This is a genomic window from Sphingomonas sp. NY01 (assembly GCF_038809135.1).
In the GTDB taxonomy this organism is placed as follows: Bacteria; Pseudomonadota; Alphaproteobacteria; order Sphingomonadales; family Sphingomonadaceae; genus Sphingomonas; species Sphingomonas carotinifaciens.
This window is the reverse complement of record NZ_CP101722.1, coordinates 2,929,401-3,043,830: the sequence shown is the minus strand read 5'-3', so window position 1 is coordinate 3,043,830 and position 114,430 is coordinate 2,929,401. Positions and strand designations below refer to the sequence as shown.

Here is a 114,430-nt window from a genome sequence, read left to right as displayed (position 1 = left end):
GAACTGGCCGCCCCGGTGGCGGCGGCGGACGTGGTGTTCATCGGTGTCGGCACGCCCAGCCGCCGCGGTGACGGCCATGCCGACCTGTCCTATGTCTATGCCGCGGCGCGCGAGATCGCCGGCGCCCTGGACGGCTTCACCGTGATCGTCACCAAGTCGACCGTGCCGGTCGGCACCGGCGACGAGGTGGAGCGGATCATCCGCGAGGTGAACCCGGTCGCCGAGTTCGCCGTCGCCTCCAACCCCGAATTCCTGCGCGAAGGTGCGGCGATCGAGGACTTCAAGCGGCCCGACCGCATCGTCATCGGCATCGAGGACGAGCGCGCGCGCGGACCGATGGAGGAGGTGTACCGCCCCCTTTATCTGAACAAGGCACCGGTGCTGTTCACGCGCCGCCGGACCAGCGAACTGATCAAGTACGCCGCCAACGCGTTCCTGGCGATGAAGATCACCTTCATCAACGAGATCGCCGACCTGTGTGAAAAGGTCGGCGCGGACGTGCAGGACATCAGCCGCGGCATCGGGCTGGACAACCGGATCGGGTCCAAATTCCTCCATGCCGGCCCCGGCTATGGCGGATCGTGCTTCCCCAAGGATACACTGGCCCTGATGAAGACCGCGCAGGACCATGAGTCGCCGGTGCGCCTGATCGAGGCGACGGTGGCGATCAACGACCGCCGCAAGCGTGCCATGGCGCGCAAGGTGCTGAACGCGCTGGACGGCGACGTGCGTGGCAAGACGATCGGCGTGCTGGGCCTGACCTTCAAGCCCAACACCGACGACATGCGCGATGCGCCGTCGCTGTCGATCATCCAGGCGCTGCAGGATGCCGGCGCCACGGTGCGCGCCTACGATCCCGAGGGGATGGAGGCCGCAGCGACGATGCTGACCGGCGTCGAATATGGCCGCTCCGCCTATGACGTGGCCGAAGGCGCGTCGGCGGTGGTGCTGGTGACCGAATGGGACGCGTTCCGCGCGCTCGACTTCAAGCGGTTGAAGGAGGTCATGGCCGAGCCGGTGCTGGTCGACCTGCGCAACGTCTATCCGCCCAAGCAGATGGAGGCGCTCGGCATCCGCTATTCCAGCGTCGGGCGGCCGAGCGACAGCGAACTGGCCCGCGACGCCGAAGAGACGCTGGCAGCGGCATGACGAACCCCATCCTCGTCACGGGCGCGGCAGGCTTTGTCGGCCACGCGGTCTGCGAACGCCTCCTCGCACGCGGCGAGGCGGTGATCGGCCTCGACAATTTCAACAGCTATTACGAGGTCGCGCTGAAACAGGCGCGGGCCGCGCGGCTGGAGGGGCGTGCGGGGTTCGAAATGGTGCGCGGCGACGTGTCCGATCCGGACACAGTGTCCACGCTGGTGGCGCGGCACGGCATCCGCCGCATCGTCCACCTGGCGGCACAGGCGGGCGTCCGGTACAGCCTGGAGAACCCGTTCGCCTATGAACAGAGCAACCTGAAGGGGCATCTGGCGATCCTGGAGGCGGCGCGCCATGCGCCGGATTTCGAGCATCTCGTCTATGCCTCGTCCAGCTCGGTTTACGGCGACCGGCCGATCGGCGGCGAGGGTTTCCGCGAGGATGAGCCGTGCACCGCGCCCGTCTCGCTCTATGCCGCGACCAAGCGGTCGTGCGAGCTGATGAGCCAGTCCTACGCCAAGCTTTACGGTTTTCCGCAGAGCGGGTTGCGCTTCTTCACCGTCTATGGCCCCTGGGGCCGGCCGGACATGGCCTATTTCGGCTTTACCCGAAAGATATTGGCGGGCGAGCCGATCGAGGTGTTCGGCGAGGGGAAGATGGCACGCGACTTCACCTATATCGACGACATCGTCGACGGGGTGGTGGGCGTGCTGGACCGGCCGGCGGCGCGCGGTGAGAACCGGCTGCTCAACATCGGCGACTGCAATCCGGTCGGCCTGATGGAGATGATCGCCACGCTGGAAAATGCGCTCGGCGTGCCGGCGATCAAGCAGATGCGGCCGATGCAGCCGGGCGACGTGACCGCGACCTATGCCGACATCTCGGCGATCGCGGCGCTGACCGGATACAGTCCCAAGGTGCCGCTGGCGCAAGGGATCGCCCGCTTCGCCGACTGGTATCTGAACACCTATGATCGTTGGGAAAGGCCGCCGGTGGCTGCCGTCGCCTGATCCCCGAACAATGCAATCTGGGGGCAGGTGCGATGGGGCGGGAACCGATGCAGGAGTTTGACCATGGTGCAGCGTGCAAGCGCGCATAGCGGTGATGCGACCGAACCGACGATCTGCGTGACGGGCCTGCGTGGCTTCCCGAACGTGATGGGCGGGGTGGAAAGCCATTGTGAGGAATTGCTGCCGCGGATCAAGGCGTTGTGGCCGGCGCACACCTCCGTCGTGCTGGGGCGCGCCGGATATCTGCCCGAGAAGCGCAGCGTGTTCAAAGGCGTGGAGATGGTCGGCGTGCCGTGCCCGCGCCAGAAGCATCTGGAAGCGATACTGGCGACGCTGGTCGCGGTCGTCATGGCGTGGCGGCAGGGTGCCAGCCTCATGCATATCCACGCGATCGGGCCGGGGCTGATGGCGCCGCTGGCGCGCCTGCTGGGCCTGCGCGTCGTGGTGACCCATCACGGCACCGATTATCACCGGGCCAAATGGGGCATCGTCGCCAAAACGGCCTTGCGCTTCGGCGAGTGGCTGGCGCTGACCTTTGCGCACCGGATCATCGCGGTGTCGCCGTCGCTGGCGCGGCAGTTGCGCGAAACCTTTCCGGCGCGGGCCGACGACATCCATTATATCCCCAACGGCGCGCCCGAGCTGCCGCGCGATGCGGACCCGAAGCTGGTGCTTGAGCGGCTGGGCATCGACGGGCCGTTCCTGCTGGCGGTGGGCCGGCTGGTGCCCGAAAAGGGGCTGCACGACCTGATCGAGGCGTTCGAGCGGTCGTCCTGTACGGCCAAGCTGGTGATCGTCGGTGCAGCGGATCATCAGGATCAGTATGCGAAGTCGCTGCTGGCCCGCGCGGGCGAACGGGTGGTGTTCGCCGGCGTCCAGTCTCGCGCCACGCTGCGATGCCTGTACGAGCGGTGCACCCTGTTCGTCATGCCCTCCTATCACGAAGGCCTGCCGATCGCCGCGCTGGAGGCGGCGAGTTGCGGGGCCAAGATGCTGCTGAGCGATATTCCGGCGTGCCGGGATATCGGGCTGTCGGCGCGCAACTATTTCCCGACCGGCGACGTGGATGTGCTGACCGAGCGGCTGAACGAGGATTGCGGGCCGTTGGCGATCGACCATGGCCAGATCCGGCGCCGCTTTTCATGGGACAAGGCGGCGCAGGAGACGATGACGGTATACCGGGCCGCGCTGAGCGCCGATGCCGAGCCGAACGCGGCGCCCGAGGCGGCGCGGGCCGAATGGGACGAGCGCCCCGCACGGACCTGAGTATCGGCGCGGTGTGGTCTTGCGCGTGACTATCCTCGACGCGTCCGTCCGTCCGTCTTGGTGAGATTACAGCAGGACGATGAATGCCCTTCGATATTGCCGGCGGGCGTCGATATTCGATGGGCGCGCCATTGTGAGAAGGGTGGCAGGTAATATCGCCTGAACACAATCACATAATACGTATATGTGACAATCGCAGGCAAGAACCTGCGGTAATTATGTAAGATGACAATAAATGAAAACTCCGGCCTCGACCTTTGAGTCGAGACAGGAGCCTGTGATGTTTCCCGCTTCGGAAGCATGGGAGACCAGATGCTATGTGGTCCTTCCAAGGCTGGCAAGATTGCTGGGTCTTAAAAACGCAAAAAAATAATTTTGTACAATAATTTGCAGAGAAAGCATGTATTTAATAGTTGTGTGTTCATGCTAAGTATTGATGATAGATGCCCGTAATCAGCATTTTATGCTTCTATTAACTGGCCAGGCATAGACAAATCATCGCTTTCCGGAGTTTCCGGCCAAGCTGAATGCTGATGATCTTGAAACTGGAGCCAGCCATGCAAGCACTTCGTGCTTTTCTGAAGAACAACAAGGGCGCGACGGCCATCGAATATGGCCTGATCGCTGCCCTGATCGCGGTTGCCGCGATCGCTGCAATGTCGTCGCTGGGCAACAATCTCACCAAGACCTTTAACAACGTCAGTAGCAACCTTGGTGACAAGGGCGCCGGCGGTGGCGCCGGCGGTGGCGCCGGCGGTGGTGAAGGTGGTGGTGAAGGCGGTGGTGAAAGCTGATAACAGCCTAGACAACTTACAGCCATATTAGCCTGAACTTACTTTTCGGGCGCCGGATCAACGATCCGGCGCCCATTCTCCTGCCGGTCTTGCATACTGGCTGGTTACCCGGACATCCGCGTCAGGATATGCCGATGGCCTTACTTGTGATCTTCAGAGCCGGTAGCGTCCGATACATAGGTGTATGGCGCCACGGTCGGCAGGGGCTACCGGTCCCTTGATCCTTACGCGATCAGCGAGCATCCGCGCCTCTGCGATCATCGGGCGCCATGCATCTTCCGCCCATTCCCAACTGCGTATGCGCCATGCGTCACCGTCCGGCGTGATGTCGAAGGGCGGGCGCTCCTCCAGCATCGCGGCGTCGGCTTCGGCGGTCAGCGATGCGGCGCCGGCAAGAGCCGGAACGGCGGCGAGCAGCGTGCGGCGGTTCATCATCGGGGACCTCCACGATCCATATAGGTTAACGCGCTGAAATCCATGCGTATATACCCACCCGAAAGGGCTATGATCTAGATCAGGCTTCGGGGGTGGGCAGCAGTGTCATCGCGCATCGGCAACGAGCGCGCCATGGGGCCGCGGCTGACCGGCTTGTCCGCGCGACCGATCGCCAGAACAGAACAGCAGCAGCATCGAGCGGCGGCGGCACGAGCCTTTCATGTCTCATGCACGCACGGGGTCTGTTGAAGTCATGGCTAATTTCTACGTCTCGCCGACCGGGGCCGGCGACAGGAGCGGCAAGGATATCGCCAATGCCGCATCGATCGGATCGATGAACACGCTGATCGGCAAGGCCGGCCCGGGCGGGCAGGTGCTGATGATCGCGGACCAGGGGGCCTATAAGCCCGCTGGCATCATCGGCATTTCGAAGGGGGGCGCCGATGGTGCGCCGGTAACGATCCGCGGGATCGATTCCAAGGGCGTGGCGATGGAAGCGCATATCGTGGGTACGCGCGATACGAGCTGGACCGCAGGCGATGCGCAAGGGGCCGAGATCTTCAAGCTGGGCGCAGGTGCCAGCCATCTGGTGTTCGAGGATCTGCAGATCGACCATGCCGGCACCGCGTTCCGGGTTACCGCGGATATCGCGAACCTGACCATCCAGCGGGTGGATGCGGCTAATGTCGGTCGCTTCTTCGAAAATCTGGCGAGCGGATCGAGCGCAACCGCGACGATCGCGGGGCTGACCATTCGCGACGTCGATGTGACGGGCTTCTCGCGCACCGCAATCCGCCTGCAATATGACACGCATGACGTGGACGTGGCGGGCGTCACCATCGACATGGCCGGGCAGACGGGGGACGGCATGCCGGCCGGCATCCATCTGGACGGCACCGTGCACGGGGTGACGGTGCGCGGCGTGACGGTGGAGAATGTGCTGAGCACCACCGGCGGCTATCTGAACGGCGACGGCTTTGCGTCGGAGCGCGGCGTGTACGACGTGGCGTTCATCGACACGGTGGCGCGCGGCAACAGCGATGGCGGCTATGATCTGAAGTCGGAGAACACCACGCTGCTGCGTACCCTGTCGGAGGAGAATGGGCGCAACTACCGGCTATGGGGATCGGCGACGCTGACCGATGCGGTTGGGCGCAATCCGGTGTGGCGCGGGGGATCGTCGGAGCAGAACCAGCTGTGGCTGGACAGCGCGGCCAAGGTGACGGTGAACGGCGGCAGTTTCGAGGATGCGGGATCGCGCACCAAGGTGATTTCGTCCACCGGGCAACTGGTGCTGAAGGACGTGGCGATCACGCATTCGGACCTGGCGACGGTGATGACCAAGGCGAGCGAGGCGGGGCTGTCCGGCTGGGACAGCGTGACCGAGACGGTGGTCGCCGATGCCGGACCTGCCTCGGCGGGGCGGACGACCTTCGAGCCGGCGCACGGCGCGGTGGTCGCGCCGCCGCCCCCGGTTGCTGACGCTCTGGTCGGCACGCTGGGCGGTGATGTGTTCCGGATCGATCATGACGGCGACCGCATCACCGAAGGGGCCGGTGGCGGGCACGACCGGGTGGAGGTGACGCTAAATGCCTACACACTGGGCGCGAATCTGGAGGATATGGCGCGGATTGGTGGGGGGGCGTTTGCGGGTACGGGCAATGCGCTGGCCAATGTGCTGACCGGGGGAGCGGGCGACGACCGGTTGAGCGGGCTGGACGGCAATGATGTGCTGGAAGGGGGCGAGGGACGGGACACGTTGCTGGGCGGCAATGGGGTCGACGTACTGAACGGGGGGAGGGGCGACGATGTGCTGACCGGCGGGTGGCAGGGGGATACGCTGGCCGGCGGGGCGGATGACGACGTGCTGATCGGCGATGTCGACTGGGTGAACGGCAAGGGGGCGAACGACGCGCTGGACGGCGGAGCGGGCGACGACCGGGTGATGGGCGATGCCGTGACGCTGTATGGCAGCGGCAAGGGCGGTAATGATCAGGTGGAGGGCGGCGCAGGGGACGACGTGCTGTTCGGCGATGCGGTCACGATGAAGGACAAGGCGGCGGGCGGCGCGGACGTGCTGAGCGGTGGCGACGGCGACGACTGGCTGTACGGCGACGCGCAGTTCTGGACGGCGGGCACGAAGGGCGGCGCGGACCGGCTGGACGGCGGCGCCGGTGACGATCACCTGATCGGCGGGGGCGGCGACGACCGGCTGACCGGCGGCGCGGGGGCGGACTGGTTCGTCTTTGCGCCGGGATCGGGCAAGGACGTGGTGACCGACTTCGCGCACGGCGATGGCGACCGCATCGACCTGGCGGCGTTCCACACCGGTTTCGACCGGTTGCACTGGACCGATACCGCCGATGGCGTGCGCCTGACCCTGGGCAGCGACACCGTGCTGTTGCAGGGGGTGCACACGCTGACCGCCGGAGACCTGTTCTTCGGTTGAGCTGCAAGCCCTTGGGATCGATGGCGATTAGGTGAACCGCCCCGTTGCGGCGGTGGAACGGGTTGGCCGTGGTGCACCGCAGCATCGGCGCGTGATAGGCTTGCAAGATCGGTGGCCCCCGGGCCCCGCTTGCGAGGAGGCACGATGCCGGAAAAGAAACGGGTCCTGTTCGTCATTAACTCGCTGGCCGGGGGCGGGGCGGAGCGGGTGCTGACCACGCTGCTTGCCGGGTCGGCCGCCTGGGCGGAACGCTACGACCTGCATCTGGCGCTGCTGGATGACGATCCGCGTGCGTATGGCGTGCCCGACTGGGTGCGGGTGACGCAGCTCGATGCGCGGCATGGATTGAAGGCGAGCCTGACGCAGCTTCGTGCGGCGGTGGGGCGGATCGATCCGGCGGTGTCGTTGAGCTTCCTGACTCGCGCCAACGTCGCCAACGCCTTTGCGATGGCGGGCCGGCGGCGGCCATGGCTGATCAGCGAGCGGGTGAATACCTCGGCCCATCTGGGGCGGGGTGCGGGCGCGATGGCGGCGCGGGCGATGGTGCGGCTGTCCTATCCGCGGGCGCGGCATGTGATCGCGGTGTCGGACGGGGTGGCGGACGATCTGGTCGCCAATTTCGGGGTGAGGCGCGACCGGGTATCGGCGATCGCCAACCCGGTGGATCACGACACGATCCTGGCGCGCGCAGGCGAGGCGGCGGGCTTCGTCCCCGCCGGGCCCTATGTGGTCGCGGTCGGGCGGCTGATGCCGAACAAGAATTTCGCGATGCTGCTGGACGCCTATGCCCGCGCCGCCATTCCGGCACGGCTGGTGATCCTGGGCGAAGGACCGGAGCGCGCGGCCCTGGAGGCGCAGGCCGCGCGGCTGGACATCGCCGACCGGGTGGACATGCCCGGTTTCGTCGACAATCCGTTCGCGATCCTGGCGCGCGCAGAGATGTTCGCGTTGCCGTCCAATGCGGAAGGGTTCCCCAACGGGCTGGTCGAGGCGATGGCGTGCGGGTTGCCGGTGGTGGCGACCAACTGCGCGTCCGGGCCGTCCGAGATTCTGGCGAACCGTGCGCGGAGCGCGGTGACGGGGCCGATGGACGTGCCCGCCGGCGCGCTGGTGCCGACCGACGATGCGGCGGCCTTTGGTGCGGCGTTGCAGGCGGTGTTCGCCGAGCCGCGGCGGCGTGCGGCGGGCGTGGCGGCGCGGACGCGGTCGCAGGATTACGGCGTGGCGCAGGCGACGGCGCGCTACTGGGCGCGGATCGAGGCGGCACTGGTGCCGCGCGGACGGCCGGTCCCCGCCCCTTCTGGAGAAATGATCTTGCGTTCGGGAGTGTCGCGATGACGCGTGCGATGGTGATGATGGCGGCGGCGCTGATGATGCTGCCGGCCTGTTCGGGACAGCGGCCGGTGGCGGGGGCAGGCACCGCGCCGCCGCCCGCAACCGCCTTCACCCTGTCGCCGGGCGACAAGGTGAAGATCGCCACCTATGGCGAGGCGTCGCTGACCGGGGATTACGAGGTTTCGCCGGCGGGCACGATCGCCTTTCCATTGATCGGCGACGTGAAGGCCGCGGGGCTGGGGCCGGAGGCCCTGTCGCAGGCGATCCAGGCGCGATTGAAGGCGGGATACCTGCTGGAGCCCAAGGTGTCGGTGCAGGTCGCCAGCTATCGCCCGATCTACATCCTGGGCGAGGTGAAGAAGCCGGGCGAATATCCCTTCACCCAGGGGCTGACGATCCGCGGCGCGGTCGCCAAGGCGGACGGCTTCACCTACCGCGCGAACGAGAAGCGCGTGTTCCTGAAGCGCGCTGGTGACGCCGGGGAGACCATCTATCCGCTGTCCGCCGACTTCCCCGTGTTGCCGGGCGATACCATCCGTTTTGCAGAAAGGTATTTCTGATGGACGCGACGATAGGCACGCTGGACCGCGATGTCGTGCTGGGTACGCCAGCCGGGGCGGTGGACAGCAACGAGACGGGCAAGCCGCACGATCGCGGGTGCATCGTCAGCTTCGCCAAGCTGCGCGCAGTGCTGGCCGCGGACCTGTACCGCTATGCGGGGCGCACGTCGGCGAACGCGTTCGCGAAGCATTACCTGTTCACGCCGGGGTTCAAATATACCGTGCTGATGCGCACCGCCGGCTGGCTGCGGCTGAAGCCGGCCAAGGCGCTGGGCCTGTATCCGCTGGCCAAGCTGATGCTGCTGCGCGCGCGCTACAAATATGGCTTTGCGATCCCCGAATATACCGAGATCGGGCCGGGGCTGTTCCTGAACCGGTTCGGCGGCTTCTACTTTCACGGCGACGCGAAGGTGGGCAGCAACGTCAACGTGACGCACGGCGTGGTGCTGGGCTTCATGAACCGGGGGCGCGGCGCGGGCGCGCCGGTGGTGGGTGACCGGACATTCATCGGGTCGGGCGCCAAGATCATCGGCGGGCTGGCGATCGGCGCGGATGCCGCGGTCGGCGCGAATGCGGTGGTGACCAAGGACGTGCCAGAGCGCGGGGTGGTCGGGGGGATACCGGCGAAGCTTTTGTCCACGCAAGGGTCGGAGGGGTATATCAACCGAATGGCGCCGGCCGCGATGCTGGCGCGGTGCGAGGGGGCGTTTCGGGGGTAGATGACTGCCCTCTCCCGACCGGGAGAGGGAGGGGACCCGCGGCGAAGCCGTGGGGACGGTGAGGGGTAGACCAGCAGTGCTGCGCTGCTTGGCGGCTCCTCACCCTCCCATCGCTACGCGACGGGCCCCTCCAGCATCAGGTCGTCCATGCCCCCGGCATGGACTAAACAGCGCGGGGCGCTGTTTACCTGATGCTCCCCTCCGGGGAGAGGGGCTTTACAGGCTTACCCGAAGAAGAGGTCGCCCTGTTGCAGGGTGGTGACGCCGCGCAGGAAGATGGTGTCGGTGTCGCCCAGCGATATCGTCAGGCCGGCGGAGGACGCCGTGTAGTGCAGCGTGTCGAAGGAAAGGCCGTGGCCGCTGAGGTCGATCACGTCACCGTCGCTGCGGGTGAAGTCGGTGATCGTGTCGCGGCCGAAGCTGCCGGCGAAGACGAAGCGGTCGGCCCCGGTGCCGCCGGTCAGCGTATCGGCGCCGCCGCGCGATCCCGCCGCCATGGTGACCGCGTCGCCATAAAGGATGTCGTCGCCCGCACCGCCGTCAAGCGTGTCTCCGCCACCGATCGCGCCGGTGGCAAAGGTCTCGCCATCGCCGATCAGCACGTCGTTGCCCGCGCCTCCCGTCAACCGGTCGTCCGCGCCGCGGCCCGAGGCGGTAAAGGCGGTGCCGTCGCCGACCAGCCAGTCGTCGCCGTCGCCACCATCGAGCACATCCTTGGCCGCCAGTGAGGATATCCAGTCGGTATCGCCGATCAGCCGGTCGTTGCCCGCGCCCCCATAGAGACGATCGGCCTGCTGGCCGCCCACCAGCCAGTCGTCGCCGGCGTCGCCGTATAGCGCATCCTCGTTCTTGCCGCCGTCGAGCCGGTCCTGGCCGTCGCCGCCGTACAGCGTATCATTGCCATCGTCGCCGAACAGCGTGTCGTTGCCGGCCGCGCCCGACAGGATGTTGGCGGCGGCGCTGCCGTTCAGCACGTCGGACTGCGCGCCGCCGGTGGCGTTTTCGATGCTGACCAGCCGGTCCCCCTCCGCATCGCCGCCGCTGGCGGTGGCATAGCGCAGGTTGATCGTGACGGCACCGAGCGAGCCGGTATAGTCGGCGGTGTCGAGGCCGGTGCCGCCGTCGAGCAGGTCGGCACCGGCCGCGCCGCGCAGGATGTCGTTGCCGGCGCCACCGGACAGCGTATCGCCGCCGGTGCGGCCGACGATCAGGTTGCTTTCTCCGTTGCCGGTCAGGGTGGCCGCGACGGTGCCGGTATAGACCAGCTCCTCGACATGGTCGGGGAGCAGATAGGTGGCCGCCGCCGTGCGCACCCGGTCGGTGCCGCCGCCGGCCAGTTCGATCACCTGATCGCCAGCCTCATAGACGACATATTGGTCGTTGCCGGCGCCGCCGGTCATGATGTCGTTGCCCGCACCGCCATCGAGCAGGTCGTCGCCGCCGCCGCCGACCAGCGTGTCGTTGCCGCCGCGGCCGTAGAGCGTGTCGGCGACCAGCGGATCGTCGTTGCCGGTGATGGTGTCGGCATAGTTGGAGCCGACCACGGTTTCGATGCCAAAGAGCCGGTCGCCCTCCGCCTCGCCGCCGGTGTTGACGTTGGTCTGCAGGTTGACGGTGATCGCGGACGACTTGGTGTAATCCGCCTGATCGCGGCCGCCGCCGCCGACGAGCAGGTCCGCGCCGAGGCCGCCGACCAGCTTGTCGTCCCCGTCCAGCCCGTACAGCGCATCGTCGCCGGTGCTGCCATAGATCGCATTGTCGAGGGCGTTGCCGATGCCGGTGAAGCTGCCCCATGCGGTGTAGCTGAGATCCTCGACATGGTCGGCCAGCGTCAGCGCGTTGAGCGTGGTGCGGACGATATCAGTGCCGCCGCCCTCTGTCTCGATCACCTGGTCTTCGGGTGCATCGACGACATAGGCGTCGTTGCCGGTGCCGCCGATCATGACATCGGCACCCGCCCCGCCATCCAGCGTGTCGTTGCCGGCGCCGCCCTCCAGCCGGTTGGCGCCTGCGTCGCCGACCAGCGTATCGGCAAGGGCGCTGCCGATCACCGCCTCCATTCCGGTCAGGCTGTCGCCGGCCGCGTCGCCGCCCGTATGGATGTTGGTGGCGAGATTGATGCGCACCGCCGCCGTGCTGGCGCTGTAATCGGCGGTGTCGAAGCCGGCGCCGCCGTTCAGCAGGTCGGCGCCGGCGCCGCCGGTGAACCACTGGTCGTTGGCATCGCCGGTCAGCGTGTCGGCGAACTGCGTGCCGATAAAGCGTTCGATGCCGGAGAAGCGGTCGCCCGCCGCCTCGCCGCCAGTGCTGGTGCCGGTGGCGAGATCGATGGCGATGGCGACGGCGTTGCGGGAATAGTCGACGGTATCAAAGCCGGCGCCGCCGGTCAGCGTGTCCGCGCCGGCGCCGCCATCCAGCAGGTCGTCGCCGTCGCGCCCGTCGATCAGGTCGTCGCCGTCGCCACCGTGCAGCGCATCGGCGCCGAGGCCGCCCGCCAGCGTGTCGGCGAAGGCCGAGCCGCGGACCGCCTCGATACCGACCAACCGGTCGCCCTGCGCATCGCCGCCGCCTTGCGTGTCGAGCGCGAGGTCGATCTGCACCGCGGTGGCGGCGGTGCCGTAATCGGCGGTGTCGAAGCCGTCGCCGCCATCGAGCAGATCGGCACCGGCGCCGCCGGTCAGCGTGTTGGCACCGGCATCGCCGTAGAACGCGTCGTCGTGCGCCGAGCCGATCAGGTCCTCGATACCGATCAGCGTATCGCCATCGGAGGCGGTGCCCGTGCGCAGGTCGACGGTCATGCCGGTGGCGCTGTCCGAATAGTCGGCGGTGTCGCGGCCGGCACCGCTATCGAGCCGGTCGGCGCCACCGCGCCCGGCAAGGCGATCGTCGCCCCCGCCGCCGAACAGCGCATTGTCGAACGCGTCGCCGGCCAGCATATCGGTGCCGGTGGTGCCGATCACATTCTCGATGCCCGCGAGCGTGTCGCCATCGCCGCCGGTGCCGGTGGCGAGATCGACGGCGACGGCGGCATCGCTGCTGTAATCCACCGTGTCGATGCCGTCGCCACCGGTGATCCTGTCCGCGCCGGTGCCGCCGACGAACCAGTTGGCGCCCGCGTCGCCAGTGAGCGTGTCGGCGAAGGCGGAGCCGACAAGCCGCTCGATGCCAAGGAAACGGTCGCCTTCGGCATCGCCGCCAAGGCCGGTGCCGGTGGACAGGTCGACGGCAACGCCGGTCAAGCTGTCCGAATAGTCGGCGGTGTCGAGGCCGTCGCCACCGATCAGCGTGTCGGCGCCGGCCCCGCCGACCAGCATGTCGTCGCCGCCGCGCCCGTCGATCAGGTCGTCGCCACCAGCGCCGTCCAGCGTGTCGCCGCCGGCCCCGCCGAGCAGCGCATCGCCAAAGGCGGAGCCGGCGATCGCCTCGATCCCCAGAAGCGTGTCGCCGGCCGCATCGCCGCCGGTGGCGGTACCGGCGGCGAGGTCGATCGCGATGGCGGCCGCGCTGTCGCGGTACTCCGCCAGGTCGTAGCCGGCACCGCCGTCGAGAAGGTCGGCGCCGGCACCGCCAGCCAGGATGTCGTCCCCTGCGCCGCCCGACAGCCGGTCGTCGCCGGCATTGCCATGGAGGCGGTTGGCGGCGGCGTCGCCGGTCAGGGTATCGGCGAATGCGGAGCCCTCCACATCCTCGAACCCGTCATACAGGTCGCCGTAAGCGTCGCCGCCACGGGCCGACAGGTGCGACAGGTCGATGGTCACGCCGGCCGCGCTGCCAGCATAGCTCAGCCGGTCGCGGCCGGCGCCGCCGACCAGAATGTCCTCGCCCGCGCCACCCTCGATCACGTCGTCGCCGGCATCGCCGACCAGCATGTCGTCGCCCGCGCCGCCGTCGATCCGGTCGTCGCCCGCCCCGCCCAGTGCCATGTCGTCGCCGTCGCCGGTGGACAGGGTATCGGCGGTGGCGGTGCCGGTGACGAGGTCGGCAGCGGGGGTGCCGGTAGCGGCCGGGGCGCGGGAGTCGGTTTGGGTCAGGGTGGCGCCGGTGCCGCGCTTGACCAGGGTGGAGCCGGGGCCGGTGGAGAGGCCGGCATCGATGACGGTGAGGCGGCCGCCCCGCTCGGCGAGGTTGAAGACGGTGGGGGAGCCGGGATCGCCGATCAGCGCGCCGTCGATGGAGGCGCTGGCGTTCGCGCCGAGCCAGACATGCTCGCGGTTGCCGCCGGGGGTGGGGGCGCCGGCGTCGAGGCTGACGATGTCGCTCAGTTGCGCGTTGGTGCCCCACAGGCGGATGTTGCGCCCGTTGCCCGAGACGATCGCGCCGTCGACGACGATATTGTCGGTCTTGAGGTCGAGGCCGCCGTCGGAGTTGCCGGTGGCGATGATGTCGCGAAGGGAAATGTTGTAGGTGCCGCGTTCGGTGGCGAAGCCGTCGCCGTTGCGATAGTCGTTCACCGTGTCGAGGGCGTTGCGCATCGCGACGCGCTCCACCGTCACGTCGTGCGCGGTGCCGTCGAGATGAAGGCCGATCGCGAAATTGTCGCCGTCCTGAAACCTGCTGTCGGCGCGCACATCCTGGATGAGGATGTTGGAACTGTCATACTGGACGCGGATCGCGCCCTTGGAATAGCCGGCGATGTCCACGTCGCGGATGGTGAGCGTATCGATCGTCGCGCTGGTGTTCGCGCCCGAGGCGATGTCGTCGAAGAAGCGCGCGACGTTGGTGGCGGCGATCCCCTGCACGGTCAGGTCGGCGATGTCGGCACCGACGCGAAAGGCGGTACCGACATTGTCGAAGGCGAGGTCGCGGAAGACGAGATGGTCGGCGCCGTCCAGCAGGCGCATCACCTCCTCGCCACTGGGGTTGGCGGGGTCGAAGGGGGCGGGGCGGCTGCCGGTGATGGTGGCGTCCATCGGGTTGCCCGCCGAGTCGACGCCGCGAATGGTGACGGGCAGCCCCTCGCGGCCGCCCGCGACGATGGAGAGCGCATCGGCGGGCGCGGTGTAGGCGCCCTGGTCCGCGATCAACCGCACCTCGCCACCAGGGCCGGCGGCGGCGATCAGCTTTGGCAGGTCGGCGAGCGTGGCGGCGTCGGCGGCGCTCGACCCGTTGCCCGAACCGCTGCCCGTGGGCGAGATGTAGAGTACCGGCATGCCCGTTATCCTCTTATAATCCCAGGAAGGTTACCCCCACGGAGATGCGATTGTCGGCGAAGTTGCGGCCGGCGTTGAGGCCGCTGCTCGATTGGGTGCGGCGTTGCACGTCGGCGCGCAGTTGCAGGCGGTGGTTGACCGAATAGGTGGCGCTGGTGCGCAGCGTCCAGCGGTCGTCATCCCGCTCGATGCCCGAAAAGTCGCGCTTTTCCAGTTCGGCCCCGGCGGACAGGATCAGGCTGCGCAGCAGTTCGTAATCGGCGCGCAGCGACGTGGTGGTCTTGAGATAGGCGGTGGCGCCGATGATCCCCGTCTCGCTGACGCTGCGATCGATCGCGCCGGTGATCGTGACCAGCGAGGACAGGAAATAGGCCAGCTCGCCGCGGATCAGGAAGCCGGAGACGTCCTGGAAGAAGGGATCGTCGTAATCCTGTTGCAGATAGCCGGCGCGCAGCGAGCCGCGCATCTTGCGGCCCAGTTCGAAGCTGGAGCCGGCGGCGAGTTCCCAGCCGGTGGAGCTGCGCGCAGGCACGGGGCCGAGGCGGGTGCGGTAATCGCGGACATTGTACGATCCGGCGATGAACAGCGCGACACTGGGGTTCAGCGCATATTCGCCGATGCCGGTGCCGGTATAGGTGGTGCGGTCGCGGAAATCCTGGTCGACCACGTCGCCCAGCGTGTTCACCTCGTCGCGGTAGTCGCGCCGCTCGATGCTGCCGATCCCCTGGAGGCGCAGGCGGTTGAAGCTGCGGGTATAGGCGGCGGTCCCCTCCGTCACGGTGAAGCGGACGGGGCGGATAACCTGTTCGGGACTGTCGGGCGAGACGCGTTCCTGAAGAAAGCGGCCATGCGCCAGCGACACGTTCAGCCGGTTGTCGCGGCTGATCGTGTAGTTCGCCGAGGCGCCGAGATTATACTGGGTGGCGTTTTCGGTGGTGCGGTCGGCGTAGCGGAGCAGGTCGAGCTCGCCCGACAGGTTGAGGCGCAGGGTTTCCGACGGCCGTGTGACCGAGACGCGCGGGCGGATGCGGACATAGGCGTCGCCGATCTCGCGCCCGGACGGCTGCGCGTAGATATTGTCGTCATAGCCGGCGCCGATCGCGATGCGGGGCAGCACCTCCAGCGCGCCGATCCGCGCGGGCTGGGGCGTGTATTCGGGGTGGTTGCGTTCCAGCACGCTGGTGTTGCGATCACGGCCGAAGGGATTTTCGGCGGCGACCGACCCGAGCCCGTCGGTGGCGTCGGACTGCTGCGCGTGCGCGGGGAGCGCGACCGCGATGCAGGATAGGGCGAGCCAGCGCTTCATCGGCGGCCGATCCGAACCAGCAGGGGATAATGGTCCGAGCCGGTGGCGGGCAGGCGGCGGGCATCGGCGAGGCCCCAGTCGGGCCCGGCATAAAGATGGTCGATGGGCAGCACCGGCACCGGCCGGCGCCAGCTCGCCAGGCTGCGGGTGAAGCGGGTGAGGGGGGCCAGCGCGGCGTCCTGTTCCCGCATCGCCGCGGCCCAGGGGGTCAGGTTCATGTCGCCCGCGACGATCCAGTCGTCATGCGGCACCCCGGCCAGGGCCAGCGCGAGTTCGGCGCGGCGTTTCGCCTGTTCGGGGCCGGGATGCACGTAATGGAGGGTGGCGACGGTGAAGGCGGGGGCGCCCGGCGGCTGGATGCGCGCCCAGAGCAGCGGCGGGCCGAAGCTGTGTCCGGCATGATCCTTCAGGAAATAGTCGCGTTCGCCGATCGGCCAGCGCGACAGGATGGCAAGTTCGCAATCGGCCGGGCAATCGGTGGCGTAGGGCAGGCTCTGGCGCAACGCGGCGAGCATCGGGCGGAAGGTGCCGTTCGCCTCCTGCAACAGCACCACGTCCGGATGTGCATCGAGGATCGTCTGCGCGGTTTCGGCCGGATCGGGATTGTCGTGCCAGACATTGTGGGTGACGATGCGGACCTGTGCCGCGCGGGCCGCGGGGATGGGGCGCGTCCATTCGGGCAGCACCGCGACCCCGACCGGGATCAGCGCCAGTACCGACAGGGCGAGGGCGGCGCGGGTGCGGGCCAGCAGCAGGCCGAGCAGCACCGCCACCCCGAAGAGCGGCATGAACGACGCAAAGGTGTCGAGCGCGACCACCCAACGGCCGGCAAAGGCGGTGCAGGCGGCCAGCAGGCCAGCCGCGACCAGCAGCAGCCCGATCAAACGCATGATCCTCACGCGCGGGCGAGCAACCGGTTGCGCAGCGCATGGCCGCCCTGGCGAAGTCCGGCGGGCAGGTGACGCGCCGCCAGCACCAGTCCGGCGGTCCTCCACCCCTCCGGCAGGCACAGGTCGCCAAGGCCGATGTCGATCCGGCCGGGCGTCTTCATCGCATAGCGCGCGTAATGGGCGATTTCCTGATTCACCAGGCGGCGGAGCAGCGCGACCTCATGCGCGGGGGCCATGCGCATCAGGCGGTGCGCGGTTTCCACGAGACAGGGAACGCCCAGGGTGGTGGTCGACTTGCTGACCTTGTTTTCCGAATCGCGGTGGAACGTCGCGCTGGGGGTGGGATCGTAGCGCAGGGGGCCACGCGCGACGACGCGCAGCCACAGATCCTTGTCGCCGCCGCGGACCGCCCGCCCGTCCGGGAACAGCCCGGCGGCGATCAGCGCGTCGCGGCGGATGGCGATCGCTCCGGTCCACATCGGACATTCGCGCACCGCCAGCCAGGCCGACAGGAAGCCGGCAAGGTCGAGCGTTACGGGCGCATGCAGCGCAGGGGCGATCTTCTGCGGCTGGCTGCGCGTGTCGAAGACATGGTCGAAGCGGGTGGCGGCGGCATGCGCCTCCGGCGCGTCGGCGATGCAGGTGGCGAGCGACGCCAGGTGGTTCGGCGCCCACAGGTCGTCGGCATCGAGAAAGGCGATCCAGTCGCCGGTCGCCGCCTCTATGCCCATATTGCGGCCGGCATAGCCGCCGGGGCCGGGGCGGGCGAGATCGAACAGGCGGATGCGCGGATCGGCAATGGCGGCGACGATGCCGCGGCCGCCATCGGTCGATCCGTTGTCGACGACGATCACTTCGTGCGGGGCATGAGCCTGCGCGAACACGCTGTCGATCGAGGCGCGGACATGGCTGGCCTTGTTGAACAAGGGCATGACCACAGAAAAGCGGGGGGAGGGCATGGTCATCAGTCGCGCGCCGCCTTGCGACCGGCGGCGAGCGCCAGATATTCGCTGGTGGCGATGCCGGCCAGTTCCAGCGTCAGTTTCATCACCGCGGCGCGGCGCTTCAGCGACAGGCCGGGCGAGATCGCGGCACGGCGCAGGCGGCGGGCGGTATCGACCGCGGTGACGCCGAGCACGCGGGCAAGACGCGGGGTTGCGCGGGTACGGTCCCAGCGGCCGCCGCTGAGGCGCTGGCGCTTGCGCACCAGTTCGGCGCGGCTGGCGCGCACCGGATGGCGCACGATCATCGCAGGGGTGTAGATAAGCGGGCGCCCGGCGGCCTTGATGCGCAGCGCCATCTGGCGATCGCCACCCGACTTCACCCCGGCATCGAAGCCGCCGAGTTCGCGCAGCAGCGCGGTTTCGCTCGCCCAGTTGGCGGTGGCGCAATTGCCGCGCGCGGCATGCGCCTGCGGGAAGCTGAACAGGCGTTCGTAGTCGCCGAACACCTCGCCCTCCTGCTCGCCTTCGTCGAACAGTTCGATCCGGCCGGCGAGGACGCCAAAGCCGGGATTGGCGGCGGCGGCCTCCAGCACGCGGACCAGCCAGTCGGGATCGGGAACGCAATCGGCATCGGTAAAGGCGGTGATGGGTGCCCGCACATGGGCCAGCGCGGTGTTGCGCGCGGCATAGGAACCGGGGGTCGGCTCCTCCAGCACGGTGACGTTCGCATAACCGCGCGCAATGTCGGCGGTGCCGTCGGTCGAGCCATTGTCGACGACGATGATGTCGAAGCGATCGCGCGGCAGCGTCTGGCGCTCCAGCGCGTCCAGGCAGCGGCCGAGGATGGTGCGGCCGTTCCAAACGGGAATGACAACAGCGACTTGGGACATGCGGATGGGTGCCTTGTTTCGCAATCGTTCCGTCGCACCATCCGCCGCTGGCGTCGCGCGTCAACCTTATGCTGCGACTGCGAAGACGAAGCGCCCGACGATCGCGGTGACCCGAACGGGCACGGACTTCGCGGCCGCATCATTCGCAGCTACCAAGAAAAGGCCAACCAATCCCGCGTGTTGCAAGGACGTGAACCTTGCACCGCCCAAGAGCAGGAGGTGCCGGACCTTGGGCCAAGCCTTGCCCGAATCGGCCAACACGGCCGAGATCGTCGTGGTATCTCTGGCATCGGCCGATGTTCGGCGTGCCGGCTTTGCCGCGCGTGCCGATACATGTTTACCGTGGCGCTTCTTCGATGCGTGCACCGGGCTTGCGCCGGGCATGACGCTGGACGAACTGGCGGTCGCGCGTGCCAAGGGGCGGGCGATGACCGGCGGCGAGATCGGTTGCTATGCCAGCCATTGGTCGATCTGGCAGGACATGGTGGCGCGCGGCGTACACCAAGCCATCGTGCTGGAGGACGATGTGGTGGTCGACTGGCGCTATCTGGAGCGGCTGGCGGCGACCGACCTGCATGCACAGGGCATCGATTATCTGCGGCTCTACGCCAAGCGGCCGACCTGGAGCCGGCCGGTGCACAAGGATTTCCTGCAACATTCGCGCACCGTCATCGAGCTGATCGGGCTGGCATACGGCACGCAAGGCTATGCGATCACGCTGGCGGGCGCGAAACGGCTGGTGGAGCATTGCCGCACGGTGCGCCGGCCGATCGACGATGCGATGGACCGGTCCTGGGCCCATGGCCTGCCCAATCTGGCGTTGTTCCCCGCCCCGATCCTGGAGGCGACGGTGGCGTCCGACATCGGCGCGGCGCGGTTCCAGCCGAAAATGGACCCGGCCTATCACTCGCTGCGCCAGAAGACGTGGCGGCATGTCGAGCGGGCGCGGATGCGGCTGCTGAAGGCGAGGCGCGGTCTTGGCCAGTGATGGCGCCAGCCAGGGGAGCGCCCGCTTCGACGCGACGCTGCGCAAGCGCAGTCGCAGTTCCATTTCGTGGACGGTTACCCGCTTCCTGTCGGATCAGGTCTTCTCGTTCATCGTCTTCGTCGCGCTGGCGCGGCTGTTGTCGCGCGCGGATATCGGCGCCTTCTCGGTCATGGCGTTCACCGCCGAGGCGTTCCGGATCGTCGCCACCGCCGGGCTGGTCCAGACGATCGCGCGGCGGGGCGATCTGTCGCCCGGGTTTCTGGACACCATCTACCGCTCGCAACAGGCATTCTCCTTTGCGTCGGCGGTAACGATCGCGCTGCTGGCGCGGCCGATCGCTGAATGGATGGACGCGCCGGGGATCGCGCTGCCGCTGGCGGTGATGAGCCTGGTGCTGCCGATCTCGTCGTTCGGGGGGACGCACATGGCGTTGCGGCTGCGCGAGTTCGGGCATCGCACCACCGCGATCCGCTCGGTGATCGGCGGGCTGCTGGGGGGCGGGTGCGCGATCGTGGCGGCGCTGATGGGCGCGGGGCTGTGGGCGCTGGTGATCCAGCGGCTGGTGACCGAGATCGTCGGCGTGGTGCTGGCGCGCACCTCCTATGACTGGAAGCCGGGCTGGGCGTTCGAGTGGCCCGAGTTACGCGCCAATCTCGCGCTGAACGGCAGTCTGATCTATGTGCAGCTCGTCTTCCTCGCCACCGTGCGGGTGCAGGAGATGGCGATCGGCGCGGGGATCGGGCTGGCGGCGGTCGGCATCTATCGCACCGCGTGGCGGACGGTGGAGCTGATCGGGCGCGGGGCGATCCAGCCGTTCACGCAGGTGGCGGTGCAGACGCTGTCGCGGGTCAAGGACGATCCCGTCGAACTGCGCCGTGCCTATCAATGGATGATCGGGCAGGCGTCCGCGCTGTCCTTTCCCGCGCTGGTCGGCTTCGGGTCGCTGGCGCCGCTGGCGGTGCCTACCGTGTTCGGCGACAAATGGGTGGAGGCGGGGCAACTGGCACAGATCTTCGCGTTCATGGCCTTGCCCTTCACGCTCAACTTCTTCGCCTCGCCGTCGCTCAGCGCGCTGGGCCAGTCGCGCAGCCTGATCTGGCTGTCGACGACGCAACTGGTGCTGGGGCTGGTGCTGACGCTGATGGCGCTGCCCTTCGGCCTGTTCGCGGTCGCCGTCTCCTATGTGGTGCGCGCCTATCTGACCGTGCCGCTCCAGGTGTGGCTGCTGGCGCGGGCGTCGGGCATCCGGCCGGCGCACAGCATCCGGGCGATCGCGGCGCCCTTGGCCGCGTCCACCATCATGGGGCTGCTGCTTGCCATCGTGATGCGGATGACGGCCGGGCTGCTGCACGGCTGGGCGGCGCTCCTGTTTCTCACCGCACTCGGCGCGCTCGTCTATGCCGCCGTGCTGATCGGCCTGTCGCCCCTGTGGCGCGGGCGTCTTCAATCCACCGTTCACCGCTTGCGAAAGGGCCGGGCATGACCGTTTCCCCCCAATCTGCCGATCACATCGTCGCCGAACTCGGCCGCCGCTTTGCCGGGACGGTGGACGCCATACTGCCGCCGGGCGACATCGCGCTGGTCGATTATCCCGACCATAGCAATGTCGGCGACAGCGCGATCTGGCTGGGCGAGATGGCGTATCTGCGCGAGCGGAACCGGCTGCCGGCCTATTATTCGGCGATGAACGACCTGGACGATGCGGCGCTGGCCCGCGCGATCGGCGACGGGCCGATCCTGATCCATGGCGGCGGCAACCTGGGCACGTTGTGGCCCAAGCACGAACAACTGCGCATCCATCTGCTTAACACGCATCGCAACCGGCCGATCGTGCAGATGCCGCAGTCGATCCATTATGCCGATCCCGCCGCAGCCAAGCCGCTGGCCGATGCGATCCGCGCGCATGGCCGCTTCACGCTGCTGGTGCGCGACCAGAAGTCGCTGGCGTTCGCGCGCGCGCATTTCGACTGCCCGGTGCATCTGTGCCCGGATGCCGCGCTGATGCTGGGGCGGCAGCGGCGGGCGGCGGCCAAGGTGCCGGTCTTCGGCCTGTTGCGGACCGATCACGAGCGCGCGGCAGGCGCGGATGCGGCGCCAGCGGGGGCGATGATCGACGACTGGTTGATCGAGGACCCGGCACAGCTGCGCTACCTGCGCCTGTCGCTGAAACTGTCGCGGCTGGTGATGCGCGATCCGATGGCGATGCGCGCGCTGCGCCAGCGGCGGCTGGCGGAATGGCGGTTGAAGCGCGGGCTGGCGATGCTGGCGCAGGGGCAGGTGGTGGTGACCGACCGGCTGCACGCGCATATCCTGTCGCTACTGCTGGATATCCCGCATGTCCTGCTCGACAACAGCTATGGCAAGGTCGCCGGGTTCGCCGACCAGTGGACGGCCGGCTATGCCGGGTTGATGCGCGCCGAGACGCGCGCCGCCGCCTTCGACCGCGCCTTTGCCCATGGACAGGCGCCCGCAGGACGCCGCGTCGCGGGCGGATGACGCCGGTCATGCAATTTTAACGACGTTCGGACGGCAAGCCTTAAACCTCCTCACCGCAGTCGTGAAAACGATTTCAGTGAGGTGATTCCGCCGTGTTCAATCATTTGCGTATTCCCGGCAAGCTGCTTGCCTGTTTTTCCGTGCTGGTCCTGGCGATGCTGTGCCTGGCCGGATTGTCGATGAGCAGGCTGAGCACGATGAACGCGGTGGCGCAGGAGATGGGTGGCGACCGGCGCGAGCAACTGGATGCGATCGCGGTCATCAACGCCTCGACCGCCACCTACCGCGCCAATGTGTCGCAGCATCTGCTCGCGCGCAGTGTCGCGGACAAGGCGCAGGCGCAGGAACGGCTCGACGGGCTGAAGGCCAGGGTGCAGGACCGGCTGGACTGGCTGCGTCCGCGCATGGCGACACCCGAACTCCGCCGCGCGCTGGACAATTTTGCGGATCGTTGGGAGGCGTATCGGACACGGGCCGAGCGCACCGCGGTAGCATCGAACGCCGATAACTATGATGCGGCGCTGGCCTTTTTCCGGGCGGCGGGGCCGTATTTCGTGACGGCGAACGCGGCGGCGGATGCGATGCGGCAGGAGCAGGTGCGCGCGATCGACGCGCGTCTGGCGGAGGCGGCGCAGACCTATGCGACGAGCCGGGCGATCATGGTGGGCACGGTGGTGGCGGTGCTGGCGCTGACGCTGGTAATGCTGCTGGCGCTGGTGCGGTCGATCGCGCGGCCGGTGGCGGCGATGACCGGCACGCTGGCGCGGCTGGCGGCGGGCGACCGGTCGGTGGAGATCCCGGCCACGACGGCGCGCGACGAGATCGGCGACATGACGCAGGCGGCGGCGACGCTAAGGGATCAGCTGGCGGCGGCGGACCGGGCGCGCGAAAGCCAGGCGCAGGAGATCGTCGGGAGTATCGGCGCGGGGCTGGAATCGCTGGCGGGCGGCGACCTGACGGCGCGGGTGTCCGCCGAACTGACCGGTCCGTTCGCCAAGTTGAAGATCGATTTCAACCGGGCGATGGAGGCGGTGGAGGAGACGGTGTGCGCGCTGGGGCGTGTGTCGGGGGGCGTGCGGGTGGCGTCGGGGGAGATCCGGTCGGCGTCGGAAAACCTGTCGCAACGCACGGAGCAGCAGGCGGCGAGCCTGGAGCAGACGGCGGCGTCGATGGACGAGATCACTGTTACGGTGCGGGCGACGGCCGAGGGGGCGGCGCGGGTACGGGCCGAGGTGGAGGATGCGCAGCGCGCCGCCGAGCAGGGCGGCGAGGTGGTGCGCGAGGCGGTCACCGCGATGGGCGGGATCGAGCGGGCCAGCCACGAGATTTCCGAGATCATCTCGGTCATCGACGGGATCGCGTTCCAGACCAACCTTTTGGCGCTGAACGCCGGTGTGGAGGCGGCGCGCGCGGGTGACGCCGGCAAGGGCTTTGCCGTGGTCGCATCCGAGGTGCGCGCGCTGGCGCAGCGATCGGCGGATGCGGCCAAGGACGTGAAGACGCGGATCGGGGCGAGCGGCGAGCAGGTGGAGGCCGGGGTGGCGCTGGTCCGCTCCTCCGGTCAGTCGCTGGTCCAGATCATCGAGCGGATCGGCACGATCAGCACGCTGACCGAGACGATCGCGGCATCCGCGCAGCAACAGGCGCTGGGGCTGGCGCAGGTGAACACCGCGGTCGGCGAGATGGACAGCATGACGCAGCAGAATGCCGCAATGGTGGAGGAAAGCACCGCCGCCGCGCGCAGCCTGGCGGCGGAGGCGGACGAGCTGGCGCATCATGTCGGGCGCTTCCAGACGCGCAGCGAGCCGGGCGCGGAGATCGCCGTGGTGGCGGAGCGCGCGACCCCGCGGCTGCGCGTCGCCGCCCGTCGCTGAGGGTCGGTGCCGCCCCGGAATCCGCCCCGGCGGATTCCGGGGGGAGGCCGTTCAGTCCTGTGACGCGCCCAGGACGAGGCGGCGATATTCGCGTTCGGGCGGGCCATAGGTGTCGCCGGCCAGTTCGGCGAGCTTGGCCCGGTCGCGCACCACGACGCGGCCGCGTAGGCCCCGTACCGCCTGTTCGGCCTCCAGCCGGTGCAGCGCGTCGGTCACGCTGGACCGGCGTACGCCGAGCATCAGGCGAAACTCCTCATGCGTCAGGCAGATCTCGTCACCGCTGACCCGGTCGTGATAAAGAAGGATCCAGCGTGCCATGCGACGCTCGACCGGATGGATGAGCGAGGACACGATGGTCCGGCCCATCTGCGTCATGAACACGGTGACGAAACGGAGCAGGGCGGCGCGCAGCGAAGGATGAGCCTCGATCGCGGCAAGGAGGCGATCGGCGTCGATGCGCAGCGCCGTGCCCTTTTCGGCGCGCATCACGACATCGTGCAGCCAGCGGTCGTCGCCCAGGAGAAGCGGCCAGCCGACAAACCCCTCCGCCCCGACCAGGCCGACCGCGAGGCGACGATCCCCTTCCGTCCGGTCGAGCACCGCGGCGATCCCCGCCTCCGGAAACCAGATCGTGTCGATCGACGTCCCGGCGTCGGCAACGTCGTCGTCCACCGCGAAGGATACGCGTTCCAGATAGGGCGCGATCGCCATGAAATCGGATGGGTCGAGCGAACGCAGAAGCGTATTGCCAACCTGATCCTGCTGCATCGCGCGTTCCGCGAACATATTCGTCGCGTGCGCAAAACCGTCTGTCGTCCCCCGGTGCATGATCCCTGCCTATGACCTGTCGCCGATGCAAATCCAGAGGATGAACGCACGACTTGGCATTTCGACCGATACCGTACCGAAACTAGGCCGATATTCCGCCGGTTTGCGAAAACACAACAACACTTGGGCGTAGGCCGCGACGGCAGACCCGCCTGTGTTGCCAACGACACGGCGACGCCGGGTGGCGGAACCGTTCCGTTGTTGCAGGAGAAACGCCATGACTGCCCCCGCCATCCGCTACACCCCCGACATCGAAGACGTGCAGCCCGACGAGCGCGAGACGATCGCGCAACTGAACGACACGTTCGACGTCATCCTGGAGCGGACCGCCGAGGATTATGGCCATGCGGTGCGATCGGTCCATGCCAAGTCGCACGGCATCCTGGAGGGTGAGCTGATCGTCGATGACGGCCTGCCGCCCGAGCTGGCGCAAGGGCTGTTCGCGACGCCGGGACGCCACAAGGCATGGCTTCGCATGTCGACCAATGCCGGCGACATCCTGCCCGATGCGATCAGCCTGCCCCGCGGGCTGGCGGTCAAGATCGCGGGCGTGGAGGGCGAGCGGTTGCCGGGGGCCGAGGGCGACACGCAGGATTTCGTGATGGTCAACGGCACGGTGTTCCAGGCGAAGACCGCGGACAAGTTCCTGGGCAATCTGAAGATGCTGGCCAAGACGACCGACCGGATGGAGGGCACCAAGAAGGCGATGTCCGCCGTGCTGCGCGGTGTGCACAATGCGCTGGAAGCGGTGGGCATCGAGAGCCCGGCGGTCGACTCGCTGGGCGGCGCGCCCAATGTCGATCCGCTGGGCGAGACCTATTACAGCGTCACCCCGTTCCGCTACGGCGACCATGTCGCCAAGTTCAGCATTGCCCCGGTCGCGCCCGCGCTGACCAGCCGGACGGGTGCGATCATCCCGGTCGACGGGCGCGAGGATGCGATCCGCGAGGATGTGCAGGCCGAGATGTGGGACATCGATGCCGAATGGGAGTTCCGGGTCCAGCTGTGCCGCGACCTGGAGCGCCAGCCGATCGAGGACCCGACGGTGGAATGGGACGAAAGCGAGGCGCCGTTCATGCGCGTCGGCGTCATCCGTGCCGCCCCGCAGGACAGTTGGGACCCGGGCCGGGTCCAGGCGGTGAACGAGGAAATGCGCTTCAGCGTCTGGACCGGCATCACCGCGCACCAGCCGCTGGGCAACATCAACCGTGCCCGGCGCGAGCCATATCGCCACTCGGCGGATTTCCGGGCGCGTTACAATGGCTGTCCGTATCACGAACCGTCGGCGTGATCGGCGGGCCCATGCGCGGGACGGCGGCAATGGTGCGCACCGTCCCGTATGCCGGGCCGTTCGTCGTACCGGTGGATCGGCGCCCCGCTTGATAGCCAAAGGCGCGTTGACGGCACCTGCGACGGCTGTTACTGACAATCATTCTCATAAAGAGAGCGATTGCGCATGTACGATCTGATCGACCGTCCCGTCCGCGAACTGCCGGCCTTTGAAGCAGCCGTGCTGGCCCGGACCCGCCGCTGGGTCCATGCCCTGACGGTGGCCGGTGCCGTGATCGAGCCGGAGGATGACGCCTTTGGTATGGCGATGCGGACGCTGGACAGCGGATCGCAGGACATGCTGGTCATCGAGCGTCCCTGCCACGACACAGTGAGCGAGACCGAGGCGGTGCTGCTCGGCCTGTGGCGGCTGGTGCGGGCCGACCGTATCGGCATGGCCGACGCGGTCGCCACGGGGCTGACCGACGCCCATGCCGGGCGGGTGATGGTGGCGGCCATAGCACGGGCGATTCCCGCAATCGGGTGATTCGCGAAATCGGGGGTTCTTTCAGGGGCTTGTAAGAATCCGACCGATTTTTTTCCGGAAATATTTCGCTCCGCGTGACGAGGCCGTATTGGTCCCGGGCACCCAATCAACCTCATTTTGGTACGTTTTCCAACGTTTACATCCAGAATGTCGATAATTCCGATCTGGCCATGTTAACGAACCATGTACGGTCGATAGGGTCGATCTTTACCATCCAGGCCTAATTCCGACGGGCAACGCGCTCGGCTCGGGAAGGGGACCGTCAGCGCTCCTTTAAGGAGTTGTCTTAATGCTTGGATGGTTTACCCGACACGCGCCGATACGCACGAAGATGCGTATCCTGATGGCTACCTACGGCACCCTGGGGGCAACGTCGCTGGCGCTGATCGTCTTTCGCGACGTGCTGGGCGCCGATCTCGCGATCGCCGTCGGAGCCGGGATCACGGCACTCACGCTGGTGATCGCCTGGGCGACGGGGCGGGCCGTCGTCATTCCCTATGTTGCCACGGTCGTGCGGATGGAGGGCCTGGCAGCCGGTGATCTCGATGCGCCGATCAGCTATACCGATCACCGCGACTGCGTGGGCCGGATGACCAAGGCGATGGGCGTGTTTCGCGACAATGCGGTGGCGGTCTCCGAAGCGCGCGCCGCGCAGGAGATCGTGGTCACCGCGCTTGGCACCGGGCTGGAAAATTTGGCGAACGGCGATCTGAGCCGGCCGATCCCGACCGTCTTTCCGGCGGATTACGAGAAGCTGCGCCGGGATTATAACAATGCGCTGCACGCGCTGAGCGGAACGCTGAGCGCCGTTACCCGGTCGATGGACGGCATCCGCACCGCATCGTCCGAGGTCAGCACCGCCTCCGACGACCTGTCGCACCGCACCGAACAGCAGGCGGCCAGCCTGGAGGAAACCGCGGCGTCGATGGAGGAGATCACCACCACCGTGCGCGAGGCCGCCGATGGTGCGTCGCGGGTCAACGGGGTGGTCGATGCCGCCAAGTCCGAAGCCGAGGAAAGCGGCCGCATCGTGCGCGAGGCGGTGTCGGCGATGGGCGGGATCGAGCGGGCCAGCCAGGAAATCTCCGAGATCATCTCGGTCATCGACGGCATCGCGTTCCAGACCAACCTGCTGGCGCTGAACGCCGGCGTGGAAGCGGCGCGGGCAGGCGACGCCGGCAAGGGTTTCGCGGTGGTCGCCTCCGAAGTGCGCGCGCTGGCGCAGCGCTCCGCCGATGCCGCCAAGGACGTGAAGACCCGCATCCTGACCAGTTCGGAGCAGGTGGGCAACGGCGTGACGCTGGTCAACCGCACCGGCCAGTCGCTGGAGCGCATCGTCGCGCGCATCGGCGAGATCAGCACGCTCGTGTCGCAGATCGCGGCATCGGCGGCGCAGCAGTCGCTGGGGCTGTCGCAGGTGAACACCGCGGTCGGCGAGATGGACAATGTGACGCAGCAGAATGCGGCGATGGTGGAGCAGTCGAGCGCGGCGGCGTGCTCGCTGGCGAGCGAGGCGGACGAGCTGGCGCGGCAGGTGGCACGGTTCCGCCTGTCCGACACCGGCGAGGCGGAAGCGCCGCGCATGCCGGTGAGCGCTCCGGCGCCGCGTGCCCCGGCACCGACGCGGGTGATGGCGCGCCGTGCGGCCACCCATGGATCGCTGGCGCTGGCGGTCGAGCCGGATGCGGACGACTGGTCGAATTTTTAACGCCTGCCGCCGTACATCGTCTCGCTCGTTAAAGGAAAACCCCTCGCATGACGCGTCTTGCGCTGCCCTCTACCCTGGACCTCGCCGCCGCCACGTCGTTGCTCGACACGTTGCGCGCGGCACCCGGTGACATCGTGCTGGACGCCGGCGGGGTGGAGCGGATCGGGGTCGCCGGCATCCAGTTACTGTTGAGCGCGCAAGGGACCGCGGATGGCGGGGGCCACATGCTGACCATCGAGGCGCCGAGCGAAGCCTTTTGCACCGCCATCCGCATCGCGGGCGCCGACGCGCTCCTTGCCGACCGCTGATCCAGGACCCGTTTCCATGCAGCTCGACGAAATCCAGGCCATCTTCTTCCAGGAATGCGAGGAAGGACTGGCCGTCATCGAAACCGACCTGGCCGACCTGCGCGACGGTGCGCCGTCGGACGAGACGATCAACACCATCTTTCGCGCGGTGCACTCGATCAAGGGTGGCGCGGGGGCGTTCGGCTTCGACGCCCTGCAGGGCTTTTCGCACCAGCTGGAGACGGTGCTGGACCTGTTGCGCACCGGCGAGTTGACGCCGGAGCCGGACCTGGTCGCGTTGCTGTTCGCGGCGTTCGACGGGCTGACCGATCACGTATCCTGTGCGCAAGGCGGCGGCGGCGCACCCGACGATGCGGCGTTGATCGCGCGCCTGACCGCGGCGGCGGGCCGCGCGGGTGCGGCCCATGATGTCGCCGAACCGGAGGCGGCGCCGGAGCCGGTGGTGGTCGCGGAGGTGGTGGGCGATGCCTTCGACCTGGACGCGCTGCTCGCCGATATCGGGCTGGGCGATCCGCCGGCGGCGGCGGCGATCCCGTGGCGGGTACGCTTCGTGCCGGGGCGCGGGGCGTTCGACAATGGCGGCGACCCGCTGCCGTTGCTGCGCGAACTGGATGCGCTGGGCGGCCGGGTGGTGGCGATCGACCGGAGCGGCCTGCCGTCGCTGGACAGCCTGAGCGTCGACGAATGCTATCTGGGCTGGACGCTGAGCGTGCCGGGCGAGGTGGCGCGCGACGATATCGCCGCGATCTTCGACTTCGTGTCGGACCAGGCCGAACTGGAGATCGTGGCCGAAGGGGATGAGGCGCCGCTGCTGATCGCGGAACCGGTGGCCGAGCCGGTGGAGGAGGATCTGCTGGCCGCCGTGCTGGCGATGGTCGAGCCGGCCCAGATCGTCGAACTCCCGCAGGCGGAACCGCAGCCGGTGGTGGTGCCGCCCGTCGTCGCGGAGGAACCGGTCGTGATCGCGGCGGTGGTGGAGGATGGTGCCAACCGTCCCGCCGCCGGCGCGGCTGCTGCCGCCGCCGCCGCCGGGGGGGCGACGATCCGGGTGGAGCTGGAGAAGCTGGACCGGCTGGTCAATCTGGTCGGCGAGCTGGTCATCACCCAGGCGATGCTGGCGCAGCGGCTGTCGATCCACGGCGTCGGCGCAATCGACGAGCTGTCCGACCTGGATCACCTGACCCGCGAATTGCAGGACAGCGCGATGTCGATCCGCGCGCAGCCGGTCAAGTCGGTGTTCAGCCGCGTGCCGCGCATCATCCGCGAACTGGAGGCGAGCACGGGCAAGCGCGTCCGCCTGGAGGTGGAGGGCGAGATGACCGAGGTCGACAAGACCGTGGTCGAGCGCATCGGCGAGCCCCTGACCCATATGATCCGCAATGCGGTCGACCACGGGCTGGAGACGCCCGACGAGCGGGTCGCGGCGGGCAAGCCGGCGGAAGGCGTGGTGCGGCTGGCGGCCGAGCACCGGTCGGGGCGGATCGTGATCTCGGTATCCGACGACGGGCGCGGGATCGACCGCGCGCGGGTGCGGGCCAAGGCGGTGGAGCGCGGCATCGTCGCGGCCGACGCCAACCTGTCCGACGAGGAGATCGAGAATTTGATCTTCGCCCCCGGATTTTCCACCGCTGCGACGATTTCGAACATTTCCGGGCGCGGCGTCGGCATGGATGTGGTGCGCCGCAACGTGCAGGCGCTGGGCGGGCGGATCGGGATCAGCTCGAAATTCGGGCTGGGATCGACCTTCACCCTGACGCTGCCGCTGACGCTGGCGATCCTGGACGGGATGGTGGTGAGCGTGGGCGGGCAGACCTATGTCATCCCGCTGGCGCATGTGGTGGAGAGCTTGCGCCCGCGCGACGGCGAGGTGCGCGGCCTGGGGCCGGGGGCGGGCGTGCTGGACGTGCGGGGCACGTACCTGCCGATCCTGCCGATCGGGCGGCTGCTGAACGTGGCGGATGCGTGCGTGGACCCGACCAATGCGGTGCTGGTGGTGGTGGAAACCGATGCCGGCCAGTCGATCCTGATGGTCGACGGCATCCAGGACCAGCGGCAGGTGGTGGTCAAGAGCCTGGAGGCGAACTACGCGCCGGTGGCCGGGCTTGCCGGCGCGACGGTGCTGGGTGACGGGCGCGTCGCCCTGATCCTGGACGTCGAGACGCTGGTCCAGCGGCACCGTTCCGAAACGCCGCGGGCGTTGGCCGCATGAGCGCCGCCGCTGCGCCCATGCAGGGCGAATTTCACCTGAGCGACGGCGATTACGAGACGATCGCACGCATGGCGCATGCGCATGCCGGCATCATGCTGGGCACGGGCAAGCGGCAGCTGGTCTATTCGCGGCTCGCCAAGCAGGTGCGGCGTCGCGGGATGGCCGATTTCGCCGATTACGTCGCACTGCTCCGCAACGATGCCGATGCACGGCGCGAGGCGATCTTCGCGCTGACCACCAACCACACCAAGTTCTTTCGCGAAGACCATCACTTCACCCACTTTGCCGAGCATGTGCGGCCGGACCTGCTGGCCCGGTCGGAGCGGGGCACGCCGGTGCGGCTGTGGTCCGCCGCCTGTTCGAGCGGCGAGGAGCCCTATACGCTGGCGATGACGCTGCTGGGTGAGGACCGGACGGGCGGGGGCCGTATCGCGCAGCGCGACATCGCGATCCTGGCGACCGACCTGGCGCCGCATGTGATCGCGACCGCCAAGGCCGGGCGCTATCCGGCGGAAATGGCGCGCGACATTCCCGACCGCTTTCGCCGCACCTGGGTGAAGCCGGTCGGCGACGAGATCGCCATGGCGCCCGAACTGCAGCGCGTGATCGCCTACAAGCACCTCAACCTGCTGGAATCCTGGCCGATGCGGGGGCGGTTCGACGTGATCTTCTGTCGCAACGTCATGATCTATTTCGACGAGCCGACCAAGGCGCGGCTGTTGGAGCGCTTTGCGGGTCTGATCCCGGCGGGGGGGTATATGTATATCGGCCATTCGGAACGGTTGATCGGCCCGGCCGCGACGATGTTCGATTCGGTCGGCCACACCATCTATCGGAGGCGCGGCTGATGACCCGCGTGCTGGTGGTGGACGATTCGGCGACGATGCGCGGGCTGGTGCGCATGATGCTGGCCAAGGACCCCGAGATCACCGTGGTCGGCGAGGCGGGCGATGCGCAGGAGGCGCGCGCCAAGATCAAGGCGCTGAACCCCGATGTGGTGACGCTGGACATCGAGATGCCGGGGATGAACGGCCTGGATTTCCTGGACAAGATCATGGCGCTGAGGCCGATGCCGGTGGTGATCGTGTCGACGCTGACCGAAAAGGGGGCGAGCGCCACGATACGCGCGCTGGCGGCCGGCGCGTTCGACTGCTTCCCCAAGCCCGCATCGATCGCGGCGGTGCGCGACGATGCGACGCTGGCGCGGATCGTGCGCGCGGCGGGACGCTCGCCGGTACGGCGTGGACCGGTCGCGGCTCCGGCGATCGCGGCGCTGGCCCGTGGCGGTACGCCCGGCGGATTGATCGCGATCGGCGCATCGACCGGGGGTGTCGAGACGCTGCTGCGGGTGATCGGCGGCTTTCCGGCGGACTGCCCGCCAACGGTGATCGTGCAGCACATGCCCGCGCTGTTCACCGCCAGCTTTGCCGACCGGCTGAACCGTTTCTGCCCGCCACAGGTGGAGGAAGCGCGCAGCGGCACGATCCTGAAGCCCGGCCATGTCTATCTGGCGCCGGGCGGCGAGCAGCATATGGAGGTGGTGGGCGCGACCATGCCGCGCATCCGGCTGTATGAGGGGCCGACGGTCAGCGGACACCGGCCATCGGTGGACGTGCTGTTCCGGTCGGTGGCCAGGCTGGGGCGGCCGGCGGTGGGCGTGCTGCTGACCGGCATGGGGGCGGACGGCGCGGCGGGCCTGCTGGAGATGCGGCAGGCAGGCGCGCGGACCATCGGACAGGACGAGGCGACCAGCGTCGTCTACGGCATGCCCGCGGTCGCCCATTCGCTGGGCGCGGTGGAGCGGCAATTGCCGGTGCAGCGCATCGCCGCATCGGTGATGGAGATGGCGGCATGACGCCTGCCGCCGGGCGTACCGCGATGCTGCGCGCCGATGGCTTTCGCCATGTCAGCGTGGTGCAGGGCGAGCGCGGCGTTTCCGCCGATCCGCAGGTGCTGTTCGCGACGGTGCTGGGCAGCTGCGTCGCGGCCTGCCTGTACGATCCGGATGCGAAGGTGGGGGGGATCAACCATTTCCTGCTGGCCGAGCCACAGCCCGGCCAGGTGGTCGATGCGACCGCGGCGCAGCGTTACGGCGTGCATGCAATGGAATTGCTGATCAACGACATGCTGCGCCAGGGGGCGCGGCGCGACCGGCTGCGCGCGCATCTCTATGGGGGCGCGAACCTGCATCAGGGGATGCGGCCGATCGGCACCGCGAATGCGGAGTTCGCGGTCCGCTTCCTGCAACAGGACCGCATCCCGCTGATCGTGCGCGACCTGGGGGGCCATGCCGCGCGGCGGGTGGAGTTCCAGGCGGCGCTGGGCCGATCGCGCGCCAAGATCGTGCGTGATGCGCCGCCCGAGGCCCCGGTCCGCGCCCGTTCCGTGTTCCAGCCTGCCGCCAGCGGCGACGTTGAACTGTTTTGAAGGATTTAGAGAGCATGACCAGAACCATCATGACCGTGGACGACTCCCCCAGCATGCGTGCGCTGCTGCGCCATGCACTGTCCGGCGAAGGCTATCAGATCGCCGCCGCCGAGGACGGGGTGGACGCGCTGGAGCGAATCGACGCGGCCGCGCCCGACCTGGTCATCACCGACATCAACATGCCGCGCATGGACGGGTTCGGCCTGATCGAGCAACTGCGCGGCCACCCGCGCTGGAACGGCGTGCCGATCCTGGTGCTGACCACCGAATTTTCCGACGAGAAGAAGGCGCGGGCGCGCGCCGCCGGCGCGACCGGATGGATCGTCAAGCCCTTCGACCCCGCCAAATTGTCCGCGGCCGTGCGCCGCGTGCTCATCTGACCGACCCGCAAAGGACGTTATTCATGGCCCGTCAGCTCATCACCTTCGAACTCGGCGACCAGTCGCTGGGCATCGACATCATGGCGATCCGCGAGATCCGTGCCTGGTCGCCGGCGACCCCGCTGCCCAACGTGCCGGCGCATGTGCGCGGCGTGGTGAACCTGCGCGGCGTGGTGCTGCCGGTGCTGGACCTGCGCATGCGGATGGGCTGGGGCCTGACCGATCCGACTGCACGCCACGTCATCATCGTGGTGCGCATCGGCGAGCAGTTGCAGGGCGTGATCGTCGATGCGGTGAACGACATCGTGACGATCAACCCGGATGACATGCAGCCGCTGCCCGATGTCGGCACCATGCAGGCGGCGGGCCTGCTGGAAGGGCTGGCCACGGTGGAGGATCGCATGATCCTGGTGCTGGACCTGGAGCGGCTGGCGCCGCCGATGGCCGACGCCGCCTGATTTCCTACCCGAACCCCGCGTATCTGTTTCAAAGGAATGCCGACATGGCCAAGGCCAGAGTTCTAGTCGTCGACGATTCGTTGACCATGCGTGCGCTGGTCGCCGGCATGCTGGAGAAGGACAAGAACATCGAGATCGTCGGGTTGGCCGACGGGGCCGCAGAGGCGCGGCAAATGGTGCGCGACCTGAAGCCCACGGTGATGACGCTGGACGTCGAGATGCCGGGGATGAGCGGGATCGAGTATCTGGCGGAAATCATGGAAACCGCGCCGATGCCGGTCATCATGTTCTCGACGCTGACCGCCAAGGGGGCGGACAGTTCGATCGAGGCGCTGCGGCTGGGGGCGCTGGACTGTTACCCCAAGCCGACGCGCGCGACACCGGACGAGGTGCAGAAGGCGATCGGGCAGCTGGCGAAGACGGTGAAGGAGGCGCCGGCGCGGTTCCGGGCGCTGAACGACGGGGCCAAGAAGCCGTCGGCGAAGGCAGCGACGGATGCGCCGTTCAACTGGAACGGCAAGCTGCTGGCGGTCGGCGCCGATGTGGGCAGCACCAAGCCGCTGTTCGACCTGCTGGGCGACATTCCCAAGGACGGACCGCCCGCGCTGGTGGTGCAGCATATGCGCGACGAGCTGGCGGACGGGATGATCGCCAAGCTGTCCGCGGCGCTGGGGCCGCGGGTGGTGGAGGCGAGCGACGGGCTGAAGCTGGAGCGCGGCATGATCGTGGTGGCGCGGCCGGGCACGCATCATGTGTATGTCGACCGCTGGCCCGACGGCGTGGTGCGGATGCTGGACAAGCCCCCCTTTGCCGGACACCGGCCGTCCATCTCGCTGATGATGGCGACGATTGCCAAGACGGCGGCGGAGCAGACGGTGGCGGTGCTGCTGGCCGAGGGCGAGGACGGCGTGGCGGGCGTGCAGGCGATCCGCGGTGCGCGCGGCTATGCGATCGCGCCGGCGGGCGACGGATCGGGCGGGCTGGAGATCGGCCGCGGCATGGCGGTGCAGCCGATCAAGGCGGGCGCGATCAGCGAAACCGTATTGGGCCTGTGTCGTGGCTGATTTCGGCGGCCCCGTCGCGCACGGCCTGGCGCAGGAACTGGACGCGGCGCGCGGGGTGCTGGAGGCGTTGGCGACGGCGCTTTGCCTGGACCCTTTGGTGTTCGAGCGGCACGGGGCGGCGTTGCAGGAGTTCGATCGGCTGGGGCAGGTGATGGGCGAGGTGGCCGGGGTTTTGCGGCATTCCGGGCCGGTGAATGACGCGCTGGCGGGGGTTCGGCTGGAGGCGGTGAAGGATCGTCTTCACGCGGCTATTTAGTTCACGCGACGACGCGAAGACGCGAAGATTTTTGGTTCACGCGGAGGCGCGGAGGCGCGGAGAGGGTGCGTCGGCCGCACCCGCGTGTGACGTTTCGGCCGGGAGACAAGCCTTCGCCCGTAATGGAGAGTGAGCCTTCGGCTCGCGGAACATCTCCGCGCCTCCGCGCCTCCGCGTGAACCAAACCTTCTTCTTTCTCTTCGCGGCTTCGCGTCTTCGCGTGAAATCAGCTTTGCGCGACCATGGTGGGGGTCATGCCGGCGGGTGACAGGATCTCGATCCAGTAGCCATCGGGATCGGTGATGAAGGCGATGTCCTTCATCGTGCCGTCCTGCGGGCGTTTCTTGAAGGGGACGCCCAGTTCCTCGAAACGGGCACAGGCGGCGGACACGTCGGGGACGCTGATGCCGATATGGCCGAAGCCGCGCGGATCGGTGTTGCCGCTGTGATAGCCGGCGAAGTCCGCATCGTCCTCGGTGCCCCAGTTGTGGGTCAGCTCCAGCGTGGTTTCGCGGGTGAAGAGGAAGCGGGCGCGCTCGGCGGGGTCGGCCGGGATCGTCTCGCCCTCCGCCAGATAGGCGAGAAAGAAGAGCGAGAACTTCATGTCCGCGAAATCGAGCTGCTGGATCAGCGTCATGCCGAGCACGCCCTGGTAGAAGGGGAGCGACGCCTTGGGATCGCGGATGCGCAGCATCGTCTGGTTGAGGGCGAAACCCTCTGTGCCGGCGGGGCGGGTGGTCATGAGCGGGCCTTTCAACGGGTGGTGGCGGCGATGTCGGCGGGGGTCCAGCCGCCGCCCATCGCCTGATAAAGGCCGGCATAGGCGGTCAGGCGATCGGCCTGCGCCTGGGCCAGCGACAATTCGGCGGACAGGAGACCGCGCTGCGCGTCCAGTTGTTCCAGATAGCTGGAATAGCCGGCGCGGTAGCGGTTCGACGCGATGCGCAGCGCATCGGCAAGTGCGGCGCGCTGGCGATCTAGCGCCACTACCTGCTCGCCAGCGCGTTGAACCCCGGCGAGGCTGTCATTGACCTCGCGAAAGGCGACCAGCGCGGTGCGGCGATAGGCGAAGGCGGCCTGGTCGCGGCGGGCGGTGGCGGCGTCGGCCTGGGCGCGCAGGCGGCCGGCGTCGAAGATCGGCGACAGGATGCTGGCGCCGAGCGAGAAGACGCCGACCGGATGGTCGAGCGCGGTGGACAGGACCAGGCCGGCCGAGCCGGTGAGGCCGAGGCTGGGGAGCATGGCGGCGCGCTGGCTGTCCAGCGTGCGGTCGGCGGCGACCAGCGTCTGTTCGGCCTGGAACAGATCGGGCCGCCGGCGCAGCAGATCGGCGGGCAGGCCATCCGGAATGGGCGGCTGCGCGATGCGATCGATCGGCAGGCCGCGCGCGATGGGGCCGGGGGCATCGCCGATCAGTTGCGACAGCGCATTTTCCTGCCGGGTGACGGCAAGCTGCGCGGCCGAGACGAGCTGTTCGGTGGCGCGGTATTCGCTTTCGGCCTGACGCAGTTCCAGGCGCGAGGTGTAGCCGGTGTCGGCGCGGCGGCGGGCGATGCGCAGCGCATCGGCGCGCGCGACCAGCGTTTCGCGGGCGATGCGCAGGCGGTGGTCGAGCGCGCGCAGGGTGACGTAGCTGGTAGCCACCCCGGCGGCGAGCGCCAGGCGAACGGTGTCCTCAGCCGCCTCCGTCGCGAGCAGGCTGGCGCGCGCGGCATCCTCGGCACGGGCAAGACGGCCGAACAGGTCGAAATCGTAGCTGGCCTGAAGCAGCGGTTGCGAGCCGATATTGGTCGCGCCGACGCCCAGCGCGCTGACCGAGCGGGCATCGGTAAGGGGCACACCGCCGGTGAGCGACGGAGCACGCTGCGCCTGCGCGAGCCGGGCCTGTGCGCGCGCTTCCTCGACGCGGGCGGCGGCGCTGCCGATATCGGGGCTGTTGGCGAGTGCACGGGCGACAAGCGCGGTGAGGACGGGATCGCCGAACCCCTGCCACCAGTCGGCGCGGATCGGCGTGCCGGGGCCGAGCGCGGTGCGCCATGCCGGCGGCGGCGCGATCGTGGCGGCAACCGGCGCCGGCGGGCGCGGGCCGATGCAGCCGGCGAGCAGCAGGAACAGGGCGAGCGCGGTGATCCTCACGGGAGGCGTGGCCCCTGCGAGACATCCACACGCGCCTGCACCGACATGCCGGGGCGCAGGCGCGCGCCCAGCGACTGGCCGGGATCGACGCGGATGCGCACCGCGATACGCTGCGGCACCTTGGTGAAGTTGCCGGTCGCGTTGTCGGCCTTGAGCACCGCGAATTCGGAGCCGGCGGCGGGCGAGATGCGCTCCACCCGGCCGGTCAGGCGGGCATTGCCCAGCGCATCGACGGTGAAGGAGGCGGGCTGGCCGACGGCCATGCGGGCGGTCTGCGCTTCCTTGAAATTGGCGATCACCCACGTCTCGGGGGGCACGAGGAACAGGAGTTGCGACCCGGCGGTCACGTACTGGCCGACGCGCACCCCGACCTCGGACAGGCGGCCGCCCTCCGGCGCGCGGATCAGGGTGTTGGACAGGTCGATCTGCGCCAGTCGCCGGGCGGCGACGGCACCGGCGACCCCGGCCTGTTGCCCGCCGCGGCCGACCTCCACGGTGCGGACGTCCTGGCGGGCGATCTCGGCGGCGGCCTGCGCCTGGCGCACCGCGGCCTGCGCCTGGCGGAGCGCGGCAAGCGTCTGGTCACGCTCCCGCAGGGATACCGAGCCGTCGGTGACGAGATCGTTGACGCGCGCCATGTCCGCCTCCGCACGCATCAACTGGGCACGGGCATTTTCCACCGCGGCTCCTTGCGCGGCGAGATTGGCGGCGCGCGAGCGTTCGGATTGCTGGCTGTTGGCGAGCGTTGCCTGGTTGGCGGCGACCTGTGCCTCGGCCTGTTCGACGCGCTGCCGGTAGATGCGGTCGTCGATGCGGACCAGCGGCTGGCCGGCGGCGACCTGCTCGAAATCGCGGACCAGCACCTGGGAGACATAGCCGCTGACCTGTGGCGCGATCACGGTGGTGCGGCCACGGACATAGGCGTTGTCGGTCGATTCATAGCCGCTGGTGAAAGGTGGCAGGCGCCATGCGGCCAGCACGACGGCGATGCCGGCGACGACGAGCAGGACGATGAACAGCAGCGAGCGCCGGCCGCCGGTGGGCGGTCGCCAGCCGGACGGCGTGGGCGGCGGCGGCGGTGCGGCGGCCTGCGCCTCCGCGATCGCTTCCTCGGTGCGGGGGGTGGGAGAGACGGGCGGCGTACGGGCGTCGGTCATGATGCGGTTCCGGTTCGGCGCATACGCCGGTTGCGGCGCCAGAGCAGCCAGCCGAGGTACAGCGTGGTCAGAGCAGCCAAACCCGCGATCAGCCGGAAAGTGTCGTTATAGGCGCGCACATTCGCCTCGCGCGTGGCGGCCTGCGACAAAAGGGCGGCGCCCTCCGCGCGTTGCAGCGCCGGATCGGCGATGACGCGGCCGACGCTGCTGCCGCCCGCGGCGATACGCTGCGACACGATGGGGTTGGTGGGGTCGACCTCCTGCACGATGGCGGCGCTGTGCGCCTTTTCGCGGATCGTCTGGAAGGTGCCGAGAAAGGCGGTGCCGCCGAGCGCGCCGATCGAGTTCAGCATGCCGAACAGCGCCACGAAGCTGATGACGTGGCCGGCACCCTGTTGCAGCGCGCGGGTCATGCCGAACAGCAGCGACGGGCCGATGAAGAAGGTGGCCGAAAAGGCGATCAGCGCCTGCGTCACGTAGAATTGCTGCGGCCGGGTAAGGTTGGTCGAGAAACTGTCGGCATAGGCGGCGACCGCGACGAGCGCGATGGCAAACATCACGGGATGGGTCAGCCGCTGCACGTCCAGCGTCACCGCGCTGGCGACGACGCCGGCGACCGAGGCGAGGACGATGATCGCGAACAGCGTGCCGAACTGGTCGTTATTCTGCCCCAGCGTGGTGAGCAGCCCGACCGCGCCGAACGTCTGTTCGGACAGGGCGATGCGCATCATGATGGTGACGATCGCAAAGCGGATGATGTCGGCCGAGCCCAGCCAGCGGGTGTTGAGCAGCGGATTGGCGCGGTAATGTTCGAGCAGCAGCGCGCCCGCCAGCAGCGGGATGGCGGCGGCCAGCGCCCAGCCGATCCACGGCGCCTGCGTCCACCAGACGATGCGCCCCTGACCCAGCACCGCGCAGAGCAGGCCGATGGCCGGCGCGTAGAGCGCGAAGGTCAGGAAATCGAGGGGCTCGAACGCCTTCTGCCGCTCGGTCGGGGGCAGGCGCAGCCAGCTTACCGCGGCCATGCTGAGCAGGGCCAGCCCCAGTTCGAACAGGTACAAGGTGCGCCACTGCGACATGGCGAGCAGTTCCGGCGAGAACAGCCGGGCCATCGGCGTCGCGCATTGCGGCACGCCGATGCCCAGGACGATCGCCTTCAGCCGCCAGCGCGCGGGCAGCGCCTGCATCATGTAATACAGGCACAGCGACGACAGCGCGGCGGCGGCCATGCCGCTGGCAGCGCGCACCGCGATCGCCGACCAGAAGCCGTGGACGAACAGGTGCGCAAAGGTGAGCAGCACATAGATGCCGACAAAGATCAGCGCGAAGGGCCTGAGCCCGAATTGCTGGCGGAACTTGATGAGCAGCAGGTTGATCGACGCGTTGGTCATCACATAGACGGTGGGGAGCCATGCGATCTCGGTAGGATCGAAGCCGAGCGCACCCTGTAGCTGCGCGGTGTTGGCGGAAACGAGGGCATTGCCCAGCCCGCCGGTCAGCCCGACCAGCACCGCGATCAGCGCATAGGCCCAGCGGCGTGCCAGCGGATGATCGGGACTGCCCGGCGAACCGGGGATGGCGGGGCGTTCGTGGGGGGCGAACTGCCACTCCTCCTCGCGCAGGAAGGTACGCAGCCGCCCGATCGTGCCGATGCTCATCGGGCAGGGGGCGGCGCGGAGACGGAGCGATCGGGTGCGGGCACGATATCCCCAGAAAGGGCAGGCAGATAGGCCTGCTTAGCGCGGCGCGGCATGGGCGACCAGCATGTGGATCATGCCGCAAGGCATCAGGGCGCGGGGCGGACGGGGGGCAGCGCGGCGCAGATGTCCACCCCGCCGGCGGGCACGGTGAAGAAGGCGTTGTTGCGGTTCTCCCGCTCGCGAATCCAGGCGGTGAAGCGGGGATTGGCGGTGGCGCGGTACTGGAAATGCGGGCGCATCGCCGCGGGCAGGTCGCTGGCGAGGCGGGCGGAGACGATCGGGCTGCGCTCCCCTTCGGTCTTGTAGAAGCCGAGATCGCCGGTGCCGCGCGGCAGGGTGGTCAACGCCTCCATGCCCTCCACCACGCGGCCGACGACCGCGATGTTGCGGTCGAGCGCGCGCGGGCTGTGGCCGATAAGGGTGTAAAGCTCCGCGCCGCTGCCCGTGCTGGGCGCCAGGTCGCGCGCGACGCCGACCATGGCATAGCAGTGCGGCAGCCATTGCCGGGTGGCGTCGCCGGCGAGCGGCCAGCCATCGGCGGAGTAGCCCGCCCAGGCGGCATAGGGGTCCGGCCGCGACAGGCGCTGCGCGGGCGCGGTGCGGTTCTGCACATATTCGGGCGGCGGGTTGGCGACGATGCCGGGGGGCAGCGGCTTCTTCTCGGTGGGATCGCCCCACTGCGCGACGTAATTCTCCTGCACGCGGTAGACGCTGGTGCCCTGGTCCCACCAGTGCGCACGGGCGAGCGCGCGGATATTGGCCACGTGCACCGGTGCCGCCTGCGGCGCCAGCCGCACCACGACGCGGCGGCCGTTCGCCAGCGAGAAGACGAGCAGCTCGTCATCGGGAATGGCGATCCAGTCCTGTGCCTGCGCGTCCGCCGGGCCGGGCGGGGCAGGCGTGGTCTGGATGGCGGCGGCAAGGGCGAGGAGGATCGCGAGCATGGCGCCAAGCGTGCCCGAGCGACGATATGCACGCAAGCGCTTGCGCGAACCGCCGGACCGCTTTAGGGGCCCCGTCTCCAGGCTTTACCTGCGGAGCGGTGGCCGAGTGGTCGAAGGCGCTCGCCTGGAAAGTGAGTATACGCCAAAAGCGTATCGAGGGTTCGAATCCCTCCCGCTCCGCCACTTCTTCATTTTATGTCATTAAATCAGACGCTTAAGCTGATGCTGGCGTGGCGAGCCAACATACTGACCATCATCCGTTCTGTTGAGTTTGGTGGCGAAAAGCTTCTTGGCTTGCTAGGATGCCTCGAACAGCCATGGATACGATTGCTCGTTGATCCGGCAAAAGCCTTTTACACCCAGCGGGGCGACCATGAAGTACAATCCGTTCCAGCCCAACAAAATAGTAAATCCAGCTATGTTTGTCGGCCGAATTGATGAGTTGGAGAAGATCGAAAGTTATCTCTTTCAAGCTAAGTCGGGAAATCCAACTCATTTTCTTATCGAAGGGGAAAGAGGAATTGGCAAATCCTCCCTGTTAAAATACGTAGCTCCCCTTGCCAATGGTAATTTTGACACGCCAGACGGATACATATTTAAATTCTTGGTCGTATTCGTTGATTTGGGTAGCGCACACACTCAGCTTGACATTATTAGAATTATTGCTCGCGAACTAAAGTCGCAAATTGGTAAAGTTAATAAAGCTAAGGAAATAGTAAAGTCTACGTGGGAATTCCTAAGCAACTGGGAGATATTAGGGGTTCGATACCACAAGGAAGCAGGTAGCTTTGATCCAGAAGATGCTAAAGACAATTTGGTGGAACAATTAGAAGCAATAGCTACCAATGCCGAGTTGGGCATTGATGGCATATTGGTGATGCTTGATGAAGCCGATGCGCCGCCTGTTGAGGCGCATTTAGGCAACCTCATGAAAGCAATGACAGAAAAGCTTTCTCGCGAAGGTTGCGACAACGTTATTTTTGGCCTTGCCGGACTTCCCTCTCTCCTTGGTAAACTTAAAGCAAGTCATGAGTCATCTGCAAGGATATTCACGGTTTTACGCCTTGAAACACTAGATGATGCGGAACGCATTCGTGTGATTGATATCGGCATTGGCGAAGCAAACACGAAAAACGATTTTGCAACAGCTATTGACGGCAATGCCAGCAAGCTTCTCGCTGATATGTCCGAAGGGTATCCGCATTTTATTCAGCAGTTTGGATATTGCGCATTTGAGGCAGATGTCGATAACAAGATAACAATAGAAGACGTTTTATCCGGTGCTCATAACGAAAATGGCGCAATTGCCCAGTTAGGGCGAAAGTATTTTTCGGAAATGTACTTTAGTAAGATAAATTCAAATGATTACAGAAAATTACTAGATGCCATGTCAAAGTATAGTGACAGATGGGTATCACGCAAGCAGCTCATAGCTGACACTCGAATGAAAGAAAGTACAGTTAACAATGCTCTTTTGGCATTAAAGCAGAAATCAATTATTATTCTCGATGAGAGTCGGCAAGGCTTTTATAGACTTCCTACTAAATCTTTTGCTGCATGGATCAACGCCATCAAATCGGTCGATGAAAGACGTGGCGGAAGTCTTACTTCACAGTCGGAAGTAGGATAATTCTATTTAAAGGGTATCCGTTAATCTAAAAGACAGCCAACGGATAAACCTTCCGAATAGAACAGCCTATGCTGAGGTGTCATATATGGTCGAGCCTTTGCTGCGCGAGCAGCCATCAGGCTTCGCCAGCGCCATAGCGTCATTGCCGGTCACTGGGGTCCATTAGCCGTCATTAGCCGTCATTAGCCGTCACTAACGGTCACTGGGGTCCATTAGCAGTCACTAGCAGTCACTAGCAGTCACTAGCAGTCACTAGCAGTCACTAGCCGTCACTGGGGCCCATTAGCAGTCATTAGTGATTGCTGAGGCTAAGGAGTGCCCGTTAGCATGTCCGGTAAGGTATACCCAAACGATACGCTTCGCTGAGACAGCGGGATTGCCTCAATAGGGTTGACTCCCGTTCCGCCATTTCCTCATTTCCGACACCGGGCAGCAGGCGCCGCGAACGTCCCGGCTTGGCGCAGGCTCCCGCCATCATCCGCAATAGCCGGGAACACCTCGCCTGGGTGCATCGTCCGGGTGCGCAGATGGCGTAGGCTGGCGGGATCGGTGTTGCTGGTGGCGGGGGGGTATGGCCGGGGCAGGGGCGTATGACGTCATCGTCGTCGGCAGCGGGGCCGGTGGGGGGACGATCGCCCATCGCCTGACGCACGAAGGCATGCGCGTCCTGTTGATCGAGGAGGGGCGCTGGCTGCAGCCGGGTGCGCACAGCCGCTATATCCGCCATGTCCATCCCGACCGGACGCAGCCGATCGCCTGTGTCGGCGGGCAGACCAAATTCTACGGCGCGGCGCTTTACCGGCTGCGCGAGGCCGATTTCGAGGCGGTGGCGCATGAGGCGGGCGTGTCGCCGGCCTGGCCGATCCTGTACGACGATCTGGAGCCTTATTACGATCAGGCCGAGCGGCTGTACCGCGTGCACGGCGCGACCGAGGCCGATCCGACCGAGCCGCCGCATGCGCGCGCCTATCCTCACGGCGCGATCGCGTCGCATCCGCGCATCGGCGGGCTGGTGGAGCAGCTGGCGGCGACCGGACTGCACCCCGCGCCCATTCCGCGGGCGCTGGACCGGCGGGACGGCCTGGGCGCGTGCCGGATGTGCCCTGCCTGCGACGCGCATCAATGCGGCTTCGATGCGAAGATGGATGCGGAGACCGCGGCGATCCGCCCGGCGATGGGGACGGGCCGGTTGACGGTGGCGGACGGTACGCGGTGCGTGGCGGTGCTGACGGAGTCCGGGGGGCGGGGCGTGCGGGGGGTGCGGGTGGCGTGCGACGGGGTGGAGGAGGAGATCGCGGCCGGGGTGGTGGTGGTGGCGGGCGGGGTGCCGCGCAGCGCGATGCTGTTGCGGCGGTCGCGGACCGCGAAGCACCGGGAAGGATTGGGAAATGCCGGCGGTGCGCTGGGCCGGTACCTGGCCGGGCATTCGGCCGGCGTCGTCTTTCCGCTGGTGCGCTGGCCCGAACTGGCGGAGATCCACACCAAGAGCTTTTCGATCAACGATTATTATCACGGCAGCGCGGAATGGCCGTTTCCGCTGGGCATCATCCAGACCGCCGGGCAGATGCCGTTCTGGACCGAATTACCGCGGTCGCTGCGCCCGGTGGCCAAGGCGATCGGGCGGCATTCACTGATCTGCTTCTGCATGTCGGAGGCGCTGCCGACGCGGACAAGCGGATTGCATTTCGACGGCGATGCGGTGTCCCACACGGTGGAGCCGACGGTGAGCGCGGTCAGCTTTCGCCGGCTGACACGGCTGGCGACGGAGGCGTTCCGAAACGCGGGCTATCCGTGCATCGCGCCGCCGCGCGCGCCGCAGCTATGGCATCAGGTGGGCACCGCGCGGATGGGGCTGGATGCGGGCGACTCGGTGGTTGATGCCGACCTGCAGGTGCATGGCATCAGGGGGCTGTATGTCGCGGATGCGTCGGTGCTGCCGAGTGCGGGTGCGGTGAACACCAGCCTGACGATCATGGCACTGGCGCTGCGCTGCGGCGACCATATCGCCGGGCGGCGCTATGCCGCGTTCGATCGGCGCGTGCCGGCGCACCGCTGTGCCGGCGGCGTGCCCGAACTCGTCGGTGCGCGAGGCGAGATGCCGCCGTCCACCCGGCGCTGATCCGGGACCCGCGCCGCTTCGTTTCCGGACGGTGCGTTACCGCGCCATCTTGCGCGCAGCGACGTTTCACCCCATGCGCGCGAGGTGCCAGCGCCCGACCCCGGGCGATGCGCCACGGGAGTGCAGGACCATTCGCCAGATTGCCGCCTTTCCGTACCTGACCGAGGCCACCTCGCCCGACGGGGTGATCCGCGTCCTGCTGGTCACCTCGCGCGCGTCGGGGCGATGGGTGATCCCGAAGGGCAATATCGGGGGCGGGGCCCGGCCGCATGAGGCGGCCGCGCAGGAGGCCGAGGAAGAGGCCGGTGTGCTGGGTGCGATCTGCCCCACGCCGCTGGGCAGCTTCCGTTATCGCAAGAAGCGCGGTAGTGGCGCCTCGCTGATGGTCGACGTGGACGTGTTCCCGCTGGCCGTCACCCAAGAATTACAGAGCTGGAAGGAGCAGCCGGAGCGGCAACGCCGCTGGTTCACCTTGTCCGAGGCGGCCGCCGCCGTGGACGAGCCGGACCTGCGCGACCTGATCCGGTCCTTCAGCCCCGCCGAGTTCAGGGCGGCCGCCCGGAGAGGGGCGGGTATCCCAGAAAAATCGAAGGTAGCACCGATGTTCGCATGGTTCCAACGCCTGCTCCCCCGGACAGGCAATTTCTTCGAGATGTTCGAGGCGCATGCCCGAACGGTGACGGCGGGCGCCGAGGCCATGGCGCGGCTGATGGCGGCCGATGGCACGGCGCGTGCCGAGCACATCACCGAGGTGATCGAGCGCGAGCATGATGCCGACGAGATCACCCGCGACGTGCTGCAAACCGTGCGCAAGACGTTCCTGACGCCGTTCGACCGCGGGGCGATCACCAGCCTGGTCGGCGCGATGGACGACACGATCGACGAGATGCAGGCCGCCGCCGCGGCGATCGACCTGTATCAGGTGAGCGACTTCGCACCGGAAATGCGCGACATGACCGCGATCATCGTCGATGCCGCGCGCCTGACCGCCGAGGCGATGCCGCTGCTGCGCAACGTCGCGCAGAACGGCGCGCGCCTGCACGAGCTGACCGAGCGGCTGGTGCGCATGGAGGGGCAGGCGGACGACATCCACGCCGCCGGCCTGCGCCGGACGCTGGCCGACCATGGCAGCAGCGACACGCTGCGCTTCGTGGTCGAGCGCGAGATCTACAAGCATCTGGAGCGCATCGTCGACGCGTTCGAGGATGTCGCGAACGAGATCGACGGCATCGTCATCGATCACGCCTGATCGGACGGACAGACCATGCATGAACTGGCCCTTCCGCTCCTGATCGGCCTGATCGGGGTCGCGCTGGCGTTCGATTATCTGAACGGCCTGCACGATGCGGCGAACTCCATCGCGACGGTGGTCGCGACGCGACTGTTGTCGCCCGTCAAGGCGGTGTTGTTCGCGGCCGCCTTCAACTTCGCCGCCTATTTCCTGACCATCGCCTTTCCCAGCCTGCACGCGGTGGCCGAGACGATCGGCAAGGGGCTGATCGACAAGGACCTGGTGACGCCCGCGGTAATCTTTGCAGCGCTTGGCGGCGCGATGTTCTGGAACGTCGTCACCTGGCTGCGCGGCATCCCGTCCTCCTCCAGCCATGCGCTGATCGGCGGGCTGATCGGGGCAGGCGTGGCGCATGCGGGGCTGGGCGGTATCCAATGGGGCGGGCTGAACAAGACGCTGCTCGCCATCGTGCTGTCGCCGACGCTGGGCATGATGCTGGCGATGCTGGTGATGCTGCTGTCGAGCTGGGCGCTGGCGCGGGCCACCGCGGTGCAGGCGGAGCGCAGTTTCCGCGTGCTGCACCTGTTCTCGTCGGCCTGTTATTCGCTCAGCCACGGTCTGAACGATGCGCAGAAGACGATGGGGATCATCACCGTGCTGCTGTACTCGACCGGGCGGCTGTCCGGCCCGTTCGAGGTGCCGCACTGGGTGGCGATAAGCTGCTATGTCGCGATCGCGCTGGGCACGATGACGGGCGGCTGGAAGATCATCGAGACGATGGGCAGCCGCATCACCAAGCTGTCGCAGCACCAGGGCTTCAGCGCGTCGATGGCGGGCTCCGTCGTGCTGTTCGGCGCATCGGCGCTGGGCATCCCGGTATCGACCACGCACACGATCACCGGATCGATCATCGGTGCGGGCGTGGCGCGGCGTGCCTCCGCGGTGCGCTGGGGCGTGGCGCGCACGGTGGTGACGGCATGGGTCATCACCATCCCCGCCTCCGCCGCGGTCGGCGCGGGATTCTACGGGCTGACCCGGCTGTTCTGAGCCCTCCAGATTTGTCCAAGCCGGCGTTTCGGGGGTGGACGTGGTGCGCGGGGCTGGCCTTATAGGCCGGTCGCGGCGGGCGCTACTATCGTGCTCGTCACACGAGTCCGCCGCGGCACGGTCGTTCCTGCTGATCTTCGGAAGAAGGTTGGTTCACGCGGAGACGCGGAGGCGCGGAGAGGTTGCGCCTGCCGCGCCGGCATGGACCGGTTCGACCGGGAGACAAGCCTTCACCTGTGATCGGGAGTGAGCCTGCGGCTCGGTGCCTCTCTCCGCGCCTCCGCGCCTCCGCGCGAACAAAATCTTCGTCTTCGCGTGAACCGATTGGCCCGGCAGGAGCAGTACCCCTGACTGCGCTTCGACTTCGCTCGGCACGAACGGTTCGGTCATGAGGCTGCGCGCTCACCGCCGGTCATGGAACCTTCGTGAGCGCGAGCCTTTTGCCGGGCATGCATTGGTTACGCTCGCTCGATATTCCCCGCGAATGGCAATGGGTGGAAAGCGTCGCGATCATCGCGGCGGCGGTCCTGCTGGGCCTGTTGGTTCATGGCATCGCGATGCGCATCGCCGACCATGCGGCGCGGCGCACCGCCAGCCGGGGCGACGATCTGGTGCTGGCGCATGTCCGCCGGCCGCTGCGCTGGGTCGCGGTGGCGATCGCGGTGAGTTTCGCGATGCGCTTCGTGCCGATGGACTCCGATGGTCGCGATCTGTGGCGCCAGATACTGGGGTTCACGGTGCCGGCATTGCTCGGCTGGCTGGGGGTGTCGGGGGTGCGCGCGTTGCAGGCGGTGATCGACCTGCGCGCGGACGTGACGGTGGAGAACAACCTGCGCGCCCGGCGCAAGCGGACGCGCGCGGCGATCCTGGGGCGGATCGGCGTCTTCTTCATCATCTTCCTGACGATCTGCCTGATGCTGCTGAGCGTGCCGGGCATCCGCACGATCGGCGTCACGCTGATGGCGTCGGCCGGTATCGCGGGCCTGGTCGTCGGTGCCGCCGCGCAGCCGGCGCTGAAGAACCTGTTCGCGGGCATCCAGATGGCCTTTACCGAGCCGATCCGGCTGGACGACGTCGTCATCATCGACGGCGAATGGGGGCGGATCGAGGAGATCCGGCTGACCTTCGTCGTGGTCAAGGTGTGGGACGAGCGGCGGCTAGTGGTGCCGGTCGCCAAGTTCCTGGAGAACAGCTTCCAGAACTGGACGCGCGAGACCAGCCAGTTGCTGGGATCGGTATTCTGGTATCTCGATCCGGCGGCGGACATTCCACGGCTGCGCGCGAAGCTGGAGGAACTGGTGCGCGCCAATCCGCGCTGGGACGGGCGCTTCTTCAACCTGCAGGTGACCGATACCGCCGCCGATGCGATCCAGGTGCGCGGCCTGATGACCGCCAAGGATGCGTCGGTGGCGTTCGACCTGCGCTGCGACATTCGCGAAGGGCTGCTCGGCTATATCCGCGAGGCGATGCCCGAGGCGCTGCCGCGGCGGCGCGTGGCGGTGGACGGGGAGGGCGCAACCTTCAGGGAAGATCGCGCCCCCGTCATTCTTCAGAACCGGTAGCCGAGCGTCGCCATGATGTTGCGCGGCGCGGAGACGAAGCAGTCGCCGCGCGCGAGGCAGGAGGCGAAGGCGCGGTTGTCGAACAGGTTGGTGGCGTTGACCGCGATACGCCACTGGTCGCGGTTCAATTCGACCAGCGCATCGGCCATGACGCGATCGGGGGTGACGATCGTCCAGACGCTGCTGCTCGACACCTGCTTGCCGAGATAGCGGACGCCGGCGCCGACGCGCACGCTGGTCGCCTCGTCCAGCGTCACCGTCTTGGTGCCCCAGGCGGCGGCGGTGTGCTTGGACAGATAGCCGCTGGCGGCGCTGTCGCCCGACAAGTCGTTATACCCGTAGGAGACGGTCAGGTCGTAATTGCCCGGCAGGGTGCGGGTCGCCTCGAACTCGAAACCCTTGGTGGTCAGCTCGCCGGCCTGGATCTGGAACAGCGGGTTGGTGGGATCGGGGATGGGGCGATTCTGTTCCTTGATGCGGAAACCGGTGAGCGTGACCAGGGTTTGCGGATCGGGTTGCCACTTCAGGCCGGTTTCATATTGGGTGCCGGTCTGTGGGCGGAAATTGGTGCCGTTGGACAGGGTGCCGGCGACCGGCTGGAAGCTTTCGGTGTAGCTGAAGAAGGGCGAGAGGCCGGCGCCGATCTCGCCGATGATGCCGGCGCGGAAGGTGGTAGCCTTGTCGATCACGTCGGGCGCGGTGGCGCCCCGGGTGCGCAGACGATCGTTGCGGACGCCGAGGACGACCGAGACGCGGTCCCAGAAGCGGATCTGGTCCTGCGCATAGACGCCGCGCTGGCGCTGGGAGGTGGTGGCGAAGGGCGCGACGATCGGCGGCTCGACGATCGAGGCATAGTCGATGTCGTACAGGTCGATGACTTGCGAGAAGTCGTAATTGTCGCTCTTGCGGACCTTGTTCCAGCTATAGTCGAGCCCCAGCAGCAGCGTGTGTTCGACCGCGGCGCCTGTATTGAACTTGGCTTGCACATTGTTGTCGGTGGAAAATACGTTCAGCCGCGCGACCGACGATCCGGCGATCAGGGGGATGCGACGGCCGTTGCTGCCCTCGACATAAGGATTGGTCGGGTTGGCGTAGCTGTTGGTGTAATGGGTGAAATAGTCGAGGTCGCTGTCGATGTAGCGCGCCTTCAGGCTGAGCTTCAGCGCGTCGGTGAAGCGATGCTCGAACAGGCCGGCGCCTTGCAGCAGGCGGCCGTCATAGCGGTCGTAGCCGGGCTTGCCGACGAACAGGTAGCGGGGCAGGCGGGGATTGCCGGGATTGTCGCGCAGCGTGCCGACGAGCGGCAGGAAGTTGGCGGTCGAGCCGGTGTCGTCCTCCTGATACAGGCCGAGCAGCGTGATGTCGGTTTGGGTCGAGGGGCGCCAGGTGATCGAGGGGGCGATCATCACGCGGTCGTCGGGGACGTGATCGACATAGGTGTCGGCATCGCGGACGCGGGCGACGAGGCGGACGGCGAGGTCGTCGGTGACGAGGCGGTTGACGTCGGCCATGACCTCCTTGCGGTCATAGCTGCCATAAACGAGGTTCACCTCGCCCGCATTGGTGAAGACCGGCGTCTTGGAGACGAGGTTGACGATGCCGCCGAGCGACCCCTGCCCGAACAGCACCGAGGCGGGGCCGCGCACGACCTCAACCCGCGAGAAATTGTACGGGTCGGAGGTGATGCTGGCGTAGAAGCTGTAGATGTCGCGCATGCCGTCGCGGAATTGCAGCGCATCGACGCCGCGGATCTGGAAGCTGTCGACGCGGGTGTCACGGCCATAGGCGTCGGCATTGACGCCCGCGGCATAGCGGACGGTGTCGGAGATGGTGATCGCGCCCTGCGACAGAAACACGTCGTCGGTAATGACGGTGATCGGTTGGGGCACCTGGATCAGCGGCGTGTCGGTCTTGGTGCCGGCAAAGGATTCGTCCATCCTGTGGCCGTCGACGGTGATTTCCTCGCCCTGCTCGGCGCGGCGTTGCTGATCGACGGGGTCGGCCGGGACCGGCACCTCCGCCCATGCCGCGCTCGCCGCGGTGAGCCCGGCAAGCGCGACGCCCGCCATCTTGATCGCCCTGAACATCATGAACCCCTTTCGTTGTCGGCGGGGCCATAGTGCTATTGCGGGTGACTCTCAACTGCAGAAATGCGTGAGGGCCTCTTTCGACGCGGAAGCTGCGCGCCGGTCGGGGTCAGGCGCGTTCCTCCTCGCGGGCAGCGGCCTCCGCGCCGGCATCGCCGCGCAGCGCCGCGAGGAACAGGTCGCACCACCAGAACACATCCTCGCGCCGGACATTGTCGATCAACGCTTCCCAGCGGCGGATGCGCTCGGCACGCGGCATCTCCAACGCCTTGACGATCGCGTCGGACAGTTCCTCGGCGCTGTAGGGATTGACCAGCACCGCTTCCTTCAACTGGGCGGCGGCGCCCGCGAAGCTGGACAGGATCAGCACGCCGGGATCGCTGGGGTCCTGTGCCGCGACATATTCCTTGGCGACGAGGTTCATGCCGTCGCGAAGCGGCGTGACGAGGCCGATGCGCGCCGCGCGGTAGATGCCGGCCAAGGCGGGGCGGGGAAAACCCTTGTTGACGTAGCGGATCGGCACCCAGTCGATATCGGCATATTCGCCGTTGATCCGCCCCGACAGCGCATCGAGATTGGCGCGGATCTCCTGATAGGTGTTCACCTTCTCGCGGCTGGGCGGCGCGATCTGGAGCATGTAGACGAGACCGTTGCGCTCCGGATTCTGTTGCAGGAAGCGTTCATAGCCCAGGAACCGCTCGGTCAGGCCCTTGGAATAATCGAGGCGATCGACGCCGACGATCAGGCTGCGCCCGGTGGAGGACATGTACATCCGCTCGCGCGCAAAGCGTGCGTCGTTGCCGGCGGCGGCCTCCTCGAATTCCTTGGTCTCGATGCCGATGGGGGCGGCGATCGCGCGGATCGTGCGCCCCTGATAGGTGACGGTGTCGTTCGGCCCGAGCGTGCCGCCGAGCTGCTTGGTCACATAGTCGCGGAAACTGTCCAGCCAGTCCTCGGTATGGAAGCCGACCACGTCATAGGCGAACAGCGTCTCGACCAGTTGCCGGTGGCTGGGCAGCGACAGGAGCAGGCGCGCCGGAGGCCAGGGGATGTGGAGAAAGAAGCCGAGCCGGTTGCTAAAACCGCGGTCGCGCAGCTCCTGGCCGAGCGGCATCAGGTGGTAATCATGCACCCAGACCAGATCGTCATCCTCGATCAGCGGGCGGACGGTATCGGCAAAACGCTGGTTCACCCGGCGGTAACCGCTGCCGAAATCGCGTTCGAACTCGGTCAGGTCGATCCGGTAGTGGAAGAGCGGCCACAGCGTGCGATTGGCATAGCCGTTATAATATTCGTCAACGTCCTGCGGCTCCAGGTCGATCGTCGCGGTGGTGACGCCGCCACCCTGCTGGAAGTTGATATGGCCGGAAAATTCCTCGGTGGTCTCGCCCGACCAGCCGAACCAGATGCCGCCCTGTTCACGAAGGGCAGCGAGCAGCGCGACCGCCAACCCACCCTGGTTGCCGCCCGGCCCGGTCTTGGGCGGCTGCACCCGGTTGGAAATGACGATCAGGCGACTCATCGTACGGCACTCCATGGTTTACTCAGCAGGACGGCGCAGTTGATCAAGCCGACCAGCGAATAGGTCTGGGGATAATTCCCCCACAGCTCTCCCGTATTGGGGTCGATATCCTCGGACAGCAGGCCCGCGGGCGTGCGCCTTGCGACCATTTCCTCGAACAGTTCGCGCGCATCCGCGGTCCGGCCCGTGGCATGCAACGCCTCGATCAGCCAGAAGGTGCACACATTGAACGCGGTATGCGGCAGGCCGAAATCATCCTCGGTCGCATAGCGCAGCATGTGGCTGCCGCGACGCAGCCCCTTTTCGACTGCGTCCAGGGTCGAGAGGAAGCGGGGATCGTCGGGGGCGAGGAAGCGCAGGTCGAGCAACTGGATGATGCTGGCGTCGAGATCGTCGCCGCCGAAGGTGGCGGAGATGCGCTGCGTCTTGTCGCGCCAGGCGGCATGCTCGATCGCCTCGCGCATCTGGTCGGCGCGCTCCTGCCAGAAGGTTTCGCGCTCCTCCAGCCCCAGCGCCTGCGCGGCGTTGGCGAGGCGGTCGCACGCCGCCCAGCACATCGCGGCGGAATAGGTGTGGACATGGCTCTTGGTGCGCAGCTCCCACAGGCCGGCATCGGGCTGGTCGTATTTGGCCCACGCCCGCTCGCCGACGCGCTCCAGCGAGTGGAAATCCTCCATGCCCGACATGCGGAACAGGCGGCAGTCGAAAAAGGCCTGCACGTCGGACAGGACGATCTGGCCATAGGCGTCATGCTGGATCTGCTCATAGGCCTGGTTGCCGACGCGCACCGGCCCCATGCCGCGATAGCCGGGCAGCTTGTCCTCGATCCGCTCGATCAGGGTCGATTCGCCGCCGACGCCGTAGAGCGGCTGGATATGGCCGCCGCGCGCGGCATCGACGATGTTGCGGAGATATTCGAGATAGCCCTCCAGCACGTCGAGCGCGCCGAGCCGGTTGAGCGCCTGCACCGTGTAATAGGCGTCGCGTATCCAGCAGTAGCGATAATCCCAGTTGCGCCCGGAATCGGCATGTTCGGGAAGCGAGGTGGTGAGCGCGGCGACGATCGCGCCGGTTTCCTCGTGCTGGCACAGCTTCAGCGTAATCGCCGAGCGGATGACAACGCCCTGCCATTCGACCGGGGTGGCAAGGCCCCGGACCCATTGGTGCCATTCATGGGTGGTCCGCTCCAGCATGCCGTTCAGCGCCTCGGACAGCACGCCCGAAAAGCTCTCGTCAGGGCCGAGGAACAGGTTGATCGGCCGTTCCAGCCGGAACCATTGCTCGCGCGTGATGTGGCCGACGGGGGCATCGGTGGTGAGACGCAGCGTCTGGTGCGTCATCAGGTACCGGATGTGGTTCGACCCTTGCGTCTGGCTGGTCTGCGCGCCCCAGTCGGTGGCGACGCGCAGGCGGATGCGGATGCGCGGCGAGCCGATCGGCTTGACCATGCGCACGAAGCTGGTGGGGCGATAGATACGCTGGTCGCGCGAGAAGCGCGGGCAGAAATCGGTGATCTCGATCGCGTTGCCACGGTCGTCCTGATGGCGGGTGACCAGGATCGGGGTGTTGCGCAGATAGCCTTGTGTGGTGGTGACGCAGTCCTCCAGCTCGATCGACCAGAAGCCGGTGTCCGGCTCCTCCTCGCCCAGCAGCGCGCAGAAGGCGGGATCGCCATCGACGCGGGGCACGCAGCCCCAGACGAAACGGCCGGTGGAGTCGATCAGTGCGGAAACCTGGCAATTGCCGATCGGCCAGAGATTCATGTCGGGGGTCATGCACGGGCCTCCATGGCAGCGGCGATCCAGGTGTGGAGGGCGGACACGCTCTCCAGACGATACAAGGCGGCGGTTTCGCGCAAGGGGCCGATCAGCACGCCGGCGCCGCCGGACGCCGCGGCGGCAACGAAGCCATCCTCGTCGGTGACGTCGTCCCCGAAGAACAGGGGGCGGGTGCCCTGCATGGCGGACGTTTCCAGCAGGCCGAGGATCGCGTCGCCCTTGTCGCCGGACAGGCGCACCTCGGCCATCATCTTGCCGCGTTGGAGAACAAGGCCGTGCGTGTCGGCGACCGCGGCGGCGGCGGCGTTGGCATCGTCCTCCAGCTCCGGGCGCTGGCGGTAATGGATGGCCGCGCCGAAGCTCTTGGCCTCGAACACCAGGCCGTTGGTATCGGCATAATCACGCAGCGATTCGGCGGCGAGGGCGAGCGCCTCGGGCGACTCGGGGCTTTCATAGCCATGCTCGGGGGTGCGGCGCTCCGCCCCGTGGCTGCCGGCCAGCGCGAAGTGCCGGGCCTGCGGGCCCAGCATCGCGTCAAGCTGCCCGATCGACCGGCCGCTGACGATCGCGACGCGGCCGGGCATGGTGGCGGCGAGGCGATCGAGCATGTCGACCAGCGACGGCGCGACCACCACGGCATCGGGGCGCTCGGCCAGTTCGACCAGCGTCCCGTCGAAATCGAGGAAAAGGCTGTCGGTGGTGGACAGGGCGGGCGGGGGGGGCACGAGTTCGGCCATGGATGGCGGCATAGCGAGGGCAGGCATGCCACGTGAACCCCCCGCCGCGCCTGCCGTTCCGAATCGCGGGCGAAATGATCCGTTCGCGATCGGGGCAATGCTTGCGGCTTTGCGCGTCGCGGGACGCGGTGAGGTCATCCTTATCCGTTCGTATCGAGCTACCGTTCCGTGTGCCAACCTGTCTCTCGATACGGCGTCTCGATACGCGGCTTTGCCGCTACTCGACGTCTACTCGAGACGAACGAGTAGATGGTTCAACCTCGTGTCGTTCTTCAAAGGAGGATGAAACAGATTTTGCGTGTCCTGCGGTCCCGCGAGCGCCGCCCCTATCCCTCCGGCGGCAAGGGCGGGCCGCGGAACACGTCCTTGCCCTCATAGGCCTTCAGCTTGACGGGGCGGCCGGTCTTCGCGCTTTCGTAGATGGCTTCCATGATGACATGGTCCTGCACGCCCTCCTCACCGGGCGTGCGTGGCTGGCGGTTGGACAGGACGCAGTCGGCCATGTGGTCGATCTCCTCGGCGAACTGGTTCTTTTGCGGCAGGATCACCTGCTGCCGCTCGTCCATCTCGCCCTGGTTCTGCGCGACGTAGAGTTGCTGGCCCTGATATTTGTACGCGTTGGGCATATCCACGGTGGCGGTGGCGAAGTTCAGCCGCTGGTGCTTGTCGTCGCGCGCGCCGTAGCTGGTCAGGCACTGCGCCAGGAAGTTGGAGGGGAAGCGCATCGTCCAGGCGACGGTTTCCTCAACCTGCGCATAGCGCGGGTCGCCGGGCGGGCTGAACTGTTCGGCATAGACCTCCGTGGGCTCCTCGCCGGTCAGGAAGCGGGCGGTGTTGATGCAGTAAAGGCCGATATCGGGCAGGGCGCCGCCGCCGGCCTGTACCCGCTTGTGGCGCCACTGCTTCTCGCCATCGGGGGCGACGGTCTGCACATTGGTCATCGTCGCCCCGACGAGGCGGCCGAAGGTGCCCTCCTGCACGAAACGGGCCGCGCGCTGGTTATAGGGTTCGTACTGGATGCGGTAGGCGATCATCAGGCGGACATTGGCGCGCTTGCACGCCTCCACCATCGCGCGGGCGTCGGCGGCGCTGGTGGCCATCGGCTTTTCGCACAGGACATGCTTGCCCGCCGCCGCGGCGCGCTCGACATATTCGCGGTGCATACCGTTAGGCAGGACGATGTAGACGACCTGGACAGCGGGATTGTCGCGGATGCGGTCAAAGCCGGCATAGTCATAGCAGTTTTCGGGCGCGATTCCGTATTGCTGCGCGGTGGTGCGCAGTTTCTCCGGACTGCCCGACACGAGCGCGACGAGCTTGGCCTTCTTGCATTCGCCGAACGCGGGCAGCAGTTCCTCCAGGCTGAGGCGGCCGAGCGCGACGATGGCGAAGCCGACGCGCCGTTCGGGGGGAAGCGGGGCCGGGGGCGGGGGCGTCTTGGGGTCGGCCTGGCTGCGCCATTCGGGAAAGGTGACCTTGCCGTTTTCGACGCGGCCGCGGTCGACATCGCTGGGCGGCGGATATTTCTGCGCATCGGCCCCGCGGGCGCCGAGCACCATGCCGGCGGCGGCACCGCCCAGTTTTAGCATCAGGCGGCGATCGATCGAATCGGGCATAAACGGCGCTCCTGGCGATGGTCGCGGGGGGAACGCATGAAAGTCACTGAAGACGCAGGCATTTGCATTTGGCATCGGAGACGGGGCAGAGAGGCTGACAAACAAGGAGAGGCCATGTCGTCGACGATCGCCGAATTGGAACGCCGCCGCGCCGCCGCCCGCATGGGTGGGGGGCAGAAGCGGATCGATGCGCAACATGCCAAGGGCAAGCTGACCGCGCGCGAGCGGCTGGACGTGCTGCTGGACGAGGGCAGTTTCGAGGAACTCGACATGTTCGTCGAGCATAACTGCACCGATTTCGGCATGGCCGAGCAGGTGGTGCCGGGTGACGGCGTGGTCACCGGATCGGGGACGATCAACGGCCGGCTGGTGTTCGTATTCTCCCAGGATTTCACCGTGTTCGGCGGGTCGCTGTCCGAGCGGCACGCACAAAAGATCTGCAAGATCATGGACATGGCGATGAAGGTCGGTGCGCCGGTGATCGGCCTGAACGATTCGGGCGGCGCGCGCATCCAGGAAGGCGTGGCGAGCCTGGGCGGCTATGCCGAGGTGTTCCAGCGCAACGTGCTGGCATCGGGCGTGGTGCCGCAGCTGTCGCTGATCATGGGGCCGTGCGCAGGCGGCGCGGTCTATTCGCCGGCGATGACCGACTTCATCTTCATGGTGAAGGATTCGAGCTACATGTTCGTCACCGGGCCGGACGTCGTGAAGACGGTGACGAACGAGGTGGTGACCCAGGAGGAACTGGGCGGCGCGGTGACGCACACCACGCGCACCTCGGTGGCGGATGTGGCGTTCGAGAATGATGTCGAGGCGCTGCTGGCGGCGCGCGACTTTTTCGACTTCCTGCCGCTGACCAACCGGACGGGGGTGCCCGAGCGGCCGACCTCCGATCCGTGGGACCGGGTGGAGGACAGCCTGGACACGCTGGTCCCGGCCTCTGCCAACCAGCCCTATGACATGCACGAATTGCTGTCCAAGGTGGTGGACGAGGGCGATTTCTTCGAGATCCAGCCCGCGCATGGCGGCAACATCATCTGCGGCTTCGGCCGGATCGAGGGGCGTACGGTCGGCTTCGTCGCGAACCAGCCGATGGTGCTGGCGGGCGTGCTGGACATCAATGCCAGTCGCAAGGCGGCGCGCTTCGTGCGCTTCTGCGACGCGTTCGAGATCCCGATCGTGACCTTTGTCGACGTGCCCGGCTTCCTGCCCGGCACGGCGCAGGAGCATAACGGCATCATCAAGCACGGCGCCAAGCTGCTGTTCGCCTATGGCGAGGCGACGGTGCCAAAGATCACGGTCATCACGCGCAAGGCTTACGGCGGCGCCTATGACGTGATGGCGTCCAAGCATCTGCGCGGCGACCTGAACTATGCGTGGCCGACCGCCGAGATCGCGGTGATGGGCGCCAAGGGCGCGGTGGAGATCATCTTCCGCGGGCGCACGCCTGAGGAGATCGCCGAGCGCACCGCGGAATATGAGGCGCGCTTCGCCAATCCGTTCGTCGCGGCCAGCAAGGGCTTCGTGGACGAGGTGATTCAGCCGCATTCCACCCGCCGCCGCATCGCGCTGGGCCTGCGCAAGTTGCGCAACAAGAGCCTCGCCAATCCCTGGAAGAAGCACGATAACATTCCGCTATGAGCGGAGGTAAGCGAGCCAGGGCGAAGGGTGGCGGGCGCAGGCTGCCATGGCTGACGCTGCTGTTGCTGGCGGCGGTGGTCGTGCTGGCGGTGCTGTGGTGGCGCGAGCGGGCGGCGAACGAGGCGCCGCGGGCCGCCGTGACGCCGGCCGCCACCGCAGACGTGCCGCCCGCGACGCCCAATGTCGCGGGGCTGCTGCCCGACGAGCGGCTGGCGGCGGCGGTGAAGGCCGCGTTCCCGGCGGGCAACACGGCAGAAAGCGAGTCGGGCGAGCATTATGTGTTCGACGAACACCGGCTGGTCGATACGCCGTTCGGCCCGGTGCTGGTCAGCGAGGGGCAGGTGGCCGAGCCCGCGCATGTTTCCGCCGGGCGGCTGGACATCACCTATCTCAAGCCGGACGGCGAACGCTATGCGGTCGATCGGCGCTTTCCCGAAGCGGTGCTGGCCGGCAGCATGGGGCGGATGAGCGACTGGAGCGTGTCGAACAAGTTCGGCCGCCTGCCGGTGGTCCAGGCGCAGGGCGGCGGGACGTGGCAGGGATACACTTGCGGGCGTACCACGCTGGTCGAGTTGCAGCCGACCGGGCCGGTGAAGCTGGCCGATTTCCTGGACAGCTATGACGATGGCGGGGCGGCGGTCGGGCAGCCGCAATCGAGCCAGGGGAAGATTATAAAGATCGTGCCCGATCAGTCCTTTACCGTTCGATTTACCGGCACGCGGGCGTTTGAGGCGCGGTATGTGCGGGTGGGGGATGCGTATCGGGTAGAGGGCGGCGAGGCGAACATGCTGCAAGGCTGTTGAGGAGATGAAGATGGCGTTGGGGCGGTTGAATCATGTGGGGGTGGCGACGCCGTCGATCGCGGCGTCGATCGACATGTGGCGGGACCTGTTGGGGGCCGAGGCCATCGGGGAGCCGTTCGACCTGCCGGCGCAAGGGGTGAAGGTGTGTTTCATCAATGCGCCCAACACGCAGATCGAATTGATCGAACCTTATGACGAAGCCTCGCCGATCGCAGGCTTTTTGAAGAAGAACCCGGCAGGCGGGCAGCATCATGTCTGCTTCGAGGTGCCCGATATCCACGCCGCCGTCGCGGCGATGAAGGCAAAGGGCGCGACCGTGCTGGGCGAGCCGCGCATCGGCGCGCACGGCACGCCGATCGTGTTCGTCCATCCGCGCGATACCGGCGGCATGCTGGTCGAACTGATGGAAAGCCACGCATGAGCGCGCCCATGATCCTGAGCGAGCGGCGCGGCGACGTGCTGGTGCTGACGCTCAATCGTCCCGATCGGCTGAACGCGGCACCGCCCGAGATGTTCGAGGCGCTGACCGGTGCGCTTCGCGATCTGGAGGGGGCGCGCGCGGTGTTGCTGGCGGGGGCGGGGCGCGGCTTCTGTTCGGGGGCGGACGTGGCCGCGGTGGCGCTGCGCGAGGGCGATCCGGGCGAGGCGACCGAGGCGGCGCTGACCCGCAGCTACAATCCGGCGCTGCTGGCGATCGCGGACCTGGGCGTGCCGGTGGTCAGCGCGGTCCGGGGCCCCGCGGCCGGCATCGGATGCAGCCTGGCGCTGGCCGCCGATTTCTGCGTGGCGAGCGACAGCGCCTATTTCCTGCACGCCTTTGTCAATATCGGGCTGGTCCCCGATGGCGGCGCGTCGTGGATGTTGCCGCGGCTGATCGGCCGGGCGCGCGCCGCGGAGATGATGATGCTGGGCGAGCGGGTGCCGGCTGCCCGCGCGCTGGAATGGGGCATGATCCACCGCGTGGTCGCCGACGATGCGCTGGACGCCGAGGCGCTGGCGCTGGCCGGGCGACTGGCGGCGGGGCCGACGGTGGCGCTGGGGCTGATGCGACGTGCGCTGCACGACGGGTTTTCAAGCGACTATGCCGCGGCGATGACGCGCGAAGCGGCCGACCAGCGCCTCGCCCGCGGCAGTGCGGACGCGACCGAAGGGGGCATGGCATTCCTGAACAAACGGGCGCCGGCGTTCCGCGGGGCGTGATCCCGGCCCGGCTTGCCTCGGCACGATTGTTCCGGTTTAAGGAAACAAAATAAGCATGGACGATGCGGCAATCCGCCGCGGCCGGGACATTGGAGCAGGAGGCGTAATGGCCGACAAGCCGACGCTGGACGATTGGGCCGCCGCCGCGGCGAAAGAGGTCAAGGGCGCCGATCTCACCTGGCACACGCCGGAGGGGATCGCGGTCAAGCCGCTCTACACGCCCGAGGATGTGACCGCCGACCCCGGCCTGCCCGGTTTTGCGCCGTTCACCCGCGGGGTGCGCGCCAGCATGTATGCCGGGCGGCCGTGGACGATCCGGCAATATGCCGGCTTCTCCACCGCGGAGGCCTCCAACGCCTTTTACCGTCGCAACCTGGCGGCGGGGCAGAAGGGGCTGTCGGTCGCCTTCGACCTGGCCACGCACCGCGGCTATGATTCGGATCATCCGCGCGTCGTCGGCGATGTCGGCAAGGCGGGTGTGGCGATCGATTCGGTCGAGGACATGAAGATCCTGTTCGACGGCATTCCGCTCGACCAGATGTCGGTATCGATGACGATGAACGGCGCGGTGATCCCGATCCTCGCCTTCTTCATCGTCGCGGGCGAGGAGCAGGGCGTGCCCCGCGCCAAGCTGGAAGGGACCATCCAGAACGACATCCTGAAGGAGTTCATGGTCCGCAACACCTATATCTATCCGCCGGCGCCCAGCATGCGGATCGTGTCGGACATCATCGCCTATACCTCGGCCGAGATGCCGAAGTTCAATTCCATCTCGATCTCCGGCTATCACATGCAGGAGGCCGGGGCGACGCAGGTGCAGGAACTGGCCTTCACCATTGCCGACGGTCGCGAATATGTGCGCGCGGCGATGGCGGCGGGGCTGGACATCGACAAGTTCGCCGGGCGCCTGTCCTTCTTCTTCGCGATCGGCATGAACTTCTTCATGGAGGTCGCCAAGCTGCGCGCCGCGCGCACGCTGTGGCACCGGGTGATGACCGAGCTGGGGGCAAAGGACGAGCGCTCCAAGATGCTGCGCACGCATTGCCAGACCAGCGGGGTCAGCCTGCAGGAGCAGGACCCGTACACCAACGTCATCCGCACCACGATCGAAGCGATGGCGGCGGCGTTCGGCGGCACCCAGTCGCTGCACACCAACGCGCTGGACGAGGCGATCGCGCTGCCCACCGACTTTTCCGCCCGGATCGCACGCAACACGCAACTGGTGTTGCAGGAAGAGGCGGGGATCACCCATGTCGTCGATCCGCTGGGCGGCAGTTACTATGTCGAGGCGCTGACCCAGGACTTGGTGACGCGCGCGACCGAATTGCTCGACCGCGTGGAGGCGGAGGGCGGCATGGCACGCGCGGTGGACGCCGGCTGGCCCAAGGCGATGATCGAGGAAGCCGCCGCCGCGCGCGCCGCACGTGCGGACCGCGGCGAGGACGTGATCGTCGGGGTGAACAAATACCGGTCGAGTGAGGAGTCGCCGATCGATATCCTGGACGTCGACAATCATGCGGTGCGCGAGGCGCAGGTCGCGCGGCTGGCGCGGTTGCGCGAAACGCGGGACGAGGCGGCGTGCCAGGCCGCGCTGGCGGCGTTGCGGGACGCGGCTTCTCCTCCCCGAAATGGGGAGGGGGACCATGCGCAGCATGGTGGAGGGGGTGCGCCAGAAACGGTATCGCCTGGGGAAGCTCCCCAAGCGGTATCGCCGGCGGAAGCCCCCTCCGTCAGCCTGCGGCTGCCACCTCCCCGATTCGGGGAGGAATGAATCTGCTGGCTTTCGCGGTCGAATGCGCGCGCCACCGCGCGACGCTGGGCGAGATTTCGGCGGCGATGGAAGACGCCTTTGGTCGCTATGGTACGCAGCCGGTGCCGGTAAAGGGCATCTATGGCGGCGCTTACGGCGAGGACGTGCGCTGGGTGCGGTTGCAGGAGGGCGTGTCCGCGACCGAGCGGCGGCTGGGGCGTCGTCCCCGGATGCTGGTCGCCAAGATGGGGCAGGACGGGCATGATCGCGGCGCCAATCTGGTGTCGTCGATGTTCGGCGACCTGGGGTTCGATGTCGTGTCCGGGCCGCTGTTCCAGACGCCCGACGAGGCGGCGGTGCTGGCGATCGAGAAGGATGTCGACGTGGTCGGTGCCTCCAGCCTGGCGGCGGGGCATAAGACGCTGATCCCCGAGTTGATCGGCCATCTGCGGGAGGCCGGCCGCCCCGATATCAAGGTGATCGCGGGCGGGGTGATCCCGGCGCAGGATTACCAGGCGCTGCGCGATGCCGGGGTGCAGGCGATCTTCGGCCCGGGCACCAACCTTGTGAAAGCGGCCGAAGAAGTGTTGAGGCTGCTGGGACATAACATGCCACCCGAACAGGACGCTGCCGAATGATTGCCGATACGCTCGAACGCCCCGTCGCCCCGGCGACGGCCTTGCGCACAGACTGGACCCGCGCGGAGATCGCAGGCCTGTTCGACCTGCCGTTCACCGAACTGGTCTTCCGCGCCGCCGAGGTGCATCGCCGCCATCATGCCGCGGACGAGGTGCAGCTTTGCACCCTATTGTCGATCAAGACCGGCGGTTGCCCGGAGGATTGCGGCTATTGTTCGCAGTCGGCATCGGCCGAGAGCGACGTGAAGGCCGAGAAGCTGATGGACGTGAACGCCGTCCTGACCGCGGCGGCCGAGGCCAAGGCGGCGGGTTCGCAGCGCTTCTGCATGGGCGCGGCGTGGCGGAGCCCCAAGGACCGCGACATGGACAAGGTCGTCGCCATGGTCGAGGGCGTAAAGGCGATGGGGCTGGAGACCTGCATGACGCTGGGCATGCTGGATGCGCCGCAGGCGCAGCGGCTGAAGGCGGCGGGCCTCGATTATTATAACCATAACATCGACACGTCGCCGGAGAACTACGCGAACGTCATCACCACGCGCTGCTTCGAGGACCGGTTGCAGACGCTGGACCATGTCCGCGAGGCGGGGATTTCGGTGTGCTGCGGCGGCATTGTCGGCATGGGCGAGAGCCGCAGTGACCGGGTCGGCTTCGTCCATGCGCTCGCCACCCTGCCGCGCCATCCGGAAAGCGTGCCGGTGAACGCGCTGGTGCCGGTGAAGGGCACCGTGCTGGGCGACATGCTGGCCGATACGCCGCTGGCCAAGATCGACGATATCGAATTCGTCCGCACCGTGGCCGTGGCGCGGATCACCATGCCGCTGAGCATGGTACGGCTGTCCGCAGGGCGCGAGAGCATGTCGGAGGCGACGCAAGCCTTGTGCTTCATGGCGGGTGCCAATTCGATCTTCACCGGCGACAAGCTGCTGACCGCGGGCAATGCCGGCGACAGCGCGGACGCGGCGCTGTTCGCCAAGCTGGGCCTGTCGCCGATGGCGGGCGAAGAGCCGATGCGGGTCTGCGAGGCGGCGGAGTAGATGCCAACGGTGCTGCGGATCGGCGCGTTCCGTTTCTACTTCTACAGTCACGAGCCGAACGAGCCGCCGCACGTCCATGTCGACCATGGCGACGCGACGATCAAGGTGTGGCTGGAGGTGGTCGAGGTAGCGCGCAGCCGCGGTTTTCGTGCGCATGAGATCAACGACATCCTCGCGATGGTCGGGGACCATCGCACCCGTTTGCGGGAGGCGTGGCATGAATATTTCGGCTAGGATCACCGACGAGCGTGTGTTGGACGTCCGTTTCGACGACGCCAGCCTGATCGTCGATCTTATGGACGGCCGCACGATCGCCGTGCCGCTCGCCTGGTATCCGCGCCTGCTTCATGCCTCTGCCGAACAGCGGGCGCATTGGGAGAAGGCCGGGGCCGGCTATGGCATCTACTGGCCGGACGTGGATGAAGACCTGAGCACGGATGGCTTGTTGCGCGGCATCCCCGCAGCGCGCCCGAGCTGAGAAAAGAAAACAGGAGAGGCCGCATGTTCAAGAAGATCCTGATCGCCAATCGCGGCGAGATCGCGTGCCGCGTCATCCGCACCGCCCGCGCGATGGGCATCGCGACGGTGGCGGTCTATTCGGATGCCGATGCGCGCAGCCCGCATGTGATGCTGGCCGACGAGAGCGTGCGGCTGGGGCCGGCACCGGCGGCGGAAAGCTATCTGAAGGCGGAGCTGATCCTGCTGGCGGCCAGGGAAACGGGGGCGGATGCCATCCATCCCGGCTATGGCTTCCTGTCGGAGCGGGAAAGCTTTGCGCGAGCCTGTGCCGAGGCGGGGATCGCGTTCATCGGCCCGCCGCCGAACGCGATCGCGGCGATGGGCGACAAGATCGAATCGAAGAAGCTGGCCAAGGACGCCGGCGTCAACGTCGTTCCGGGCTTCCTGGGCGAGATCGTGGACACCGAACATGCGGTGCGCATCGCCGGCGAGATCGGCTATCCGGTGATGATGAAGGCGTCGGCCGGTGGTGGCGGCAAGGGGATGCGGCTCGCCTGGAGCGAGGCGGATGTGCGCGAAGGCTTCGAGGCGACCAAGCGCGAGGGGCTGGCCAGTTTCGGCGACGACCGCGTGTTCATCGAAAAGTTCATCCAGGACCCGCGCCATATCGAGATACAGGTGCTGGGCGACCAGCATGGCAAGGTCCTGTATTTGGGCGAGCGCGAATGTTCGGTGCAGCGCCGCCACCAGAAGGTGGTCGAGGAAGCGCCGTCGCCCTTTGTCACGCCGGCGATGCGCCGGGCGATGGGCGAGCAGGCGGTCGCGCTGGCACGCGCGGTGGGCTATTATTCGGCGGGGACGGTAGAGCTGATCGTGTCGGGCGCGGACCCGACGGGCGAGAGCTTCTACTTTCTGGAGATGAACACCCGGCTTCAGGTCGAGCATCCGGTGACCGAGGAGATCACCGGGCTGGACCTGGTCGAGCAGATGATCCGGGTGGCGGCGGGCGAGCCGCTGTCGTTCGAACAGGACGATGTGCGGCTGAACGGCTGGTCGGTGGAAACGCGCGTCTATGCCGAGGACCCGTATCGCGGCTTCCTGCCGAGCATCGGCCGGCTGGTACGCTATCAGGCGCCCGAGCCGGTGGCGGACGAGGCCGGCCGGGTCCGCGTCGATGACGGCGTGGCCGAGGGCGGCGAGGTCAGCATGTTCTACGACCCGATGATCGCCAAGCTGGTGACCTGGGCGCCGACGCGCGAGGGCGCGATCGATGCGCAGGTGGCGGCACTCGACGGGTTCCGGATCGAGGGGCCGGGCACGAATCTCGATTTCCTGTCCGCGCTGATGCAGCATCCGCGCTTCCGCGACGGCGCGCTGACCACCGGCTTCATCGCCGAGGAATATCCCGAGGGCTTTCACGGCGCGCCGGCAGCGCCCGAACTGCTCCGCATCCTGGCCGCGGTCGCCGCATTCGTCGCGACGGCGGAGGCGGACCGGGCGCGGCGGATCGACGGGCAACTCGGCCGCCGCCTGCCGCCGCCGGGCGAATGGCAGGTGCGGATCGGTGGCGAGGAGCGCCATGTCCTGGTCGATACCGATGCGGTGACGGTGGACGGCGTGGGCGTCGAACTGGAAATGGAATATACGCCGGGCGACCGGATCGTCACGGTGGAGGCGCCCGAGGCGCTGACCATCCGGCTTGCCCGGACGCGCGGCGGCTGGCGTTTGTCGACCCGCGGGGCGGCGCATGACGTGCGCGTCGTGCCGGGCCATGCGGGCGCGCTGACGCGGCACATGATCGAGAAGGTGGCGCCGGATCTGTCGCGCTTTCTGATCGCGCCGATGCCGGGGCTGCTCGTGCGCCTCGACGTGGGCGAGGGCGACCGGGTCGAGGCGGGGCAGGCGCTGGCGGTGGTCGAGGCGATGAAGATGGAGAATATCCTGCGCGCGGCCAAGAGCGGGACGGTGAAGGCGGTCAGCGCACGGACGGGCGACAGCCTGGCGGTGGATGCGGTGATCCTGGAGCTCGAATAGTCGCGCATGTCCGGCGTGACACAGGTTGCGACATAATAATGCTGGACGTCGGGCGGGGCGATGCCGCATCCCTCCGCCCCATGTTCCGCGCTCGCGCCCTGTTCCTCGCGCCCCTGGCGCTTGCCGGCTGCACCGTCGGCCCCGACTATCGGCCCGCGGCGCCCGCCGAACTGGGCGTGCCGGATGGATGGTCGGTGCCCGCCACCCAGGCCGAGGTCGCCGATCTGACCCGCTGGTGGCGGCGCTTCGACGATCCGCTGCTGGGCGAACTGGTCGAGCAGGCCGCCGCCGCCAACACCGATGTCGCACAGGCGGTTGCCCGGCTGCGGCAGGCGCGCGAAAGCCTGGTGCAGAGCCGGGCCTCGCTGCTGCCGACCCTTTCCGGGTCGACCGGATACCAGCGCAACGAGAATGTGGTGGGCGGCGGGCGTTCGTTCACGCTGCCCGACGGCACCGTGGTCGATACCGGCGGCGGCGGTCGCAACGCCTATACGGTGGGCCTGTCGGCGCGCTACCAGCTCGGCCTGTTCGGCGAGGTGCGCCGCACCGTGGAGGCGACGCGTGCGCAATATGAGGCGTCCGGCTTCGACTATGCCGCGACGCTGCTGACCGTCGAGAGCGAGACGGCGCGCAACTATGTGCTGGCGCGGCTGTATCAGGCGCAACTGGCCAATGCACGCGCCAGCCTGGCGTTGCAGGACGACAATCTGGAGATTGCCGGTTTCCGCGTGCAGGCGGGCCTCGTCTCGTCGCTGGACAACGAACAGGCGCGGGGACAACGGGCGCAGACCGCCGCGACGATCCCGGCGCTGGTGCAGCAATATAATGCGGCGGTGTCGCGGCTGGGCGTGCTGACCGGGCAGGCGCCCGGCGCGGTGAAGGGGCGGATGGAGGCGGTGCGCCCGATCCCGGGCGGCCCTGCGGCGATCGGCGTCGGCCTGCCCGCCGACCTGCTGCGCCGGCGACCCGATGTGCGCGCCGCCGAGCGCAACCTGGCAGCGGCTACCGCGCAGATCGGCGTGGACAAGGCCGCGCTCTATCCGGCGCTGGCGATCAGCGGCAACCTGAACACCAACGCGACCAGCATCGGTTCGATCGGCGAGGCGATCACCGGCAGCCTGTTCGCCGGCCTGACCCAGGCGATCTTCAACGGCGGCCAGTTGCGCAGCCGGGTGCGGTCGAGCGAGGCGGCGGCGGATGCCGCGCTGGCCGCCTATCGCGGCACCGTGCTGAACGCGCTGGAGGATGTCGAGGTGGCGGTGGTCGCGCTCAACACCGCGCGCGAGCGCGAGCGCGAGTTTGCGGTGGCGCTGGATGCGGCCAACAACGCCGCGATCCTCAGCCGCAGCCAGTATCGCTCCGGCCTGACCGATTTCACCACCTTGTCGCAGCAGGAGGCCGCGTTGTTCAACGCGCGCAACAGCGAGGCGAGCGCGCGCAGCGACGCCGCCACCGCGCTGGTCACCCTGTTCGCGGCGCTGGGCGGCGGCTGGGATGCCGATGTGACGCCCGAGGCGCCGCGCGCCGGCACCACCCTTTCCACCACCGGGAACCCCTGATGGCCGACGAAGCGCTCGACAATTTTCTGGGGATGAAGCCGCAGCCGCGCTGGCGCCGATGGGTAAGCTGGGGTGCGGTGGCGGTCGGCGTCGTGCTGCTGTTGCTGCTGCTCAAGAACTGCCTGGGCGGATCCGATGCGCCGCAATATGCGACCGCGCCGGTCAGCCGCGGCAACCTGACGGTGACCGTCTCGGCCACGGGCAAGCTGGCGCCGACCAACCAGGTGACGGTGGGCTCGCAGCTGTCGGGTCTGGTCACCCGCGTCGTGGTGGACGTGAATGACCGCGTGACCGCAGGACAGGCGCTGGCGCTGATCGATCCCGAACAGATCGACGATCAGATCCGCGCCGGCCAGGCGACGCTGAACGCCAATCAGGCGCAGGTGGCGCAGGCGCGGGCCACCCTGTCCGAATCGCAGGCGCAGCTTGCCCGACTGGAGGAAGTGTACCGGCTGTCCAAGGGGCGCGTGCCGTCCGGCACCGAGCTTCAGGCCGGGCGTGCGGATGCGCAGCGTGCGGCGGCGGCCCTGCGCGTGGCGGAGGCCAATGTGGCCGCGGCGCGCGCGCAATTGGCGCAGTCGCAGACGCAGCGGGCGCGGGCGATCATCCGCTCGCCGGTATCGGGCGTGGTGCTGGCGCGGCAGGTCGATCCCGGCCAGACGGTGGCGGCATCGTTCAACACGCCGACGCTGTTTGTGATCGCCGAGGACCTGACCCAGATGAAGCTGGAGGTCGCGATCGACGAAGCGGATGTCGGCGCGGTGCAGGTGGGGCAGAAGGCGAACTTCACCGTGGACGCGTTTCCCGGCCGTACCTTCCCCGCGAAGATCACGCGCGTCGACCTGGGATCGAACCTGACGGTCAGTGCGGCCACGGCCTCTTCCTCGACCACCACGACGACGGCGACCAATCAGGTGGTCAGCTATGCCGCGGACCTGACGGTTGCCAACCCGACGCTGCAACTGCGCCCCGGCATGACCGCGACCGCGGATATCGTCACCTCGGACAAGCAGAACGCGCTGCTCGTTCCCAATGCTGCACTCCGCTTCAAACCGACCACCGGCGCCGCCGGCGACCAGGGCGGCGGCATCGCCGGCTCGCTGACCTTCCGCCCGCGCCGCGACCGGCCGGCACGTACCGCGACGCTCGGCCGTGGTGCGACGCAGACCGTGTATGTGCGCGGCGGCGACGGTCAGCCGCAGCCGGTGCAGATCGTGACCGGCGACACCAACGGCAGCATGACCGAGGTGACCGGCGGCGACCTGAAGCCCGGCATGCAGGTCATCACCGGGCAGTTGACGGGCGGCGGCGACACGGCGGGCGGCCAGCGTCGCGGCGGCGGCCAGCGGCGGCAGGGAGGGGGCGGTGGCCAGTAATCCACCGCTCATCTCGCTGCGCGGCGTCACCAAGACCTATGGCATGGGCGCGACGCAGTTCCAGGCGCTGAAGGGTGTCGACCTCGACATCGCGGCGGGCGACTTCGTTGCGGTGATGGGGCCGTCGGGGTCGGGCAAATCGACCACGATGAACATCCTGGGGTGCCTGGACGTGCCCAGCGGCGGCACGTTCCTGTTCCGCGGCCATCATGTCGAGACGCTGGACCGCGACCAGCGCGCGCTGCTCCGCCGGCAATATCTCGGTTTCGTGTTCCAGGGGTTCAATCTGCTCAGCCGCACCTCGGCACTGGAGAATGTCGAATTGCCGCTGCTCTACCGCGGCGAGGATCGCAAGACGCGGCGCGACATGGGCATGGCCGCGCTCGACAAGGTCGGGCTGGCGGACTGGTGGGACCATACGCCCGCCGAACTGTCGGGCGGGCAACAGCAGCGCGTGGCGATCGCGCGGGCGATCGTGACCAGTCCGGACGTGCTGCTGGCCGACGAGCCGACGGGCAATCTCGACTCGGAGCGCTCGGTGGAGATCATGCAGCTGCTCACCGGTCTCAACCGCGACAGCGGGATCACCGTGCTGATGGTGACGCACGAGCCCGACATGGCCGCGTTCGCGCGCACCGTGGTGCATTTCAAGGACGGGCTGGTCGAGCGCATCGAGGCGCAGCATGCGCAAGGGGCGATGCCCGAGGACATGCCCCCCGCCTGTCGGAGGAACGCGCCTGATGTTCGGCACCACGCTTACCCTGGCGATCCGGTCGATCCGGCGGCACCTGTTGCGCTCGTTCCTGACGATCCTGGGCATCGTCATCGGCGTCGGCGCGGTGGTGACCATGGTCACGCTGGGCAAGGCAACGACCTCGGCGGTGCAGCAGCAGATTTCGGCACTGGGCACCAACATCCTGCAACTGCGTCCCGGCCAGGGCTTCGGCCGGGGCGGCGGCGGTCCGCGCCCGCCCGACTTCAAGCCCGAGGATGTGGAGGCGATCAAGAACCAGATCGCCGGCGTCACCGGGGTCGCGCCGCAGGCGTCGTCGGCGGTGACCGCGATCTACGAGGGTGCGAACTGGTCGACGACGGTGCGCGGCACCACCAGCGACGTGTTCAAGGTGCAGCCCTGGCCGCTGGTATCCGGGCGCTACTGGACGCCGGCGGAGGAGGAAGCGGGCAAGGCGGTGTGCATCATCGGCAATACCGTGCGCACCAACCTGTTTCGCGGCGGCGAGGCGGTGGGCCAGCGCTTCCGTGTCGGCAACATCAGTTGCGACGTGATCGGCGTGCTGTCGACGCGCGGGCAGGCGGGCTTTGGCGGCGACCAGGACGACACCGTCATCATGCCGATCAAGGCGGTGCAACGCCGCTTTACCGGCAACCGCGACATCCAGTTGATGCTGATCGGGGTCGACCAGGCCTATTCCACCGCGGCGGTGCAGGCATCGCTCACCGACCTGCTGCGCGAGCGGCGCAACATCACGGGCGGCAAGGAAGATGACTTCAACATCTTCGATACCAAGCAGATTTCCGACACGCTGACGGGGACGACGACGCTGTTGACGCGGATTGTGGCGGCGGTGGCGGCGATCAGTCTGGTGGTGGGAGGGATCGGCATCATGAACATCATGCTGGTGTCGGTGACGGAGCGGACGCGCGAGATCGGGATCCGGCTGGCGATCGGGGCGGTGGCGCGCGAGGTGTTGATGCAGTTTCTGGTCGAGGCGGTGGCGCTGTCATGCCTGGGCGGGATCGTCGGGCTGGTGCTGGCGCAGCTCATCATCCTGGCGCTGGCACCGCTGATGCAGGTGCCGTGGACGTTCGATCCGCAGATCAACATGATCGCGTTCGCCATCTCGGCGGTGATCGGCGTGGTCTTCGGCTATTTCCCGGCGCGGCGCGCCGCGGCGCTCAATCCGATTGACGCGCTGCGCCACGAGTAATCGTGCGCTCGGGCGCATGGACGAGCTGGCGCAGGCGCTCCAGATCGTCCGGCGTGTCGATGTCGATCAGTTCGGTCGGGGTGGTCACGACATGGCGGCCGGCGGCGACCAGTTGGCGCGCGCCCGCATCCCCCTGCAACTGCATCAGCGTGTCGAACCGGTCGCGGCCGAAGACGCCCGGCGGGGTGGGATGCACGCCATTGCTGGACACCACCACGGCATCGTCGCCATCGGCGGTGTCGAGCAGGCGGTAGATATGGGTGGCGGTGACGCGCGGCATGTCGGCCAGCGCGATCACCACGGCGCGCGCCTCCAGCGACATGGCACAGGCGACGCCGAGGCGGACCGAATGCGACATGCCGCGCCCGACCGCATCGTTGTGGATCACGCGGTAGCCGCGGCTTGCAAAGTCCAGTCGGCAGCCATCGACCACCGCGACCCGCGCCTTGAAGGGGATCGCCTCCAGCGCGGTGGTGACGTGGAAGCCGACCGGTTTGCCCAGAAACTCGGCCTCCAGCTTGTTTTCCGATCCGAAGCGATCCGAGCGGCCGGCGGCAAGAAGGACGAGAACGGTGTCCTCAGCGGCGATCATGAAATGCCCCCACCATGGCGGCGGCGATCGACAGCGCGATCTCGGACGGGCCGATCGCCCCGATATCGATCCCGACGGGGCCGTCGATGCGGTCGATCGCCGCAGCCGAAAGGCCCGCCGCCGCGAGACGTTCGCGCCGGGCGGCATGGCTGCGCCGGCTGCCCAGTGCGCCGACATAGGCGGCGTCGCTGGCAAGCGCGGCGATCAGCGCGGGATCGTCGATCTTGATGTCGTGGCTGAGCGTCACCACCGCCGTGGCGGGGCCGGGGCGCCATGCCGCGATCGCCTCGTCGGGCCAGCGATCATCCAGCGTGACGCCGGGGAAGCGTTCCTCGGTCAGGAAGCGGCCGCGCGGGTCGATCACCACCGTGGCGATGCCCAGCGTCGCGGCCAGCGCGGCCAGGCTCTGCGCGATCTGCACCGCGCCGACGATCAACAGGCGCCGGGGCGGATCGTAGCGGTTGGCGAAGATTTCTCCTGTTTCCACAGGCCGCAGGTCGGAATGGCCGGTGGCGAGGTCGGTGGTGACGGAGAGCGAGCGGCCATCCTCGCGCGCTTCCGCGATCCGGTCGAACAATTCGGGATCGAAGCCTTCCGCGGACACGGGCTGTACCATCACCGCGATCTCGCCGCCGCAGGGCAGGCCCACCTCCCATGCTGCAGCATCGGCGACGCCGTAGCGTCTGACCTGGAAGGGAGCACCGGCGATCACCTCGGCCGCGGTTTGCAGGATGTCGCTTTCGACGCAGCCACCGGACACCGACCCCTCGAACCGTCCATCGGCGTGAACCAGCATGTGGCTGCCGCGGGGGCGCGGAGCCGATCCCCAGGTGGATACCACCGTGGCGATGGCCAGCTTTTCGCCCTTCCAGGCGCGTGCGGCGGAGAGGACGGAGTCGTTTTCGGCCATCTTATAGTTCCTGTCCTCCCCCAGGGCGTTGGGGAGGGATCGTCCATGTCATACTCCGTCCGTTGATGCCGAGCGAAGCGGGAAGCGTCCGATCAGACGGGCGGCAGTCCGTCGAGCAGCTTGTCGAGCGTGATCGGCAGGTCGCGGACGCGTATGCCGGTCGCGTTGTAGATCGCGTTCACCACCGCCGGGGCGGCACCCGAAATGCCCAGCTCGCCAATGCCCTTGGCATGGATCGGGTTGGCGTGGATGTCGCGTTCGTCGAGGAAATGAACCTCAAGCTGCGGCACGTCGGCATTCACCGGCACATGATATTCGGCGAGGTCGTGGTTCACCAGCTTGCCGTTGCGCGTGTCGTGGATCAGCTCCTCGGTCAGGGCAGTCCCGATGCCGAAGGTCATGCCGCCCAGGCACTGCGACCGCGCCGTCTTGGCGTTGAGCACGCGGCCGGCCGCGAACACGCCCAGCATCCGCCTGACCCGGACTTCGCCGGTGACGACGTTGACGCCGACCTCGGCGAAATGCGCGCCGTAGCTGGCCTGGGTGTGCGTCTTTTCCTGCTTGCCGGGCTTGATCTCGCCGGTCGCCTCGATGCCGTCGCCGGCCAGATCGGCGATCGCCACCTGCCGGTTGCCGCCGATCGCCTGCCCGTCCTTGAGCGTCAGGTCGGCGGGATCGACCTCCATCGCCTTGGCCAGCTTCTCGCGCAGCAGCTCGCAGGCGAGATAGACGGCCGAACCGGCCGACGCCGCGCCCCAGGAGCCGCCCGAGCCCGCCGCGGGCGGATCGTTGGTGTCGCCCAGCTTCATGGTGATGCGGTCCACCGGGATGCCGAGGATTTCGGAGGCGATCTGCGCCATGATGGTGTAGCTGCCCGTGCCGATATCGGTCATCGCCGACGAGACCGTGGCGCTGCCATCGGGATGGATCTCGGCCTTGGCGGAGGATTGCTGCAACTGGTTGTTACGGGTGGCGGCGGCCATGCCGATGCCGACCAGCCAGTCGCCCTCACGCCGCGAACCGGGCACGGCATTGCGCTTGTCCCAGCCGAACCGGCGTGCACCCTCGTCCATCGACTGGGTCAGCTTGCGCGACGAGAAGGGAACCTGCTTTTCCGGGTCCTGTTCGGGATCGTTGATCCGGCGCAGTTCGATCGGGTCCAGCCCCAACGCCTCGGCCAGCTCGTCCATCGCGCATTCGACGCCGACCATGCCGACCGCCTCGCCGGGGGCGCGCATCGAGCCCGAGAGCGTCAGGTTCACATCGACCGTGTCGTGGTTGATGCGGCGATTCTCGCTGGCGTAGAGCGAATGGGTGCCGATGCCGACGGGTTCGAAGAAGGATTCGCCCGGCAGGTTGGAGACGAGCGAGTCGTGCACCAGCGTGGTCATGCGACCGTCGCGCCCGGCGGCCAGTTTCACGCGCTGTTCGGTGTTGGATCGGCGCACCGTGGCGTCGAACACCTGCTGGCGCAGCATCACCGCCTTGACCGGGCGACCGAGCCGCTTGGCCGCGATCGCTGCGGCGACGCTTTCGGGTGCGATGCCCAGCTTCGAGCCGAAGCCACCGCCGATATAGCGCGAGACGATGCGCACCTTGTTCTTCGACACGCCCAGCGCATCGGCAAGCTGCGACGCATCCGAGGTCGGCATCTGATACGCGCCGTAAAGCGTCAGCGCGCCCTCTTCCCAGACCGCGATCGAGGCATGGGGCTCCATCGCCGCCGAGTTCTGGCTGGGGGTGATATAGGTCACGTCGACCTTTACCGGGGCTTCGTCGAACGCCTTGTCGGGATCCCCCTGGCTGTAGTGCGGCGGGATCATCGCCTTGGGCGGCTTGTGCGCTTCGTCTCTGTGCGCCTCGAAGTTGTAGACGCCGGACTTGTAGTCATATTCGACCGGGATCGACAGCGCGGCCTCCCGTGCGGCCTCAAAGGTTTCGGCCAGGACGATCGCCACGATCTGGCCGAAATAATCGACCTGCTTGACGCCCTGGGTCGGGGCCTTGGTCTCGCCACCCTGCTGCGAATTGCGCAGAAAAGAGTCGTAGTCGGTGATGACGTCGATGACGCCCGGCATCGCCTTGGCCGCGTCGATGTCGATCGACCGCACCTCGCCGTGACCGATCTTGGCGGAAACGAGAACGCCGTGCACCGCATTCGGAATGTCGTATTCGGCGGCATAGGTGGCGGTGCCGGACACCTTGAACGGTCCATCGACGCGGTCGAGCGGCTTCGAGATGACGCCCTGCACCCCGGTGTCGAGCAGGCTGTCCGGATAAGGCTGATTCATCGTCAGCGACTTGGTGTCGGAATTGCCGAACATGCTCATGCCTCCGTCAGCTCGCGCAGGCTCGCAATCAGTGTGCGGCGTGCGAGCGGAATCTTGAAATCGTTGCTGCCATAGCCCCTGGCATTGGCGAGCAGCGCATCGGCGGCGGTGCCGAATGCGATGTCGTCGGGCGCCTTGCCGACCAGGGCCGCCTCGACCCCGGCATCGCGCCACGGCATCGGCCCCAGCCCACCAAAGGCCAGCGATGCGCTGGCGATACGGCCATCGGCCACCTCGACCACGCCCGCGACCGAAACCAGCGCAAAGGCATAGGATGCGCGGTCGCGGACCTTGCGATAGATCTGCTTGCCCTTGGGCGGTGCCGGCAGTTCGACATGGGTGATGAGCTCACCCGCCTCCAGCGCAGTTTCGATATGCGGCGTGTCGCCGGGCAGGCGGTAGAAATCGGCGATCGCGATCCGCCGCCGGTCGCCATCCGCCTTCAGCGTGACGATGGTGGCGTCCAGCACGCGCATCGCTACCGCCATGTCGCTGGGATGGGTCGCAATGCAGTTCTCCGACGTGCCGAGTACCGCCAGGATGCGGTTGAAGCCTTCGCGCGCCGAGCAGCCCGTCCCCGGCTCCCGCTTGTTGCAGGGCATGGCGGTGTCGTAAAAATAATAGCAGCGCGTCCGCTGAAGCAGGTTGCCGCCGGTCGACGCCTTGTTACGCAACTGCCCGCTGGCGCCGGCCAGCAGCGCGCGCGACAGCACCGGATAGCGCTCGATCACGCGGGCATCGGCGGCAAGGTCGCTGTTCGGAACCAGCGCGCCGATGGTCAGGCCGCCATCCTCGCGCTCCTCGATCTCGGAGAGCGGCAGACGGCTGATATCGACCAGCGTTTGCGGCGTCTCGACCTGAAGCTTCATCAGGTCGAGAAGGTTGGTGCCGCCCGCGATGAACTTCGCGCCGGCGGTGCCGGCTTCGCGTACCGCGACCTCCGCGCTGTCGGCGCGCTCATAGGCGAAGGGCTTCATGCCGCAACCTCCCGGCCGACCTCGGCATTGGGATCGCGGTTGCCCTTGCCGGCAACCTCGCGGATCGCATCGACGATGTTCGGGTAGGCGGCGCAGCGACACAGATTGCCGCTCATTCGTTCGGAAATCTCCTCGTCGCTCAGCGCGACGTCGCTCAGGTCCGCGCTGACATGCGAGGGCCAGCCCTTGCTGGCCTCGTCCAGCATGCCGACCGCCGAGCAGATCTGGCCCGGCGTGCAATAACCGCATTGATAGCCGTCATGGCGCACGAACGCGTCCTGCAGCGGGTGGAGGTCGCCGACCTGGCCCAGACCCTCGATCGTGGTGATCTCGTCATCCTGGTGCATCACCGCCAGCGACAGGCAGGAATTGATCCGCCGGCCGTTCACCAGCATCGTGCAGGCGCCGCACTGACCATGGTCGCATCCCTTTTTCGACCCGGTCAGGCCCAGATGCTCTCGACACAGGTCGAGCAGCGAGGTGCGCACATCGACATTGATGTCATGCGATTGACCATTGATCGTGAAATGCATTGCGGAAAGCTCCCGAGGATCGAGAACAAACGCCATGATCAATGTTGGTTTCCCGTTGCGAACCACTCTCACCACTTTGCTTGCCGCGGCCGGAATGACGGGGCAGGCTGGTGCCATGACGCTGCGATCCGGTCCATTGTCGCCCCCGATCGTGATCGCCCATCGCGGCGCCAGCGGGGAGCGGCCCGAACACACCATCGCCGCCTATGATCTGGCGATCGCGCAGGGCGCCGATGTGATCGAGCCGGATCTTGTGCCGACCAGGGACGGCGTGCTGGTCGCCCGGCACGAGAACGAGATCGGGGGGACGACGGACGTGGCCGAGCATCCCGAATTTGCGGATCGCCGTGCGACCAAGACGATCGATGGCCAGCCGGTGACGGGCTGGTTCACCGAGGATTTCACGCTGGCCGAATTGAAGCGGCTGCGCGCGCGCGAACGCCTGCCGCAGATGCGCTCCACCGCGCATGACGGGCAGGAGACGATCCCGACGCTGGAGGAGATCATCGCACTGGCCAAGGCGCGCTCGACGCAGACGGGGCGGACCATCGCCATCTATCCGGAAACCAAGCATCCGACCTATTTCGCCGGCATCGGCCTGAACACCGATCGTCCCTTGCTGGCGGCGCTGAAGAAGGCGGGATGGACGACGGCGGCGGCACCGGTCTTCATCCAGTCGTTCGAGGTGGACAATCTGAAATGGCTGCATGCGCATACCGGCGTGCGGCTGATCCAGTTGGTGGCGGCGGAGGGGGCGCCCGCCGATCATGCCGCGCCATCCTATGCGGCGATGGTTACGCCGGCCGGACTGCGGGCGGTCGCGCGCTATGCATGGGGGATCGGACCGGACAAGGCGATGCTGTGGAATGTGGAGGGTGGTGCCACCACGCTGGTGGACGATGCGCATGCGGCGGGCTTGCGCGTTCACCCCTGGACGTTCCGGGCTGAAAATGCGTTTCTGACGCCGCCTTTTCGGCGCGGCACGGCGCCCGCCGGGCACGGCGATCTGGGTGGCGAGATCGCATCGGCACTCCGCCTTGGAATCGACGGATTCTTCACGGACTATCCGCTAATCGGTGTTTCCACGCGCGATGCGGTGCGATCCGGAGTTGAGTGAATGCGTAAAGTCGGTCTGTGTCTTGCGTTGATGGTGCCGTTGTTGGCGGGGGGGTGCGTGCGGACCGCCGTGGGGGTGGTGAAGGCGCCATTCCAGGTGGCGGGGCAGGTGGTCGACTGGACGACGACCAGCCAGGACGAGGCCGACCGCAATTACGGGCGCAAGATGCGCAAGAAGGAAGCCCGCGAGGGCCGCGAGCGTCGCGATTACGAGAAAAGGTGCCGCAAGCACCCCGAGGAGTGCCGCGGCTATGACGGCTATCAGGCGGCGAACGACTGACCGGTCACAGCCACCACATCACCGTGGTGGGAAAGGGCGTCCACCGCCCCATGCGCACGCCGGCATGGCGCAGCGCCGCCCCGGTCCATGCATTGCAGGTCTTGATCGCGGAATAGCGACCACGGGCCGTGTAGAAGGCATCGTAAGCGCCGTAGCCGCGATGGACCTGCCTTCGCGGCGCCAGGCTGGCGGCGATATAAGCCGCCAGCCGCCGATACCCGGCCTCGCTCAGCAGCACGGCGCGCGCGCCGTCCCCCGGCCGGGGGCGGGGGAGATGATCGACATGGACCAGCGAGCGATCGCTGCCGATCGCGGCCGCGGCGATCGTCGCCGGCCGGATGTCGCGCCAGCGCGGCGTTTCCAGAAAGAACGCCGCCTCGCCCCAGCCGATCGCCAGATGATCATAGCCGCCATAGCGCGGGTCGGCGAGGTCGCGCGCCAGGAAGACGGGGCGCCAGTCCACGCCGGCGGCCCGCTTGGGCACGATGATCGCGGTATGGATGCCGTTCGATTCGACCCAGATGGTCACCGCGCGTGACGAAGGTCGTGGTTCCGCGCCGCCGGCCGGGATCGATCCGCCGATCGCGCCGGCCAGCGCATAGCCGAACAACAGCACGCACAAGGCGGCCGCCAGCCGCCCGGTCGCAGTGGCCACGGTGCGCAGCGGGGCGGGAATATGGGTGGGAACGGCAGCCTCCTGACGATGTCCGGTCCTGTCTGGCACAGGAATGATTGCGGTGCGATCGATACGCAGCTTGAACAATCCCGCGGTTCGGGGATTGTCGTTGGTGATGAACCGCCTGCATCGCACCGGGGCCAAGGAGCCCGCTCCTCCGGCTCTTGTGCGCATGCGAATCGTCGCCACCGGACTGCTGGTCGCCATGGCGATCACCTTTTTCATCAGCCGCGCGCTGGTTCCGGTGCATCCCGGCTGGGGCTTCGTGCGCGCGTTTGCGGAGGCGGCGATGGTCGGCGGACTGGCCGACTGGTTCGCGGTCACGGCGCTGTTCCGCCATCCGTTGGGCCTGCCCATCCCGCATACCGCGATCGTCCCGCGCAACAAGGATCGCATCGGCGATACGCTGGCGCAGTTCCTGCGCTCCAATTTCCTGGTGCCGCGGGTTGTTGCGCGGCGGATGCACCGGGTGGACGTGGCGCGTGCCGCGGGGCGCTGGCTGGCGCAGCCGCCGGGCGAAGGCGGGCGTATCCGGCGTGGTGCCTCCAAGCTGGCGGCGGAGATGTTGCAGGCGTTCGACCCGCAGCGGCTGGGCGGGATGGTCAAGGCGACGATCGGGACGCGGCTGCGTGCGACGGAGGTGTCGCCGATCCTGGGCCAGTTGCTGAAGGCGGCGGTGGCGGAAAACCGCCATGCGCCGCTGCTGGATGGCGGCATACGCTGGGCGGCGCGCGCGCTGTCGTCGAACGAGGCGCTGATCCGGGCGATGGTGCACGAGCGGGCGGGGGCGTTGCTGCGCTGGACCGGGCTGGACGAGACGGTGGCGGACCGCCTGATTGGTGGGCTGGACAAGCTGTTGAACGACATGGCGGAGGATGCGGAGCATCCGTTGCGGCTGAAGATGGAGGAAGGGCTCGATCGGCTTGCCTGGGATCTGCAACATGACCGGGAGACACGCGGGCGGGTCGAGGCGCTGAAGGCGGAGATGATCGCCAATCCGGCAATGCAGCGCTGGCTGGACGGATTGTGGGAGCAGGCGCGCGAGGCGATGCTGAAGATCGCGCGCGATCCGGAGGCGGCGATGGCGGGCAAGCTGGGAGAGATGCTGCGGCAACTGGGCGGCACGGTGCAGGCCGATCCCGGTCTTGCCCGCACGATCAACCGCTTCGTTCGCCGTACCGTGGTCGGCGTCGCGGCGGATTATGGCGACGGCATCGTGCGCCTCGTGTCCGAAACCGTACGCGGATGGGATGCGCGCACGATCACGACGCGGCTCGAAAACGCGGTCGGACGCGATCTTCAGTATATCCGTGTCAACGGTACGCTGGTCGGCGGTATCGTCGGGCTTGCCATCCACGGCGTGGACGTGCTGTTGTGACAACGGCACAGTCTGGTGCCGTTTCAATACAGCAGCGGTTCGTCGCGGGTGCGAGCCGCCTTGCCGTTCGCGGCACTTTCCCGCAAAGAGACACGCGATGAGCGCCAAGGCCGATTTCAGCCAGGACGATGCGGACGGCGGAGCGCTGCGCTTCACGGGTGATCTGTCGCTGGCTTCGATGGGCGACCTGCCCGACCGGCTGGAGCGGCACGAGGGCCGGGTGCGCCGCGTCGACCTTTCGGGCGTCGACCGGATCGATACCGTTGGCGCCTGGGTGGTGCACCGTTTCGCGGCGCGCAACGATGCCGAGGTTTCCGGCCTGAGCGACGCCAGCCGTTCGCTGTTTGATGAAGTGGTGAATGCCGACAAGCCGGTGGCGATGCGCCCGCAGCCGGTCAGTCCATTTGCTCGCGTGGCAGGCGAGATCGGCGATGCCGTGGTCACCTCGTTCCGCACCCTCTACGGCCTGCTCGGCTTCATGGGGGCGACGACCATGGCGATGCTGGCCGTGATCCGCCATCCGCGCCGGTTCCGCTTCAACGCGGTGGTGCATGAGTTCGAGACGGTGGGCGTGTCCGCGCTCGGCATCGTTGGGCTGATGAGCTTCCTGATCGGCATCGTCATCGCGCAGCAGGGCGCGGTGCAGCTGCGCCAGTTCGGTGCGGAGGTGTTCACGATCAACCTGGTCGGCCGGCTCACTTTACGCGAATTGGGTGTGCTGATGACCGCGATCATGGTCGCGGGGCGTTCCGGATCGGCCTTTGCCGCGCAGCTCGGTACGATGAAGCTGACCGAGGAGATCGACGCGATGCGCGTCATCGGCGTGTCGCCGATGGAGGCGCTGGTGCTGCCGCGCACGCTGGCGGCGGTGACGCTGATGCCGCTGCTCGGCTTCTACGCCTCGCTGATCGCGATCATCGGTGGCGGTTTCCTGGCCGCGGTGTCGCTGGGCATTCCGCCCGTCACCTTCGTTGCCCGCATCCGCGAGGTCGTACCGATCACCGACCTCTATGTCGGCCTGATCAAGGCCCCCGTCTTCGGCGCGATCATCGCGATCGCCGGGTGCTTCCAGGGCATGTCGGTGGAGTCGGATGCCGAGCAGGTCGGCCTGCGCACCACGTCCGCGGTGGTGCAGGCGATCTTCCTGGTCATCGTGCTCGACGCGTTCTTTGCGGTGTTCTTCACCTGGGTAGGCTGGAACTGATGGCGGCGCGCGACGAGCACATCATCAGAGTCCGTGGCATCCGCAACAGCTTCGGCGACCAGGTGATCCATGACGGACTGGACCTGGACGTGCGGCGGGGCGAGATCCTGGGCGTGGTCGGCGGATCGGGCACGGGCAAGTCCGTGCTGATGCGCTCGATCATCGGCCTGCAGACGCCCGATACCGGCGAGATCACCGTGTTCGACGAACCGACGATCGGCCGCGAGGAAACGGAGGCGGTGTCGATTCGCAAGCGCTGGGGCGTGCTGTTCCAGGGCGGGGCGCTGTTCTCGACGCTGACCGTGGCGGAAAACGTCGCGGTGCCGCTGCGTGAGTTTTACCCGGAGCTGTCGCCGGCCCTGATGGACGAGATCGCGTCCTACAAAGTGGTGATGACGGGCCTGCCGGCGGATGCAGGGCCGAAATATCCGGCCGAGCTGTCCGGCGGCATGAAGAAGCGCGCCGGGCTGGCACGGGCGCTGGCGCTGGATCCGGAACTGTTGTTCCTGGACGAGCCCACCGCGGGGCTGGACCCGATCGGTGCGGCGGCATTCGACCAGTTGACCAAGTCGCTGCAAAAGACGCTGGGGCTGACCGTGTTCCTGATCACGCACGATCTGGATACGCTCTACGCGATCTGCGACCGGGTCGCCGTGCTGGCCGACAAGAAGGTGATCGCGGTGGGCACGATCGACGAGTTGCTGGCGCTCGACCATCCGTGGATCGAAGAATATTTCAAGGGACCGCGCGGTCGCGCCGCCGTCGCCGCCAAGGAAAACCATGCGCAGGGCTCGGCCGATACGCAGGCAGACGCGCATCCGACCGAGGTGTCGGCGCGGACCACCGGCCGGCCTTCGCTGGGCGGGGCGGCGGACAATGCAGCGCGCGGTGAGACACAGGATAACGCTCGGGGCGAGCGAGGGACAGGCTGATGGAAACGCGATCAAACCATGTTCTCGTCGGCACCGTCGTGCTGATCCTGCTGGCCGTGCTGGCGCTGTTCACGGTGTGGATCGCGCGGCTGGGCGGCACATCGGAGAAGGAATATGACATCTTCTTCCGTCAGTCGGTGGACGGGCTGGCAAAGGGGTCGGCGGTCACCTATTCGGGTGTGCCGTCGGGGCAGGTGAAGGAGATCGCGCTGTGGCGTCCCGACCCGCAATATGTACGCGTGCGCGTTGCGGTGAACGAGCAGACTCCGATCCTGCAAGGCACGACGGCATCGATTTCGGCAAGCTTCACCGGCACCAGCACCGTGGCGCTGGACGGTGCGCGTAAGGGTGCGCAGCCGATCGCCTGCCCGGAGGAGAATCGCCGGCAGCTCTGCCCCTATGACGTGCCCGTCATCCCGACCAAGCAGGGCGGTATCGGCGCGATCCTCAATTCCGCACCGCAGTTGCTGGAGCGGCTGTCGACGCTGACCGAGCGGCTGACCGGATTGTTATCGGATCGCAACCAGGCATCGATCGCGGGTATCCTCGACAACACCAACCGCCTGTCCGACGCGCTGGCGGATCGTGGGCCCGAAATCGCCGCGACGCTGGCGCAGACGCGGGTCGCGATCCAGCAGGCGGGCGACGCGGCACAGTCGATCGGGCAACTGGCGCAGACCACGAACGGCGTCCTGGCCGAGGATGTGAAGCCGGCGATGGCGAATTTAAACAAGGCGATCCTGTCGGCGCAGGAAAGTGCCGAGACGCTGAACGCGGCGGTGGGCGATGCGCGGCCGGGCCTGCAGGCCTTTTCCAAGCAGACGGTGCCAGAGGTCGGGCAGTTGGTGCGCGATCTGCGCGTGACCGCCGCCTCGTTCGCCTCGATCGCCGAGAAGATCGACCAGCAGGGCGCAGGATCGCTCGTCGGGCAGCAGAAGCTGCCGGATTACAAGGGTAAGTGAGGGCCGCCATGAAGAAGACGCTTCTCTGCCTGGCGGCGATGCTGCCACTCGCCGCCTGCATCCGTTTCGGTGCCGAGCCGCCACCCTCGCTGATGACGCTGAGCACGCAGACCGCGGTGCCGGTCGGGCAGGAGCAGGATTCGGGTGCGGCCAAGTCGATCACCATCCAGGTGCCGGCGGTGCCCCAGGCGCTCGCCAGCGGCCGGGTGCCGGTGCAGGTGTCGCCGACCTCCATCGCCTATATCAAGGATGCGCAGTGGTCCGAGCCGCCGGCACGGCTGTTCGCGCGGCTGATGTCCGACACGGTCGCGGCGCGGACCGGCCGGGTGGTCCTGTCCACCAGCCAGTCGGTGAGCGATCCGGGTGCGCGGCTGAACGGCGAATTGCGCGCGTTCGGCGTCGAAGAGGCGACGCGCGAGGCGGTGGTGACGTTCGACGCGGCGCTGACCCGCGTCGGGCAGAGCAATGTCGAGAAGCGCCGTTTCGAGGCACGGGTCCCGGTGACGGCGATCGACGCGCAGAATGCCGGGCCGGCGATCAACCAGGCGGCCAATCAGGTGGCGGTGCAGGTCGCGGACTGGATCGGCCGCTGATCCTGCCGCCTTGGCAGGTAACATATTGATCGTGAACAATTCCGCCGCAACCTGAGGCGGGGCGCTTCCGTTGTCGGGCAACAGCCTGACAGTGGGAGAGCAGAAGCATGAGCGAGACCCTGGCATCGGTGCCGGATGCCGTCGAGGCGGCGGCGAGACGCGTGCTGGAGGCGGCATGCGCGGCGGAGCGGTCGATCGTCACCGCGGAAAGCTGTACGGGCGGTTTGCTGGCATCGTTGCTGACCGATGTGGAGGGCGCGAGCCACGCGTTCGAACGCGGCTTCGTCGTCTACAGCGAAAAGGCGAAATGCGAGTTGCTCGGCATCGCGTCCGACAAGATCGACCGCTGCGGCGCGGTCAGCCGGGACGTGGCGGTGGCGATGGCGGAAGGGGCGCTCGCCTATAGCCACGGCGACATCGCGGTGGCGATCACGGGGTTCGCCGGGCCGGGTGCACCGGGTGACGAGCCGGGACTGGTCCATTTCGCCTGTGCGGTGCGGGGCGGCGAGGCCGATCATCGCGAGGCGCATTTCGGCGATATCGGACGCGGGCCGGTGCGGCTGGCCTGTCTGGGTGTCGCGCTGGAGATGCTGGAACGACAGCTAGGCCCCACAGCATCGTGATCTGGATCAACTTTCCAGGTCATTGAAACTGATCGAGATCATGTTTCGCGCGATATTTGCTCGATCGTCGGAACCGATGGGGTCGACCACGCGGTTGGATGCCCATCTGGCAATCCGGAGGACCCGATGGGTGACGATATGGCAACTCGCCAATCCGACGATGCGCCGCTGGCCGCATCGAAACGCAGCGATGCCGCGGCCGCTGCCACCGCCGATCTGATCGAGGGCAAGGGCGGCACGATCATCGGCCGTGCGGTGACGATCAACCGTCCGGTCGGCGAAGTGTACAGCTATTTCCGCGACTTCAACAATCTGCCGACCTTCATGGACAATGTGGAGCGGATCGACATCCTGGACGATGCCCGCTCGCACTGGGTGGTGAAGGCACCGGCCGGCAAGACGGTGGAATGGGACGCGCGCGTCACGCAGGAGGAGAAGGACCGGCTGATCGCCTGGACGTCTGAACCCGGTGCGGACGTGGAGAATTCCGGCGTGGTCGAGTTCCGCGATGCAGGCGCGCGCGGCACGGTGGTGACGGCGACCATCGTCTATGATCCGCCGGCGGGCGTGATCGGCAAGCTGGTCGCCAAGGTGTTCCAGCGCGAGCCGGCGATCCAGGCCCGGCGCGACCTGCGCCGCCTGAAGCAGCTGCTCGAAACCGGCGAGATCGCCACGGGCGCGCACACGCGCGCCGAACTCGAACAACGAAAGGGTTGAGCCGATGCGTGCACTCACCTGGCACGGCAAGCACGACGTCCGCATGGACACGGTTCCGGACCCCGAGATCCTGAACCCGCGCGATGCCATCATCAAGATCACGTCCACCGCGATCTGCGGATCCGACCTGCATCTGTACGACGCCTATATCCCAACGCTGAAGGCCGGCGACATACTGGGCCATGAATTCATGGGCGAGGTGGTCGAGACGGGTCCCAAATCGACCTTGAAGAAGGGGCAGCGGGTGGTGGTGCCGTTCACCATCTCGTGCGGGAGCTGCTACCATTGCGGCAAGCACCAGTATTCGGCGTGCGAGAACAGCCTGCCGGCCGATAACCAGGACATTTCGATGGAGCTGTACGGCACGCCGATGGCGGGCCTGTTCGGCTACAGCCACATGACCGGCGGCTACGCGGGCGGTCAGGCGGAATATGTCCGGGTGCCATTCAGCGATGTCGGGCCGATCGTGATCCCGGACGGGGTTTCGGACGACAAGGTGCTGTTCCTGTCCGACATCCTGCCCACCGGCTGGCAGGCGGCGGAATATGCGCAGATCGAGCCGGGCGATACGGTGGCGGTCTGGGGCTGTGGCCCGGTCGGGCTGTTCGCGGTGCAATCGGCGTTCCTGATGGGGGCCGAGCGGGTGATCGCGATCGATCATTTCCCGCACCGGCTGGAGCTGGCCAAGAAGTTCGGCGCCGAGACGATCAACTTCGAGGAATCAGCGACCTATGAGGCGCTGATGGAGATGACCGGCGGGATCGGGCCCGATGCGGTGATCGACGCGGTCGGCCTGGAGGCGCATGGCCTGTTCGTCGACAACGTCATCGACCAGATCAAGGCGTCGACCTTCCTCGGCACGGATCGGCCGCATTCGATCCGCCAGGCGATCATCGCGTGTCGCAAGGGCGGGCGCGTGTCGATGCCGGCGGTTTATGGCGGCTATGTCGACAAGTTCCCGCTGGGCGCCTTCATGGAAAAGGGGCTGACGCTGAAGACCGGGCAGACGCATGTCCAGCACTACATGCCCGCCCTGCTGAACGCGATCATGGAAGACAAGATCGATACCGAGTTCATGATCTCGCACCGCATGCCGCTGGAGGACGCCCCCAAGGGGTACAAGATGTTCCACGACCAGCAGAACGAAGTGACCAAGATCGTGCTGAAGCCCGGCATGACCGCCTGAAGGAGACAAGAGGATGGCTGACAAATTCGCGATCGTCACCGGTGCCTCGACGGGCATCGGGTTCGAACTGGCGACACTCGCCGCCAAGGATGGCTATGACCTGATCGTCGTCGCCAACGAGAACCTGATCGAGGCGGCGGCGGCGGACTTCCGCCAGTTCGGCACGCAGGTGCAGGCGGTGGAGGCGGACCTGTCGACGCTGGAAGGCGTGGACAGCGTGCTGGCGGCGGCGGGTGGGCGGCAGATCGACCTGCTGTGCGCCAATGCCGGGCACGGACTGGGCAAGGGCTTCCTGGACCAGGAGGTGAAGGACTGGCGTCTGGTGGTCGACACCAACATCACCGGCACGCTGTACCTGCTGCAAAAGGTGCTGAAGCCGATGGTGGCGCGCGATGCGGGCAAGGTGCTGGTGACGGGGTCGATCGCCGGCTTCATCCCCGGCAGCTTCCAAGCGGTGTATAACGGCACCAAGGCGTTCATCGACAGCTTCGTCGCGGCGATCCAGGACGAGTTGAAGGACGCCAAGGGCGTCACGCTGACCAACCTGTTGCCGGGGCCGACGGACACCGAGTTCTTCGCACGTGGCGACATGATGGACACCGATGTCGGCACCGATCCCAAAAAGGACGATCCCGCCAAGGTGGCCAGGGACGGCTGGGACGCGTTGATGTCGGGCAAGGCTTCGATCGTGTCGGGCTGGAAGAACAAGCTGCAGGCCGCGGCGGCGCATATCGTGCCCGACGCCGTACTCGCCAGCCAGCATCGTGGCATGGCCGAGCCGGGCACCGCAAAGAACTGATAACAGGAGGAGAAGATGACGATGCTTCGCATGATGACCGTGGCGGCCCTGGTTGCCGCAGCCCCGACCGCCGTGTTCGCGCAGACGGTGACCCCGGCTCAGTTCGTCGCCAAGGCAGGCGCCAGCGACCTGTACGAGAAGGAGTCGAGCCAACTCGTCCTCCAATCGACGAACCCGAAGATCCGGACCTTCGCCCAGTCGATGATCCGCGATCATTCCAAGAGCACCGCAGACGTGAAGGCGGCAGCGACCAAGGCGGGCGTGCGGCCGGCGCCGCCCAAGCTGGAGCCGATGCAGGCCGACATGGTCGCCAAACTGCGCCAGGTGTCGGGCACGCAGCGCGACCAGCTATACGTCCAGCAGCAGAAGACCGCACATCAGAAGGCGCTGGCGCTGCATCAGGGCTATGCCCAGTCCGGCACCGCCGCACCGCTGAAGGCGGCGGCGGGGAAGATCGCGCCGGTCGTTCAGCATCATATCGAGATGCTGAACGGGATGTGATGCCGGTCAGGCGAGCGCCAGCAGGCGCTCCGCCTGCGCGAGATGGAGCCGCTCCACCATCTGCCCGTCCAGCCTGATCGCGCCAAGCGCGGCGTTGGCAGGATCGGCGAAGGCGGCAACGACGGCCCGGGCCCAGGCGATCTCGTCGGGGCTCGGGCCGAACGCCGTGTTGGCGGGTGCGATCTGCGACGGGTGGATCAGCGTCTTGCCATCGAACCCCAGCATCCGCCCTTGCGCGCATTCGGCACCGAGGCGATCGGCGTCGTCGAGCGCATTGCACACACCGTCCAGCACGATCAGGCCATAGGCGCGGGCGGCGACTACCATCTGGACGAGCAGCGGCATCAATGCGGTGCGAGCCGGATCGGCGGGCAACCGCATTTGCTTGGCGAGATCGTTGGTGCCGGCGATCAACCCTTCCAGACGTACCGCAGGGGCCGCGGCGCAGAGATCGGCAAGGGCCAGCACGCCGCGACAGGTTTCGATCATCGCCCATAGCGGCGGTCCCTCCTCGCCGAGCAGTGCACGGGCGCGGCGTGCGTCCGCAGGTCCATCGACCTTGGGAAGCAGAACCGCGTCGACCGGAGCGTCACGCAGCGCGGCGCAGTCGGCCTCCCCCCACGACGTATCGAGGGCGTTGGCCCGGATAACGAGCCGGCGCTCGCCAAAACCCTGCGCCGCCGCCTCCAGCGCAGCCTCGCGGGCTTGCGTCTTGGCATCGGGCGCGACCGCATCCTCCAGATCGAGGATCACCACATCGCAGGGCAAGGTGCGCGCCTTGGCGATGGCGCGGGGGTTGGAGGCGGGGAGGAACAGGGCGCTACGGTGGGGGTGGGGCATGCGGGCAGCATAGGTTTGTGGGTGGCGCGGGGCTAGTATGGCGGATGGGGTGTCGCCATCTTCGCGGGCAGAGGGGGATGCGCGATGCTGTTGATGGTGATGCTGTATCTGTGGGGGCTGCTGATCATGGCGCCGGACACGCCAGTCGGGCGTGCGGTGCATCGCTGTCTGGTGGAGGCGCCGGCGCGAGTGTTGCTGCGGGTGCAGCGGGCGCATGTGATGCTGGGGATCATCGTCGCGATCGTGCTGCTTGCGGGATGGATGCTGGAGGCGGACGAGATCCGCATGGTGTTGATGGCGGCGCCCGACATCATGGGGCTGGCGTCGTGGATCGAGATGGGGACGCTGACCGATCTGGTCGGGGTTCTGGCGGGGGCGTCGGTGCTGGGGCGGATGCGCGGGATGAGGCACTGGGTGCGGGCGCGGCTGGGGCGAGGGCAGAGGCGGCAGCGGCGTGCGCGGGGGCGGCGGGACGACGAGCCTGGACCGGTCGCCAGCCTGGCCTGGGCGTAGCAGGGAACGAACGACGCGCGGCATCGTTAACGCGCGGAATGACCGCGCCCCTCCGTCTTGGCAGCGTGCCCGCGCTGTGCCTGTTGGCGCTTGGCGGCTGTCGTTCGGGTGTGCTCGATCCGGCGGGGCCCATTGCCGCTGGCGAGCGGTCTTTGCTGTTCAATTCGCTGGCGATCATGTTGATGATCGTCATCCCCGTGATCGTGATGGCGATCGGCTTTGCATGGTGGTTCCGCGCGAGCAACGAACGGGCCAAGCATCTGCCGAAATGGGCCTATTCGGGGCGGCTGGAACTGCTCGTCTGGTCGATTCCGGCGCTGGCGATCATCTTTCTGGGCGGGATCGGCTGGATCGGCAGCCACGAATATGATCCGCCCAAACCCATCGCGTCGCGTGCACGGGCGATGACGGTCGAGGTGGTGTCGCTCGACTGGAAATGGCTGTTCATCTATCCCGAACAGGGCATTGCGACCGTCAACCGGCTGGTCCTGCCGGTGGGCGTACCGGTGCGGTTCCGCATCACCTCCGCCACCGTGATGAACAGCTTCTTCGTGCCGCAACTGGGCAGCCAGATCTATGCGATGGCGGGGATGGATTCGACGCTGCACCTGCGCGCCGACCGACCGGGGCGGTATCGCGGCCTGTCCGCGCATTATAGCGGCGAGGGATTTGCCGACATGGATTTCATCGCGCAGGCCGTCCCCCCTGCGGCCTTTGCGCAGTTCGTGACGGCGGCACGGGGGCAGGGGCCGGCGCTGGACTGGCCCGGCTTCGTGGCCCTGAACAAGCAGAGCACGGATGTGACGCCCTATAGCTACCGTGCGGTGCAGCCGCGGCTGTACGACATCGTCGTCGCCCGCTCGGGTGCGCCGGTGAGCGAGACCGCGCATGACGGGCGGGAGCATTGAGCGTGCTCGGCAAGCTGGGCTGGGACGCGATCCCGTTTCACGAGCCGATGCCGCTGATCGCGTTCGGCGTGGCGGTGACGGGCATCTTGGCGCTGCTGATCTGGACGTGGCGCGCCGGGCACTTCCCCTATCTGTGGCGCGAATGGATCACCTCGGTCGATCACAAGCGGATCGGGGTGATGTATTGCCTGCTGGCCGGCGTGATGCTGCTGCGCGGCTTTTCGGACGCGCTGCTGATGCGTTCGCAACAGGCGATCGCGCAAGGGAATGGCGGGTATCTGCCGCCCGAGCATTACGACCAGATATTCTCCGCGCACGGCACGATCATGATCTTCTTCGTGGCGATGCCGTTCATGATCGGGCTGATGAACTTTGCGGTGCCGCTGCAACTGGGCGTGCGCGACGTGGCGTTCCCGACGCTCAATTCGGTCAGCTTCTGGCTGACGGCGAGCGGGGCGCTGCTGCTGAACCTGAGCCTCGTCATCGGCGAGTTCGCCAAGACGGGGTGGCTGGTCTATCCACCGCTGTCCGAACTGCGCTTCTCCCCCGGTGTCGGCGTCGATTATTATCTGTGGTCGCTGCAGATATCGGGCGTCGGCACGCTGCTGTCGGGGGTGAATCTGGTCACCACCATCCTGAAGATGCGCGCGCCGGGCATGGGCTATACGCGCATGCCGATGTTCTGCTGGACGTCGCTGGCGTCCAACCTGTTGATCGTGGCGGCCTTCCCGATCCTGACCGCGACGCTGGCGATGCTGATCCTCGACCGGTATCTGGGGTTCCACTTCTTCACGAACGAACTGGGCGGCAACCAGATGATGTTCGTGAACCTGATCTGGGCCTGGGGGCATCCGGAGGTCTATATCCTGATCCTGCCCGCGTTCGGGGTGTTTTCCGAGGTGGTCTCGACCTTTTCGGGCAAGCCCCTGTTCGGATACCGGTCGATGGTGATCGCCACCATGGTGATCTGCATCCTGTCGTTCATGGTGTGGCTGCACCATTTCTTCACCATGGGGGCAGGGGCGGACGTCAACGGCTTCTTCGGCGTGACGACGATGATCATCGCGGTGCCGACGGGGGTGAAGGTCTTCAACTGGCTGTTCACCATGTATGGCGGGCGCATCCGCTTCACCTCGATGATGCTGTGGTCGATCGGGTTCATCGTCACCTTTGCCATCGGCGGAATGACGGGCGTGCTGCTGGCGATCCCGCCGGCCGATTTCGTGCTGCACAACTCGCTGTTCCTGGTCGCGCACTTCCACAACGTCATCATCGGCGGCGTGCTGTTCGGTGCCTTTGCCGGCTTCACCTACTGGTTTCCCAAGATGTTCGGCTTCATGCTCGACGAACGCTGGGGCAAGCGGGCGTTCTGGTTGTGGCTGTCGGGTTTCTACCTCGCCTTCATGCCGCTCTACGTACTGGGGCTGATGGGCATGACGCGGCGGATGCAGCATTACGACGTACCCGAATGGCAACCCTGGCTGATCGCGGCGGGCGCGGGTGCGCTGCTGATCGCGGGCGGCATCGCGTGTCAGGTGATGATGCTCTATGTCTCGATCCGCGATCGCAAGCGGCTGATCGACGAAAGCGGCGACCCCTGGGACGGGCGGACGCTGGAATGGATCACCGCCTCGCCGCCGCCGACCTTCAACTTCGCCGCATTGCCCGATGTGACGGGCGAGGATGCCTATTGGGAGCTGAAGTCCAAGGCGCGCGAGAAGAAGGTGTTGAGCGAGCGGCCCGACTATGAGCCGATCGAGATGCCGCGCAACTCGCCGACCGGCATCATATGCGCCGTGTTCGCCACCGCGATGGGCTTTGCGCTGATCTGGCACATCTGGTGGATGGTGATCGCCGGCTTCCTGGGGGCATGGGCGACCTTTGTCGTCTTCGCATGGCGGGACGAGCCCGAATATGTGATCTCTGCCGACGAGGTGAAGCAGCAGGACGATGCGCGGCGCCAGGGCAAGGCGACGCTGTTGGACCTGCCCGAAGAGGCCGCGACATGAGCGGCGCGGCCGACGCCAGCCGGCATGGCGACCCGCACAAGCTGGGGCATGGCGAGCGCCCGGCGAGCGAGCGGGGCCCCGCGCCCAAGCGGATCGTGGTGTCCTACGGCTTCTGGATCTTCCTGCTGTCGGACTTCATCATGTTTTCCGGCTTCTTCGCGGCCTATGCGGTGCTGGTCGGCGAGACGGCGGGCGGGCCGACCGGGCGCGACATCTTCGAGGTGCCGCTGGTCGCCGCCGAGACGGCGCTGCTGCTCGCCTCCAGCTTCACCTGCGGGCTGGCGGGCATCGCGATGCTGGCGGAGAGCCGGCGCTGGTTCCAGGTCGCGATGGCCGCGACCGCGCTGTTCGGGTTCGGTTTCCTCTGCCTGGAGGCCTATGAGTTCCTGCACCTGATCGGGGAAGGGCATGGGCCGTCGCGCAGCGCTTTCCTGTCCGCCTTCTTTGCGCTGGTCGGGTGCCACGGCGTGCACGTTACGCTAGGCCTGTTGTGGCTGACGACGATGATGGCGCAGGTCTGGGCCAAAGGATTTCGCGAGGATATCGCGCGGCGGATGATGTGCTTCAGCCTGTTCTGGCATGCGCTGGACATCGTCTGGGTCGCGCTGTTCACCATGGTCTATCTGATGGGAACGCACGGATGAGCAACACCCGCACCCAGGACAGCGGCAGCGGTGGGCTGGACGAAACCCCGCAGGACGACAAGGCGCCCGGCAGCCGGTCCGCCGAGCATGACATCCCTGCGGCGCTGCGCAGCTATGCGATCGGTTTCGGACTGGCGGCGATGCTGACTGCGGCGAGCTTCTACGTGGCGACGAGCGACCTGGTATGGGGGCCGGGCATTCCCGTCGCGCTGGTCGCGCTGGCGATCGGCCAGATGGGGGTGCACCTCGTCTTCTTCCTGCACATCACGACGGGGCCCGACAATACGAACAACGTGCTGGCGCTGGCGTTCGGCGTGTTGATCGTCGGGCTGGTGCTGATCGGATCGCTGTGGATCATGAACCATCTGGATCACAACCTGATGGGCCATGGGCTGATGCAACCCTAGCGGGGCGTCAGCGCTCCGCCAGCAGAGCGCGGGTGACGCCGTTGGTCCAGCCGAAGCCGTCCTGATTGGGATATTCGCCGCCGCCGCCGGGGCGACGTTCGCGAACGTCATATTTTTCCAGCAGCTTGCCGCTCGATGCATATTCGCGCTGCACCGAGGCGAGCCATGCCGCCTTGATCCGGTCGGCGGGGGTGGCGTGGCCGTAGCGGCGCAGGCCCTGGATCGCGATCCATTGCAGCGGTGCCCAGCCATTCGGGTCGTCCCATTGCTGGCCGCTGGCGGTCAGCGTGGTACGCAGGCCCCCCTGACCGATAAAGGGTGCGAGTGCCTGGGCGGTGGCGGTCGCCTGGTCCGGGCTGGCCGCGCCGACGAACAGCGGAAAGGCCATGGCGGCCGTGCGGGCGTCGGCCGGGCGACCGGTGTCGAGATCATAATCGGCGAAATAGCCGTTCGGGTTCCACATCAGCCGCCGGATCGCAGCCTCGCGCGCAGTGGCGCGGGCGGCGAAGTCGGTGGTGCAGGCGGTGTCGCGCAGGACGCGGCAATTGTCGGCGATGGTGCGCTCCATCCCCAGCATCAGGCTGTTGAGGTCGACGGGCGCCAGCCGCGTGGTGCGGATGGTGGCAAGGGTGCGACCGTCGGCCAGCCAGCGCGAGGAAAAGTCCCAGCCGCTTTCCGCCGCCGCGCGCAGATCGCGGTAGAGCTGCCCGGCGTCACGGTTCGGGGTGGCGGCGGCCAGTTCGGCATCCTCGCGGTAGCTTTCGTCGCGCGGATCGGCGCGGTCGTCCCAATAGCGGTTGAGGAGCGTGCCATCGGAGAGGCGCACGGCGCGGGCATGCTGCTCGCCGGGCCTCAGCCGATCGGTGCCGGCCATCCAATAGGCGTGTTCGGCGCGCAGCTGACGGGTGCGGGTCGCCAGCGTCTTCGCATCCCTCGACATCGCCTGGATCAGGTAGAAGACGGGTGGCTGCGAGCGGCTGAGATAATAGGTGCGGGTGCCGTTGGGGATATGGCCGTAGCGGTCGATCAGGCTGCCGAAATTGCGCACCTGATCCTCGACCAGATCCTGACGCCCGGCCAGCGGCAGGCCGAGCATCGAGAACCAGCTGTCCCAGTAATACATTTCGCGGAAGCGTCCGCCGGGCACGACATAGCGGTGCGGCAGCGTCAGCGCGGACGAGCCGGGCGCAACCCTGGTGGTGACGCGGGTGAGTTGCGGCCAGAGCCGGTCGATGTGCTGCGCGATGGGCAGGCGTTGCTGGGTGGTGCCGCTGGGGGTGATCGGCAGGGTGAAGTTGGCGAGGACGAAGGCGCGCAGCTTCGCCTTGTCGGTGGCGCAGTCGCAGAGGCGGTAGGCGGCGAGGATCGCGCGGTCGCCGCGGCGGGGCTCGGCATCGGCAAAGGTCTTGGAGTCGGGGAAAAGCTGCGCCATCTGCACGTCACGATAGAGCGCGCCGTAGCGCTGGGCCGGCGACAGCGGGGTGGCGGCCAGCGCGATCAGGGTGAGCGGCAGCAGGGCGAGGCGGGTCTTCAAGGGCGGCTCTCCAGCAGGGTGGCGCGCGACAGCGTCACGCGGGCATTCGGTCGATCGATGCGCAGGACGAGCGTTTCCGTCGCCATCGGGAGGCGCAGGACGAAGCCTTGTGCATCGGCCCAACGCTCTGGCGTCATCGGTCGGTCCGACAGGTCGCGCCAATCGGCCGCCGCCAGCCATGCGGGATCGGCGAGCGGCGTGCCGCGGCGGAAGGCGGAGAGCGCGATGACGAACGCCTCAAGATCGGTGTCCCGGGCCGTCCAGTCGATCCACGTCGTGGCGTTGTCCTGGGCGTAGGCATTGTTGTTGCCATGCTGGCTGCGAGAGAATTCGTCGCCCGCGGTGAGCATGGGGGTGCCCTTGGAGGCGAAGAGGGTGGCGAGCAGGGCGCGTGCGGAGGCGTCGCGGGAGGCGCGGATGGCGGGGTCGTCCGTCGCGCCCTCGGTGCCGTGGTTCCAGGCGATTTCGTCGGCATGGCCGTCGCGATTGCGTTCGCCATTGGCGTGGTTGTGGCGGTGGGCGTGGGCGAGCGTATCGGCGAGGGTGAAGCCGTCATGCGCGGCGAGGAAGTTGACGGAGCGGGTGGCGGCGCCGGAGAAGAGGTCGGATGAGCCGGCGACACGGGTGGCAAGCATGCCGGCGGCGCCGTCACCGCGCCAGAAGCGGCGAACGTCGTCGCGGTAGCGGTCGTTCCATTCGAGCCATGTGTCTGGAAACTGGCCAAGTTGATAGCCGCCCGGGCCGATGTCCCAGGGTTCGGCGATCATGAGGCGGGAGGCGAGGTGGGGATCGGCGGCGAGGTCGGTGAAGAGGGGCGCCTGGGGGTCGAAGCCGGGGTCGCGGGCGAGGATGGGGGCGAGATCGAAGCGGAAGCCGTCGACCCCGGCGCGGGCGAAGTGGCGGAGGGTGTCGAGGATCAGCGCGCGGATGTGCGGGCGGGCGGTGGCGAGGGTGTTGCCGGTGCCGGTGTCGTTGATCAGCGTGCCGTCCGGTGTGGTGGCGTAAGCCTGGGGATCATAGCCGCGGAAGGAGAGGGTGGGGCCGTGGATGTCGCTCTCGCCGGTGTGGTTGAAGACGAGATCGAGGATGGTGCCGATCTCTGCGTCGCGCAGTGCGGCGACCGTGGCGACCAGTTCGGCGACGCCGCCGGGGACGAGGCGTGGGTCGAGCGCCATCGGCACCACGGGGTTGTAGCCCCAGGCGTTGGTGAGACCGAGGGGGGGCAGGTGCCGCTCGTCGATCCAGGCGGTGATCGGCATGAGTTCGACTGCGGCGACGCCGAGTTTTTGCAGATGGGCGATGATCGCGGGGTGGGCGAGTGCGGCGAGGGTGCCGCGCTGTTCGGGGGGCACGTCCGGGTGGCGCATGGTGAAGCCGCGGACGTTCAGTTCGTAGATCAAGCCGCCGGGCTGGAACAGGCGGGGTGGGGGCGGGGTGGTGAGGGGCGGCGTCAGGATCGCCCTGGGGACGATATCGGCGGTGTCCTCGCCGTATGTGGAGAGGCGGGGGGAGTAGGTGAAGGGGGCGTCTAATTCGCGTGCGCGCGGGTCGACCAGGAGTTTGGCGGGGTCGAACCACTGGTTGTTCGCGGGGTCGTAGGGGCCGTGGGCGCGGTAGGCGTAGCGTTGGCCCTCCGGCAGGTCGAGGGTGATGGACCATGTGGCCTCGCCGGTGCGGGTGAGGGGGTGGCGGGTCTCCTGCTTGCCGGTGAAGAGGCAGAGGTCGATTTGCTCGGCGGTGCTGTGAAGGTGAAAGGTGTGTTGCATTTGCTTTCCCGGGGGGATGAGGGGGGTCAAGCAGTGTTGCGCTTCGTGGCGGCCCCTCACCTTCCCGCTGCCTTTGGCAGTGGGCCCCTTCAGCATCAAGTCGTCCATGCCCCCGGCATGGACTAAATAGCGCAGGGCGCTATTTCCTTGATGCTCCCCGGAGGGGAGAGGAGATCAGGGGTCAGGTTATGACGTCGGGTTCGGTGCGGCCGGTGTGGCGGGTGATGCCGGCGATATCGTCCGCCGCGGTGATGATGTCGGCGAGCATGTCGGGGGTTTCGCGGTCCAGTTCGTCCGCCGAGTAGCGTTCGAGATAGACGCGCAGCGTGGCGCCGCTGGTGCCGGTGCCCGACAGGCGGAAGACGACGCGGCTGCCGCCTTCGAACAGGATGCGGACACCCTGGTTGCGGCTGACCGACTGGTCGGTGGGGTCGGTATAGGCGAAGTCGTCCGCCGCCTCGACGGTCAGGTCGCCGAAGCGGGTGCCGGGGAGCGAGGCGAGCTTGCCGCGCAATTCGGCCATCAGCGCATCGGCGCGTTCGCTCTCCACGCCTTCATAATCGTGGCGGGCGTAATAGTTGCGGCCATAGGTCGCCCAGTGATCGCGGGCGATGTCGTCGACCGACTTGCCCGTCGCGGCAAGGATGTTGAGCCAGAGCAGCACCGCCCACAGCCCGTCCTTTTCGCGGACATGGTCGGAGCCGGTGCCGGCACTTTCCTCGCCACAGATCGTCGCCATGCCGGCATCGAGCAGATTGCCGAAGAACTTCCAGCCGGTGGGCGTCTCGAAGGCGGGGATGCCGAGCTTCTCGGCGACGCGGTCGGCGGCGGCGCTGGTCGGCATCGAGCGGGCGATGCCCTTCAACCCGCCGGCATAGCCAGGGGCGAGATGCGCGTTGGCTGCGAGCATCGCGAGGCTGTCCGACGGGGTGACGAAGCGGCCCCGGCCGATGATGAGGTTGCGGTCGCCGTCGCCGTCGGAGGCGGCGCCGAAATCAGGCGCGCCCTTGCCCATCATGTGGTCGTAGAGTTCGCGGGCGTGGACGAGGTTGGGGTCGGGGTGGTGGCCGCCGAAATCGGGAAGCGGCGTGCCGTTGCGCACGGTACCACGCGCGAATCCAAGGCGGTTTTCGAGGATTTCGGTGGCGTAGGGGCCGGTGACCGCGCTCATCGCGTCGAATGCCATGGTGAGGCCCGCACCCCGGATCGCGTCGAAATCGAACAGCGTTTCCATCAGGGCGGCGTAATCGGTGACGGGATCGACCACCTCGACGGTCAGGTCGCCGACCTGCACCTCGCCGAGCGTATCGAGGTCGATGTCGTCGCCCTGCACGATCAGATAGCGGTCGATCGTCTTCGTGCGGGCGTGGATCGCCTCCGTCACCTTTTCGGGCGCCGGGCCGCCATTGCCGATATTGTACTTGATGCCGAAATCTTCGTCCGGCCCGCCGGGATTGTGGCTGGCGGAGAGGACGAGGCCGCCCAGCGCCTGGCGCTGGCGGATCAGGTTGCTGGCGGCGGGGGTGGACAGGATGCCGCCCTGGCCGACGACGACGCGGGCGAAGCCGTTGGCGGCGGCCATGCGGATCGCAACCTGAATCACCTCGCGGTTGAGGAAGCGGCCGTCACCGCCGATGACCAGCGTCGCGCCATCCTTGCCGTCGATCGAATCGAACACGGACTGGACGAAATTCTCCGCATAATGCGGCTGCTGGAACACCCGGACCTTTTTGCGCAGGCCGGACGTGCCGGGCTTCTGGTCGTCATAGGGCGTGGTCGAAACGGTGGTGGTCATCAGTCCCCCAAAAGCGATCGATAAAGGTCGGCGTAACGCAGGCCGCTGTGATCCCATGAGAAATCGGCGGCCATCCCGTTCAACTGCATCATGCGCCACGCCTGGGCGTCCGCATAGAGCGCCGTTGTGCGGTGCAGCGCGCGTTTGAGGGACTCCGTCGAAACGCCGGCGAACTGGATGCCCGTCGCCACGCCGGCGGACAACGCCGCCTCGTTCGCGTCGATCACCGTGTCGGCCAGTCCGCCGGTGCGCGCGACGACGGGGACGCAGCCATAGGCGAGGCCGTAGAGCTGGGTCAGGCCGCAAGGTTCGAAGCGCGACGGGATCAGGATGGCGTCGGCGCCACCCTGCAACAGGTGGGACAAGGCCTCGTCATAGCCGATGCGCACGCCGATGCGGCCCGGGTGGCGAACGGCCGCGTCGCGGAAGGCGCGTTCCAGCCCGGCATCGCCCGAGCCGAGCAGGGCGAGCCGCGCGCCGGTGGCGACGAGATCGTCGAGCACCCAGGCGAGCACGTCCATGCCCTTTTGCCAGGTCAGGCGGCTGACCACGGTGAAGATGGGACCTTCGCCGGGTTCGAGGTCGAACGCCGCCTCCACCGCGCGCTTGTTGGCGATGCGGGTGTCGAGCGTGTCGGCGGTGAAGCGCTGGGCAAGCGCGGTGTCGTTCGCCGGGTTCCACACCGCAGGGTCGATGCCGTTGACGATGCCGTGGACGCGTCCGACGCGCGAGCGGATCAGGCCGTCGAGCCCCATGCCGAAATCGGGGCCGTGGATTTCCTGCGCATAGGTCGGGCTGACCGTGGTGATGGCATCGGCGGATTCGAGTCCGCCCTTCAGAAAGCCGACCTGGCCGTAATATTCGACGCCACCCAGCGAGAAGCTGCCATGCGGCAGGCCGAGTTCGAAGAAGATCGAGGCGTCGAACGCGCCCTGGAACGCGATGTTGTGCACGGTCATCACGCTTCTGGCGGTGTCCGTGCCGGTAGGCGCGAGGCGCAGATAGGCCGGGCCCATCGCCGCCTGCCAGTCATGCGCGTGCAGGATGTCGAAACGGAAGCCGGGGACCGCGCCCGAGGCGAGATCGGCGGCGGCGCGGCCGAGGGCGGCGAAACGGCGCCAGTTGTCGGGCCAGTCCTTGCCACCGATATCGGTGTAGAGCGGCCCTTCGCGCATGAAGAATTCGGGCGCGTCGAGGACGAGCAGGGGGTGGCCGTCGATCTCGCCACGCCGCAGCCATGCCTGCGCGCCAAGCAGATCGGGCCAGTGATGCACCGCCTCCGCCCCGTCGATTGCGCGCGCGACCGCGGGGAAGCCGGGGATCAGCGTGGTCACCTGCACGCCGTGCGCGGCAAGCGCGGCGGGGAGCGCGCCGACGACATCGGCGAGCCCCCCGGTCTTGACGAGCGGATACGCCTCCGAGGCGACGGACAGGACGGTGGTGGTCATCCGCCCAGACGGTCGATCATCGGCTGGGTGATGAGGCACACGCCCTTTTCCGTGCGGCGGAAACGCTGTGCGTCCAGGACGGGATCGTCGCCGACGACGAGGCCGTCGGGGATATGCACGCCGCGATCGACGATCACCCGGCGCAGCCGCGAGCCACGGCCGACATGGACCTGGGGCAGCACCACCGCCTCGTCCAGCATGGCGAAGCTGTGTGCCCGCACGCCGGTGGACAGCAGCGACCGGTGGATCGAGGCGCCCGAGATGATGCAGTCGCCGGCGACGAGGCTGGCGACCGCGGAGCCGCGACGCCCGTCGATGTCGTGTACGAACTTGGCCGGCGGCGTGATCTCCGAATAGGTCCAGAGCGGCCAGCTACGGTCGTAGAGGTCAAGTTGGGGGACGACATCGGTAAGGTCGATATTGGCTTCCCAATAGGCGTCGACGGTGCCGACGTCGCGCCAGTAGGCGCCGGGTTCGCCGCTGGAGCGGACGCAGGAGGCGGAGTAGCGGTGCGCCTGCGCCTTGCCGTGCTGCACGAGGTAGGGAATGATGTCCTTGCCGAAGTCGCGGGAAGAGCCGGGGGTGTCGGCGTCGCGGCGAAGCTGTTCGAACAGGAAGCGCGTCGAGAAGACATAGATGCCGAGCGAGGCCAGCGCGATGTCCGGATTGCCGGGAATGGCGGGCGGATCGGCGGGCTTTTCGACGAAATCGATGATCCGGTCGCTTTCGTCGACATGCATCACGCCGAAGGCGACCGCCTCCATCCGCGGCACCTCCAGACAGGCGACGGTGACGTCGGCACCGCTGTCGCAATGCTGCTGGAGCATCAGTTCATAGTCCATCTTGTAGACGTGATCGCCTGCCAGGATGACCATGAATTCGGGGGCGTAGCTCTCGATGATGTCGATATTCTGGTACACCGCGTCGGCGGTGCCCTCATACCATTGGAACTCGCTGATCCGCTGCGAGGCGGGCAGGATGTCGAAGCTTTCGTTGCGTTCGTCACGCAGGAAGTTCCAGCCGCGCTGCAGATGGCGGATCAGCGAATGCGCCTTGTACTGCGTGGCGACGCCGATGCGGCGGATGCCCGAATTGATCGCGTTCGACAGCGCGAAATCGATGATCCGCGCCTTGCCACCGAAATACACCGCCGGCTTGGCGCGCGTATCGGTCAGCTCCATCAGGCGGCTGCCACGGCCGCCGGCGAGAACATAGGCCATCGCATCGCGTGCCAGTGGTTGTCCGCGCCTCAAATCCATCCGTCTTCTCCCCTCAACCTCTTTTTGCAACGCGCGGTGATGCCGTTTGGCTTCACTGCGCGTCCTTGTCCGTTTCCAACTGCAGCATCACCGTGGCGAGCGGCGGCAGCGTGACCCAGGCGGCGCCGTCTTTCGCCTCCACCCCGCCAAGATTGCCGAGCCCCGACCCCCAATAGTGATGGGCATCCGAATTGATGATCTCGCGCCAGTGTCCGTCCACGGGCAGCGGCACGCGGTAGGGCGCGCGGGCCACCGGCGTCATGTTGGCGATGATCGCCACGGGCGCGGCGCCGGGCGCCTTGCGCAGCCAGGCGAAGACCGACTGGTCCGCATCGTCCGACACCAGCCACTCGAACCCCTCCGGCTCACAATCGCGGGCATGGAGCGCGGGCGTGTCGCGGTAAAGGCGGTTGAGGTCGCGCACCAGATTGCGCACGCCCTCGTGCGCGTGGCTGCACCTCAGATGCCAGTCGAGAGCGCGCTCCTCCGACCATTCCTCGCGCTGGGCGAATTCCTGGCCCATGAACAACAGCTTCTTGCCGGGATAGCCCCACATGAAGGCGTAATAGGCGCGCAGGTTCGCGAATTTCTGCCAGTCGTCACCCGCCATCTTGGTGAGCAGCGATCCCTTGCCATGGACGACCTCGTCATGGCTGAGCGGCAGGACGAAATTCTCGTCAAAGGCGTAGTGGAGGCCGAACAGGATCGACCCGTGATGGTGGCGGCGGTGGATCGGCTCCAGCGCCATGTACTTCAGCGTATCGTGCATGAAGCCCATGTTCCACTTGAACCCGAAGCCGAGGCCGCCGGCATAGGCGGGGGCGGAGACGCCCGGCCATGCGGTCGATTCCTCGGCGATGGTGAACACGCCGGGATGCTGGCCGTACACCTCTCGATTGACGTCGCGCAGGAACTCCACCGCTTCCCAATTCTCGCGGCCGCCCTGTTCGTTGGGCACCCATTCGCCGGCCTTGCGCGAATAATCGCGGTACAGCATCGAGGCGACCGCATCGACGCGCAGGCCGTCGACATGATAGCGTTCCGGCCAGAACAGCGCGTTGTTGACGAGGTAGCTCGCCACCTCGCGCCGGCCGAAATTGTAGATCGCGGTGTTCCAGTCGGGGTGGAAGCCCTGGCGCGGGTCCTCATGCTCGTAGAGCGCGGTGCCGTCGAAATGCGACAGGCCGTGCGCGTCGGTGGGGAAGTGCGCGGGCACCCAGTCGAGCAGCACGCCGATGCCCGCCTGATGCGCGCCGTCGACGAAGCGGGCGAACCCCTCATGGTCGCCGAACCGGGCGGAGGGCGCGTAGAGGCCGGTGGTCTGATAGCCCCAGCTGGGGTCGTACGGATGCTCGCTGATCGGCAGGAATTCGATATGGGTGAAACCCATCTCGACCACATAGGGGATCAGCTTGTCGGCAAGCGCATCCCAGGTGAGATACCAGCCATTTTCGTCGCGGTCCCAGGAGCCTGCGTGCACCTCGTAGATGCTCATCGGCACGCGGCGGGGATCGACCTGGGCCCAGGCGGCGCGGTGGGCGTCGTCCTGCCATTCATGCGACAAGGGCGCGGTGGTGATCGAGGCGGTGTGCGGGCGGAGTTCTGCGGCAAAGGCGAAGGGATCGGCCTTTTGCGGCTGGCGGGTGCCGCCGGGGCCGACGATCTCGAACTTGTAGGCGCGGCCGGCGCCGATGTCGGGCAGGAAGATTTCCCACACGCCCACATCGTTGCGGCGACGCATGACGTGGCGGGCGCCGTTCCAGTCGTTGAAGTCGCCGACCACCGACACGCGTTCCGCATTGGGAGCCCAGACGGCGAAATGGACGCCACGGGCGCCCTGATGCTCGATCAGGTGCGCGCCCATCTTGTCGTAAAGGCGGCGGTGCGTGCCCTCTCCCATCAACAGGTCGTCGATGGGCCCCAGGACGGGGCCGAAGCTGTAGGGATCGGTGATCCACCATTCGGCGCCGTGGCCTTGCGCGCGGTATTTCACCGGTTGCGGATCGCCGTCGACGACCCCCTCGAACAGGCCGTTCGGATCGACGCAGGCGAGGTCGCCGAGCGGATCGCCGGCCAAGTCGAACACCGCCACCGCCTGCGCGCCGGGCACGAGCGCGCGCAGGAACGTGCCGCCGGGCCCCGCATGGGGACCGAGCAGCGCGAAGGGATCGGCGTTGCGCCCTTCGATCAGCGCCTGAATGGCGGTGGCGGGTGGTTTCACATCACCTTCCAGATGTCCGAGGCATATTGACGGATCGTGCGGTCCGAGGAAAACCAGCCGACCTTTGCGACATTGTGGATCGCCGAGCGCACCCAGCCGTCACGGTCCTCCCAACGCCGGTCCACGCTGCGCTGCGCGGCGTGATAGGCGTCGAAATCGGCAGCGACCATGAACCAGTCCCCGTCATACAGGCCGCCCATCAGCCCGGCATAACGGTTCGGATCGTCGGGCGAGAAGACGCCGGAGGCGATGGCGGACACGGCTTGGCGCAATTCCGGGCTCGCCTCGATCACGCTGCGCGGATCATAGCCGTCGCGGCGCTTGGCGGCGACCTCGTCCGCGGTCAGGCCGAAGATGACGATATGGTCGTCGCCGACATGATCCCGGATCTCGACATTGGCGCCGTCGAGCGTGCCGATGGTGAGCGCACCGTTCAGCGCGAACTTCATGTTGCCGGTGCCCGACGCCTCCATGCCCGCGGTCGAGATCTGTTCGGACAGATCGGCGGCAGGGATGATCTTCTCGGCGAGCGAGACATTGTAGTTCGGCACGAAGCCGACCTTGAGCAGATGGCCGACCGACGGATCGGCATTGATCCGGCGCGCGACGTCGTTGGCCAGCTTAATGACCAGCTTGGCATTGTGGTAGCTGGAGGCCGCCTTGCCCGCGAACAGCTTCACCCGCGGCACCCAGTCACGCTCGGGATGGCTGCGGATCTGGTCGTAGAGCGCCACCGTCTCGATGATGTTGAGCAACTGGCGCTTATATTCGTGAATCCGCTTGATCTGGACGTCGAACAGCGCGTCCGGATCGATCGCGAGGCCCATGTCGGTCTTGAGGTGTTGAGACAGTGCCACCTTATTCAAACGCTTCACCTTGGCGAAACGCTCCCGAAACGAAGCGTCTTGCCCAAATTTTTCCAGATCGATCAAAGCCTCGGCGTCGTCGAGGAATTTGGGGCCGATCGCCTCGCGGATCAGCGCGGTCAGACCGGGGTTGCATTGCTGGAGCCAGCGGCGCGGGGTGATGCCGTTGGTCTTGTTGTTGATCCGATCGGGAAACAGGTGGTGCAGGTCGGCGAACACCGTCTGTTTCATCAGTTCGGTGTGGAGCGCGGCGACGCCGTTGACGCTGTGGCTGCCGGCAAAGGCGAGGTTGGCCATGCGCACGCGCCGCTCGCCACCCTCGTCGATCAGGCTGATCGCGGCGATGGCGCGGTCGTCCACGCCGTCGACCTTGCGCGCCTCGCGCAGCAGGCGGGCGTTGATCGCATAGACGAGCTGCATGTGACGCGGCAGCAGCCGTTCGAACAGCGGCAGCGGCCAACTTTCCAGCGCCTCGGGCAGCAGCGTGTGGTTGGTATAGCCGAAGGTGGCGCGGGTGATCTCCCACGCTTCGTCGAAGTCGAGGTCGTGATGGTCGATCAGGAGCCGCATCAACTCGGCGACGGAGACCGCCGGGTGCGTGTCGTTGAGCTGGATCGCGGCCTTGTCGGCCAGCGTGCGGATGTTGCCGAAATACTGGATGTGGCGGCGGACGATGTCCTGGATGGAGGCGGAGGAGAAGAAATATTCCTGCCGCAGCCGCAATTCCTGACCGGCGGGCGAACTGTCGGACGGATACAGGACGCGGACCAGCGTTTCGGCGGCAAGCTGGCCGGCAAGCGCACCCTGGTAATCGCCGGCGTTGAAGCGGTCGAGGCGGATGGGATCAAAGGCGCGCGCGGTCCACAGGCGCAGCGTGTTGACCCGCCTGCCGCGCCAGCCGACCACGGGGGTGTCGACCGCGACCGCCTCCACCGCTTCCTGCGGCTTCCAATGGACGGCGCCATCGTCGGTGCCGGTGACCTCGCCGCCGAAGCCGACGAAATAGGCGCTCTCGCGGCGCTCGAACTCCCAGGGGTTGCCGTGGGCGAGCCAGGTTTCGGGCAGTTCGACCTGCCAGCCATCGTCGATGCGCTGGCGGAACATGCCGTTCACATAGCGGATGCCATAGCCGTAGGCCGGCACGTCGAGGCTGGCGAGGCTTTCCATGAAGCAGGCGGCGAGCCGGCCGAGGCCGCCATTGCCGAGCGCGGCATCGGGCTCGATCTCCTCGATCTCTGCAAGGTCGACGCCGAGCGAGCGGAGCGCGGCGGATACCTGTTCCATGACGCCGAGGTTGGACAGCGCATCGCGCAGCAGGCGGCCGATCAGGAATTCGAGGCTGAGATAATAAACGCGCTTGGCACCGGCGGCATGCGCCGCCTTGGTGGAGGCCATCCACCGCTCGATGATCTCGTTGCGGACGGTGAGGATCGTCGCGGCCAGCCAGTCATGCGTCCGCGCGGCCTGCGCGTCCTTGCCGATGCGGTGGACCAGGGTGTCGAGAATCGCGTCGGCGAGCGGCTGGGGATCGTCGACATGGAGGGTGGTGATGGATGCTGTCACGAACGGCCCGTTCAGGATGGTGGAAACGGCAGATTAGTGCGGTGCGGATCGATGTCACGCATCCATTGCAGGCACGGACCGGGGAGAGGGGCGGATCAGCCGAAGACGGCGCCCCAGAGCAGCATGATGTTGAGCACGATGATGACGCTGGCGATCGTCCAGGCGAGGATGCGGAGCCAGATCGGGCTGGCGAAGCGGCCCATGATCGCGCGGTCGCCGGTGAACTTGACCAGGGGCACGACGGCGAAGGGCAGTTGCAGGCTGAGGATCACCTGGCTGAGGACGAGCAGGCGGGTCGCGCCGGCGTCGCCCATCGCCCCCACCACCAAGACCGCGGGGATGATGGCCAGCGCGCGGGTGATCAGGCGGCGCGCCCAGCCGGGGATGCGCAGGTCGAGGAACCCCTCCATCACGATCTGCCCGGCCAATGTGCCGGTGACGGTGGAATTCTGCCCCGAGGCGAGCAGTGCCACCGCAAAGACGATGCTGGCGGCGCCCACGCCCAGCATGGGGGCGAGCAGGCGATAGGCTTCGTCGATCTCGGCGATGTCGGTGCGGCCGGCGATGTGGAAGGTCGCGGCCGACACAATCAGGATGGCGGCGTTGATGAAAAAGGCGAAACCCAGCGCCACGGTGCTGTCGATGGTGGCGAGGCGCACCGCCTCGCGCTTGCCCTTGTCGTCCTCGCCGAATGCGCGCGTCTGCACGACCGAGGAGTGGAGGTACAGGTTGTGCGGCATCACGGTGGCGCCGAGTATGCCGATGGCGAGATAGAGCATCGCGGGATCGGTGACGATGCGGGTGGTGGGCACGAGGCCGGCGGCGACCGCGGCCGGATCGGGGTGCGACGCGAAGAGTTCGAACAGGAAGCAGCCGGCGATCACCAGCAACAGGGTGACGATGAACGCTTCCAGCTTACGGAAGCCGAAGCGTTGCAGCGCCAGGATGACGAACACGTCGAGCGCAGTGATGAGGACGCCCCAGGTGAGCGGCAGGCCGAACAGCAGCTTGAGCGCGATGGCGGTGCCCAGCACCTCGGCCAGATCGCAGGCGATGATCGCGATCTCGCACAACAGCCACAGGACGCGCGAGGTGGCCTTGGAATATCGCGCCCGGCACGCCTGGGCCAGATCGAGCCCGGCGGCGATGCCGAGCCGCGCCGACAAGGCCTGCAACACCATCGCCATTAGGTTGGACAGCAGGATGACCGAGAGCAGCGCATAGCCATAGGCCGAGCCGCCGGCGATGCCGGTAGCCCAGTTGCCCGGGTCCATATAGCCGACCGCGACGAGATAACCGGGACCGGCAAAGGCGAACAGGCGCCGCCAGAAGGAGGCGCCTTCGGGAATGGCGACGCTGCGATGGCTTTCGGCGAGCGAACGGCGGACGGGTGCAGCGGCGGTCATGTCTTCCCGGTGTGACGGAGAAGCCTGAACGTAACAAGGGTGCAACCGTTTCGCGGGGTTGCAGATAATCCTTTTGCCGGATCAGACCGGGGCGGCATCGGGCCCGGCGCCGTAGTGGTGCCAGGTGAAGATCGCCAGCGCGCCGCGGTGGGGGCGCCAGTTTTCGGCAAGGGCGCGGGTGAGTTTTTCGGAAGGGCGGGCCTCATGGCCGAGGATGCGGCCGATCTCGACCTGTACCGCCAGATCGCCCGCCGGCCAGATGTCGGTGCGGCCCTCAGCGAACAGCAGGTAGACCTCTGCCGACCAGCGGCCGATGCCTTTCACGCGGACGAGCTGCGCGATCGCTTCCTCGTCGTCGGCGGGCAGGCTCTCCAGGTCGAGCCGGCCGCTGGTCACCTCCTCGGCAAGGCTGCGGGCATAGCTGGCCTTTTGGCGCGACAGGCCGGCGGCGCGGAGTTGCTCGTCGCTGGCGGCGGCGAGGATGGCCGGGTCCTCCGGGTTGCCGAGGACGGTGGCGAGCTTCAGCCAGACCGCATTGGCGGAGGCGACGGAGACCTGCTGCCCGATGATGGTGCGCAGCAAGGTGCCATAGCCGCGTTCGCGGATGCGGGGTTGGGGGTAGCCGACCCGTTGCAGCGCGGCGGCGATCGTTGGTTCGATCGCGGCGAGCGCATCCATGCTGTCGCGGATCTGCTCGGCGCTCAGCCCCATGATGCTTGATCCGGACAGGCGGGAACGGCAGAGCGGCGCGAAATCGCAAGGAGCATGATCATGGCCAAGCTTATCGTCGTCACGCGCGAGGGGGAAGAACGCGAGATCGAAGGGCAGGCCGGTTTTTCGGTGATGGAAGTGATCCGCGACGGCGGGATCGACGAGATACTGGCGCTGTGCGGCGGATGCTGTTCGTGCGCGACGTGCCATGTGCATGTCGACCCGGCCTTTGCCGACAAGCTGCCACCGATCGGGCCGGATGAGGACGATCTGCTGGATTCGACCAGCGATCGCGACGCGTTTTCGCGGCTGTCGTGCCAGTTGCCGTTCGGACCGGCGTTTGATGGAATGCGTGTGCGGATCGCGGCGGAGGATTGATTCGTCTTTGCCCTCTCCCTGAAGGGGAGAGGGCAAAGATTACCGCGCTGCTACGGCGTAGAGCGCGATGGCGGCCGCGTTGGAGACGTTCAGGCTTTCGACCCGGTCGCTGATCGGCAGCTTGGCGAGTTCGTCGCAGTGCGTCTCGGTATTGGCGCGCATGCCTTCGCCCTCGGCGCCGAGCACGATCGCGATGCGCTGCGTGCCCATGGTCTGGGCGAGCGTCTGTTCGGCATGGCCGGTCAGGCCGATGCGCCAGAAGCCGGCCTCCGCGATCTCCTCCAGGGCGCGCGCGAGGTTCACGACGCGCACCCAGGGCACCGTTTCCAGCGCGCCCGAGGCGGCGCGCGCCACCGTGCCCGATTCGGGGGGCGAGTGGCGGTCCTGCGTGACGATGCCGAGCGCGTCGAACGCCGCGGCCGAGCGTAGGATCGCGCCGACATTGTGCGGGTCGGTCACCTGGTCGAGGATGATGAGCGGGCGCTGGTCGCCCTCACCCTGTTGCAAGAGGTCGCCCAGCCAGATGTCCTCCAGCGGATCGACGTCGATCACCAGCCCCTGGTGCGGCGCGTCGCCGGGCACGAGGCGGCCGAGATCGGCGGCGTCGGCGAAGGTCACCGGGATGCTCGGATCGATCTCGGCATCCAGCTGGCGCAGCGCCTCGTGCGTGCCCCAGATCTTGCGCACGGTGCGCGCCGGGTTGGCGAGCGCGGCGGTGACCGCGTGGCGCCCCCAGAAGCGGGGGCGGTTCGCGATACCCGTGCTGGGGCGGTGCCCCCGGCGTCCGGTCTGTCGTGCCATCAGTCGTCATCGTCCGTATAAGCAAAGGGATCGGTCACCACCGGCTGCGTCGGCAGCGGCGGTCGCGGCAGCGCCTTGTCCGCATTTGCGGCACCAAGCAAGACACCGGCGAGAACGATCGAGGCCTGGCGCATATCCTCCGCCTTCAGATGATCGAAGGTGTCGGCCGAACTGTGATGGATGCGGCTGCCATAATCCAGCGGGTCCTGGATGAACTGAAAGCCCTGCACGCCGATTGCCTGCATGAAGACATGGTCGGTGCCGCCGGTCGGGCGCAGCGCCACCGTGCCGGCGCCCATGCCGGCATAGGGGGCGAGCCATTCGCGCAACGTCGGCACCGCCGCCGGGTTGTTCTCCGCATACAGGCCGCGCAGCTTGCCCGAGCCGTTGTCGATGTTGAAATAGGCGGCAAGGTCGCCGTAGCCGGGCAGGGGCGTCACCGGCCAGCGCTGCGTCCAGCCATAATAGCGGCGCAGGCCGGTCTGCGGCGCGTCATCGGGGCGGCCGCGGGTCGCCAGATGCTTCTCGACATAGGCCATCGAGCCGAGAATGCCCTGTTCCTCGCCCGACCAGAGCGCGAAGCGGATCGTGCGGCGGGGGCGCTGGCCGGTGGCGGCGAGGATGCGAGCCGCCTCCATGATCATCGCGGAGCCCGCGGCGTTGTCGGCGGCGCCGTCGCCCGCTACCCAGCTATCCAGATGCGCGCCGGCCATGACATAGCCGGCGTTGGGATCGGTGCCGGGGATTTCGGCGATGATGTTGTACGCATTGACGTCCGTGTCGTCGTAGCGGACGTCGCTCATCACCTCGATCGTCGGGGCGGTGCCCGACTTGGCGAGGCGGGCGAGGCGGCGATAATCCTCGGCGGCGAGTTCGACGCCGGGCACCTGCGGCGTTTCACCGCGGCCGAACAGATAGCCCTCGCCGTGGAGCAGCTTGCCGTCGCGATAGGACTGGGTGACATAGGCGACCGCACCCTCCGCCTTCAGAAAGGCGTCGAGCTTCTTGGCGAAGTCGAGGCGCTTCAGCCGGCGGTCGGCGGTTTCGGGGTCGTTGGTCGGTTGCACGAACACGTCGAGCTTGCCGAGATCCTCGCCCGACAGGCGGCGGAAGGGCGGATTGCCGGGCTCGTCGCCGGTGCCGGGCAGCGTCACCATGACGATCTTGCCGTTCAGCTTGCCGGGCCACTGGTCGAAATCGCGCTCGCGCTTCATCGGCGCGACGATGACGGGGGCGGTGACGGCGCCGTTCGTGGCGGGGGTCCAGGCGATCGGGATGGCGGTGAGGGCGAGCGGGCGGGGAGTGACCATGCGCACGCTGGCGCGCTCGATCGACCAGCCGCGGCCGAATTCGAAGCCCTCCTTGTGGACGTTCTTCAGACCCCATTCGCGGAACTTGCCCGCGGTCCAGTCCTCGGCGCGGCGCATTGCGGGGCTGTTGGTCATGCGCGGGCCGATCACGTCGGTCAGATGCTGCGCGGTGACCATGACCTGGCTGTGATTCGTGCCTTCGTCGATGATGCGGTTCACCGAACCGCGATCCTGCGCGACGGCGGGCGAGAAGGCCGCCACCGCGGCGGCGGTGACGAGCAACAGGCGCTTCATGAAGATCCCCCTGAAAGATTGTTGCGCCGGACGCTAAGCATCTGCCGCACCGTGCGCAAGCGTCCAGACCCCTCGACCCAAACCCCGTCACCCAAACCCCGTTGACAGGGCGGCATCGAATCGGCATTGGGCGCCCTCGCTCTTCGGGAGCGACACCCCGGAAGGGTGGCCGAGTGGTTAAAGGCAGCAGACTGTAAATCTGCCCGCGTGAGCGTACACTGGTTCGAATCCAGTCCCTTCCACCATTATCGCCGATGGGCTATGCGTGTGTCGGCGTCGAATGCGGGCGGGTATAGCACAATGGTAGTGCAGCAGCCTTCCAAGCTGAATACACGGGTTCGATTCCCGTTACCCGCTCCAACTTCCCCCATCGATGACCGATGCCTCGCGGCGTGACGCGGCTTCACGCGATGCTTACCAAATGCCGGTTATGCCGGGTGCCATGCTGCACGATCCCACGCTCCAGCCTTGCGCAAAAAGGCCCGCATCGGCGGTGAGTCACGGTGTCGGCCTCGCCGGTCTGGCCGGCGCGGTGGCGTGGATCGCGACGGCGCGCGCGCTGCACCTGGACGGGCCTTATGCGGCGCTGGTCAATCTGGTGGCGTGCGGCGTGCCGATGGTGTTGTGGCTGCTGATCGTGGACAAGGTGCACCGGCGGCCATCGACCGGCCTCGACTGGGGGATGCGCAGAGCCTGGCGCGACACGCTGGACATCAGCCTGACCAAGCTGGCCGGTCTGTGGGCGACCTGGGGCGGGATCGCGATCATCTATGCCACCGGGCGGTTCTACTGGCAGGGGCATTTCGCCTTTGCCATGTGGTGCTTCACCCATGCCGCCCCGGTGCTGCTCGTCGCATCGATCGCCTATGTGCTGTGGATCGACCGCTATCTGGTCGCGCCGCGCGACGGGGCGTGGCACCTGGGGGCGTGGCTGACCGGACAAAGCGGGGTCGATCGCGATGCCATTTACGGCCATTTGCGCGCCTGGGGCGTGAAGGCGTTCTTTCTGGCGTTCATGGTGGCGGTCGTGCCGCCGGGGTTCGGCGAGTTCGTGCGCGGCGACACGGCCACCGTGCTGCACGATCCGGTGGCGCTGGCGAACTGGCTGATCACGCTGATGTTCCTGATCGACGTGGCGTTTGCGACCGTCGGCTATGTGCTGACGATGCGGCCGCTGGACGCGCATATCCGTTCCGCGACGCCCTATGCGGCCGGGTGGACGGCGGCGCTGATCTGCTACCCGCCGTTCATCCTGATGTCGGATAGCGGTCCGCTGGATTACCGGCCGGGCACCGCCGAGTGGAGCCACTGGTTCGCCGGGCATCCGGTGATCCTGAGCATCATCGGCGCGGTGCTGGTCGCGCTGACCGCCATCTATGCCTGGGCGACGGTGGCGTTCGGCGTGCGCTTTTCGAACCTGACCCACCGCGGCATCCTGACCCATGGGCCTTACGCCTTCTCCCGGCATCCGGCCTATCTGTCGAAGAACCTGTTCTGGTGGATCTCGACCATCCCGGTCCTGTCGACGGGCAGCGTGGTGGATGCGGGCCGGGCGACGATCCTGCTGGGGGTGGTCAGCGGGGTTTATTACTGGCGGGCAAAGACCGAGGAACGGCATCTGGGCGCCGATCCGGAGTATGTGGCGTATAGCGCGTGGATGGCGCGGTACGGGGCGGTGCCGCGGTTTTTTGGGTGGGTGAGGCGGGGCGGCTAGATCGAAGGGCCGTCGCCTGTGGCGGCCCCTCACCCTTCCGCGGCTTTGCCGCTCCCTCTCCCGGAGGGGAGAGGGGTAGAAGTCAGAAGCTTTCCTCTGCGTAGACCTTGGAAAGGTCGCCGTTCCAGGCGCCGTTGTAGCGGTCGAGCAGCGTCTGGGCGGGGACCTTGCCGGTGCGGACGATCTCGCGCAGTGGATCGAGGAAGCCGGTTTCGTTGTCGCCGGCGCCGTTGAAGCGGGCGCGGGCGGCAAGGCCGGCATGGGCGATGTCGAGCACCGGCGCGGCGATGTCGCGCAGGCGTCCGCCGCCGGGGATGGGGGCACCCAGCGCCTGGGCGGGAACCGCGTCGCGCAGCGCCTGGCGTTCGTCCAGCGTCCAGTGCTTGACCATGTCCCATGCCGCATCCAGCGCGGCATCGTCGTAGAGCAGCCCGACCCAGAGCGCCGGCAGCGCGCAGATGCGGTTCCATGGGCCGCCATCGGCGCCGCGCATCTCCAGAAAGGTCTTGAGCCGCACTTCGGGAAAGGCGGTGGAGAGATGGTCGTTCCAGTCGTCCAGCGTCGGCTTCTCGCCGGGCAGGACGGAGAGTTCGCCCTTAAGGAAATCGCGGAACGACAGGCCCGCCGCGTCGATATACCGGCCGTCGCGGTAGACGAAGTACATCGGCACATCGAGCATATAGTCGGCGTAGCGTTCATAGCCGAAGCCGTCCTCGAACACGAAGGGCAGCATGCCGGTGCGTGCGGGATCGGTATCCGACCAGATATGGCTGCGATAGGACAGCAGGCCGTTGGGCTTGCCCTCGGTAAAGGGCGAGTTGGCGAACAGTGCGGTGGCGAGCGGTTGCAGGGCCAGGCCGACGCGGAACTTCTTGGCCATGTCGGCCTCGGACGCATAGTCGAGATTCACCTGGATCGTGCAGGTGCGCAGCATCATGTCGAGGCCGAGGCTGCCGACGCGCGGCATGTGGCGGCGCATGATGTCGTAGCGGCCCTTGGGCATGATCGGCAATTCGGCGCGCGTCTTGTCCGGCCACATGCCGAGGCCGAGGAAACCGATCCCCAGCGTCTCGCCCGCGGCCTTGACCTGGGCGAGATGGCGGCCGGTTTCCGCACAGGTCTGGTGCAGATTGTCGAGCGGGGCGCCCGACAGCTCGAACTGGCCCGCGGGCTCCAGGCTGACCGTGCCGTCGCTGCCGGCGAGCGCGATGACCTTGCCGCCTTCCTCGACCGGCTGCCAGCCATATTGGGTCAGCTCGCCGAGCAGGGCGCGGATGCCCGATGGTTCGTCATAGGACGGGGCATGGTGGTCGCCGAGCGCATAGACGAATTTCTCATGCTCGGTACCGATCCGCCAGCGGTCGCGCGGCTTCTCGCCGCGGGCGAAGCTCTGAATGAGCTGATCGCGCGATTCGATGGGATCGCTCTTGCTGGCCGAGGCGGATTTAGTCGTCATGGACGGGCCCTTACGCGTGGGGAAGGGGCTGCGCCATAGGGTGAATCAAGCCCAGTCGCCCGATACCCCCATCCACAAGGCGACAGCGGCGGCAGCAGCGGTGTCGGCGCGCAGGATGCGCGGGCCAAGACCGATGCCGACGGCCTGGGGCAGGGCACGAATCGCGTCGCGCTCATCGGCGTCGAAGCCGCCTTCGGGGCCGATCAGGATGGCGGCCGGGCCGGGGTGCGCGGCAAAGGCGGCGGCAGCAGGAGTGCCACCGGTCTCGTCCGCGAAGAACAGGGTGCGCTCCTGCGGCCAGTCGCGCAGCAGGGAGGGCAGTTTCACCGGCTCGACCAGCTCGGGCAGCGCGGTGCGGGCGCATTGCTCGGCCGCCTCGATCATATGGGCGCGCAGTCGCTCGGTATTGGGCTTGTCCACCACGGTGCGGCGGGTGACGACGGGGGTCAGGCGGGCGACGCCCAGTTCGCACGCCTTTTCCGCCATCCAGTCGACCCGGTTCTTCTTGAGCGGTGCGGCACACAGCCAGAGATCGGGCACGGGTTCGCGCGGACGAAGCAGCTCGGTCACGTCCAGCGTTAGGTCGCGCTTGCCCGTCATGGCGGCGATGCCCAGCCATTCGCCGGTGCGATCGTCGAACAGCTTGACCGGATCGCCGACCCTGGTGCGCATCACGGACAGGAGGTAATGGGCGGCGGGGCCGTCGATGCGGACGGTGCCGGGGGCGAGCGGCTGGTCGATGAACAGGCGCGGCGTCGATTGCGGCGGCCAGGCGGGGGTGGCGGGCATGGCGGTGCCTTTACACGGCTGACGCACCTTTTCGAAGCCTGCGCGTTCTGCCCAGCTATGGGAAAACATTACGACCG

General features: G+C 67.4%; 96 protein-coding genes, 3 tRNA genes and 3 pseudogenes (2 of these 102 only partly in view). 65 read left to right on the top strand and 37 right to left on the bottom strand.

The window, feature by feature from the left end:
• The 4 genes and pseudogenes from NPJ82_RS14720 to NPJ82_RS14705 all read left to right on the top strand — a co-directional run.
• A protein-coding gene (locus NPJ82_RS14720) for a UDP-glucose/GDP-mannose dehydrogenase family protein (RefSeq protein WP_112381483.1) crosses the window boundary here: on the top strand, positions 1-1,149 show its 3' portion. It extends 204 nt beyond the left edge of the window; 1,149 of the gene's 1,353 nt are visible here — the last part of the coding sequence; the start codon falls outside the window, past its left edge; the stop codon is at positions 1,147-1,149.
• Entirely contained in the window at positions 1,146-2,153 is a 1,008-nt protein-coding gene (locus NPJ82_RS14715) for an SDR family NAD(P)-dependent oxidoreductase (protein WP_342657808.1), read from the top strand. The genes NPJ82_RS14720 and NPJ82_RS14715 overlap by 4 nt, the downstream gene beginning before the upstream one ends.
• A gap of 63 nt (positions 2,154-2,216) precedes the next feature.
• Positions 2,217-3,419 carry a glycosyltransferase family 4 protein gene (locus NPJ82_RS14710; protein WP_342657807.1) on the top strand — a complete coding sequence of 401 codons (1,203 nt, stop codon included), beginning with the start codon at positions 2,217-2,219 and terminating at the stop codon, positions 3,417-3,419.
• 557 nt (positions 3,420-3,976) lie between these two features.
• Positions 3,977-4,132 (top strand): annotated as a pseudogene (locus tag NPJ82_RS14705) (Flp family type IVb pilin); the annotation flags it as partial.
• A 234-nt stretch (positions 4,133-4,366) separates the two neighbouring features.
• On the opposite strand, the gene NPJ82_RS14700 reads toward NPJ82_RS14705, so the two are convergent.
• Positions 4,367-4,648 (bottom strand): hypothetical protein, encoded by a 282-nt coding sequence (locus NPJ82_RS14700; protein ID WP_342657806.1) that lies wholly within the window; start codon positions 4,646-4,648, stop codon positions 4,367-4,369.
• Positions 4,649-4,901: 253 nt separating this feature from the next.
• Between NPJ82_RS14700 and NPJ82_RS14695 the strand changes: the two genes are divergently transcribed.
• The 4 genes from NPJ82_RS14695 to NPJ82_RS14680 all read left to right on the top strand — a co-directional run bounded on the left by NPJ82_RS14695 (position 4,902) and on the right by NPJ82_RS14680 (position 9,711).
• Positions 4,902-7,097, top strand: coding sequence for a calcium-binding protein (locus NPJ82_RS14695; protein ID WP_342657805.1), 2,196 nt, complete (start codon positions 4,902-4,904; stop codon positions 7,095-7,097).
• A 144-nt stretch (positions 7,098-7,241) separates the two neighbouring features.
• Positions 7,242-8,435 carry a glycosyltransferase gene (locus NPJ82_RS14690; RefSeq protein ID WP_342657804.1) on the top strand — a complete coding sequence of 398 codons (1,194 nt, stop codon included), beginning with the start codon at positions 7,242-7,244 and terminating at the stop codon, positions 8,433-8,435.
• Positions 8,432-8,992, top strand: coding sequence for a polysaccharide biosynthesis/export family protein (locus tag NPJ82_RS14685; RefSeq protein WP_112381478.1), 561 nt, complete (start codon positions 8,432-8,434; stop codon positions 8,990-8,992). The genes NPJ82_RS14690 and NPJ82_RS14685 overlap by 4 nt, the downstream gene beginning before the upstream one ends.
• Entirely contained in the window at positions 8,992-9,711 is a 720-nt protein-coding gene (locus NPJ82_RS14680; RefSeq protein WP_342657803.1) for a hexapeptide transferase, read from the top strand. The genes NPJ82_RS14685 and NPJ82_RS14680 overlap by 1 nt, the downstream gene beginning before the upstream one ends.
• Positions 9,712-9,935: 224 nt before the next feature.
• On the opposite strand, the gene NPJ82_RS14675 is transcribed toward NPJ82_RS14680, so the two are convergent.
• Genes NPJ82_RS14675 through NPJ82_RS14655 form a run of 5 tightly spaced genes read right to left on the bottom strand, consistent with a single transcriptional unit; the run spans position 9,936 to position 18,891 of the window.
• Entirely contained in the window at positions 9,936-14,861 is a 4,926-nt protein-coding gene (locus NPJ82_RS14675) for a calcium-binding protein (RefSeq protein ID WP_342657802.1), read from the bottom strand.
• 13 nt (positions 14,862-14,874) lie between these two features.
• On the bottom strand, positions 14,875-16,167 hold the full coding sequence (locus tag NPJ82_RS14670) for an outer membrane beta-barrel protein (protein WP_342657801.1): 1,293 nt from the start codon (positions 16,165-16,167) through the stop codon (positions 14,875-14,877).
• Positions 16,164-17,057, bottom strand: a complete 894-nt coding sequence (locus tag NPJ82_RS14665; RefSeq protein ID WP_342657800.1) for an endonuclease/exonuclease/phosphatase family protein — start codon at positions 17,055-17,057, stop codon at positions 16,164-16,166. The genes NPJ82_RS14670 and NPJ82_RS14665 overlap by 4 nt, the downstream gene beginning before the upstream one ends.
• Before the next feature lie 5 nt (positions 17,058-17,062).
• Complete coding sequence (locus NPJ82_RS14660) at positions 17,063-18,022, bottom strand: glycosyltransferase family A protein (protein ID WP_342657799.1); 960 nt, start codon at positions 18,020-18,022, stop codon at positions 17,063-17,065.
• On the bottom strand, positions 18,022-18,891 hold the full coding sequence (locus tag NPJ82_RS14655) for a glycosyltransferase family A protein (RefSeq protein ID WP_149681164.1): 870 nt from the start codon (positions 18,889-18,891) through the stop codon (positions 18,022-18,024). The genes NPJ82_RS14660 and NPJ82_RS14655 overlap by 1 nt, the downstream gene beginning before the upstream one ends.
• Positions 18,892-19,120: 229 nt before the next feature.
• Between NPJ82_RS14655 and NPJ82_RS14650 the strand changes: the two genes are divergently transcribed.
• From NPJ82_RS14650 to NPJ82_RS14635, 4 genes are all read left to right on the top strand, one after another.
• Positions 19,121-19,879, top strand: coding sequence for a glycosyltransferase family 25 protein (locus NPJ82_RS14650; RefSeq protein ID WP_342657798.1), 759 nt, complete (start codon positions 19,121-19,123; stop codon positions 19,877-19,879).
• Positions 19,869-21,362 carry a lipopolysaccharide biosynthesis protein gene (locus tag NPJ82_RS14645; protein WP_342657797.1) on the top strand — a complete coding sequence of 498 codons (1,494 nt, stop codon included), beginning with the start codon at positions 19,869-19,871 and terminating at the stop codon, positions 21,360-21,362. The genes NPJ82_RS14650 and NPJ82_RS14645 overlap by 11 nt, the downstream gene beginning before the upstream one ends.
• Positions 21,359-22,375, top strand: a complete 1,017-nt coding sequence (locus tag NPJ82_RS14640) for a polysaccharide pyruvyl transferase family protein (RefSeq protein WP_342657796.1) — start codon at positions 21,359-21,361, stop codon at positions 22,373-22,375. Before NPJ82_RS14645 ends, NPJ82_RS14640 begins: the two co-directional genes overlap by 4 nt.
• Before the next feature lie 92 nt (positions 22,376-22,467).
• Positions 22,468-24,249, top strand: coding sequence for a methyl-accepting chemotaxis protein (locus NPJ82_RS14635; RefSeq protein WP_342657795.1), 1,782 nt, complete (start codon positions 22,468-22,470; stop codon positions 24,247-24,249).
• A 51-nt stretch (positions 24,250-24,300) separates the two neighbouring features.
• Here the strand turns inward: NPJ82_RS14635 and NPJ82_RS14630 are convergent, their stop codons facing one another.
• Positions 24,301-25,035: a Crp/Fnr family transcriptional regulator gene (locus NPJ82_RS14630; protein WP_205411548.1), complete on the bottom strand. Its 735-nt coding sequence runs from the start codon at positions 25,033-25,035 to the stop codon at positions 24,301-24,303.
• Positions 25,036-25,294: 259 nt separating this feature from the next.
• Between NPJ82_RS14630 and NPJ82_RS14625 the strand changes: the two genes are divergently transcribed.
• The 12 genes from NPJ82_RS14625 (at position 25,295) to NPJ82_RS14570 (ending at position 35,703) form a co-directional block, all read left to right on the top strand.
• Positions 25,295-26,368, top strand: a complete 1,074-nt coding sequence (locus NPJ82_RS14625; protein WP_342657794.1) for a catalase family protein — start codon at positions 25,295-25,297, stop codon at positions 26,366-26,368.
• Between the two features lie 165 nt (positions 26,369-26,533).
• Positions 26,534-26,893, top strand: coding sequence for a hypothetical protein (locus tag NPJ82_RS14620; RefSeq protein WP_342657793.1), 360 nt, complete (start codon positions 26,534-26,536; stop codon positions 26,891-26,893).
• Between the two features lie 331 nt (positions 26,894-27,224).
• Positions 27,225-28,601, top strand: a complete 1,377-nt coding sequence (locus tag NPJ82_RS14615; protein WP_342657792.1) for a methyl-accepting chemotaxis protein — start codon at positions 27,225-27,227, stop codon at positions 28,599-28,601.
• Between the two features lie 47 nt (positions 28,602-28,648).
• Complete coding sequence (locus NPJ82_RS14610; protein WP_342657791.1) at positions 28,649-28,909, top strand: STAS domain-containing protein; 261 nt, start codon at positions 28,649-28,651, stop codon at positions 28,907-28,909.
• Between the two features lie 16 nt (positions 28,910-28,925).
• On the top strand, positions 28,926-31,118 hold the full coding sequence (locus NPJ82_RS14605; RefSeq protein ID WP_342657790.1) for a chemotaxis protein CheA: 2,193 nt from the start codon (positions 28,926-28,928) through the stop codon (positions 31,116-31,118).
• A complete protein-coding gene (locus NPJ82_RS14600; RefSeq protein WP_342657789.1) occupies positions 31,115-31,966 on the top strand; it encodes a protein-glutamate O-methyltransferase CheR in 852 nt (283 codons plus the stop codon). Before NPJ82_RS14605 ends, NPJ82_RS14600 begins: the two co-directional genes overlap by 4 nt.
• Positions 31,963-32,973, top strand: a complete 1,011-nt coding sequence (locus NPJ82_RS14595) for a chemotaxis response regulator protein-glutamate methylesterase (protein WP_275887448.1) — start codon at positions 31,963-31,965, stop codon at positions 32,971-32,973. The genes NPJ82_RS14600 and NPJ82_RS14595 overlap by 4 nt, the downstream gene beginning before the upstream one ends.
• Complete coding sequence (locus NPJ82_RS14590) at positions 32,970-33,545, top strand: chemotaxis protein CheD (RefSeq protein ID WP_342657788.1); 576 nt, start codon at positions 32,970-32,972, stop codon at positions 33,543-33,545. Before NPJ82_RS14595 ends, NPJ82_RS14590 begins: the two co-directional genes overlap by 4 nt.
• A gap of 14 nt (positions 33,546-33,559) precedes the next feature.
• Entirely contained in the window at positions 33,560-33,925 is a 366-nt protein-coding gene (locus NPJ82_RS14585; protein WP_112381462.1) for a response regulator, read from the top strand.
• 23 nt (positions 33,926-33,948) lie between these two features.
• Positions 33,949-34,383 (top strand): chemotaxis protein CheW, encoded by a 435-nt coding sequence (locus tag NPJ82_RS14580; protein WP_112381461.1) that lies wholly within the window; start codon positions 33,949-33,951, stop codon positions 34,381-34,383.
• Positions 34,384-34,427: 44 nt separating this feature from the next.
• The gene (locus NPJ82_RS14575) at positions 34,428-35,447 is read left to right on the top strand and encodes a chemotaxis protein CheB (RefSeq protein WP_342657787.1); all 1,020 of its coding nucleotides are present in this window, start codon (positions 34,428-34,430) and stop codon (positions 35,445-35,447) included.
• Positions 35,440-35,703: a hypothetical protein gene (locus NPJ82_RS14570; RefSeq protein WP_342657786.1), complete on the top strand. Its 264-nt coding sequence runs from the start codon at positions 35,440-35,442 to the stop codon at positions 35,701-35,703. Before NPJ82_RS14575 ends, NPJ82_RS14570 begins: the two co-directional genes overlap by 8 nt.
• 226 nt (positions 35,704-35,929) lie before the next feature.
• Here the strand turns inward: NPJ82_RS14570 and gloA are convergent, their stop codons facing one another.
• From gloA to NPJ82_RS14545, 5 genes are all read right to left on the bottom strand, one after another.
• Positions 35,930-36,445, bottom strand: a complete 516-nt coding sequence (gene gloA, locus NPJ82_RS14565) for a lactoylglutathione lyase (RefSeq protein ID WP_342657785.1) — start codon at positions 36,443-36,445, stop codon at positions 35,930-35,932.
• Between the two features lie 11 nt (positions 36,446-36,456).
• Positions 36,457-37,839 (bottom strand): efflux transporter outer membrane subunit, encoded by a 1,383-nt coding sequence (locus NPJ82_RS14560; RefSeq protein WP_342657784.1) that lies wholly within the window; start codon positions 37,837-37,839, stop codon positions 36,457-36,459.
• Positions 37,836-38,996, bottom strand: coding sequence for an HlyD family secretion protein (locus NPJ82_RS14555; protein WP_112381456.1), 1,161 nt, complete (start codon positions 38,994-38,996; stop codon positions 37,836-37,838). Before NPJ82_RS14555 ends, NPJ82_RS14560 begins: the two co-directional genes overlap by 4 nt.
• Positions 38,993-40,654: an MFS transporter gene (locus tag NPJ82_RS14550; RefSeq protein WP_112381455.1), complete on the bottom strand. Its 1,662-nt coding sequence runs from the start codon at positions 40,652-40,654 to the stop codon at positions 38,993-38,995. The genes NPJ82_RS14555 and NPJ82_RS14550 overlap by 4 nt, the downstream gene beginning before the upstream one ends.
• Before the next feature lie 128 nt (positions 40,655-40,782).
• Complete coding sequence (locus tag NPJ82_RS14545; RefSeq protein ID WP_342657783.1) at positions 40,783-41,640, bottom strand: peptidylprolyl isomerase; 858 nt, start codon at positions 41,638-41,640, stop codon at positions 40,783-40,785.
• Between the two features lie 92 nt (positions 41,641-41,732).
• Between NPJ82_RS14545 and NPJ82_RS14540 the strand changes: the two genes are divergently transcribed.
• The 6 genes from NPJ82_RS14540 (at position 41,733) to NPJ82_RS14515 (ending at position 49,229) form a co-directional block, all read left to right on the top strand.
• Positions 41,733-41,823: transfer RNA gene (locus NPJ82_RS14540), tRNA-Ser, on the top strand.
• Between the two features lie 190 nt (positions 41,824-42,013).
• Positions 42,014-43,270, top strand: a complete 1,257-nt coding sequence (locus tag NPJ82_RS14535) for an ATP-binding protein (RefSeq protein WP_342657782.1) — start codon at positions 42,014-42,016, stop codon at positions 43,268-43,270.
• 571 nt (positions 43,271-43,841) lie between these two features.
• The gene (locus tag NPJ82_RS14530) at positions 43,842-45,389 is read left to right on the top strand and encodes a GMC family oxidoreductase (protein WP_342657781.1); all 1,548 of its coding nucleotides are present in this window, start codon (positions 43,842-43,844) and stop codon (positions 45,387-45,389) included.
• 73 nt (positions 45,390-45,462) lie between these two features.
• Complete coding sequence (locus NPJ82_RS14525) at positions 45,463-46,638, top strand: DUF47 family protein (RefSeq protein ID WP_112381448.1); 1,176 nt, start codon at positions 45,463-45,465, stop codon at positions 46,636-46,638.
• A 15-nt stretch (positions 46,639-46,653) separates the two neighbouring features.
• On the top strand, positions 46,654-47,667 hold the full coding sequence (locus NPJ82_RS14520; RefSeq protein ID WP_112381447.1) for an inorganic phosphate transporter: 1,014 nt from the start codon (positions 46,654-46,656) through the stop codon (positions 47,665-47,667).
• A gap of 449 nt (positions 47,668-48,116) precedes the next feature.
• A complete protein-coding gene (locus NPJ82_RS14515; protein ID WP_112381446.1) occupies positions 48,117-49,229 on the top strand; it encodes a mechanosensitive ion channel domain-containing protein in 1,113 nt (370 codons plus the stop codon).
• Here the strand turns inward: NPJ82_RS14515 and NPJ82_RS14510 are convergent.
• From NPJ82_RS14510 to NPJ82_RS14490, 5 genes are all read right to left on the bottom strand, one after another.
• A complete protein-coding gene (locus NPJ82_RS14510; RefSeq protein ID WP_342659033.1) occupies positions 49,217-51,316 on the bottom strand; it encodes a TonB-dependent siderophore receptor in 2,100 nt (699 codons plus the stop codon). The two genes, NPJ82_RS14515 and NPJ82_RS14510, sit on opposite strands and share 13 nt — an antisense overlap.
• Before the next feature lie 109 nt (positions 51,317-51,425).
• On the bottom strand, positions 51,426-52,838 hold the full coding sequence (locus tag NPJ82_RS14505; protein ID WP_342657780.1) for a trehalose-6-phosphate synthase: 1,413 nt from the start codon (positions 52,836-52,838) through the stop codon (positions 51,426-51,428).
• The gene (locus NPJ82_RS14500; RefSeq protein WP_149681141.1) at positions 52,835-54,613 is read right to left on the bottom strand and encodes a glycoside hydrolase family 15 protein; all 1,779 of its coding nucleotides are present in this window, start codon (positions 54,611-54,613) and stop codon (positions 52,835-52,837) included. The genes NPJ82_RS14505 and NPJ82_RS14500 overlap by 4 nt, the downstream gene beginning before the upstream one ends.
• Positions 54,610-55,353: a trehalose-phosphatase gene (gene otsB / locus NPJ82_RS14495; RefSeq protein WP_342657779.1), complete on the bottom strand. Its 744-nt coding sequence runs from the start codon at positions 55,351-55,353 to the stop codon at positions 54,610-54,612. Before otsB ends, NPJ82_RS14500 begins: the two co-directional genes overlap by 4 nt.
• Before the next feature lie 326 nt (positions 55,354-55,679).
• A complete protein-coding gene (locus NPJ82_RS14490; RefSeq protein ID WP_342657778.1) occupies positions 55,680-56,969 on the bottom strand; it encodes a Gfo/Idh/MocA family oxidoreductase in 1,290 nt (429 codons plus the stop codon).
• Between the two features lie 114 nt (positions 56,970-57,083).
• Here NPJ82_RS14490 and NPJ82_RS14485 point away from each other — a divergent pair, with 114 nt between their 5' ends.
• The 13 genes and pseudogenes from NPJ82_RS14485 (at position 57,084) to NPJ82_RS14425 (ending at position 71,412) form a co-directional block, all read left to right on the top strand.
• Complete coding sequence (locus NPJ82_RS14485; RefSeq protein ID WP_342657777.1) at positions 57,084-58,610, top strand: acyl-CoA carboxylase subunit beta; 1,527 nt, start codon at positions 57,084-57,086, stop codon at positions 58,608-58,610.
• Complete coding sequence (locus tag NPJ82_RS14480; RefSeq protein ID WP_342657776.1) at positions 58,607-59,413, top strand: hypothetical protein; 807 nt, start codon at positions 58,607-58,609, stop codon at positions 59,411-59,413. The genes NPJ82_RS14485 and NPJ82_RS14480 overlap by 4 nt, the downstream gene beginning before the upstream one ends.
• A gap of 10 nt (positions 59,414-59,423) precedes the next feature.
• A complete protein-coding gene (mce, locus tag NPJ82_RS14475) occupies positions 59,424-59,834 on the top strand; it encodes a methylmalonyl-CoA epimerase (RefSeq protein ID WP_342659032.1) in 411 nt (136 codons plus the stop codon).
• Entirely contained in the window at positions 59,831-60,613 is a 783-nt protein-coding gene (locus NPJ82_RS14470) for an enoyl-CoA hydratase-related protein (protein WP_342657775.1), read from the top strand. Before mce ends, NPJ82_RS14470 begins: the two co-directional genes overlap by 4 nt.
• A 106-nt stretch (positions 60,614-60,719) precedes the next feature.
• Positions 60,720-63,001, top strand: a pseudogene (gene scpA / locus NPJ82_RS14465) (methylmalonyl-CoA mutase).
• The gene (gene bioB, locus NPJ82_RS14460) at positions 62,998-64,035 is read left to right on the top strand and encodes a biotin synthase BioB (protein WP_342657774.1); all 1,038 of its coding nucleotides are present in this window, start codon (positions 62,998-63,000) and stop codon (positions 64,033-64,035) included. Before scpA ends, bioB begins: the two are co-directional and overlap by 4 nt.
• Complete coding sequence (locus tag NPJ82_RS14455) at positions 64,036-64,269, top strand: DUF4160 domain-containing protein (protein ID WP_342657773.1); 234 nt, start codon at positions 64,036-64,038, stop codon at positions 64,267-64,269. It abuts the gene before it with no gap.
• Complete coding sequence (locus tag NPJ82_RS14450) at positions 64,253-64,513, top strand: DUF2442 domain-containing protein (protein ID WP_342657772.1); 261 nt, start codon at positions 64,253-64,255, stop codon at positions 64,511-64,513. Before NPJ82_RS14455 ends, NPJ82_RS14450 begins: the two co-directional genes overlap by 17 nt.
• A 23-nt stretch (positions 64,514-64,536) precedes the next feature.
• Entirely contained in the window at positions 64,537-66,528 is a 1,992-nt protein-coding gene (locus NPJ82_RS14445) for an acetyl/propionyl/methylcrotonyl-CoA carboxylase subunit alpha (protein WP_342657771.1), read from the top strand.
• Positions 66,529-66,608: 80 nt separating this feature from the next.
• Complete coding sequence (locus tag NPJ82_RS14440) at positions 66,609-68,087, top strand: efflux transporter outer membrane subunit (RefSeq protein WP_342657770.1); 1,479 nt, start codon at positions 66,609-66,611, stop codon at positions 68,085-68,087.
• Entirely contained in the window at positions 68,087-69,463 is a 1,377-nt protein-coding gene (locus NPJ82_RS14435) for an efflux RND transporter periplasmic adaptor subunit (RefSeq protein ID WP_112381436.1), read from the top strand. The genes NPJ82_RS14440 and NPJ82_RS14435 overlap by 1 nt, the downstream gene beginning before the upstream one ends.
• 43 nt (positions 69,464-69,506) lie before the next feature.
• Positions 69,507-70,139 (top strand): annotated as a pseudogene (locus NPJ82_RS14430) (ABC transporter ATP-binding protein); the annotation flags it as partial.
• A 64-nt stretch (positions 70,140-70,203) separates the two neighbouring features.
• On the top strand, positions 70,204-71,412 hold the full coding sequence (locus tag NPJ82_RS14425) for an ABC transporter permease (protein WP_112381434.1): 1,209 nt from the start codon (positions 70,204-70,206) through the stop codon (positions 71,410-71,412).
• Here the strand turns inward: NPJ82_RS14425 and NPJ82_RS14420 are convergent.
• The 5 genes from NPJ82_RS14420 to NPJ82_RS14400 all read right to left on the bottom strand — a co-directional run bounded on the left by NPJ82_RS14420 (position 71,381) and on the right by NPJ82_RS14400 (position 76,754).
• Entirely contained in the window at positions 71,381-72,004 is a 624-nt protein-coding gene (locus NPJ82_RS14420) for a nucleotidyltransferase family protein (RefSeq protein WP_342657769.1), read from the bottom strand. The two genes, NPJ82_RS14425 and NPJ82_RS14420, sit on opposite strands and share 32 nt — an antisense overlap.
• On the bottom strand, positions 71,991-72,914 hold the full coding sequence (locus tag NPJ82_RS14415) for an XdhC family protein (RefSeq protein ID WP_342657768.1): 924 nt from the start codon (positions 72,912-72,914) through the stop codon (positions 71,991-71,993). Before NPJ82_RS14415 ends, NPJ82_RS14420 begins: the two co-directional genes overlap by 14 nt.
• A gap of 92 nt (positions 72,915-73,006) precedes the next feature.
• Positions 73,007-75,244, bottom strand: a complete 2,238-nt coding sequence (locus tag NPJ82_RS14410) for a xanthine dehydrogenase family protein molybdopterin-binding subunit (protein ID WP_342657767.1) — start codon at positions 75,242-75,244, stop codon at positions 73,007-73,009.
• Positions 75,241-76,221, bottom strand: a complete 981-nt coding sequence (locus NPJ82_RS14405; RefSeq protein ID WP_342657766.1) for a xanthine dehydrogenase family protein subunit M — start codon at positions 76,219-76,221, stop codon at positions 75,241-75,243. The genes NPJ82_RS14410 and NPJ82_RS14405 overlap by 4 nt, the downstream gene beginning before the upstream one ends.
• Positions 76,218-76,754 (bottom strand): 2Fe-2S iron-sulfur cluster-binding protein, encoded by a 537-nt coding sequence (locus NPJ82_RS14400; protein ID WP_342657765.1) that lies wholly within the window; start codon positions 76,752-76,754, stop codon positions 76,218-76,220. Before NPJ82_RS14400 ends, NPJ82_RS14405 begins: the two co-directional genes overlap by 4 nt.
• 115 nt (positions 76,755-76,869) lie before the next feature.
• On the opposite strand from NPJ82_RS14400, the gene NPJ82_RS14395 reads away from it, so the two are divergent.
• A complete protein-coding gene (locus NPJ82_RS14395; RefSeq protein ID WP_342657764.1) occupies positions 76,870-77,871 on the top strand; it encodes a glycerophosphodiester phosphodiesterase in 1,002 nt (333 codons plus the stop codon).
• Entirely contained in the window at positions 77,872-78,150 is a 279-nt protein-coding gene (locus tag NPJ82_RS14390) for a hypothetical protein (protein WP_149681125.1), read from the top strand.
• A 4-nt stretch (positions 78,151-78,154) separates the two neighbouring features.
• On the opposite strand, the gene NPJ82_RS14385 is transcribed toward NPJ82_RS14390, so the two are convergent.
• On the bottom strand, positions 78,155-78,961 hold the full coding sequence (locus tag NPJ82_RS14385; RefSeq protein ID WP_342659031.1) for a TIGR02117 family protein: 807 nt from the start codon (positions 78,959-78,961) through the stop codon (positions 78,155-78,157).
• Positions 78,962-78,998: 37 nt separating this feature from the next.
• Between NPJ82_RS14385 and NPJ82_RS14380 the strand changes: the two genes are divergently transcribed.
• The 10 genes from NPJ82_RS14380 to NPJ82_RS14335 all read left to right on the top strand — a co-directional run bounded on the left by NPJ82_RS14380 (position 78,999) and on the right by NPJ82_RS14335 (position 87,721).
• Positions 78,999-80,204: a DUF445 domain-containing protein gene (locus NPJ82_RS14380; RefSeq protein ID WP_342657763.1), complete on the top strand. Its 1,206-nt coding sequence runs from the start codon at positions 78,999-79,001 to the stop codon at positions 80,202-80,204.
• Between the two features lie 97 nt (positions 80,205-80,301).
• On the top strand, positions 80,302-81,408 hold the full coding sequence (locus NPJ82_RS14375; RefSeq protein ID WP_149681123.1) for an MlaE family lipid ABC transporter permease subunit: 1,107 nt from the start codon (positions 80,302-80,304) through the stop codon (positions 81,406-81,408).
• Positions 81,408-82,340 carry an ABC transporter ATP-binding protein gene (locus NPJ82_RS14370; protein ID WP_342657762.1) on the top strand — a complete coding sequence of 311 codons (933 nt, stop codon included), beginning with the start codon at positions 81,408-81,410 and terminating at the stop codon, positions 82,338-82,340. Before NPJ82_RS14375 ends, NPJ82_RS14370 begins: the two co-directional genes overlap by 1 nt.
• Entirely contained in the window at positions 82,340-83,302 is a 963-nt protein-coding gene (locus tag NPJ82_RS14365; RefSeq protein WP_112381424.1) for an MlaD family protein, read from the top strand. Before NPJ82_RS14370 ends, NPJ82_RS14365 begins: the two co-directional genes overlap by 1 nt.
• A gap of 8 nt (positions 83,303-83,310) precedes the next feature.
• Complete coding sequence (locus NPJ82_RS14360) at positions 83,311-83,895, top strand: ABC-type transport auxiliary lipoprotein family protein (RefSeq protein WP_342657761.1); 585 nt, start codon at positions 83,311-83,313, stop codon at positions 83,893-83,895.
• A 107-nt stretch (positions 83,896-84,002) separates the two neighbouring features.
• Entirely contained in the window at positions 84,003-84,518 is a 516-nt protein-coding gene (locus NPJ82_RS14355) for a CinA family protein (RefSeq protein ID WP_342657760.1), read from the top strand.
• A gap of 138 nt (positions 84,519-84,656) precedes the next feature.
• Complete coding sequence (locus NPJ82_RS14350) at positions 84,657-85,235, top strand: SRPBCC family protein (RefSeq protein WP_342657759.1); 579 nt, start codon at positions 84,657-84,659, stop codon at positions 85,233-85,235.
• Positions 85,236-85,239: 4 nt separating this feature from the next.
• Positions 85,240-86,421, top strand: a complete 1,182-nt coding sequence (locus NPJ82_RS14345) for a zinc-dependent alcohol dehydrogenase (RefSeq protein WP_267351131.1) — start codon at positions 85,240-85,242, stop codon at positions 86,419-86,421.
• 13 nt (positions 86,422-86,434) lie between these two features.
• Entirely contained in the window at positions 86,435-87,220 is a 786-nt protein-coding gene (locus tag NPJ82_RS14340; protein ID WP_342657758.1) for an SDR family NAD(P)-dependent oxidoreductase, read from the top strand.
• Between the two features lie 15 nt (positions 87,221-87,235).
• On the top strand, positions 87,236-87,721 hold the full coding sequence (locus tag NPJ82_RS14335) for a DUF4142 domain-containing protein (protein ID WP_342657757.1): 486 nt from the start codon (positions 87,236-87,238) through the stop codon (positions 87,719-87,721).
• A gap of 6 nt (positions 87,722-87,727) precedes the next feature.
• Here NPJ82_RS14335 and NPJ82_RS14330 read toward each other — a convergent pair whose 3' ends face one another.
• Positions 87,728-88,561, bottom strand: coding sequence for a CoA ester lyase (locus NPJ82_RS14330; protein ID WP_342657756.1), 834 nt, complete (start codon positions 88,559-88,561; stop codon positions 87,728-87,730).
• A gap of 84 nt (positions 88,562-88,645) precedes the next feature.
• Between NPJ82_RS14330 and NPJ82_RS14325 the strand changes: the two genes are divergently transcribed.
• Genes NPJ82_RS14325 through cyoD form a run of 5 tightly spaced genes read left to right on the top strand, consistent with a single transcriptional unit; the run spans position 88,646 to position 93,042 of the window.
• Positions 88,646-89,074 carry a hypothetical protein gene (locus tag NPJ82_RS14325; RefSeq protein WP_342657755.1) on the top strand — a complete coding sequence of 143 codons (429 nt, stop codon included), beginning with the start codon at positions 88,646-88,648 and terminating at the stop codon, positions 89,072-89,074.
• 38 nt (positions 89,075-89,112) lie between these two features.
• Positions 89,113-89,982 (top strand): ubiquinol oxidase subunit II, encoded by an 870-nt coding sequence (gene cyoA / locus NPJ82_RS14320; protein ID WP_342657754.1) that lies wholly within the window; start codon positions 89,113-89,115, stop codon positions 89,980-89,982.
• 47 nt (positions 89,983-90,029) lie between these two features.
• Positions 90,030-91,991 carry a cytochrome o ubiquinol oxidase subunit I gene (gene cyoB, locus NPJ82_RS14315; protein WP_235903888.1) on the top strand — a complete coding sequence of 654 codons (1,962 nt, stop codon included), beginning with the start codon at positions 90,030-90,032 and terminating at the stop codon, positions 91,989-91,991.
• Complete coding sequence (locus tag NPJ82_RS14310; protein ID WP_112381415.1) at positions 91,988-92,635, top strand: cytochrome (ubi)quinol oxidase subunit III; 648 nt, start codon at positions 91,988-91,990, stop codon at positions 92,633-92,635. The genes cyoB and NPJ82_RS14310 overlap by 4 nt, the downstream gene beginning before the upstream one ends.
• A complete protein-coding gene (gene cyoD / locus NPJ82_RS14305; RefSeq protein WP_342657753.1) occupies positions 92,632-93,042 on the top strand; it encodes a cytochrome o ubiquinol oxidase subunit IV in 411 nt (136 codons plus the stop codon). The genes NPJ82_RS14310 and cyoD overlap by 4 nt, the downstream gene beginning before the upstream one ends.
• A gap of 7 nt (positions 93,043-93,049) precedes the next feature.
• On the opposite strand, the gene treA is transcribed toward cyoD, so the two are convergent.
• From treA to NPJ82_RS14260, 9 genes are all read right to left on the bottom strand, one after another.
• The gene (gene treA / locus NPJ82_RS14300) at positions 93,050-94,576 is read right to left on the bottom strand and encodes an alpha,alpha-trehalase TreA (protein WP_342657752.1); all 1,527 of its coding nucleotides are present in this window, start codon (positions 94,574-94,576) and stop codon (positions 93,050-93,052) included.
• The gene (gene glgX, locus NPJ82_RS14295) at positions 94,573-96,342 is read right to left on the bottom strand and encodes a glycogen debranching protein GlgX (RefSeq protein ID WP_342657751.1); all 1,770 of its coding nucleotides are present in this window, start codon (positions 96,340-96,342) and stop codon (positions 94,573-94,575) included. The genes treA and glgX overlap by 4 nt, the downstream gene beginning before the upstream one ends.
• A 181-nt stretch (positions 96,343-96,523) precedes the next feature.
• On the bottom strand, positions 96,524-98,137 hold the full coding sequence (locus NPJ82_RS14290) for an alpha-D-glucose phosphate-specific phosphoglucomutase (protein WP_342657750.1): 1,614 nt from the start codon (positions 98,135-98,137) through the stop codon (positions 96,524-96,526).
• On the bottom strand, positions 98,137-99,585 hold the full coding sequence (gene glgA / locus NPJ82_RS14285; protein ID WP_342657749.1) for a glycogen synthase GlgA: 1,449 nt from the start codon (positions 99,583-99,585) through the stop codon (positions 98,137-98,139). Before glgA ends, NPJ82_RS14290 begins: the two co-directional genes overlap by 1 nt.
• Positions 99,582-100,805, bottom strand: coding sequence for a glucose-1-phosphate adenylyltransferase (gene glgC / locus NPJ82_RS14280; RefSeq protein ID WP_240313405.1), 1,224 nt, complete (start codon positions 100,803-100,805; stop codon positions 99,582-99,584). The genes glgA and glgC overlap by 4 nt, the downstream gene beginning before the upstream one ends.
• A gap of 91 nt (positions 100,806-100,896) precedes the next feature.
• Positions 100,897-103,065, bottom strand: coding sequence for a 1,4-alpha-glucan branching protein GlgB (glgB, locus tag NPJ82_RS14275; RefSeq protein ID WP_149681107.1), 2,169 nt, complete (start codon positions 103,063-103,065; stop codon positions 100,897-100,899).
• Entirely contained in the window at positions 103,062-105,494 is a 2,433-nt protein-coding gene (locus NPJ82_RS14270) for a glycogen/starch/alpha-glucan phosphorylase (RefSeq protein WP_342657748.1), read from the bottom strand. Before NPJ82_RS14270 ends, glgB begins: the two co-directional genes overlap by 4 nt.
• 95 nt (positions 105,495-105,589) lie before the next feature.
• Entirely contained in the window at positions 105,590-106,900 is a 1,311-nt protein-coding gene (locus tag NPJ82_RS14265; RefSeq protein ID WP_267351655.1) for an Nramp family divalent metal transporter, read from the bottom strand.
• A gap of 81 nt (positions 106,901-106,981) precedes the next feature.
• Positions 106,982-107,611: a DNA-3-methyladenine glycosylase 2 family protein gene (locus NPJ82_RS14260; RefSeq protein ID WP_342657747.1), complete on the bottom strand. Its 630-nt coding sequence runs from the start codon at positions 107,609-107,611 to the stop codon at positions 106,982-106,984.
• A 60-nt stretch (positions 107,612-107,671) separates the two neighbouring features.
• Between NPJ82_RS14260 and NPJ82_RS14255 the strand changes: the two genes are divergently transcribed.
• On the top strand, positions 107,672-107,989 hold the full coding sequence (locus tag NPJ82_RS14255; protein ID WP_112381775.1) for a 2Fe-2S iron-sulfur cluster-binding protein: 318 nt from the start codon (positions 107,672-107,674) through the stop codon (positions 107,987-107,989).
• 39 nt (positions 107,990-108,028) lie between these two features.
• Here NPJ82_RS14255 and rlmB read toward each other — a convergent pair whose 3' ends face one another.
• Both rlmB and NPJ82_RS14245 read right to left on the bottom strand, forming a co-directional pair.
• On the bottom strand, positions 108,029-108,790 hold the full coding sequence (gene rlmB, locus NPJ82_RS14250) for a 23S rRNA (guanosine(2251)-2'-O)-methyltransferase RlmB (protein ID WP_149681103.1): 762 nt from the start codon (positions 108,788-108,790) through the stop codon (positions 108,029-108,031).
• Positions 108,790-110,394, bottom strand: a complete 1,605-nt coding sequence (locus tag NPJ82_RS14245) for a M20/M25/M40 family metallo-hydrolase (RefSeq protein WP_342657746.1) — start codon at positions 110,392-110,394, stop codon at positions 108,790-108,792. Before NPJ82_RS14245 ends, rlmB begins: the two co-directional genes overlap by 1 nt.
• Positions 110,395-110,553: 159 nt before the next feature.
• On the opposite strand from NPJ82_RS14245, the gene NPJ82_RS14240 reads away from it, so the two are divergent.
• The 3 genes from NPJ82_RS14240 (at position 110,554) to NPJ82_RS14230 (ending at position 112,108) form a co-directional block, all read left to right on the top strand.
• Positions 110,554-110,639: transfer RNA gene (locus NPJ82_RS14240), tRNA-Tyr, on the top strand.
• 41 nt (positions 110,640-110,680) lie between these two features.
• Positions 110,681-110,754, top strand: a tRNA-Gly gene (locus tag NPJ82_RS14235).
• An 82-nt stretch (positions 110,755-110,836) separates the two neighbouring features.
• Positions 110,837-112,108 (top strand): isoprenylcysteine carboxylmethyltransferase family protein, encoded by a 1,272-nt coding sequence (locus NPJ82_RS14230; protein ID WP_342657745.1) that lies wholly within the window; start codon positions 110,837-110,839, stop codon positions 112,106-112,108.
• An 82-nt stretch (positions 112,109-112,190) separates the two neighbouring features.
• On the opposite strand, the gene NPJ82_RS14225 is transcribed toward NPJ82_RS14230, so the two are convergent.
• Both NPJ82_RS14225 and NPJ82_RS14220 read right to left on the bottom strand, forming a co-directional pair.
• Complete coding sequence (locus tag NPJ82_RS14225; protein ID WP_342657744.1) at positions 112,191-113,564, bottom strand: glutamate--cysteine ligase; 1,374 nt, start codon at positions 113,562-113,564, stop codon at positions 112,191-112,193.
• Positions 113,565-113,609: 45 nt separating this feature from the next.
• Positions 113,610-114,353 carry a 16S rRNA (uracil(1498)-N(3))-methyltransferase gene (locus NPJ82_RS14220; protein ID WP_342657743.1) on the bottom strand — a complete coding sequence of 248 codons (744 nt, stop codon included), beginning with the start codon at positions 114,351-114,353 and terminating at the stop codon, positions 113,610-113,612.
• Between the two features lie 57 nt (positions 114,354-114,410).
• Between NPJ82_RS14220 and ppk2 the strand changes: the two genes are divergently transcribed.
• On the top strand, positions 114,411-114,430 hold the 5' portion of the coding sequence (gene ppk2 / locus NPJ82_RS14215; RefSeq protein ID WP_342657742.1) for a polyphosphate kinase 2. It continues 736 nt past the right edge of the window; the window shows 20 of its 756 coding nt (coding positions 1-20); the start codon lies at positions 114,411-114,413; the stop codon falls past the right edge of the window.

What these genes read in the sequence shown, in the direction of transcription:
- gloA (WP_342657785.1), bottom strand. Translation starts at nt 36,445, where the DNA reads ATGACCACCCGCCCCGCCGGCACAGAGGGTTTCGCCCTCAACCAGACG.
- NPJ82_RS14680 (WP_342657803.1), top strand. Translation starts at nt 8,992, where the DNA reads ATGGACGCGACGATAGGCACGCTGGACCGCGATGTCGTGCTGGGTACG.
- NPJ82_RS14700 (WP_342657806.1), bottom strand. Translation starts at nt 4,648, where the DNA reads ATGATGAACCGCCGCACGCTGCTCGCCGCCGTTCCGGCTCTTGCCGGC.
- cyoB (WP_235903888.1), top strand. Translation starts at nt 90,030, where the DNA reads ATGCCGCTGATCGCGTTCGGCGTGGCGGTGACGGGCATCTTGGCGCTG.
- NPJ82_RS14590 (WP_342657788.1), top strand. Translation starts at nt 32,970, where the DNA reads ATGACGCCTGCCGCCGGGCGTACCGCGATGCTGCGCGCCGATGGCTTT.
- NPJ82_RS14500 (WP_149681141.1), bottom strand. Translation starts at nt 54,613, where the DNA reads ATGACCCCCGACATGAATCTCTGGCCGATCGGCAATTGCCAGGTTTCC.
- NPJ82_RS14410 (WP_342657767.1), bottom strand. Translation starts at nt 75,244, where the DNA reads ATGAGCATGTTCGGCAATTCCGACACCAAGTCGCTGACGATGAATCAG.
- NPJ82_RS14245 (WP_342657746.1), bottom strand. Translation starts at nt 110,394, where the DNA reads ATGAAGCGCCTGTTGCTCGTCACCGCCGCCGCGGTGGCGGCCTTCTCG.
- NPJ82_RS14620 (WP_342657793.1), top strand. Translation starts at nt 26,534, where the DNA reads ATGTACGATCTGATCGACCGTCCCGTCCGCGAACTGCCGGCCTTTGAA.
- NPJ82_RS14520 (WP_112381447.1), top strand. Translation starts at nt 46,654, where the DNA reads ATGCATGAACTGGCCCTTCCGCTCCTGATCGGCCTGATCGGGGTCGCG.
- NPJ82_RS14420 (WP_342657769.1), bottom strand. Translation starts at nt 72,004, where the DNA reads ATGATCGCCGCTGAGGACACCGTTCTCGTCCTTCTTGCCGCCGGCCGC.
- NPJ82_RS14580 (WP_112381461.1), top strand. Translation starts at nt 33,949, where the DNA reads ATGGCCCGTCAGCTCATCACCTTCGAACTCGGCGACCAGTCGCTGGGC.
- NPJ82_RS14390 (WP_149681125.1), top strand. Translation starts at nt 77,872, where the DNA reads ATGCGTAAAGTCGGTCTGTGTCTTGCGTTGATGGTGCCGTTGTTGGCG.
- NPJ82_RS14220 (WP_342657743.1), bottom strand. Translation starts at nt 114,353, where the DNA reads ATGCCCGCCACCCCCGCCTGGCCGCCGCAATCGACGCCGCGCCTGTTC.
- NPJ82_RS14545 (WP_342657783.1), bottom strand. Translation starts at nt 41,640, where the DNA reads ATGCTCGCGATCCTCCTCGCCCTTGCCGCCGCCATCCAGACCACGCCT.
- NPJ82_RS14690 (WP_342657804.1), top strand. Translation starts at nt 7,242, where the DNA reads ATGCCGGAAAAGAAACGGGTCCTGTTCGTCATTAACTCGCTGGCCGGG.
- NPJ82_RS14535 (WP_342657782.1), top strand. Translation starts at nt 42,014, where the DNA reads ATGAAGTACAATCCGTTCCAGCCCAACAAAATAGTAAATCCAGCTATG.
- NPJ82_RS14330 (WP_342657756.1), bottom strand. Translation starts at nt 88,561, where the DNA reads ATGCCCCACCCCCACCGTAGCGCCCTGTTCCTCCCCGCCTCCAACCCC.
- NPJ82_RS14710 (WP_342657807.1), top strand. Translation starts at nt 2,217, where the DNA reads ATGGTGCAGCGTGCAAGCGCGCATAGCGGTGATGCGACCGAACCGACG.
- NPJ82_RS14435 (WP_112381436.1), top strand. Translation starts at nt 68,087, where the DNA reads ATGGCCGACGAAGCGCTCGACAATTTTCTGGGGATGAAGCCGCAGCCG.
- NPJ82_RS14415 (WP_342657768.1), bottom strand. Translation starts at nt 72,914, where the DNA reads ATGGCCGAAAACGACTCCGTCCTCTCCGCCGCACGCGCCTGGAAGGGC.
- NPJ82_RS14525 (WP_112381448.1), top strand. Translation starts at nt 45,463, where the DNA reads ATGCGCGCGAGGTGCCAGCGCCCGACCCCGGGCGATGCGCCACGGGAG.
- NPJ82_RS14515 (WP_112381446.1), top strand. Translation starts at nt 48,117, where the DNA reads ATGCATTGGTTACGCTCGCTCGATATTCCCCGCGAATGGCAATGGGTG.
- NPJ82_RS14375 (WP_149681123.1), top strand. Translation starts at nt 80,302, where the DNA reads ATGAGCGCCAAGGCCGATTTCAGCCAGGACGATGCGGACGGCGGAGCG.
- NPJ82_RS14715 (WP_342657808.1), top strand. Translation starts at nt 1,146, where the DNA reads ATGACGAACCCCATCCTCGTCACGGGCGCGGCAGGCTTTGTCGGCCAC.
- NPJ82_RS14615 (WP_342657792.1), top strand. Translation starts at nt 27,225, where the DNA reads ATGCGTATCCTGATGGCTACCTACGGCACCCTGGGGGCAACGTCGCTG.
- NPJ82_RS14455 (WP_342657773.1), top strand. Translation starts at nt 64,036, where the DNA reads ATGCCAACGGTGCTGCGGATCGGCGCGTTCCGTTTCTACTTCTACAGT.
- NPJ82_RS14655 (WP_149681164.1), bottom strand. Translation starts at nt 18,891, where the DNA reads ATGTCCCAAGTCGCTGTTGTCATTCCCGTTTGGAACGGCCGCACCATC.
- NPJ82_RS14360 (WP_342657761.1), top strand. Translation starts at nt 83,311, where the DNA reads ATGAAGAAGACGCTTCTCTGCCTGGCGGCGATGCTGCCACTCGCCGCC.
- NPJ82_RS14340 (WP_342657758.1), top strand. Translation starts at nt 86,435, where the DNA reads ATGGCTGACAAATTCGCGATCGTCACCGGTGCCTCGACGGGCATCGGG.
- bioB (WP_342657774.1), top strand. Translation starts at nt 62,998, where the DNA reads ATGATTGCCGATACGCTCGAACGCCCCGTCGCCCCGGCGACGGCCTTG.
- NPJ82_RS14450 (WP_342657772.1), top strand. Translation starts at nt 64,253, where the DNA reads ATGAATATTTCGGCTAGGATCACCGACGAGCGTGTGTTGGACGTCCGT.
- NPJ82_RS14350 (WP_342657759.1), top strand. Translation starts at nt 84,657, where the DNA reads ATGGCAACTCGCCAATCCGACGATGCGCCGCTGGCCGCATCGAAACGC.
- NPJ82_RS14640 (WP_342657796.1), top strand. Translation starts at nt 21,359, where the DNA reads ATGACCGTTTCCCCCCAATCTGCCGATCACATCGTCGCCGAACTCGGC.
- NPJ82_RS14355 (WP_342657760.1), top strand. Translation starts at nt 84,003, where the DNA reads ATGAGCGAGACCCTGGCATCGGTGCCGGATGCCGTCGAGGCGGCGGCG.
- NPJ82_RS14695 (WP_342657805.1), top strand. Translation starts at nt 4,902, where the DNA reads ATGGCTAATTTCTACGTCTCGCCGACCGGGGCCGGCGACAGGAGCGGC.
- NPJ82_RS14405 (WP_342657766.1), bottom strand. Translation starts at nt 76,221, where the DNA reads ATGAAGCCCTTCGCCTATGAGCGCGCCGACAGCGCGGAGGTCGCGGTA.
- NPJ82_RS14480 (WP_342657776.1), top strand. Translation starts at nt 58,607, where the DNA reads ATGAGCGGAGGTAAGCGAGCCAGGGCGAAGGGTGGCGGGCGCAGGCTG.
- NPJ82_RS14485 (WP_342657777.1), top strand. Translation starts at nt 57,084, where the DNA reads ATGTCGTCGACGATCGCCGAATTGGAACGCCGCCGCGCCGCCGCCCGC.
- NPJ82_RS14550 (WP_112381455.1), bottom strand. Translation starts at nt 40,654, where the DNA reads ATGAGCATCGGCACGATCGGGCGGCTGCGTACCTTCCTGCGCGAGGAG.
- NPJ82_RS14665 (WP_342657800.1), bottom strand. Translation starts at nt 17,057, where the DNA reads ATGCGTTTGATCGGGCTGCTGCTGGTCGCGGCTGGCCTGCTGGCCGCC.
- NPJ82_RS14510 (WP_342659033.1), bottom strand. Translation starts at nt 51,316, where the DNA reads ATGTTCAGGGCGATCAAGATGGCGGGCGTCGCGCTTGCCGGGCTCACC.
- NPJ82_RS14490 (WP_342657778.1), bottom strand. Translation starts at nt 56,969, where the DNA reads ATGCCCGATTCGATCGATCGCCGCCTGATGCTAAAACTGGGCGGTGCC.
- NPJ82_RS14630 (WP_205411548.1), bottom strand. Translation starts at nt 25,035, where the DNA reads ATGTTCGCGGAACGCGCGATGCAGCAGGATCAGGTTGGCAATACGCTT.
- NPJ82_RS14255 (WP_112381775.1), top strand. Translation starts at nt 107,672, where the DNA reads ATGGCCAAGCTTATCGTCGTCACGCGCGAGGGGGAAGAACGCGAGATC.
- rlmB (WP_149681103.1), bottom strand. Translation starts at nt 108,790, where the DNA reads ATGGCACGACAGACCGGACGCCGGGGGCACCGCCCCAGCACGGGTATC.
- NPJ82_RS14660 (WP_342657799.1), bottom strand. Translation starts at nt 18,022, where the DNA reads ATGACCATGCCCTCCCCCCGCTTTTCTGTGGTCATGCCCTTGTTCAAC.
- NPJ82_RS14260 (WP_342657747.1), bottom strand. Translation starts at nt 107,611, where the DNA reads ATGGGGCTGAGCGCCGAGCAGATCCGCGACAGCATGGATGCGCTCGCC.
- NPJ82_RS14600 (WP_342657789.1), top strand. Translation starts at nt 31,115, where the DNA reads ATGAGCGCCGCCGCTGCGCCCATGCAGGGCGAATTTCACCTGAGCGAC.
- cyoA (WP_342657754.1), top strand. Translation starts at nt 89,113, where the DNA reads ATGACCGCGCCCCTCCGTCTTGGCAGCGTGCCCGCGCTGTGCCTGTTG.
- NPJ82_RS14310 (WP_112381415.1), top strand. Translation starts at nt 91,988, where the DNA reads ATGAGCGGCGCGGCCGACGCCAGCCGGCATGGCGACCCGCACAAGCTG.
- NPJ82_RS14265 (WP_267351655.1), bottom strand. Translation starts at nt 106,900, where the DNA reads ATGACCGCCGCTGCACCCGTCCGCCGTTCGCTCGCCGAAAGCCATCGC.
- NPJ82_RS14675 (WP_342657802.1), bottom strand. Translation starts at nt 14,861, where the DNA reads ATGCCGGTACTCTACATCTCGCCCACGGGCAGCGGTTCGGGCAACGGG.
- NPJ82_RS14445 (WP_342657771.1), top strand. Translation starts at nt 64,537, where the DNA reads ATGTTCAAGAAGATCCTGATCGCCAATCGCGGCGAGATCGCGTGCCGC.
- glgA (WP_342657749.1), bottom strand. Translation starts at nt 99,585, where the DNA reads ATGACCACCACCGTCCTGTCCGTCGCCTCGGAGGCGTATCCGCTCGTC.
- NPJ82_RS14685 (WP_112381478.1), top strand. Translation starts at nt 8,432, where the DNA reads ATGACGCGTGCGATGGTGATGATGGCGGCGGCGCTGATGATGCTGCCG.
- NPJ82_RS14425 (WP_112381434.1), top strand. Translation starts at nt 70,204, where the DNA reads ATGTTCGGCACCACGCTTACCCTGGCGATCCGGTCGATCCGGCGGCAC.
- NPJ82_RS14470 (WP_342657775.1), top strand. Translation starts at nt 59,831, where the DNA reads ATGAGCGCGCCCATGATCCTGAGCGAGCGGCGCGGCGACGTGCTGGTG.
- glgX (WP_342657751.1), bottom strand. Translation starts at nt 96,342, where the DNA reads ATGCAACACACCTTTCACCTTCACAGCACCGCCGAGCAAATCGACCTC.
- NPJ82_RS14670 (WP_342657801.1), bottom strand. Translation starts at nt 16,167, where the DNA reads ATGAAGCGCTGGCTCGCCCTATCCTGCATCGCGGTCGCGCTCCCCGCG.
- NPJ82_RS14555 (WP_112381456.1), bottom strand. Translation starts at nt 38,996, where the DNA reads ATGACCGACGCCCGTACGCCGCCCGTCTCTCCCACCCCCCGCACCGAG.
- NPJ82_RS14585 (WP_112381462.1), top strand. Translation starts at nt 33,560, where the DNA reads ATGACCAGAACCATCATGACCGTGGACGACTCCCCCAGCATGCGTGCG.
- NPJ82_RS14290 (WP_342657750.1), bottom strand. Translation starts at nt 98,137, where the DNA reads ATGACCACCACCGTTTCGACCACGCCCTATGACGACCAGAAGCCCGGC.
- NPJ82_RS14400 (WP_342657765.1), bottom strand. Translation starts at nt 76,754, where the DNA reads ATGCATTTCACGATCAATGGTCAATCGCATGACATCAATGTCGATGTG.
- cyoD (WP_342657753.1), top strand. Translation starts at nt 92,632, where the DNA reads ATGAGCAACACCCGCACCCAGGACAGCGGCAGCGGTGGGCTGGACGAA.
- glgC (WP_240313405.1), bottom strand. Translation starts at nt 100,805, where the DNA reads ATGGCCTATGTTCTCGCCGGCGGCCGTGGCAGCCGCCTGATGGAGCTG.
- NPJ82_RS14395 (WP_342657764.1), top strand. Translation starts at nt 76,870, where the DNA reads ATGACGCTGCGATCCGGTCCATTGTCGCCCCCGATCGTGATCGCCCAT.
- NPJ82_RS14505 (WP_342657780.1), bottom strand. Translation starts at nt 52,838, where the DNA reads ATGAGTCGCCTGATCGTCATTTCCAACCGGGTGCAGCCGCCCAAGACC.
- NPJ82_RS14370 (WP_342657762.1), top strand. Translation starts at nt 81,408, where the DNA reads ATGGCGGCGCGCGACGAGCACATCATCAGAGTCCGTGGCATCCGCAAC.
- mce (WP_342659032.1), top strand. Translation starts at nt 59,424, where the DNA reads ATGGCGTTGGGGCGGTTGAATCATGTGGGGGTGGCGACGCCGTCGATC.
- NPJ82_RS14380 (WP_342657763.1), top strand. Translation starts at nt 78,999, where the DNA reads ATGCGAATCGTCGCCACCGGACTGCTGGTCGCCATGGCGATCACCTTT.
- NPJ82_RS14325 (WP_342657755.1), top strand. Translation starts at nt 88,646, where the DNA reads ATGCTGTTGATGGTGATGCTGTATCTGTGGGGGCTGCTGATCATGGCG.
- NPJ82_RS14225 (WP_342657744.1), bottom strand. Translation starts at nt 113,564, where the DNA reads ATGACGACTAAATCCGCCTCGGCCAGCAAGAGCGATCCCATCGAATCG.
- NPJ82_RS14610 (WP_342657791.1), top strand. Translation starts at nt 28,649, where the DNA reads ATGACGCGTCTTGCGCTGCCCTCTACCCTGGACCTCGCCGCCGCCACG.
- NPJ82_RS14335 (WP_342657757.1), top strand. Translation starts at nt 87,236, where the DNA reads ATGACGATGCTTCGCATGATGACCGTGGCGGCCCTGGTTGCCGCAGCC.
- NPJ82_RS14365 (WP_112381424.1), top strand. Translation starts at nt 82,340, where the DNA reads ATGGAAACGCGATCAAACCATGTTCTCGTCGGCACCGTCGTGCTGATC.
- NPJ82_RS14575 (WP_342657787.1), top strand. Translation starts at nt 34,428, where the DNA reads ATGGCCAAGGCCAGAGTTCTAGTCGTCGACGATTCGTTGACCATGCGT.
- otsB (WP_342657779.1), bottom strand. Translation starts at nt 55,353, where the DNA reads ATGGCCGAACTCGTGCCCCCCCCGCCCGCCCTGTCCACCACCGACAGC.
- NPJ82_RS14440 (WP_342657770.1), top strand. Translation starts at nt 66,609, where the DNA reads ATGTTCCGCGCTCGCGCCCTGTTCCTCGCGCCCCTGGCGCTTGCCGGC.
- NPJ82_RS14230 (WP_342657745.1), top strand. Translation starts at nt 110,837, where the DNA reads ATGCTGCACGATCCCACGCTCCAGCCTTGCGCAAAAAGGCCCGCATCG.
- NPJ82_RS14625 (WP_342657794.1), top strand. Translation starts at nt 25,295, where the DNA reads ATGACTGCCCCCGCCATCCGCTACACCCCCGACATCGAAGACGTGCAG.
- NPJ82_RS14605 (WP_342657790.1), top strand. Translation starts at nt 28,926, where the DNA reads ATGCAGCTCGACGAAATCCAGGCCATCTTCTTCCAGGAATGCGAGGAA.
- NPJ82_RS14345 (WP_267351131.1), top strand. Translation starts at nt 85,240, where the DNA reads ATGCGTGCACTCACCTGGCACGGCAAGCACGACGTCCGCATGGACACG.
- NPJ82_RS14530 (WP_342657781.1), top strand. Translation starts at nt 43,842, where the DNA reads ATGGCCGGGGCAGGGGCGTATGACGTCATCGTCGTCGGCAGCGGGGCC.